This is a genomic window from Streptomyces herbicida, from assembly GCF_032656585.1.
GTDB lineage: Bacteria > Actinomycetota > Actinomycetes > Streptomycetales > Streptomycetaceae > Streptomyces > Streptomyces herbicida.
This window is the reverse complement of record NZ_JAUYWJ010000006.1, coordinates 1-115343: the sequence shown is the minus strand read 5'-3', so window position 1 is coordinate 115343 and position 115343 is coordinate 1. Positions and strand designations below refer to the sequence as shown.

Annotated in this window: 93 protein-coding genes and 5 pseudogenes (1 of these 98 running past the window's edge); 50 read left to right on the top strand and 48 right to left on the bottom strand. The window is 70.0% G+C overall.

The genetic code is table 11. The features are described 5' to 3' along the window. Positions 1 to 926 carry the 5' portion of a barstar family protein gene (locus Q8A52_RS14945; protein ID WP_316752069.1) on the bottom strand. It extends 172 nt beyond the left edge of the window, so 926 of the gene's 1098 nt are visible here — the first part of the coding sequence; its start codon is at positions 924 to 926; its stop codon lies off the left edge, out of view. A 115-nt stretch (positions 927 to 1041) separates the two neighbouring features. Next, positions 1042 to 2187, bottom strand: a complete 1146-nt coding sequence (locus tag Q8A52_RS14940; RefSeq protein ID WP_316752067.1) for a DUF3103 family protein — start codon at positions 2185 to 2187, stop codon at positions 1042 to 1044. A 260-nt stretch (positions 2188 to 2447) separates the two neighbouring features. Between Q8A52_RS14940 and Q8A52_RS14935 the strand changes: the two genes are divergently transcribed. Beyond that, complete coding sequence (locus Q8A52_RS14935; RefSeq protein WP_316752064.1) at positions 2448 to 3377, top strand: D-alanyl-D-alanine carboxypeptidase family protein; 930 nt, start codon at positions 2448 to 2450, stop codon at positions 3375 to 3377. Between the two features lie 62 nt (positions 3378 to 3439). Here the strand turns inward: Q8A52_RS14935 and Q8A52_RS14930 are convergent. From Q8A52_RS14930 to Q8A52_RS14920, 3 genes and pseudogenes are all read right to left on the bottom strand, one after another. Further along, positions 3440 to 3556: pseudogene (locus tag Q8A52_RS14930) on the bottom strand (GntR family transcriptional regulator); the annotation flags it as partial. Positions 3557 to 3704: 148 nt separating this feature from the next. Beyond that, positions 3705 to 4100: an iron chaperone gene (locus Q8A52_RS14925; protein WP_316752538.1), complete on the bottom strand. Its 396-nt coding sequence runs from the start codon at positions 4098 to 4100 to the stop codon at positions 3705 to 3707. Between the two features lie 221 nt (positions 4101 to 4321). Further along, a complete protein-coding gene (locus Q8A52_RS14920; RefSeq protein WP_316752063.1) occupies positions 4322 to 4777 on the bottom strand; it encodes a carboxymuconolactone decarboxylase family protein in 456 nt (151 codons plus the stop codon). 178 nt (positions 4778 to 4955) lie between these two features. On the opposite strand from Q8A52_RS14920, the gene Q8A52_RS14915 reads away from it, so the two are divergent. Further along, complete coding sequence (locus Q8A52_RS14915) at positions 4956 to 7409, top strand: tetratricopeptide repeat protein (RefSeq protein WP_316752062.1); 2454 nt, start codon at positions 4956 to 4958, stop codon at positions 7407 to 7409. Between the two features lie 59 nt (positions 7410 to 7468). On the opposite strand, the gene Q8A52_RS14910 is transcribed toward Q8A52_RS14915, so the two are convergent. Together Q8A52_RS14910 and ku are read right to left on the bottom strand one after the other, a co-directional pair. Next, on the bottom strand, positions 7469 to 8248 hold the full coding sequence (locus Q8A52_RS14910; protein ID WP_316752061.1) for an Fpg/Nei family DNA glycosylase: 780 nt from the start codon (positions 8246 to 8248) through the stop codon (positions 7469 to 7471). A gap of 44 nt (positions 8249 to 8292) precedes the next feature. Further along, entirely contained in the window at positions 8293 to 10176 is a 1884-nt protein-coding gene (gene ku, locus Q8A52_RS14905) for a non-homologous end joining protein Ku (protein WP_316752059.1), read from the bottom strand. Positions 10177 to 10397: 221 nt separating this feature from the next. Here ku and Q8A52_RS14900 point away from each other — a divergent pair, with 221 nt between their 5' ends. From Q8A52_RS14900 to Q8A52_RS14885, 4 genes are read left to right on the top strand one after another with little or no spacing between them, the layout of a single operon-like run. Further along, positions 10398 to 13463, top strand: a complete 3066-nt coding sequence (locus Q8A52_RS14900; RefSeq protein ID WP_316752057.1) for an FAD-binding and (Fe-S)-binding domain-containing protein — start codon at positions 10398 to 10400, stop codon at positions 13461 to 13463. 40 nt (positions 13464 to 13503) lie between these two features. After that, a complete protein-coding gene (locus tag Q8A52_RS14895; RefSeq protein WP_316752055.1) occupies positions 13504 to 15306 on the top strand; it encodes a thiamine pyrophosphate-requiring protein in 1803 nt (600 codons plus the stop codon). Further along, positions 15303 to 16412 carry an enolase C-terminal domain-like protein gene (locus tag Q8A52_RS14890; protein ID WP_316752052.1) on the top strand — a complete coding sequence of 370 codons (1110 nt, stop codon included), beginning with the start codon at positions 15303 to 15305 and terminating at the stop codon, positions 16410 to 16412. Before Q8A52_RS14895 ends, Q8A52_RS14890 begins: the two co-directional genes overlap by 4 nt. A gap of 2 nt (positions 16413 to 16414) precedes the next feature. Further along, positions 16415 to 17437 (top strand): SDR family oxidoreductase, encoded by a 1023-nt coding sequence (locus Q8A52_RS14885; RefSeq protein ID WP_316752049.1) that lies wholly within the window; start codon positions 16415 to 16417, stop codon positions 17435 to 17437. Between the two features lie 103 nt (positions 17438 to 17540). Here the strand turns inward: Q8A52_RS14885 and Q8A52_RS14880 are convergent, their stop codons facing one another. From Q8A52_RS14880 to Q8A52_RS14865, 4 genes and pseudogenes are all read right to left on the bottom strand, one after another. Then, positions 17541 to 18017 carry an SRPBCC family protein gene (locus Q8A52_RS14880; protein WP_316752047.1) on the bottom strand — a complete coding sequence of 159 codons (477 nt, stop codon included), beginning with the start codon at positions 18015 to 18017 and terminating at the stop codon, positions 17541 to 17543. A 106-nt stretch (positions 18018 to 18123) separates the two neighbouring features. Next, positions 18124 to 18909 (bottom strand): annotated as a pseudogene (locus tag Q8A52_RS14875) (AraC family transcriptional regulator N-terminal domain-containing protein). 111 nt (positions 18910 to 19020) lie between these two features. Then, complete coding sequence (locus Q8A52_RS14870; protein ID WP_316752045.1) at positions 19021 to 20331, bottom strand: cytochrome P450; 1311 nt, start codon at positions 20329 to 20331, stop codon at positions 19021 to 19023. 4 nt (positions 20332 to 20335) lie between these two features. After that, a complete protein-coding gene (locus Q8A52_RS14865; RefSeq protein WP_316752043.1) occupies positions 20336 to 20548 on the bottom strand; it encodes a hypothetical protein in 213 nt (70 codons plus the stop codon). Between the two features lie 101 nt (positions 20549 to 20649). On the opposite strand from Q8A52_RS14865, the gene Q8A52_RS49045 reads away from it, so the two are divergent. The 6 genes from Q8A52_RS49045 to Q8A52_RS14835 all read left to right on the top strand — a co-directional run bounded on the left by Q8A52_RS49045 (position 20650) and on the right by Q8A52_RS14835 (position 26700). Continuing rightward, entirely contained in the window at positions 20650 to 20856 is a 207-nt protein-coding gene (locus Q8A52_RS49045; protein ID WP_408649200.1) for a hypothetical protein, read from the top strand. 85 nt (positions 20857 to 20941) lie between these two features. Beyond that, positions 20942 to 21262 (top strand): GYD domain-containing protein, encoded by a 321-nt coding sequence (locus tag Q8A52_RS14855; RefSeq protein WP_316752041.1) that lies wholly within the window; start codon positions 20942 to 20944, stop codon positions 21260 to 21262. A gap of 522 nt (positions 21263 to 21784) precedes the next feature. Next, positions 21785 to 23773, top strand: a complete 1989-nt coding sequence (locus Q8A52_RS14850) for a nitrate- and nitrite sensing domain-containing protein (protein WP_316752039.1) — start codon at positions 21785 to 21787, stop codon at positions 23771 to 23773. Further along, the gene (locus Q8A52_RS14845) at positions 23770 to 24213 is read left to right on the top strand and encodes a roadblock/LC7 domain-containing protein (protein WP_316752036.1); all 444 of its coding nucleotides are present in this window, start codon (positions 23770 to 23772) and stop codon (positions 24211 to 24213) included. Before Q8A52_RS14850 ends, Q8A52_RS14845 begins: the two co-directional genes overlap by 4 nt. 76 nt (positions 24214 to 24289) lie before the next feature. After that, the gene (locus tag Q8A52_RS14840) at positions 24290 to 25363 is read left to right on the top strand and encodes a medium chain dehydrogenase/reductase family protein (RefSeq protein ID WP_316752034.1); all 1074 of its coding nucleotides are present in this window, start codon (positions 24290 to 24292) and stop codon (positions 25361 to 25363) included. A 233-nt stretch (positions 25364 to 25596) separates the two neighbouring features. Then, positions 25597 to 26700, top strand: a complete 1104-nt coding sequence (locus tag Q8A52_RS14835; protein ID WP_316752536.1) for a sugar ABC transporter substrate-binding protein — start codon at positions 25597 to 25599, stop codon at positions 26698 to 26700. A 353-nt stretch (positions 26701 to 27053) separates the two neighbouring features. Here the strand turns inward: Q8A52_RS14835 and Q8A52_RS14830 are convergent, their stop codons facing one another. The 4 genes from Q8A52_RS14830 to fdh all read right to left on the bottom strand — a co-directional run bounded on the left by Q8A52_RS14830 (position 27054) and on the right by fdh (position 35461). Continuing rightward, on the bottom strand, positions 27054 to 29885 hold the full coding sequence (locus tag Q8A52_RS14830; protein ID WP_316752031.1) for a lectin: 2832 nt from the start codon (positions 29883 to 29885) through the stop codon (positions 27054 to 27056). 439 nt (positions 29886 to 30324) lie between these two features. Then, entirely contained in the window at positions 30325 to 31251 is a 927-nt protein-coding gene (gene nrfD, locus Q8A52_RS14825; protein WP_316752030.1) for an NrfD/PsrC family molybdoenzyme membrane anchor subunit, read from the bottom strand. Continuing rightward, entirely contained in the window at positions 31248 to 32177 is a 930-nt protein-coding gene (locus tag Q8A52_RS14820; RefSeq protein WP_316752029.1) for a 4Fe-4S dicluster domain-containing protein, read from the bottom strand. The genes nrfD and Q8A52_RS14820 overlap by 4 nt, the downstream gene beginning before the upstream one ends. Beyond that, positions 32174 to 35461 (bottom strand): formate dehydrogenase, encoded by a 3288-nt coding sequence (fdh, locus tag Q8A52_RS14815; protein ID WP_316752028.1) that lies wholly within the window; start codon positions 35459 to 35461, stop codon positions 32174 to 32176. The genes Q8A52_RS14820 and fdh overlap by 4 nt, the downstream gene beginning before the upstream one ends. A 326-nt stretch (positions 35462 to 35787) precedes the next feature. On the opposite strand from fdh, the gene Q8A52_RS14810 reads away from it, so the two are divergent. Then, positions 35788 to 36537: a PP2C family protein-serine/threonine phosphatase gene (locus Q8A52_RS14810; RefSeq protein WP_316752027.1), complete on the top strand. Its 750-nt coding sequence runs from the start codon at positions 35788 to 35790 to the stop codon at positions 36535 to 36537. A gap of 33 nt (positions 36538 to 36570) precedes the next feature. Here the strand turns inward: Q8A52_RS14810 and Q8A52_RS14805 are convergent, their stop codons facing one another. Then, positions 36571 to 37224 (bottom strand): protein-L-isoaspartate O-methyltransferase family protein, encoded by a 654-nt coding sequence (locus Q8A52_RS14805; protein WP_316752025.1) that lies wholly within the window; start codon positions 37222 to 37224, stop codon positions 36571 to 36573. A gap of 350 nt (positions 37225 to 37574) precedes the next feature. Here Q8A52_RS14805 and Q8A52_RS14800 point away from each other — a divergent pair, with 350 nt between their 5' ends. The 6 genes from Q8A52_RS14800 (at position 37575) to Q8A52_RS14775 (ending at position 44573) form a co-directional block, all read left to right on the top strand. Then, a complete protein-coding gene (locus tag Q8A52_RS14800) occupies positions 37575 to 40259 on the top strand; it encodes a SpoIIE family protein phosphatase (RefSeq protein ID WP_316752533.1) in 2685 nt (894 codons plus the stop codon). 98 nt (positions 40260 to 40357) lie between these two features. After that, positions 40358 to 41014, top strand: coding sequence for a response regulator transcription factor (locus Q8A52_RS14795; RefSeq protein WP_316752022.1), 657 nt, complete (start codon positions 40358 to 40360; stop codon positions 41012 to 41014). Further along, a complete protein-coding gene (locus Q8A52_RS14790; protein ID WP_316752020.1) occupies positions 41011 to 42174 on the top strand; it encodes a sensor histidine kinase in 1164 nt (387 codons plus the stop codon). Before Q8A52_RS14795 ends, Q8A52_RS14790 begins: the two co-directional genes overlap by 4 nt. Before the next feature lie 81 nt (positions 42175 to 42255). Continuing rightward, positions 42256 to 42993 carry a DUF3152 domain-containing protein gene (locus tag Q8A52_RS14785; RefSeq protein ID WP_316752018.1) on the top strand — a complete coding sequence of 246 codons (738 nt, stop codon included), beginning with the start codon at positions 42256 to 42258 and terminating at the stop codon, positions 42991 to 42993. 55 nt (positions 42994 to 43048) lie between these two features. Beyond that, complete coding sequence (locus tag Q8A52_RS14780; protein WP_316752016.1) at positions 43049 to 43660, top strand: VanZ family protein; 612 nt, start codon at positions 43049 to 43051, stop codon at positions 43658 to 43660. 40 nt (positions 43661 to 43700) lie between these two features. Then, complete coding sequence (locus Q8A52_RS14775) at positions 43701 to 44573, top strand: helix-turn-helix domain-containing protein (RefSeq protein ID WP_316752014.1); 873 nt, start codon at positions 43701 to 43703, stop codon at positions 44571 to 44573. A gap of 38 nt (positions 44574 to 44611) precedes the next feature. Here the strand turns inward: Q8A52_RS14775 and Q8A52_RS14770 are convergent, their stop codons facing one another. The 6 genes from Q8A52_RS14770 to Q8A52_RS14745 all read right to left on the bottom strand — a co-directional run bounded on the left by Q8A52_RS14770 (position 44612) and on the right by Q8A52_RS14745 (position 51430). Continuing rightward, positions 44612 to 45802: a thiolase family protein gene (locus tag Q8A52_RS14770; protein ID WP_316752011.1), complete on the bottom strand. Its 1191-nt coding sequence runs from the start codon at positions 45800 to 45802 to the stop codon at positions 44612 to 44614. Beyond that, positions 45799 to 46449 carry a CoA transferase subunit B gene (locus Q8A52_RS14765; protein ID WP_316752009.1) on the bottom strand — a complete coding sequence of 217 codons (651 nt, stop codon included), beginning with the start codon at positions 46447 to 46449 and terminating at the stop codon, positions 45799 to 45801. Before Q8A52_RS14765 ends, Q8A52_RS14770 begins: the two co-directional genes overlap by 4 nt. Then, entirely contained in the window at positions 46446 to 47204 is a 759-nt protein-coding gene (locus Q8A52_RS14760; protein WP_316752007.1) for a CoA transferase subunit A, read from the bottom strand. Before Q8A52_RS14760 ends, Q8A52_RS14765 begins: the two co-directional genes overlap by 4 nt. An 11-nt stretch (positions 47205 to 47215) precedes the next feature. Further along, positions 47216 to 48997 (bottom strand): FAD-dependent oxidoreductase, encoded by a 1782-nt coding sequence (locus Q8A52_RS14755; protein WP_316752005.1) that lies wholly within the window; start codon positions 48995 to 48997, stop codon positions 47216 to 47218. A gap of 21 nt (positions 48998 to 49018) precedes the next feature. Further along, entirely contained in the window at positions 49019 to 50947 is a 1929-nt protein-coding gene (locus Q8A52_RS14750) for a maleylacetate reductase and hydroxyquinol 1,2-dioxygenase domain-containing protein (RefSeq protein WP_316752003.1), read from the bottom strand. Positions 50948 to 51115: 168 nt separating this feature from the next. After that, positions 51116 to 51430, bottom strand: coding sequence for a hypothetical protein (locus tag Q8A52_RS14745; RefSeq protein ID WP_316752002.1), 315 nt, complete (start codon positions 51428 to 51430; stop codon positions 51116 to 51118). A gap of 307 nt (positions 51431 to 51737) precedes the next feature. Between Q8A52_RS14745 and Q8A52_RS14740 the strand changes: the two genes are divergently transcribed. Continuing rightward, a complete protein-coding gene (locus tag Q8A52_RS14740; protein ID WP_316751999.1) occupies positions 51738 to 52730 on the top strand; it encodes a serine/threonine-protein kinase in 993 nt (330 codons plus the stop codon). Between the two features lie 45 nt (positions 52731 to 52775). Here Q8A52_RS14740 and Q8A52_RS14735 read toward each other — a convergent pair whose 3' ends face one another. Next, positions 52776 to 55106, bottom strand: a complete 2331-nt coding sequence (locus Q8A52_RS14735) for a SpoIIE family protein phosphatase (protein ID WP_316751996.1) — start codon at positions 55104 to 55106, stop codon at positions 52776 to 52778. 391 nt (positions 55107 to 55497) lie between these two features. On the opposite strand from Q8A52_RS14735, the gene Q8A52_RS14730 reads away from it, so the two are divergent. From Q8A52_RS14730 to Q8A52_RS14710, 5 genes are all read left to right on the top strand, one after another. Continuing rightward, a complete protein-coding gene (locus Q8A52_RS14730; protein ID WP_263215444.1) occupies positions 55498 to 55728 on the top strand; it encodes a response regulator transcription factor in 231 nt (76 codons plus the stop codon). A 532-nt stretch (positions 55729 to 56260) separates the two neighbouring features. Beyond that, positions 56261 to 57196: a polyprenyl synthetase family protein gene (locus tag Q8A52_RS14725; RefSeq protein ID WP_316751988.1), complete on the top strand. Its 936-nt coding sequence runs from the start codon at positions 56261 to 56263 to the stop codon at positions 57194 to 57196. Beyond that, positions 57193 to 58119 (top strand): endonuclease/exonuclease/phosphatase family protein, encoded by a 927-nt coding sequence (locus Q8A52_RS14720; protein WP_316751986.1) that lies wholly within the window; start codon positions 57193 to 57195, stop codon positions 58117 to 58119. Before Q8A52_RS14725 ends, Q8A52_RS14720 begins: the two co-directional genes overlap by 4 nt. A 304-nt stretch (positions 58120 to 58423) precedes the next feature. Next, positions 58424 to 58858, top strand: coding sequence for a MarR family winged helix-turn-helix transcriptional regulator (locus tag Q8A52_RS14715; protein WP_316751984.1), 435 nt, complete (start codon positions 58424 to 58426; stop codon positions 58856 to 58858). Further along, positions 58855 to 59289, top strand: a complete 435-nt coding sequence (locus tag Q8A52_RS14710; RefSeq protein WP_316751982.1) for a hypothetical protein — start codon at positions 58855 to 58857, stop codon at positions 59287 to 59289. Before Q8A52_RS14715 ends, Q8A52_RS14710 begins: the two co-directional genes overlap by 4 nt. 28 nt (positions 59290 to 59317) lie before the next feature. Here Q8A52_RS14710 and Q8A52_RS14705 read toward each other — a convergent pair whose 3' ends face one another. After that, positions 59318 to 59833, bottom strand: coding sequence for a hypothetical protein (locus Q8A52_RS14705; RefSeq protein ID WP_316751979.1), 516 nt, complete (start codon positions 59831 to 59833; stop codon positions 59318 to 59320). Positions 59834 to 60006: 173 nt separating this feature from the next. Between Q8A52_RS14705 and Q8A52_RS14700 the strand changes: the two genes are divergently transcribed. Continuing rightward, positions 60007 to 61428: a lamin tail domain-containing protein gene (locus Q8A52_RS14700; RefSeq protein ID WP_408649199.1), complete on the top strand. Its 1422-nt coding sequence runs from the start codon at positions 60007 to 60009 to the stop codon at positions 61426 to 61428. Positions 61429 to 61493: 65 nt separating this feature from the next. Here Q8A52_RS14700 and Q8A52_RS14695 read toward each other — a convergent pair whose 3' ends face one another. Further along, positions 61494 to 62255, bottom strand: a complete 762-nt coding sequence (locus Q8A52_RS14695; RefSeq protein WP_316751977.1) for an SDR family oxidoreductase — start codon at positions 62253 to 62255, stop codon at positions 61494 to 61496. A 139-nt stretch (positions 62256 to 62394) separates the two neighbouring features. Between Q8A52_RS14695 and Q8A52_RS14690 the strand changes: the two genes are divergently transcribed. Beyond that, complete coding sequence (locus Q8A52_RS14690; protein ID WP_316751974.1) at positions 62395 to 63222, top strand: helix-turn-helix transcriptional regulator; 828 nt, start codon at positions 62395 to 62397, stop codon at positions 63220 to 63222. 48 nt (positions 63223 to 63270) lie between these two features. Further along, on the top strand, positions 63271 to 63444 hold the full coding sequence (locus Q8A52_RS14685) for a hypothetical protein (protein WP_316751972.1): 174 nt from the start codon (positions 63271 to 63273) through the stop codon (positions 63442 to 63444). Between the two features lie 2 nt (positions 63445 to 63446). On the opposite strand, the gene gcvH is transcribed toward Q8A52_RS14685, so the two are convergent. Continuing rightward, positions 63447 to 63842, bottom strand: coding sequence for a glycine cleavage system protein GcvH (gcvH, locus tag Q8A52_RS14680; RefSeq protein WP_316751969.1), 396 nt, complete (start codon positions 63840 to 63842; stop codon positions 63447 to 63449). A 327-nt stretch (positions 63843 to 64169) separates the two neighbouring features. Between gcvH and Q8A52_RS14675 the strand changes: the two genes are divergently transcribed. From Q8A52_RS14675 to Q8A52_RS14645, 7 genes are all read left to right on the top strand, one after another. After that, positions 64170 to 64973 (top strand): NAD-dependent epimerase/dehydratase family protein, encoded by an 804-nt coding sequence (locus Q8A52_RS14675; protein ID WP_316751967.1) that lies wholly within the window; start codon positions 64170 to 64172, stop codon positions 64971 to 64973. Positions 64974 to 65110: 137 nt separating this feature from the next. Beyond that, positions 65111 to 65620, top strand: a complete 510-nt coding sequence (locus Q8A52_RS14670; protein ID WP_316751965.1) for an AMIN-like domain-containing (lipo)protein — start codon at positions 65111 to 65113, stop codon at positions 65618 to 65620. Positions 65621 to 65775: 155 nt separating this feature from the next. Then, positions 65776 to 67344, top strand: coding sequence for a cellulose binding domain-containing protein (locus tag Q8A52_RS14665; RefSeq protein ID WP_316751963.1), 1569 nt, complete (start codon positions 65776 to 65778; stop codon positions 67342 to 67344). 276 nt (positions 67345 to 67620) lie between these two features. Next, the gene (locus Q8A52_RS14660) at positions 67621 to 68565 is read left to right on the top strand and encodes an MBL fold metallo-hydrolase (RefSeq protein ID WP_316751961.1); all 945 of its coding nucleotides are present in this window, start codon (positions 67621 to 67623) and stop codon (positions 68563 to 68565) included. Positions 68566 to 68711: 146 nt separating this feature from the next. Further along, entirely contained in the window at positions 68712 to 71015 is a 2304-nt protein-coding gene (fxlM, locus tag Q8A52_RS14655; RefSeq protein WP_316751960.1) for a methyltransferase, FxLD system, read from the top strand. Between the two features lie 132 nt (positions 71016 to 71147). Then, entirely contained in the window at positions 71148 to 71453 is a 306-nt protein-coding gene (locus Q8A52_RS14650) for a hypothetical protein (protein ID WP_316751958.1), read from the top strand. 46 nt (positions 71454 to 71499) lie between these two features. After that, a complete protein-coding gene (locus Q8A52_RS14645; protein ID WP_316751956.1) occupies positions 71500 to 71781 on the top strand; it encodes a hypothetical protein in 282 nt (93 codons plus the stop codon). A 14-nt stretch (positions 71782 to 71795) separates the two neighbouring features. Here the strand turns inward: Q8A52_RS14645 and pqqE are convergent, their stop codons facing one another. From pqqE to pqqA, 4 genes are all read right to left on the bottom strand, one after another. Continuing rightward, positions 71796 to 72887 carry a pyrroloquinoline quinone biosynthesis protein PqqE gene (gene pqqE / locus Q8A52_RS14640; RefSeq protein WP_316751954.1) on the bottom strand — a complete coding sequence of 364 codons (1092 nt, stop codon included), beginning with the start codon at positions 72885 to 72887 and terminating at the stop codon, positions 71796 to 71798. Continuing rightward, complete coding sequence (gene pqqD, locus Q8A52_RS14635) at positions 72884 to 73156, bottom strand: pyrroloquinoline quinone biosynthesis peptide chaperone PqqD (RefSeq protein WP_316751952.1); 273 nt, start codon at positions 73154 to 73156, stop codon at positions 72884 to 72886. The genes pqqE and pqqD overlap by 4 nt, the downstream gene beginning before the upstream one ends. Then, a complete protein-coding gene (gene pqqC / locus Q8A52_RS14630) occupies positions 73153 to 73869 on the bottom strand; it encodes a pyrroloquinoline-quinone synthase PqqC (protein WP_316751950.1) in 717 nt (238 codons plus the stop codon). Before pqqC ends, pqqD begins: the two co-directional genes overlap by 4 nt. A gap of 76 nt (positions 73870 to 73945) precedes the next feature. Continuing rightward, positions 73946 to 74101: a pyrroloquinoline quinone precursor peptide PqqA gene (gene pqqA, locus Q8A52_RS14625; protein WP_316751948.1), complete on the bottom strand. Its 156-nt coding sequence runs from the start codon at positions 74099 to 74101 to the stop codon at positions 73946 to 73948. A 246-nt stretch (positions 74102 to 74347) separates the two neighbouring features. On the opposite strand from pqqA, the gene Q8A52_RS14620 reads away from it, so the two are divergent. Then, positions 74348 to 75403, top strand: coding sequence for a PQQ-dependent sugar dehydrogenase (locus tag Q8A52_RS14620; protein WP_316751946.1), 1056 nt, complete (start codon positions 74348 to 74350; stop codon positions 75401 to 75403). A 26-nt stretch (positions 75404 to 75429) separates the two neighbouring features. Here Q8A52_RS14620 and Q8A52_RS14615 read toward each other — a convergent pair whose 3' ends face one another. After that, the gene (locus Q8A52_RS14615) at positions 75430 to 76848 is read right to left on the bottom strand and encodes a DUF2252 domain-containing protein (RefSeq protein ID WP_316751944.1); all 1419 of its coding nucleotides are present in this window, start codon (positions 76846 to 76848) and stop codon (positions 75430 to 75432) included. Then, on the bottom strand, positions 76845 to 78431 hold the full coding sequence (locus tag Q8A52_RS14610) for a GMC family oxidoreductase (protein WP_316751942.1): 1587 nt from the start codon (positions 78429 to 78431) through the stop codon (positions 76845 to 76847). Before Q8A52_RS14610 ends, Q8A52_RS14615 begins: the two co-directional genes overlap by 4 nt. Before the next feature lie 214 nt (positions 78432 to 78645). Here Q8A52_RS14610 and Q8A52_RS14605 point away from each other — a divergent pair, with 214 nt between their 5' ends. Continuing rightward, complete coding sequence (locus Q8A52_RS14605) at positions 78646 to 79980, top strand: NAD(P)/FAD-dependent oxidoreductase (protein WP_316751940.1); 1335 nt, start codon at positions 78646 to 78648, stop codon at positions 79978 to 79980. Here Q8A52_RS14605 and Q8A52_RS14600 read toward each other — a convergent pair. Then, on the bottom strand, positions 79977 to 80924 hold the full coding sequence (locus tag Q8A52_RS14600) for a 2-hydroxyacid dehydrogenase (RefSeq protein ID WP_316751938.1): 948 nt from the start codon (positions 80922 to 80924) through the stop codon (positions 79977 to 79979). The genes Q8A52_RS14605 and Q8A52_RS14600 overlap by 4 nt on opposite strands. A gap of 188 nt (positions 80925 to 81112) precedes the next feature. Here Q8A52_RS14600 and Q8A52_RS14595 point away from each other — a divergent pair, with 188 nt between their 5' ends. Next, on the top strand, positions 81113 to 81598 hold the full coding sequence (locus Q8A52_RS14595; protein ID WP_316752530.1) for a gluconokinase: 486 nt from the start codon (positions 81113 to 81115) through the stop codon (positions 81596 to 81598). Between the two features lie 23 nt (positions 81599 to 81621). On the opposite strand, the gene Q8A52_RS14590 is transcribed toward Q8A52_RS14595, so the two are convergent. Further along, positions 81622 to 82542 carry an aldose 1-epimerase family protein gene (locus Q8A52_RS14590; protein WP_316751936.1) on the bottom strand — a complete coding sequence of 307 codons (921 nt, stop codon included), beginning with the start codon at positions 82540 to 82542 and terminating at the stop codon, positions 81622 to 81624. A 195-nt stretch (positions 82543 to 82737) separates the two neighbouring features. On the opposite strand from Q8A52_RS14590, the gene Q8A52_RS14585 reads away from it, so the two are divergent. Beyond that, positions 82738 to 83691 (top strand): DUF389 domain-containing protein, encoded by a 954-nt coding sequence (locus tag Q8A52_RS14585; protein ID WP_316751934.1) that lies wholly within the window; start codon positions 82738 to 82740, stop codon positions 83689 to 83691. A 169-nt stretch (positions 83692 to 83860) separates the two neighbouring features. On the opposite strand, the pseudogene Q8A52_RS14580 reads toward Q8A52_RS14585, so the two are convergent. Next, positions 83861 to 84391: pseudogene (locus Q8A52_RS14580) on the bottom strand (FtsX-like permease family protein); the annotation flags it as partial. A gap of 46 nt (positions 84392 to 84437) precedes the next feature. On the opposite strand from Q8A52_RS14580, the gene Q8A52_RS14575 reads away from it, so the two are divergent. Beyond that, positions 84438 to 84659, top strand: coding sequence for a hypothetical protein (locus tag Q8A52_RS14575; protein WP_316751932.1), 222 nt, complete (start codon positions 84438 to 84440; stop codon positions 84657 to 84659). A 396-nt stretch (positions 84660 to 85055) separates the two neighbouring features. Here the strand turns inward: Q8A52_RS14575 and Q8A52_RS14570 are convergent, their stop codons facing one another. Continuing rightward, positions 85056 to 86168 carry a ParB/RepB/Spo0J family partition protein gene (locus tag Q8A52_RS14570; RefSeq protein WP_316751930.1) on the bottom strand — a complete coding sequence of 371 codons (1113 nt, stop codon included), beginning with the start codon at positions 86166 to 86168 and terminating at the stop codon, positions 85056 to 85058. Positions 86169 to 86720: 552 nt separating this feature from the next. Between Q8A52_RS14570 and Q8A52_RS49040 the strand changes: the two are divergent. From Q8A52_RS49040 to Q8A52_RS14560, 3 genes and pseudogenes are all read left to right on the top strand, one after another. After that, positions 86721 to 87179, top strand: a pseudogene (locus Q8A52_RS49040) (ATP-binding protein); the annotation flags it as partial. A 129-nt stretch (positions 87180 to 87308) separates the two neighbouring features. Next, the gene (locus tag Q8A52_RS14565; protein ID WP_316751928.1) at positions 87309 to 89591 is read left to right on the top strand and encodes a helix-turn-helix transcriptional regulator; all 2283 of its coding nucleotides are present in this window, start codon (positions 87309 to 87311) and stop codon (positions 89589 to 89591) included. A gap of 331 nt (positions 89592 to 89922) precedes the next feature. Further along, positions 89923 to 90195: a hypothetical protein gene (locus Q8A52_RS14560; protein ID WP_316751927.1), complete on the top strand. Its 273-nt coding sequence runs from the start codon at positions 89923 to 89925 to the stop codon at positions 90193 to 90195. Between the two features lie 69 nt (positions 90196 to 90264). Here the strand turns inward: Q8A52_RS14560 and Q8A52_RS14555 are convergent, their stop codons facing one another. After that, a complete protein-coding gene (locus tag Q8A52_RS14555) occupies positions 90265 to 91140 on the bottom strand; it encodes a universal stress protein (RefSeq protein WP_316751925.1) in 876 nt (291 codons plus the stop codon). Between the two features lie 184 nt (positions 91141 to 91324). Next, a complete protein-coding gene (locus Q8A52_RS14550) occupies positions 91325 to 91534 on the bottom strand; it encodes a hypothetical protein (protein WP_316751922.1) in 210 nt (69 codons plus the stop codon). Between the two features lie 587 nt (positions 91535 to 92121). Between Q8A52_RS14550 and Q8A52_RS14545 the strand changes: the two genes are divergently transcribed. Both Q8A52_RS14545 and ppdK read left to right on the top strand, forming a co-directional pair. Continuing rightward, positions 92122 to 92787: a CBS domain-containing protein gene (locus Q8A52_RS14545; protein ID WP_316751920.1), complete on the top strand. Its 666-nt coding sequence runs from the start codon at positions 92122 to 92124 to the stop codon at positions 92785 to 92787. A gap of 166 nt (positions 92788 to 92953) precedes the next feature. Beyond that, positions 92954 to 95641: a pyruvate, phosphate dikinase gene (gene ppdK / locus Q8A52_RS14540; protein ID WP_316751918.1), complete on the top strand. Its 2688-nt coding sequence runs from the start codon at positions 92954 to 92956 to the stop codon at positions 95639 to 95641. Between the two features lie 111 nt (positions 95642 to 95752). Here the strand turns inward: ppdK and Q8A52_RS14535 are convergent, their stop codons facing one another. The 8 genes and pseudogenes from Q8A52_RS14535 to pflB all read right to left on the bottom strand — a co-directional run bounded on the left by Q8A52_RS14535 (position 95753) and on the right by pflB (position 105190). Further along, a complete protein-coding gene (locus tag Q8A52_RS14535; protein ID WP_316751916.1) occupies positions 95753 to 96250 on the bottom strand; it encodes a flavodoxin domain-containing protein in 498 nt (165 codons plus the stop codon). Positions 96251 to 96266: 16 nt separating this feature from the next. Next, the gene (locus Q8A52_RS14530; protein WP_316751913.1) at positions 96267 to 96995 is read right to left on the bottom strand and encodes a CBS domain-containing protein; all 729 of its coding nucleotides are present in this window, start codon (positions 96993 to 96995) and stop codon (positions 96267 to 96269) included. Between the two features lie 13 nt (positions 96996 to 97008). Further along, positions 97009 to 99705 carry a bifunctional acetate--CoA ligase family protein/GNAT family N-acetyltransferase gene (locus tag Q8A52_RS14525; protein WP_316751911.1) on the bottom strand — a complete coding sequence of 899 codons (2697 nt, stop codon included), beginning with the start codon at positions 99703 to 99705 and terminating at the stop codon, positions 97009 to 97011. A gap of 124 nt (positions 99706 to 99829) precedes the next feature. Next, complete coding sequence (gap, locus tag Q8A52_RS14520; RefSeq protein WP_316751908.1) at positions 99830 to 100843, bottom strand: type I glyceraldehyde-3-phosphate dehydrogenase; 1014 nt, start codon at positions 100841 to 100843, stop codon at positions 99830 to 99832. A gap of 69 nt (positions 100844 to 100912) precedes the next feature. Beyond that, positions 100913 to 101070 (bottom strand): annotated as a pseudogene (locus Q8A52_RS14515) (universal stress protein); the annotation flags it as partial. Between the two features lie 49 nt (positions 101071 to 101119). Then, positions 101120 to 102025, bottom strand: a complete 906-nt coding sequence (locus tag Q8A52_RS14510; protein ID WP_316751906.1) for a universal stress protein — start codon at positions 102023 to 102025, stop codon at positions 101120 to 101122. Between the two features lie 172 nt (positions 102026 to 102197). Next, positions 102198 to 102926, bottom strand: a complete 729-nt coding sequence (pflA, locus tag Q8A52_RS14505; RefSeq protein WP_316752528.1) for a pyruvate formate-lyase-activating protein — start codon at positions 102924 to 102926, stop codon at positions 102198 to 102200. 5 nt (positions 102927 to 102931) lie between these two features. Next, positions 102932 to 105190, bottom strand: a complete 2259-nt coding sequence (pflB, locus tag Q8A52_RS14500) for a formate C-acetyltransferase (protein ID WP_316751904.1) — start codon at positions 105188 to 105190, stop codon at positions 102932 to 102934. Positions 105191 to 105389: 199 nt separating this feature from the next. On the opposite strand from pflB, the gene Q8A52_RS14495 reads away from it, so the two are divergent. The 5 genes from Q8A52_RS14495 (at position 105390) to Q8A52_RS14475 (ending at position 113165) form a co-directional block, all read left to right on the top strand. Then, on the top strand, positions 105390 to 106094 hold the full coding sequence (locus tag Q8A52_RS14495) for a response regulator transcription factor (protein WP_316751901.1): 705 nt from the start codon (positions 105390 to 105392) through the stop codon (positions 106092 to 106094). Positions 106095 to 106192: 98 nt separating this feature from the next. Continuing rightward, entirely contained in the window at positions 106193 to 106594 is a 402-nt protein-coding gene (locus Q8A52_RS14490) for a hypothetical protein (RefSeq protein WP_316751899.1), read from the top strand. Between the two features lie 183 nt (positions 106595 to 106777). Beyond that, positions 106778 to 109465 carry a bifunctional acetaldehyde-CoA/alcohol dehydrogenase gene (gene adhE / locus Q8A52_RS14485; RefSeq protein ID WP_316751897.1) on the top strand — a complete coding sequence of 896 codons (2688 nt, stop codon included), beginning with the start codon at positions 106778 to 106780 and terminating at the stop codon, positions 109463 to 109465. Between the two features lie 174 nt (positions 109466 to 109639). After that, on the top strand, positions 109640 to 112072 hold the full coding sequence (locus Q8A52_RS14480) for a SpoIIE family protein phosphatase (RefSeq protein WP_316751895.1): 2433 nt from the start codon (positions 109640 to 109642) through the stop codon (positions 112070 to 112072). A 124-nt stretch (positions 112073 to 112196) separates the two neighbouring features. Continuing rightward, positions 112197 to 113165: a GerMN domain-containing protein gene (locus tag Q8A52_RS14475; RefSeq protein WP_316751893.1), complete on the top strand. Its 969-nt coding sequence runs from the start codon at positions 112197 to 112199 to the stop codon at positions 113163 to 113165. A 23-nt stretch (positions 113166 to 113188) separates the two neighbouring features. On the opposite strand, the gene Q8A52_RS14470 is transcribed toward Q8A52_RS14475, so the two are convergent. Together Q8A52_RS14470 and Q8A52_RS14465 are read right to left on the bottom strand one after the other, a co-directional pair. After that, positions 113189 to 114190: an Acg family FMN-binding oxidoreductase gene (locus Q8A52_RS14470; protein WP_316751891.1), complete on the bottom strand. Its 1002-nt coding sequence runs from the start codon at positions 114188 to 114190 to the stop codon at positions 113189 to 113191. 65 nt (positions 114191 to 114255) lie between these two features. Next, positions 114256 to 115146 carry a universal stress protein gene (locus Q8A52_RS14465; protein WP_316751890.1) on the bottom strand — a complete coding sequence of 297 codons (891 nt, stop codon included), beginning with the start codon at positions 115144 to 115146 and terminating at the stop codon, positions 114256 to 114258. Positions 115147 to 115343 lie beyond the last annotated feature (197 nt).

Genomic DNA, 115343 nt, shown 5'->3' with positions numbered 1-115343 from the left:
CAGTCGTCGACAGCGGCCGGACAGCCGCCGAAGTAGCCTCCCGGCCCGTTCACCGCCTCACCGAGTGCCAGGTAGAGGCCGGGGACATCGGTGATGTGCCGGCCGTCGAGCGCATAGGCGTGGCCGGACGGCCGGTCGTGGTGCGCGGGCCGGCCGGGCCTGACCCGGACGAGGTCGAGCCGGGCCCCACGCTGCCGGGTGTCGAGGCCGGCCCAGGCGCCGGGGGTGTCCGGCGGCCCGGCGAACCACCGCTCCCAAAGGGGCCGCACATGTTCCGGGACGGGCGTGAAGAGTCTTCCGTCCAGCTCCAGGTCGATCAGTTCCGTCCCGTGGGCAGAGGGACGCCAGGCGATGACTTTGGTCCACAGGAGCGCTTCGCTGAGCGGCTCACCCCGGTCGTCCCGTATCTCCAGGGCGGCCTCCTCCAGGTCCAGCGCCCGCCGGGTGCCCTTCAACAGTGCCTGCCGCAGCTGTTCACCCGGTGCGAGCCCCCGCAGCACGAGTGGGGTCGTTTCCTGCTCGGGCGGCAGGACGCGGGCGAACTCCCGGCAGGAGCCGAGCCACCGGTGCTCGTCGTGCACTCGGACCACACCCCGGTGGCCCTCGGGTGGGCCCTCGTAGTCGTCCAGGCCGGTGAGGACGAGGCCGTCCGTCCCGGGGTGGCGCCCGAGGCTCTCCGCGTCTTCGAGGAGCCAGGGTTCGAGGGTGTCGTCCTCCGGCACCAGCCACACCCGGCTGCCGACCCAGCCACGCACCTCGGCCGCTTCCGGAGTCCAGCCGAACAGCTCGTACGTCCCCCGCCGGGGGGACCCGAACAGTCCCTCCGCTTCGGAGCACACGCCCCAGATGTGTCCGTTCTCCGTATCCGTCAGCGTGTATCGCGCCCGTCCGTGACGGTCCCTGTCCTCATGCACGGTGGGAATCATGCCTGGAGCGGGAATCGACGGCGGAGCCCTTTGCTCGCGGTGCTCGCGGTGCTCGCAGTGAAGGTCAGGCGAGCCGGTCGCGGCCCGGGCGGTGTCGGCGGCGACCGGCGGCGGCTCAGAACTGTTCGACGAAATAGGGCTCGACCGTCATCCAGCCGTTGTCGGCAGCCCCGTTGAGACGACCGGAGGAGTTCTTGGACAGGGTGTACCAGGACTCCACGTAGTCGGGGTCGTCGGTGAACCAGGAGTCGGGCATGGCCGCCAGTACGGCGTTCACCAGCGGGATGTAGGTGCCCTGGTCGGTGATGGTGAGGAGGGCCGTGGTGAGGGCCTGGGCGAGCGACTTGTAGTTGGTGCCGTCGTCGTCCTCCATCATGACGACGTCCGCCAGGTTGTACTTGTAGTTCGACCAGTTCACCAGGATCTGGTTCGGGTAGTACACCTTGCCGTCGTAGTCCAGGTACGGCATGTCGACCGAGTCGACGCGCGCCTTGCCGTCCTGCCCGAAGCCGGTCACGAGCGAGAACATCTCGGCCGCGCCCTTGAACCAGGGCTCCTGATCGTCGTTCACCTCGATCGCGGTGACCTTGGTGGCCCACCAGCCCGCGGCTCCGGCCGCGTTCGCGCGCTTGGCCTGCGGCGTGCTGAGGCCGTTGTCGACGAGTGCCTTCGAGAGCACTCGCAGCCCGGCCCTGTGCGCCTTGGCGGCGTCGATGTCCACGACGTACAGGGGGACTTCGGGTACGCGCGTCGTGTCCACGGAATGACGACGGCCCAGGCTGTCGTAGGCCGTGATCGTTCTGGCGTGGTCGTCGGAACTGGCGACGGCGACCCAGGGGGTGACATCAGCGCTCAGCCGTGCGCGCATGGAGGGCGCACCCAGGCGTATGCGGAGCAGCGAACCGATCGACGCGGGCAGCCCCTTGAAGCCGGCGACATGCCGATTCGCGCTGGAGACCGACGATTGCAGCTGACTTCCAGCGGCGTTGCCGGCCTGGTCGGTCAGCGCCTGCAGATCCACCTCGTCCGTGCTCAGGGCGGCCGCACGCACCTGAGCGCGCCATTGGGAGTGCGAGAGCGAGGACGCGAGCGAACGTGCGATCGCGTCCTCGACGCCCTGGACCGAGGACTGCGGGGCGGCTGCAGGTCGGGGCCTGTGCTCTGCCGCTGCGGACGCGACCGCGGGCTGGGCGGTTCCGATGACGACGGCGGACAGCATCACGCCGATCACTGCATTGCGTCTCTTGTTTGCTCTGCGCATCGTGATCTCCTCTCGTTGGCTGCACTGTCTTGAACATGACAAATTACGATCATCGGCGGATCAGTGGGTGAGTGGCTCAGCCACAGCGGCATCAGTGAAGCAGCCGCACGAACGGCTCGTCAATCCTCCATCCACACGCCGAAGTTGGGCGCCCTCGACCCGCCCCATGAGGTTGCTGTGATCTTCACCATGGCCCTTCCCGCCGAGACCTGATGGAGTTGGCGATCGTCAACTGACCACTGACAGAACGGGGATTGATCATGACCATCGGCACAGGCATGCCCGCGCGGAGACGAATCACTGCGGCCGCGGCAGCCGCCGTCGTCCTGTCCATGGGTGTTCTCGCGGCTGCTCCCGCCCAGGCGGCTCCGTCGGCACCGGCGGCACCCTCGGTGTCGGCGCAGGGTGCGTACGCGATGAACGCGGCCACCGGCAGGACGCTGTTCGGGAAGGGCGCCGACACGCAGCTTCGGACCGGCTCCACAACAAAGATCATGACGGCGCTCGTGGTGCTGTCGCAGCGGAACGTGGACCTCGACCGCAAGGTGAAGATCAAGAAGGAGTACACGGACTACGTCATCGATCCGCGCACCGGCGACCTGCGGTACTCCAGCGCAAGGCTGATCCTCGGGGACTCGATGAAGGTACGGGACCTGCTGTACGGGCTCCTGCTGCCGTCCGGGTGCGATGCGGCGTACGCGCTCGCGGACACGTACGGGTCGGGTTCGACGACGGCGCAGCGGACCAAGTCCTTCATCGCGAAGATGAACAGCAAGGCGCATGAACTGGGGCTGACGAACACCCACTTCGACTCCTTCGACGGGGTGTCCAACGGCAACAACCACGCGTCCCCCCGTGACCTGGCCAAGCTGGCCACGGTCGCGCTGAAGAACAAGACGTTCAAGAAGGTCGTCGGCACCCCGAATTACGACGACATGCAGTCGTTCCGGCCCGGCGGCGGAACGCACACGATGGACCCCTGGGTGAACTCGAACAAGCTGCTCGGTTCCTACCGGGGTGCGATCGGCGTGAAGACAGGTTCGGGTCCGGAGGCGAAGTTCTGCCTGGTGTTCGCGGCGACCCGCGGCAACAAGACGGTGGTGGGAACCGTACTCGCCGACACGTCGCCGGACGAGCGCTTCAAGGACGCGAAGAAGATCCTCGACTACGGCTTCGCACAGCACAGCTGAAACACGGCTGTCGGAGTGGGGCACGCAGCGGCGTGCCCCACTCCCGTCCACGGCGTCGCCGCGTACTCCGCGGCGAGCTGCGCCCGGGACGGCAGTCGGTCCCCGATCTCCCACTCCCCCGCGAGAATCCGTGCACGCAGCGCGTCGGCCACTGCAAGGTACGGCGCCTCTCGGGGCATGTGCGACTCTCCGGTTGCTCTGCTGCGAGGCAGCGGTGATTCCAGCGGCGTTGGAAAGCTACTGCACCGGGCAAAAGCTACTAGTAGAAATACGCGCGGCTTTCCTTCGAGTTCCTTGAGTCCCTCGGGTCCTCCGTGTCCTCGGGCTTCAGTTCACCGCCTTCTTCACCAGCTCGCCGATCCTCGCCTCGTCCGCGGCGGTCAGTTCCTTCAGGGCGTAGGAGGCCGGCCACATGGCGCCTTGGTCGAGGTTCGCCTTGTCGCTGAAGCCGAACGTCGCGTACCGCGCGTTGAACTTCTGCGCGCTCTGGAAGAAGCAGACGACCTTGCCGTCCTTGGCATAGGCGGGCATCCCGTACCAGAGCTTCGGCGCGAGTTCCGGCGCGCTCGCCTTGATGACGGCGTGGATCCGTTCGGCCATGACCCGGTCCGAGTCCTGCATCTCGGCAATCTTCGCGAGCACCGCGGACTCGTCCTCGGCCCCCTTGTCGGCACGCGAACCGCGGCGCGCGGACACCTTCAGCTCCTTGGCCCGCTCCTTCATCGCGGCCCGCTCCTCGTCCGTGAATCCCTCGGACGGCCTGTCGGTCGCGACTGCGGTGTCCTTGGCGGTGGTGTTCGTGACGGTGGTGCTCCTGGCGGTCTTCTGTACGTCCTTCACGGCGTGGTTCCTCACGTTGAGCGGGTTGACGGGTACGTCTTCATGCTGGAGAGGCGTCACGGCGACGGCGTCTCCCAAGCCGGTGTCACGGGGTGTTGCCGAGGTCATCCCCACGCGCCGGCGATCTGGCGGGTCGTGGCGTTGAGCCGGTTGAACAGATTGGTGACACCGATCATCAGGACGATCGCGGCGAGCTGCTTCTCGTCGAAGTAGGTGGCGGCCGTGTCCCACACCTCGTCGCTCACCGGGTCGGGACGGTCGGCCAGCCGCGTCGCGGCCTCGGCCAGCGCCAGGGCCGCCCGCTCCTCCTCGGTGAAGTAGGGAGCCTCCCGCCAGGCGGCGGCCGTGGCCAGCCGCTCGTCGCTCACTCCGGCCTTGCGGGCCGTCTTGGCGCCGCCGTCGACGCAGGCGCTGCAGCCGTTGATCTGGCTGACGCGCAGGTGGACCAGCTCCAGTGTCTGCTCGTCCACTCCACCGGAGCGCACGGCCTTGAGGATCTCCTGGATGGGCTGCATCGCACCGGACAGTACGACGGCGGGGTTCTGCATACGGGACCGCATGTCGGTCTGCTCCTCTTCCGGTCGGTGCCCCGTCCTCCGGGGCGTGACTCCATGACAGCCGAGCCCGTGTGCCACGACCACTGCGGTGGGACACCGTGGGACAGCTGAAACGGCCTTGACCAGCGGCGAGTTGACTGGGGAGACTTCTGCCGCAACGGGACGGGAAGGCGGGGGAACGGTGGACGCTCAGGAACGGACGGCGAAGTCCGACCCGCAGGACGAGCTGGCGGCCCGGCTGCGTCTGCTCCAGGAACTGTCCGGGCTCGGCGTGCGGGCTCTGGCGCGGGACACCGGGCTCAGCTCCTCGTCCCTGTCGCGCTATCTCAACGGGCAGACCGTGCCGCCCTGGCCGACGGTGGTCGCTCTCTGCCGCCTCGTCGAACGCGACCCCCGCCCGCTGCGTCCGCTGTGGGAACGGACCTCGAACCCCTTGCCTGCGCCCCCGAAGAGCAGCCGCCAGGTCCGGCCGCGGCCCCGCAACGATCTGCCGCGCGACGTGCCCGACTTCACCGGACGCGAGGAGCGGCTCGCCGCCGTGTTCGCCGCGATCGAAAGTCACCGGGCGGTCTCCGTCGACGGCATGGCGGGCGTCGGCAAGAGCTGTCTGGCGGTGCATGCCGCGCACCGGCTTGCCGCCGACTTCCCGGACGCCCAGCTCTATGTGGATCTGCACGGGTTCACCGAGGGCCGACCGCCGCTCGACCCCGACTCCGCCCTGCGGATGCTGCTCGGCGCACTCGACGTCCCGTCAGAGAGGGTCCCGCAGGAGGGGGTCGAGCAACTGGCTGCGTGCTGGCGCTCGGAACTGGCCCGCCGACGGGTCGTCGTGGTCCTCGACAACGCCGCGGACGCCGACCAGGTCCGCCCGCTGCTGCCCGGCGCCGGCGACTCCGTCGCCCTGATCACCAGCCGAAACCGGCTCCTCGGTCTTGACGAAGTGCCCCCTGTCTCGCTCGACGTGCTGAGCCCGCAGGAGAGCGCGGAGCTGCTGGCCCGTGCCAGCGGCGATCCGGGCGGCCCAGAGGGCAGGCTGGCCCGCGATCCGGAGTCCGCCGCCGAGGTCCTGCGGCTCTGCGGCCATCTGCCGCTGGCCCTGCGGCTGGCCGCGGCACGGCTGCGGCACCGGCCGGGCTGGACCGTGGGCATCCTCGTCGAGCGGATGGCCGAGGGCGCGAGCGAGTTCGACACCGCGCTCGCCATGTCGGTCCGGCAGCTGAACCGGTCACAGGCTCACCTCTTCCGGATGCTGGGCCTGCTCCCCGGCGAGTCCTTCGACGAGTACGTGGCGGCAGCGCTGGCGGACGTACCACTGCGCAGCGCCCGGGCGACGCTCGAGGATCTGCTCGACGCGCACCTCGTCCAGCAGCCGACGCCGAGCCGGTACACGCTCCACGACCTGGTGCACCAGCACGCGCGCCGGTCCGCGGCAGAGCAGGACGCAGCGGCCGAGCGGGAGCGGGCATTGGGCCGAGTGCTCGACTACTACGTGCACGCGGCGGCGGCCGCCGATGCCGCGATGCCGTTCCTGTCGCCAGGTCGCGTGGTCTCCGCGGGCCGGCCCCCCGCCGAACTGCCGTGCTTCATGGACAAGAACGCGGCCTTCGCCTGGCTCGCCACGGAGTACGGCAACCTGATGGCCGCGTTCGAGACGGCAGCGGCCGTCGGGGCCGACGTGCACGTGTGCGAGCTTCCGCGCTTCCTGCGGGCCTACTTCGCGCGGCGCTGTGGCACGACGCATCTCAACGTCCTCTTCGAGCGGTCACTCGCCGCCGCCGAGCGCCTGGGCGATCCACAGCAACTGGCCGAGGCACACAGCGATCTGGGCTTCGCACGGTACAACGCGGGCCGGATGGCGGAGGCCGCGGCCGCGTACGAGGCGGCCGGGCTCCGGGTGTCCCAGACGGGGGACGCGCGGGCGGAGGCCGAGCTGGCCATGCGCCGCGGCTATCTGAGCTGGGACGCGGGGGACGTCGAGGAGCCGCTCGAACTCTTCCGGCTGGCGGCCAGGCTGTACGAAAAGGCGGGTTGCCCGACGGAGGCCGCCCACGCTGCCGCCTCGGAGGCCTGGGCGATGCTGCAGCTGGGACACCGTGAGGAGGCGGCGCAGCGGGGCCGGGAGGTGCTGGGCATCCCCCACACCGACCCCGCCTGGCCGCCCGCTCTCACTGCCCTGATCACTCTCGGCGTGGCCATCGCCCACGAGCGTCCCGACGAGGCAGCGGAGCATCTGCACCGGGCGCTGGCGCTGTCCCGCGACGACGGGCACCTGCACAACCAGGCCTGGTGCCTCAACTGCCTGGGGGTCGCGCTACGGCAGATGGGCCGGTACGAGGAGGCACTGGCCAGCCACCGCGAGGCGTTCGCACTGCTGGACGAGCTGTTCGAGGAGCACTGGAAGATCCATTTCCTCAACGGCTACGGCGAGACCTGCCGACTGGCGGGCCTGCCCGAAGAGGCCCTTCGACTGCACCGGCAGGCGCTGGAGCTGGCCCCCAAGCTGGGAAACCGGTACGCGGAGGCGCTGGCTCACGAAGGCATCGCGATCGTGCTGGACGAGACGGATCCGGCTGGGGCCGCCGAGCACCGTACAGCGGGGCAGGCCGTCCTGGGGCAGCTCAAACACGGGGCTTGACCGGTCCGGAATGAGATTCCGTAGAGCATGACTTCACCCATGCCCGGGCACGCCGTCGTTCAGGCCTGGCACTTTGGGCACCAGACCGTTCGGCGTCCGGCAACGCGGCTTGAGCACAGGGTTTGGCCGCAGCGAGGGCACACGCCCTCCTTGTCGTCCCTCCGACCGGTGAGCCAGGAGCGTCGCGGCGGCACGCACCCGGCAAGCACAGCTGTATCGAGTACGCGTCCCATCGCCGCGTGAATGTGCCGAAGCTCCGTTTCGCCCAGGTCTCGCGCCGGAACCCTGGGGTGAACACGAGCCCGCCAGAGAATCTCGTCGCACAGGAGATTCCCGAGGCCCGCGATCACGGACTGATCCATCAGCGCACTCTTGACAGCGCCCCGCCGCCCTGACAGCAGTTCCTTGAACTCCGCCCTCTTCACGGTCAAGGCGTCCGGGCCCAGACCGCCCAGAATTCGGTCGACGACGTTCTGATCGGCCAACTGTATGCCCTGCAGCTTGCGTTGATCGCGATAGCGCAACGTCCGGACATTGTCGAGGGTCAGCACAATGCGATCGTGCGCTTCAATCGGTTCGTCCAGAGCGCAGCACCGCAGTGCTCCCGTCATCCCGAAATGGCAGACCAGTGTGAGTCCATCGGCCGTGGGAACGAACAACCACTTGCCGTGCCGCCACGCCCTCCCAAGGCGCTTTCCTTCCAACTGGCTCCGAAGTCGCTCCTCGGTGACACCCCGCAGAACCCCGGCGTCCCGCACCTCGATGTCCGTGACGCATCGCCGACGACCGCAGGTCATCAGGACCCGTCGGAATCCTTCGACATCCGGAAGCTCGGGCATGAAAGACGGGTACCCTCACCGGCCGGACGCGCACGCTCCCCGCCTCAGGAAGCGCGCGCTTTCCGTCCGCCACCAGGAGCGAGCGCATGGATGAGTTCATCACGGTTCATCGAGGATCGGCCGGGAACATCAGCATCGGCGGCTCGCTGATACAGCTCCGCTTTGGTGAGATCGCGAAGCTCCGCGGTCGTGGGGGCCCGCCTGCCGGCGGTGGACCTTTGACCGTGTGCCGAGGCCGCGGTCTTCTTGCGGCGAGAGGTGCGCCGCGTGCCGGTGCCTGCCTTCTTCTCGTGAGCCTTGGGGCTTCGCGCACGGTCGACGCTCGCCTGCAGGGCTTCCATCAGGTCGATGACATTGGTCGACTTGGGCGGCGGTGCCGCCTTTTCGACCGGTTCGCCGGCCTGCTTCGCCTTCAGCAACTGGGCGACCTTCTCCTGAAAGGTGTCGTGCCATTCCTCGGGCGTCCAGTCGATGCTGAGCGTGTCGATCAGCTGCCCGGCCATGCTCAGTTCCTTGTCGGTGGCCTTGGTCTTGCCAGGGAGGGTGCTGATCTCCTTGCTGGGGTCGCGGACCTCGTCGGCCCAGTGCAGGGTATGCATCGTGAGGACCCCTGCTTCGGCCTTCAGCGCGACGAGATACTCATGGCTGCGCATGACGAAGGTTGCGACTCCGGCCTTGCGTGCGCTCGCCAACGCTTCGCGCAACAGTGCGTAGACCTTGCCGTACTCCTCGCCTTTGGGTCCCAGGTAGTAGGTGCGGTCGAAGAACACCGGGTCGATGGAGTCCAGGTCGACGAAACCGCTGATGTCGATGGCTCGTGATCGCCCCGGGGCAATTTCGTCCAGTTCCTCCGGGTCGACGATGACGTATTCGCCCTCTCCCGTATCGAATCCCTTGACGATCTCGTCGAACGGCACTTCTTCGCCGGTGCGCTCGTTCACTCGCTTGTTGCGCACGCGGTCCAAAGTGCCACGTTGCAGCTGGTGAAAGTGGATCGTATGGGTTTCCGTCGCCGTGAAAAGCTGCACCGGCACTGTCACCAGCCCGAACGTCAGCACTCCACTCCACACGGCCCGCGCCATCGCACTCACCTCCGCACACATGGACAGTGTGTGAGCCGTGCCGCTGATCGGCCACCGGACTGCGCTGGGCTCAGAGGCTGCCCGGTCGCACCAGACGGTGCGCTTGACCCCGGTCAGGATGGGGGCGACCTCGACGGCGGAGATGTGTTCGAGGACGCCGATGGTGTCGCTCATGAACTGGTGGAGCGCATCGAGGTCGGCTGCCGCGACGGCCACGAGGAGGTTGGCCGGGCCGGTGTAGGCCGCGGTGAAGCGGCCTTGGGGGTGGCGGCTGAGCTGCCGGCCCGTCTCCTCCAGCCCGCGGGGCGCGACGGTGATCCACAGGAGTGCCTCGGCGCGGATGCCCAGCCGGGTCAGATCGACTTCGGTCGCGAGCCTGATGACCTGGCCGCCCACCAGTGCCTCCGGACGGCGGCGGGCGGTGAGGGCAGTGGTGTCGGCGCGGTGCGCGAGGTCGGTGTGGGAAGCTCGTCCGTCCTCGATCAGCGCGGCGATCAGCTGGTCGTCGAGGGGCTGGAGGCCGGAGCGGGTGGGGGCCGCGGATGTCTCCTGCCGCAGACTGGTCAGCTCTGCCGCTGACAGCAGGCCGCCGCTCCAGTCGAAGGCGGCCGGGAAGACTCGCAGGAGGGCGTGCGAGGTCCACGACTGGACCGCGGGGGTGGCGGGAAGATCGCGCAGCAGCAGGCTGTTGCGTGCGAGCGCGGTCGCCACGTTCGCCACGACCGGATCAGCGCGCGACTGGCTGCCGTACTCGCCCGCAACGGCCGCACGCATCCGGCATTTCGCCTGAGAGCCGTACCAGCGGTGGCCGGGGCGTGCGAGACCGACCGCGAGCCGAGCGGCCACGACGCGGCCCGGAGAGATCGAGGCCTTGCGCCATTGCTTCCGCGCAGTAGGGGTACCCGGAGGCCCGTGCAACCGCAGACATCCGCCACGGAGAACAACCGGAGGCCGATCATGACCATGCGTGTCGGCGACCCACGCCCTGGGCCATCGGACGCCGGTCGGGTACCGGACCCTCGGCGCCGGCGGGCGGTCCCGGCCGGAGAGATGGGCTGGTTTCGTCGATGACTTCCTCGCGTGCACGGCACACATCCGCTGTGGATGTGGCCGGGTTGGCCGCGACCCTGCGTGCCGGGACCGATGCCGAGGTCCGCTTCGATCCCGGGAGTAGGGGCGCCTATTCCACGGACGGATCCAATTACCGGCAGGTACCGATCGGCGTCGTGATCCCGCGCACCGTCGAGGCCGGTGCGCACGTGGTGGAGGTGTGCGCCCGCTTCGGCGCGCCCCTGGTGTCGCGGGGCGGCGGCACGAGCCTCGCCGGTCAGACGACGAACGCCGCCGTGGTGATCGACTGGAGCAAGTACTGCCACGCCCTGCTCGACGTCGACCCCGAGGCACGTACCTGTGTGGTGGAGCCGGGCATCGTCCTGGACGTACTCAACCGGCGGCTGTCCGACCACGCTCTGCAGTTCGGGCCGAAGCCGTCGACCCACAGCCACTGCACGCTGGGCGGCATGATCGGCAACAACTCCTGCGGCGGCTCCGCGCAGGCGTACGGCAAGACCGTGGACAACGTACGCCGTCTCGAAGTCCTCACCTACGACGGCCTGCGCATGTGGGTGGGCCCCACCTCCCGAGCCGAGCGGGCACGGATCGACGCCGAGGGCGGCCGACGGGCCGAGATCTACGACGGCCTGGAACGCCTCGTCACCGAGTACCTGGCGGACATCCGGCGGGGCTTCCCGAAGATTCCGCGCCGTGTCTCCGGCTACAACCTCGACTCGCTGCTTCCGGAGAACGGCTTCGACGTCGCCAAGGCCCTGGTCGGCAGCGAGGGCACCCTGGTGACCGTCCTGCGCGCGGAACTCGACCTCGTACCGGTGCCGCCCTTCGAGTCGCTGCTGGTCCTCGGTTACGACGACATCTGCCGGGCCGCCGACGACGTACCACGCCTGCTGCAGCACTGTGCTCCCACCCAACTGGAGGCGCTGGACGGGCGGATGGCCCAGCTCATGCGCGAGGAGCGGGCATACCTCGACTCCCTCGACGCCCTTCCCGAGGCGGACAGCTGGCTGCTCGTGCAGTTCAGCGGCGACAGCCAGGAGGACGTCGACGAGCAGGCACACGCACTGCTCGACGCCCTGGGCCGCAAGGAGAGGGACTCCTCGGTCGCCTTCTCCGACAACCCCGCACGCGAGCAGGAGATGCTCCGGGCCCGCGAGGCCGGGCTGGGTGTCACCGCGCGGCCGCCGGACGACCGGGAGACCTGGGAGGGCTGGGAGGACTCGGCCGTATCTCCCGACCGGCTGGGTGACTATCTGCGTGATCTGAAAGGGCTGTTCGAGGAGTTCGACTACGACCATCCGTCGCTCTACGGGCACTTCGGGCAGGGGTGTGTCCATACGCGCATCCCGTTCGGGCTGAAGACCGCCCAGGGCGTGGCCGATTTCCGCCGCTTCCTGGAACGGGCCGCGGACCTTGTGGCCGCTCACGGCGGCTCGTTGTCCGGTGAGCACGGGGATGGTCAGGCCCGGGGCGAACTGCTGACCCGGATGTTCGGCGAGCGGCTGGTGACCGCTTTCGGCGGGCTGAAGGCACTGTTCGACCCGGGCAACCGGATGAACCCCGGCAAGGTCGTCGACCCGAATCCGGTCGACGGACAGCTCCGGCTCGGCCCCGCCTGGCGACCGACCACCTCCGACACCCACTTCGGCTACCCGGAGGACGAGCACTCCTTCACCCGCGCGGTACTTCGCTGCGTCGGTATCGGCAACTGCCGCACCCACCAGGGCGGGGTGATGTGCCCGTCGTACCGGGCCACGAAGGAGGAAGAACACTCCACGCGTGGCCGTGCCCGGCTGCTGTTCGAGATGCTCGACGGTCATCCCGATTCGGCGGTCGGCGACGGCTGGCGCTCGACCGAGGTCCGCGACGCGCTCGACCTCTGTCTGGCCTGCAAGGGCTGCAAGTCGGACTGCCCGACGGGCGTGGACATGGCCACCTACAAGGCGGAGTTCCTCGCCCATCACTACGCGGGGCGGCCGCGTCCGGCTGCGCACTACTCGATGGGCTGGCTGCCGGTGTGGGCACGGATGGCCCAGGTCGCGCCAGGTCTGTTCAACAGTGTGCTGCACGCCCCCGGGCTCGCCCGAGTGGGCAAACGGCTCGCGGGCGTGGACGGGGCGCGCTCAGCCCCGCTGTTCGCCGGCGAATCCTTCGTCCAGTGGTGGCGCGCTCGAGGGGTCGGGCAGCCGGACCCGGCGGATCCGGCCACCGTCGTGCTGTGGCCCGACACCTTCAGCAGCTTCTTCCACCCGTCTGTGGCGATCTCGGCGGTACGGATCCTGGAGGACGCCGGCTTCCGGGTCGCCGTACCCGAGGCGCCCGTGTGCTGCGGTCTGACGTGGATCTCCACGGGCCAGCTGACCGTGGCCAAGCGGGTCCTGCACCACACGCTCGGCGTGCTGCGCCCCTACTTGGAGGCGGGCACGCCCATCATCGGTCTGGAACCCTCCTGCACCGCCGTCTTCCGCTCCGACGCGCCCGAGCTGCTGCCCGCCGATCAGGACGTACGACGGCTGGCCGGGCAGGTGCGCACCTTCGCCGAGCAGCTCGTCCAGCACGCTCCCGCCGGGTGGCAGCCGCCTCCGCTGGCCCGGCAGGCAGTGGTCCAGACACACTGTCACCAGCACGCGATCATGAAGTTCGACGCCGACCGTGAACTCATGCGCCGCGCCCATCTGGACGCCGAGGTTCTCGACGAGGGCTGCTGCGGGCTGGCCGGCAACTTCGGCTTCGAACGCGGCCACCACGAGATCTCCCTGGCCGTCGGCGAGCTCGGCGTGCTGCCCGCCGTCCGGGCGGCGGCGCCCGACAGCCTGCTGCTGGCCGACGGCTTCAGCTGCCGTACCCAGATCGAACAGGGCGGCACCGGGCGGCGAGCACTGCATCTCGCCGAAGTCCTGGCCCTCGCGCTCGACGGCACGCTGCCGAGCGAAGAGCCCGAGCGGCTGGCCCAGCGGCCCGCTGCCCCCTCCCCCACCGCTCGGTGGGCGGCCACCTCGGCGGCCGCCGTCCTGACCGCCGCGGCCGGCCTGAGCGCCGTACGGCAGCTGCGCCGCTGGTGATCCGCCAGACGCCCAGCCAACTTCCCGAAAGGATCCGAACATGTCGACGAAGGTCTCCGACTACGTCCTCCAGCGTCTGCGCGAATGGGACGTGGAGCACGTCTTCGCCTACCCCGGAGACGGCATCAACGGGCTGCTCGCCGCCTGGGGCCGGGCGGAGAACCACCCCCGGTTCATCCAGTCCCGCCACGAGGAGATGTCCGCCTTCGAAGCCGTCGGGTACGCCAAGTTCTCCGGCAAGGTCGGTGTCTGCGCCGCCACCTCCGGCCCCGGCGCGATCCATCTCCTCAACGGCCTCTACGACGCCAAACTCGACCACGTGCCCGTCGTCGCGATCGTCGGCCAGACCAACCGCAGTGCCATGGGCGGCTCCTACCAGCAGGAAGTCGACCTCCTCAGCCTGTACAAGGACGTCGCCTCCGACTTCTGCGAGATGGTCACCGTCCCCCAGCAACTGCCCAACGTGTTGGACCGGGCCCTGCGTACCGCGATGGCGCAGCGATCGGTGACGGCCGTGATCATCCCGGCCGATGTGCAGGAACTCGACTACTCACCGCCCGAGCACGCCTTCAAGATGGTGCCGTCCAGCCTCGGCATGCCGCACTACGCCCCGCTGCCCGCCGACGAGGACCTCGAGCGGGCCGCCGATGTGCTCAACTCCGGCGGACAGATCGCGATGCTGATCGGTCAGGGCGCGCGAGGCGCCAGGGCCGAGGTGATGGAGGTCGCCGACCGCCTCGGTGCCGGGGTGGCCAAGGCGCTGCTGGGCAAGGACGCCCTCGACGACGACCTGCCCTATGTCACCGGCGCGATAGGCCTGTTGGGCACCCGGCCGTCGTACGAGATGATGCGCGACTGCGACACCCTGCTCGTCGTCGGCTCCTCCTTCCCCTACACACAGTTCCTGCCCGACTTCGGCAAGGCACGGGCCGTCCAGATCGACATCGACCCGCACATGGTCGGTCTGCGCTACCCCTTCGAGGTCAACCTCGTCGGCGACGCCGCCCGGACCCTGCGCATGCTGCTGCCACTGCTGGATCAACTGGAGGACCCCGCCTGGCGCAAGAAGGTCGAGGACAACGTGACGCGGTGGTGGGAGGTCATGGAGCGGCGCGCCGCCGTCGACGCCGACCCGATCAACCCGGAATACGTCGCTCACACCCTCAACGACCTGCTGCCGGAGAATGTGATCCTGACCTCCGACTCCGGCTCTGCCGCCAACTGGTACGCCCGCCATCTCAAACTGCGTGGCGCCATGCGTGGCTCGCTCTCCGGCACGCTCGCCACCATGGGACCGGGTGTCCCCTACGCCATCGGCGCCAAGTTCGCCCACGGCGGCCGGCCCGTGATCGCTCTCGTGGGCGACGGTGCGATGCAGATGAACGGGATGGCCGAGCTGATCACCGTCGCCAAGTACTGGCCGCAGTGGCAGGACCCGCGCCTTGTCGTCGCCGTCTTCAACAACCACGACCTCAACCAGGTCACCTGGGAGATGCGTGCCATGGAGGGCGCCCCGCAGTTCCTGCCCTCGCAGTCGATCCCCGACGTCGCCTACGCGGACTTCGCCCGCTCCCTGGGCCTCAACGGCATGCGTGTGGAGAAGCCGGACGACGTCGCCGGCGCCTGGAAGGCCGCGCTCGCCGCCGACCGGCCCTGCGTCCTAGACTTCGTCACCGACCCGGCCGTCCCGCCGATCCCGCCCCATGCCACCCTCGATCAGATAGAGGCCGCGGCAGCCGCTGTCCTCAAGGGCGACAGCGATCGCGCAGCCATGGTCCGTCAGGGATTCAAGGCCAAAGTCCAGGAGTTCCTGCCGCACCGCCACCGCGCGGGCCAGCGATGACCGACCAGCCCGTGGTGGAACGGGTGGACACGGCCGTCTACGCCGTTCCCACCGACGCCCCCGAAGCGGACGGCACCCTCGCCTGGAACAGCACCACCATCGTCCTGGCCACCGTCCACTGCGGCGAGATCAACGGCATCGGCTACACCTACGCCCCCGCGGCGACGGCCGGCATCATCGACGAGCTGCTCGCCGACGAGATCACCGGCACCGCGGCCTTCGACACAGCGCGGGCCAACGAGGCGATGCAACGCGCCGTACGCAACGCCGGCCTGCCCGGTATCGCCGCACAGGCGGTCTCCGCCGTCGACATCGCCCTGTGGGACGCCAAGGCCCGTCTGCTCCGCCTTCCCCTCGTCCAACTCCTGGGCCAGGCACGCGACATGGTGCCCATTTACGGCAGCGGCGGCTTCACCACGTACGACGACCAGCAGCAGGAACGGCAGTTGCGAGGCTGGGTCGAAGACGAGAACATCCCCCGGGTCAAGATCAAGATCGGCGAGTCCTGGGGACAGGAGGAGGCCCGGGACCGGCAGCGCCTGGCTCAAGCCCGCACGAGCATCGGCGACGGGGCCGAACTGTACGCGGATGCCAACGGCGCGTACAGCGTCAAGCAAGCCGTCCGCATGGCCAACGCACTTTCGGCTGAGGGCGCGACCTGGTTCGAGGAACCCGTATCCTCCGACCACCTGGACCTGCTCGCCGCGATACGGGACCGGATCACGGCGGACGTCGCCGCCGGTGAGTACGGCTACACCCTGCCGTACTTCCAGCACATGCTCGCCGCCCGCGCCGTCGACTGCCTCCAGGCCGATGTCACACGCTGCGGGGGCATCACGGTCTGGCTGCGCATCGCCGCCCTCGCACAAGCCCACGGCCTGGAGATCTCCGGCCACTGCGCCCCACACGCCCACGCCCATGCCGCCGCCTCGGTGCCCAACCTGCGGCACCTGGAGTGGTTCCACGACCACGTCCGCATCGAACGCCTGCTCTTCGACGGCGTCCTCGACCCGCAGGGCGGCGCCCTCGCCCCCGGCGCCGACGGAGCGCCGGGCCTGGGTCTGAACCTGGACGCCGAGCGTGCGCGGCCCTTCAGAAGGAAGTGACCATGAGCGAGACCGTTGTCATCACCGGCGCGAGTGCCGGGATCGGGCGGGCCACGGCCAGGCTCTACGGCCGACGCGGAGCCAAGGTCGTCCTGGTGGCCCGCGGCCGGGCAGGACTCGAGGCGGCAGCCAGAGATGTGGAATCCCTCGGCGGCCGCGCCCTTGTCCAGGAGGCCGATACCGCCGACTGGCGGCAGCTGGAGAGTGCCGCCGACGCCGCGGAGGAGGCCTTCGGCCCCATCGACGTATGGATCAACTGCGCGTTCACCAGCGTGTTCGCGCCCTTCGACGAGATCACACCGGACGAGTACGAGCGGGTGACCCGAGTGGCCTACCTCGGCTTCGTCTACGGCACCCGGGCCGCCCTCAGGCGCATGCTGCCCCGCGACCGGGGCACCGTCGTCCAGGTCGGCTCCGCCCTCGGCGAGCGGGCCATCCCGCTGCAGTCCGCATACTGCGCGGCCAAGCACGCCATCAACGGCTTCACTTCCTCGCTGCGCGTCGAACTGCTCCACCGGGGCAGCAACGTGCACATCACCATCGCCCAGATGCCCGCGGTCAACACCCCCCAGTTCTCCTGGGTACGCTCACGCTTGCCCCGGCACCCGCAACCCGTGCCGCCGATCTACCAGCCCGAAGTCGCAGCCCGGGGCGTCCTGCACGCCGCGGATCACCCCCGGCGCAAGCAGTACTACATCGGAGCCACCACCCTGGCCACGATCTGGGCCAACCGCCTCGCCCCCGCCCTGCTGGACCGCTACCTCGCCCGCACCGGATTCGACTCACAGCAGACCGACGCGCCCGCCCCGTCCGGCCCGGGCAACCTCTATGCCCCGGCCGACGAACCCCCCTGCGCCGACCACGGGGCCCACGGCATCTTCGACGACACGTCCCACCCCCGGTCCTGGCAGGCCGCACTCGCCCGCCACCCCGTCGCCACAGCGACCGCCGTCGCGGGGGCGAGCCTGGCGACCGTCGCGGCGGTCGTACGGCAGAGGCTCAACGGCACGTCCAGCAAGGGTTAGAGGTCAGCGCCTCGCACGAAACGCCCCGGACAGGTCCGCCGGTGTGCGGGCCGACCGGGGCGCTTGTGCCCATGAGTGCCTGAGCACCTGTGCGGCTCGAGACTCACAGGGGCGAGCCGGGGTCTTCGGGCCTGATGCGTCCGCGCCAGGCACCGCTCTCGCCGCCACGGTGCTCGATGTAGTCCTTGAAGCGACGCAGGTCTCCCCTGACCCGGCGGTCGATCACACCCAGCATGTCTCCGCCCTTCTCGGCGACACCGGTGGGCTCGATCTCCATCGTGAGTTCCACCCGGGTGTGCGTGTCGTCCAAGCGTTGGAACCGGACCGATCCCCGCTGCCGGGTGTCTCCGCCGATGGCTCGCCAGGTGATCCGGTCGTCCGGCAACTGGTCGACGATCTCGGTGTCGAACTCACGCCGTACGCCGCCGACCTTGGTGGTCCAGTGGTTGTGCCGGTCGTCGAGCTGCCTGACTTCCTCGACGCCCTCCATGAAGTACGGGAATTGCTCGAACTGGGTCCATTGGTTGTAGGCCGTGCGGACGGGGACTTCGACGTCCACTGTTTCCTTGACCGTGCTCATGTGTACCTCCTTGCCGACATGCACCGTGCAGTCGGACACCGGGTACCCGTGTGAGGAGGACGAAGACCTCATATCCACATGGGCGGGATTCGCGGTCCGGCCGACTTCAGGGAAGGACACCCGCGGGGCTGCGCGCGGCGTGACGCAGGCGGGCCGCGTCCTGGCTGGGGGGTGCGCCGAACTGGCGGCGGCATTCCCGGCTGAATTGCGACGCGCTGTCGTAAGTTGCGGTAGAAGGCGGAGGCGCTCATGCCGGACATACGGGCCACGTCCTCGACCCGGAAGGGCTGGGCATAGTGCTCACGGATCCAGCGCACGGCACGGGAGACATGGCTGAGGCTGCTGTCGGCGAGGCCGAGCCGGCGAACCGTCGCGCCCTGCTCGCCGGTGATCAGGCGCCACAGGATCTCGTGCTTGATCAGCGGGGTCAGTACGGCCCGGTCGCGGGGCTCGTCGAGCAGGCGCAGCAGCCGTACCACCGCGTCGAGCAGGGCGGCCGGAGCGTCGCTGACAAAGATCCCCGATGACGCGGGGCCACCGGTGCGGGGAGCATCTCCGGGTCCGGCCTGCAACAGCAGCTCGGCGACGGCGGACGGCTCCAGCGTGAGCCCGAACCCCAGCGCCGGCTGCTCGGGGTCGGCCCGGGTGAACTGGCCCGTGACGGGCAGGTCGACGGATGCGACCAGGTACTGGCCAGGGCCGTACTCGTAGACCCTCTCGCCCAGGGCAAGGCGATTGGCGCCCTGGGCGATGACCGCCAGCACCGTGCCGGTCATCCCGGGCCCGGCGGATCGGACCGGTCGACCTTCGAGATGAACACGCCGTCGATGCAGGTGGTCCAGTCAGGCCGGGCATGCCGGTCCAACAGGGCGCACAACTCTTCGAGAGGCATGTGACCAACGCAGCACGATCCTCTGTGCTGATTTCCGCGTGCGCGAGAATTGTGCAAGGACGAGAACGCATCGTTCTGAGGTTTACGCAGTGAGTCTCGCTGACGACCAGGTCAGCAGCCTGTCATCGCGGGTTCGCGGTCGGCGACGCCCAGGACCAGCCCCTTCGGTTGCAGGATGGTGCGTGTGTCGAACACGGGCGTGCATTCGGACGCAGGAGAGACCCGGTAGCGGCTGAGGACGGTCGCGGTGGCGATGATCATCGCGACCGTCCCGAAATGCGCCCCGAGACACATGCGCGGCCCGCCGCCGAACGGGATGTACGTGTATCCGGGCACTCGCGGGGCCGCGGCGCGGTCGATCCAGCGGTCCGGGTGGAAGGCCGCCGGCTCGTCGTAGAGCGCCGGATCCCGGTGCAGCGCGAAGGGACTGACCGCGACGCGTTGTCCCGGCCTCAGCGCAACGCCACCGAGGACGTCAGGCTCCTCGAGGACCCGCTCCAGGTACCACAAGGGTGGATACAGCCGTAGCGTCTCCTTCACCACCGCCTCGGTGACCCGCAGCCGCGGCGGATCGGCCGCCGTGGGCAGTCGCCCGCCCAGCTCCCGGTCGACTTCGTCCACCACTCGACCGCGCAGCTGCGGATGCCTCTCCAGCAGCAGAAACAGCCAGGCGAGGGCGGCGGCGGTGGTCTCGTGCGCGGCGAACAGGTTCGCCACGATGACACTGACCGCGCCGTCGAAGGTGAGTGCGCCGTCGGCGCACGCCTCGATCAGCAGATCCGCGATCGGCGCGCTCGCCCCATCCCTTCCCGTGCCACGTGCTGCGACCAGGCGGGACACCTCCGCCGCCAGCTCCCGTGCCGCGTGCCGCAGCCGCCGTCTGCGCAGGACGGACACCCGGCCGGGCCACGCGACGGCGGCGGGCAGCCGCGCGTCCTGGAGCCGGGCCACGAGTTCGGGCACCCGGCCGGGCTCGGGCCCCAGACAGAACTCGGCGATCAGACGGGCGCTGAGTTCCTCCAGCGCCCCTGTCGCCTCGATCCTGCCGGCGGCCCGCCAGCCCTCGGCGTGCCGGGCCACCACGGCAGCCATCCCGTCCCCGGCGGCCCGTAGCCCACCGCGGTTCAGTCCCCGCCCGGCGAGCCGACGGGCCCGCATCCACCGGGCCAGATCCTCCGACGCGCGGCTTCCGTCGGTCTCCTCGCCCAAGAGGTCCTTGGTGATGCCGTAGGTGCCGTTGGTGTTCTTCAGCACGTGCTCCACCAGGACCGGCGAGTTGACCATGTACAGACCGTCGTCGAACCGGACCAGGTCCCCGCACTCCCGCTGCCGGAGCAGAAAGCCCAGGGCGTCCCGCCCGAACGCAAGCCTGTTCCCGAACCCGGACGCCTCAGGGCCGAGCCGTCCGGAAGCCGCCACCATGGGATCACCCGCCCACGTTGTAGTAGTACATCGCGTGCGAGCCCGTACTGCCGAGCACGCTCTTCACGTAGCTGTTGTGCGCGATCCGAGCCCCCGAGGGGTCGGGGACCGACACACTGGCTCCGGTCGCCGCGAAGGCCGATCCGGTGCCGATCAGCGCCGCGACGCTCGTGACGGCAACCAGCACGATCCTGCGCAGTCCATTCAGGGCAGTCATGGCTGTCCTCCTCTCACACCGCCGGGCGGCCGGTCCGCCCGTGCGTTGCTCTCCATTGGCCCAGCCGGCGGCGCCCGGGACACGTCACTGGATCGCGTGACATGCGGAAGAGACGGCCGCGGAGTAATGGAGACGCTCCCGCCGTCGCCGAGCGCGACACCGCGGCGGCGCGTCGTGTGGCCCACGCCTTCATTGCTGTGGGCTCCGCCGAATCCCTGCGCTACGAAGCCGTCGACTACGCCAACCGGATCTGGCAAGCCGGCGGCGAAGCCGGGCTGCCCACCCCGGTCTCAGGTTCCAACGAGTGAATCCAGCCGCCGGGTGAGTGGCGGCCGACGCGACAGCGGGAAGGCCACTTTGCACACCGGACAAGCAAGGGCCAGGGAGCGTCCCATGCCGAAGTTCCTCATCCAGGCCACCTACACGCCCGAGGGCACGAGAGGGCTGCTCGCCGAGGGCGCGAGCGGCCGCCGGGTCGCCGTCGACCAGGTCGTCGCCGACCACGGCGGGACGGTCGAGGCCATGTACTTCGCCTTCGGGCAGGACGACATCGTGCTCATCATCGACCTCCCCGACCCGGTCTCCATGGCCGCCATCAGCCTCGCCGTCAAGGCCAGCGGCGCCCTCCACACTCGGGCCACCCCACTCCTCACACTCGACCAGATCGACGAGGCCACCCGTCGAGAGGTCGCCTTCCGCGCCCCCGGCGCATAAACGGCCCACACGATGTCACCCGGCAACCAGACCTCGGCGCGCGCCTGATCGAGGAAGGCCTGTTCCAAGGCGAGGCAGAGCCCGCAGGCTCGGGCAAGGGCCTCGTATGCGACGCCTTCGCGGTCAGGCCGACCCGGTGGGCCGGCCTGACCGATCGTGACCGGCTGGTCCGGTCTCTCCGCCATGCGCCGAATCCAGAACCTTGCCCCGCGGGTACCTCAAACGCCGTGCCGGGAACTGACTCGGGGGACGCCGAGGTCACGGTCACAGTCCCGCGGCCCTGGGTGTGAGGGCGGCGCAATTGAATCTCCCACGCGGCCTTACAGGTCGGAAACCGGCTGCTCCGGCGGTCGGACTAGCTTCGTGACTATGAAGGTGTGCACGCCGTTACGGTCGGCGCTCGGCAGGCTCGGCGCAGCCGGCAAGAGCGCTTCAGGCAAGGGCAGTTCAGAGCACCGTCGCGCTGCCGGAACGTCTCGTGGCCGACGGCCGATGCCCGGCTGGCGAAGTATCAGGGGCCGTGTGGCGGTGGTCATCACGGTGCCGATCTGTCTGCTGCTGACGGTGGCCGGGCTCGCCGTGCACGGTCGCGCCGAGGCCCTCGGCGACGCTCGGGCGACCCGTTCCGAGGTAGGTCTGAGCCTGCGCATCCAGGCTCTCGTACACCAGCTGCAACGCGAACGCGGCCTGACCAATGGCCTGCTGGGAGGGGAAGGGGAGTTTCGCCCCGCACTCGCTGCTACTCGCAAGCGTGTTGACACCGCGCTCCGTGGAATGCGCAGCGAAGGCGCCGTCGAAGCAGTCGTCCAGCGGCACTTGCACCGCCTCGGCGACATCCGGGCGGCCGTCGACCAGGGCAGCGCGGGCACGGACACCGCCCGCAGGACCGCGACCCTGACCTTCTTCACCACCGCCGTCGACGCGCTCAATGCAGTCGACCCGGTAGCAGAGACCCGCACCGGTGCCGATCGTCGGCTGCGCGACACACTCGCGGCGTTGCGGGAACTCGCCGCTGCCAAGGAGTCAGTCGCCCTCGAACGCGGTTTCCTCAACGGCGCGTTCGCCGCTGGTGGCTTTCACGGCCGGGAGTACCTCACCTTCACCGAGATACGTGCCACGCGCGTCGCCGCCCTCGACCGCTACCGGCAGTACGCCACCGCACCTCAGCGCGCGGCTCTGAACAAGGCCTTCGGCACCGCGCAGGCCCAACGCGCCACCGCCTACGAGAACCGGGCGGAAGGCGCCGCCGACGGCTCCGCGCTGCACGCCGACGCCGGTGCCTGGTGGGATGCGATGACCGTACTCGTCGACGATCTGTACGCCGTGCAGCGGTCCATCGGGGACGACGCAAGAGACCGGGCCGACCGGCTCAGTCACGACGCCGGGATCGGTCTCGCCGCCTATCTCGTCGCAGGCACACTCATCGCCGCCCTCGTCGCGGGCCTCGCCGCATTCGCCTCTCGTTCCCTCACCCGCCCACTCGGCGCCCTCGCCAAGGCCGCCCACGACGTGGCGCGGCACCGACTCCCCGCAACCGTCGCCCGTATCCAGCGATCCCCGCAGGAACATGGTGAGTTGCCCCCGACGACCGACGCGCCGGAGAATCCCGATGCACGGCTGCTGGGCGGTGCGGCGGAGATCGCCGAGGTCGCGGCGTCCCTGCACCAGGTGGAGGACACCGCTCTCCAGCTGGCCGCCCAGCAGGCCGGCCTGCGCCGAAACACCACCGAATCGCTCGCCAATCTCGGCCGCCGCAACCAGAACCTCCTACGCCGTCAGCTCGGCCTCATCACCCGGCTGGAGCGGCAGGAACTGGACCCGGACGCGCTCGCCGAGCTCTTCGAACTCGACCACCTCGCCACCCGTATGCGGCGCAATGCCGAAAGCCTTCTGGTCCTTGCCGGGCAGAATCCGCCGCGGCCCTCGGCCGCGCCCGCCGACGGCCTGGAAGTCGTGCAGTCCGCCGTCGCCGAGGTGGAGCACTACCGGCGGGTCCTGATCGCGACCGTGGAACCGGTGCGGGTGCGCGGGCACGCCGTCGCCGATGTCGCCCACCTCCTTGCCGAACTCATCGAGAACGGGCTGACCTTCTCGCCGCCGAACGAACCGGTCGAGGTGCACGGCTGGTACGACACCGAGGACGACACCTACTGCTTCGCTGTCGTCGACCACGGCATCGGGATGTCCGAAGCCGACAAGGAGCGTGCCAACGCCCGTCTCTGCGACGGCGGCGAGGAGGCCTTCCTCACCGCGCCCACCCGGTTCCTCGGCCACCTCGTCGTGGGCCGACTCGCTCATCGCCTCGGTGAAGGCGTCCAAGTCCACCTCTTCGACACCACCGGCGGTGGTCTGTCCGCCCTTCTTGCCCTCCCCGGGCGCCTGCTCGCCCCCGTGGAAGGCCCCTCCCCCACACCCCCGCCCGCCAGGCCCGCTGTCTCCTCCCTGCTCAACGGCTTCCGAGCAGGTGTCGCCCGTGCCGAGGCCCGAAGTACACAAGGAGCGTCATCGTGACCACCGCCGTCCAGAATTTCGGGTGGCTCATCTCGGAGTTCGTACGTACCGCCGACGGCGTCACGGCAGCCGTCGCCGTCTCCTCCGACGGGCTGCTCATGGCCTCCTCGGAGGGCCTCGGCCGGGACCGCGCCGATCACCTGGCCGCCGTCGTCTCCGGCATCACCAGCCTCGCCCAGAACGCGGCGACGGCACACGGCTTCCACGGCATGAAGCTCGTCATGATCGAGATGCTCGGAGGCTTCCTCATGGTCGGTCGCATCCGCGACGGCAGCTGCCTCGGTGTCCTCGCCGCAGAGGGGTGCGACGTCGGTCTGGTCGGCTATGAGATGGCCGTCCTCGCCGACCGCGTCGGCGAACTGCTCACCCCGCAGCTGGTGCGCGAACTCAACGCCGCCCCCTTGGCCGCGGGACACATGCAGCGCGCACAGCAGGTGTGACCGGCATCGGCCGTGTGCGGCGCCGGAAGTCGGTCTGCGACATGCGCTGATCGTGGGGGCTGCATAGGCTGAGGTGGTGAAGCGCGTCGTCGTCGATCGCTTCGGCGGCCCCGAGGTCTTGAGTGTGGTGGAAGAGGGTGTCCCCCGCCCCGGACCGGGCGAGGTGCGCGTAAGGGTGCTGGCCGCGGGGGTGTCTTTCACCGATGCCCAACTGCGCGCCGGGACGTATCTCGGGGTGCCGAAACCTCCGTTCACGCCGGGCTACGAGCTCGTCGGGGTCGTCGAGGAGCTCGGCCCGGGCTGCTCACGGCTGCGCAGGGGAGACCGCGTGGCGGCGCTCACGGTGTGGGGCGCGTACGCGGAGTGCGTCTGCCTGCTGGAGGCGAACACCGTCGAGGCGCCGGAGGACCTCGACCCGGCGCAGGTCGTCAGCCTCGTCCTCACCTACGTGACCGCCTACCAGCTGCTTTACCGTGTGGCGCGGGTGAAGCGCGGCGAGACGGTGCTGGTGCACGGCGCCGCCGGCAGGGTGGGCACCGCAGTCCTCGAACTCGGAGCGCTGAACGGGCTTCGACTTTACGGAACCGCTTCGGCACGCGACCGCGCCGCGGTCGAGCGGCACGGTGCGGTCGCCATCGACTACCGCAACGAGGACTTCCTTGCCCGCGTGCGCGAGCTTCCGGGAAAAGGCGTGGATGTCGTCCTCGACGGGCTCGGGGGCAGGCTTTCCCTGCGCTCATTTCGCGCGCTGCGCCCCGGCGGACGGCTTGTCGTGTTCGGCCACTACGCGATGCTCGCGCGCGGGCGCGCTGGCCGGCGAGGGTGGATCGAGTGGTACGGCGCCACTGCGGCCGTCGCTCTCCGGGGCCTGCTCTCACCCTGCCGGCGGGTGCGTGCCTACCGGATCCAGAAGCTCCGCGAGGGCCGCCAGGTTCTTCCCGTGGCCACTCGTCCACCGACATTTCCTGTGGGAGGTGGTCCGCGGTACGGGGAGTGGTTCCAAGAGGACTTCCGCACGCTGCTCGGCCTGGTTCGGCGTGGCGCGATCCACCCGGTCGTGGCGGAGCGCATCCCCCTGTCCGAGGCCCGTCGTGCTCATGAGCTGCTCGAAGTGTCGGCGGCGAAGGGAAAGATCGTGCTTGTGCCGTAGCCCGGCGAGCGCCGCGTCATGCGCAGCCGCCGGGCTCCTCGGTCCCGGCGGAGGATCCCGGGTCGGGCCGGGAACCGACCGGTAACCGGACGTGTCCGTGAATTTGTTACGACAACATCTTGACGTGTCACACCACTCGCCGGTTTGCTAACGGCCACTCGGGTCGCGACGTTGCTCCTTGGTTCGGAAGGCACCTCCCTGACGTGAACACTCGTACCAGCCGCAGGACCGCTGTGCGCCGTACTGCCACAGTCCTGACCGCTTTCTCTTCCGCACTTTCACTCTCCGCGTGCGGCGCCATCGGTGGAAGCGGCGGGGGCGGCGGCTCCGCATCCCCGACGCGCGACGACATCACCGTGGGGCTGCTCCTGCCCGACCGGGACACGGCGCGCTTCGAGAAGTTCGACTACCCCATCATCAAGAAGGAGGTCGCCTCGCTCACACACAACAAGGGGAAGGTCCTCTACGCCAACGCAGAGGCGAGCGTGGCCAAGCAGAGTCAGCAGTTCCAGCACATGGTCGATGAGAAAGTCGACATCATCCTGGTGGACGCCGTGGACGCCAAGCGCATCGCTCCGGACGTGCAGAAGGCAAAGGATGCGGGCATACCCGTCATTGCGTACGACCGTCTGGCGCAGGGTCCGATCGACGCGTATGTCTCCCATGACAACGAGCTCGTCGGCCAGGTGCAGGGCCGCGCGATCACCGAGGCACTCGCCTCGAAGGGGTCGGACAGCAAGGTCGTCATGATGAACGGCGATCCCGCCGACCCGAACACCGCGCAGTTCAAGAAGGGCGCGCTCAGCGAACTCCAGGGCAAGGTCGACATCGTCGAGCAGTACGACACCGACAAGTGGTCGCCCGAGGTCGCCAAGGCGCACATGAAGCAGGCGATCAAGGCGGTGGGCCTGGACCACATCGCCGCCGTCTACTCGGCGAACGACGGCATGGCCGCCGCTGTCATCGACGCACTGAAGGAAGCGGGCGCCACCAAGGTCCCGCCGGTGACCGGGCAGGACGCGAACCTGGACGCGGTGCAGCGGATCGTCGCGGGTCAGCAGTACATGACCGTGTACAAGCCGTTCCTTGACGAGGCCAACTACGCCGCGGAGATGGCGGTGAACAAGGTCCAGGGCCGTGACATCGCATTCGACGCGCTTACTCGCGACACGGTCAACAGCCCGACGCAGAAGCACATCCCCGCGATGCTCGTGCCGGTGGTCTCCCTCACGAAGGACAAGATCAAGGAAACGGTGATCGCGGACAACGTCTATACCGTCCGGCAGATCTGCACGGCGGCCTACGCGGCGGATTGTGCGGCCATCGGGCTGAAGTAGCCGCGAGGGGCGCCTCAGTGACGTCCCATCGGCTCCGACCTGTCCACGATTCGGCGGCCGGTCGCCGACACGGCCGTCAGAAGGGCTTCTGGAGGCTGCGCGGGGTCCATGCTGTGGGCGGTGACCGTGATTCCGGCGCGGCGGATGACATGGGCTGTCGCCGCCATCCGGGAGTTCGCGGCCTCCCCTGCCGTCACCGCGTGGACGAGGTGGCCGTGCGGGCAGTCCCGGGGCGGATGGGCAGTGGCCGCGGGCCAGGGGCGAGGCGCTCACGGCGCCGAAGACTGCTCGCGGTCCCGCCGGAGAGCGGGACCGCGAGGCGCCGGACGAGGTGCGAATGAGGCGCGGGGATGTCAGGCCGGTGGCAGCGTCCACTGCTGCGCAGCGGTCCCGTTGCAGGTGTAGATCTGCAGCCGTGTGCCCTCCGTGGTGGACGAGTTGGGATCGTCCAGGCACAGACCGGAATTGGGGTTGGTCAGTGAGCCGTTGGTGCCGATCGTCCACTTCTGGGCGCCGGTACCGTTGCAGGTGTACAGCTGGACGAGCGTGCCGTTGGTCGTCCCGCTGTTCGACACGTCGAGGCACTTGCCGAGGGTGCGCAGGGTGCCGTCGGCCGCGATCGTCCAGTCCTGGGCGTAGGTGCCGTTGCAGGTCCACAGACGGATCGCGGTGTGGTCGCCGGTGCCGGAGTTGGCGTCGTCGATGCACTGCGCGGAGTTCACCCCGGACTTGACGGGACCCACCCGCGGTTTCGCCGGGGCGGCCGTGTCACCGGGGTAGGAGGGCGGAGCGGCCGACGGGGCCGTGGCCCAGTTGGTGTTCGCACTGGTGCCGAGCGTGTAGGTCAGCGTTCCTCCGGAGGTGATCGCGCTCGGGGGTGCGTAGGCGTTGTTCCACGCCGACCCGTTGAACGTCGCGGACTGCACGTACGGTGCGCTGTCCGCGGCGCCGTCGCCGTTGATCGTCAGTGTCCTGCCGGAGGGCAGGGTGATCACGGCCTGGGGGAACAGGGGCGAGCCGAGTGCGAGGTCCGACGTACCGGGCGTCATGGGGAACATGCCCAGCGCGGACCAGACGTACCAGGCGCTCATCGCGCCGAGGTCGTCGTTGCCGTCGGCGAGCCCGGCGGGGGTGTTCGACCAGATCTGGTCCTGGATCGAGCGCACCGTCGCCTGGGTCTTGTAGGGCTGACCGATGTAGTCGTACTCCCAGGGCAGTTCGATGCTCGGCTCGTTGCCGACCCATGCGTAGCCGTTGGCCCCGGTGTAGCTGCGCAGCACGGTGTCGAGGTAGTCACCCATCGCCTTGTTGCCGCCCTTGGCGGTGGCGAGCCCGCCGACGTTGAAGGGCACCATCCCGGAGTAGATCCACGAGTCGGCCTCGACCATGTCCGTGCCGCTGGTGGGGTCGAAGCCGCCCGTCCAGGAACCGTTGGCGTTGCGGGGCTGGACGAAGCCGGAGGCAGGGTTCAGCACATTGCGCCAGTCCTGCGCACGATGGGCATACGTCTGCCGGCTCCGGGTGTCGCCGAGGGCGCCGGCGAAGGCGGAGAGGGCGAAGTCCGCGGTGTTGTACTCCAGGGTCGTGGCCACCGGGCCGTAGAAGTTGCAGCAGCCGTAACTGCCGTCGTGCGGTTCGTAACCCGGGTTGTCCAGGTAGTTCAGCCCCGGTCGGTCGTTGTTCGCGGTGCTCGCCTGCTCCAGCAGGCCGGCCAGTGCCTTCGCGGTGTCGAAGTTCCGCGCGCCGAAAGCGTGGTAGTCGGCGATGATCGCTGCCGCCGGGTCGCCGACCATGACGTAGGACTCACCGTTGTTCTCGGACCACTTGGGGAAGATCCCGGTCTGGGCGTAGTCGTCGGTCATCGACTGGGCGGTGTCGGAGGCGACCTGAGGACTCACCAGTGCCTCGAGCTGGGCCTGGGAGCGGTAGATGTCCCAGCCGGAGTAGTTGGCGTACGCGGCGTCGTGTCCGGCGTCGACCTGGTGCGTTCTGCCGTCGAAGCCGTAGTACTGGCCGTTGGTGTCGCTGATGACGTTCGGGTGGAGGAGTGAGTGGTAGAGCGCCGTGTAGAAGATCTTCTGCTGGTCTGCGGTGCCGCCGCCGATCTGCACCTTGCCCAGTGCCGTGTCCCAGGCCTTGTGGGCCGCGGAGCGGACACTGTCGAAGTTCCAGCCGGTGCTCTCGGCGCTTCGGTTGGCGAATGCGTTCGCCACCGAGACGTAGGAGACGCCGACCTTCGCCTGGACGACCTGGTTCGCGCTCGTGTTGAACGTGACGTGCGCGTTCGAGGCGGCGGCGCTCGGAGTCGCGTCGTGGGGCGCCGCTTCGTGGGCGCGAGGTTTCGGCATGGAGCCGTGCAGGCGCGGCTTGTTCGGCTTCTCCGGGGCGTTCTTGCCGGCCCGTTCGGCGGAGGGCTCGGACGGCTTCGTCCTGGGTGCGAGCGTGCTGCCGCTGGAGGTGAACGGCTGGTCGAAGACCATGTCGAAGTAGACGGTGTAGGTATTTCCCGCGCCGCAGAATCGCCCACTGGTGACCTGGCCACTGACCTCGGTGTTGGAGACGACGTTGAACTGTGTTGAGGTGCCGCGATTCTGACTGCCGGTCAGTTTGAGGATCAGGTTGGCCTGGGAGGTCGCGGGGAAGGTGAAGCGTGCCATGCCACTGCGCGTGGTGGAGGTCAGTTCCGTGGTCACCTGATTGTCGAGAGCCACCTTGTAGAAGCCGGGCGTGGCGGACTCGTTGGCGTGCGAGAAGGAGTCGGTGGCCGTGTTGTTGACGGCCCCCACCGTGGGCAGCACCGGTATGTCCCCCGCTGCACCGCAGCCCGGTCCCGCGATGTGGGTGAGGCTGAAGCCGGTGATCGAGGAGTCCTTGTACTCGTACCCGCCGCCGGGCGGCCGTGACGGTGTGTCAGGACTCCACTGGACCATGCCGAAGGGCACGTCCGCGCCCGGGAAGTCGTTGGCGTCGTTCGACGTTCCGATGAAGGGGTTGACCAGGTCCGCCGGGGACGACACGAGTTCCACCGGCCTCGCGGGCGCCGCCCAGGCGACGGGGGCGGGTAGCGCGTACGCCCCAAGGAGTGCCGCGCCGGCGGCGGCACCCAGTACCGTGCGGACGGGGCGGCCGCGCAACGGCCGTCTGCGCGTACCAGGCCGGCGGCCGCCGACCGGAGTCGATAACATCGCGATCTGCCTCCTGAGGGGATGCGTTCGGGAGCACACCGAGCCGGACGGACGACGAAGGACCCAGTGGGAGCGACCAGTTGGGATGGTGGTGAGGGCAGGTGAGGGAGTCCGATGGGTGACAACGTTGTCTCAGGACCCGTGATCTCCAACGGGGCCCAGCAGGGGGACGCACATCCAGGCGGGACGGTGGGGCGCGCAACGACTCATCTCGAGATCACCGCCGTGACAACGTTGTCCCACCCTGACGGAAGTTCTTTCACGCACCGCCCGCCACTGGACGCCGGGCCGGCTCGGAGCACTGTCGCAACGTAGCCACTGGACGTGCACACGTCAATACTGACGACGCGTCGGATCCGTAGGGCACAGGCCGTCAGGATTGGGCTCAGTCACGTTGCAACTGGTCGTCAGCACGCCCTACATGATGGGCAGGTGCACCTTACGACTCGCAGTCCCGCCCTAGGCGCCGCCGCTGTGCAGCCACCACATGGGCCGGATCCTCGGCGGACGCGATACCTGCGGCGAAGATGCCGAACCGGGCGCACAGTCCCGCGGCCAGGTACGACCCTCCGGCCAGGAGCCGGGCCGTACGGCGACCGGCGAGAAGCGACAACCCGGCTCCGGCCGCGGTCAGTGCCTTGCTCAGGGTCAGCAGCCGACCGGGCCGGTCCATGAGGTAGGGCTCACTGGCCGGTCCGAGCCGCCGTTCGATACGGCGCATCGCGGCGAGTTCCATACCCACGCCGAGGAGGCTCATCCGGATCGGCGGCCCGTGGTCCGCGCCGGGGGCGCAGAGCAGTGCGGCACCCGCGGCGCTGGTCAGCGCGCTGCCCGCGAACACATACGGCAGTTCCGGATATGCCTCGTGCCACGCAGGCACCGCGGTGTCGGAAAGGAGCACCGCGGTATAGGTGCACATCGCAGGTCCCAGCACGCCGGAGCCGAGTGCGGCGAGCCGGCCGAGCCTCGGCAGCCTTCCGGTGGCCAGCGAGGCGGCCGAGGCGGTGGCCAGCGCGGAGAACGGCGCGAGGATCCAGGAACCCACCGACAGTGGCGAGGTGGGCTTGAGGACGCGCAGCATATAGGTGAACCGCTCGGGGCGACCGAGGTCATGGACCAGTGCGGTGACTCCGGCCACCGAGGCGGCGGCGGCGACCCACCGTCCTGTTCCGGCCAGCTCCCGGCGGCCCGTCAGTTCGGCCACAGCCGCCATGGTCGCCGAGGCGCCGGCCGTGCCTCCGAGGAACAGATAGGCCGGCACGTCCGGCATCTTCCACGTGGGGCGCTTGAGGATCGGCCGGCCGTAGTACGACCGGAACTCCGCGCGCGGAACCATGAGGCTCTCCCGCTCACCGCTCCCGGTCACGGTTCTCTCCTCCCCACGGTCCCCCGCCCCAGGAACGACAGCGCCACGCTCACGGCCACACCGACGGCGGCCGTGGCCGCGTGCCGCCACATCGACGGCAGGTCGCGGGTGGTGACCACCGGGTCCGGCGGCAGCCCGTACACCTCGGGCTCGTCCAATAGGAGGAAGAACGCGCCGTCACCGCCGACGCCGTCGTTCGGATCCCGGCCGTACAGCCGTGCCTCGTCCACTCCGCGCTCGTGCAGCTCGGCCACCCGCCGGTCGGCCCGCTCGCGCAGCTCCTCCAGCGGACCGAACTGGATGGACTCGGTCGGGCACGCCTGGGAGCAGGCCGGTTCCCGGCCGGCTCCCAACCGGTCGTAGCACATCGTGCACTTGAAGGCCCGGCCGTCGCCGGGACGGATGTCGATCACGCCGTACGGACACGCGGGCACGCAGTATCCGCAGCCGTTGCAGATGTCCGCCTGCACCACCACGGTCCCGAACTCCGTGCGGAACAACGATCCGGTCGGGCAGACGTCCAGGCAGGCGGCGTGGGTGCAGTGCTTGCACACATCGCTGGACATCAGCCAGCGCACGTGGCCCTCCCCGGCTTCCGCGTCGGACCCGGGCGGGCCGACGGTCGGCATACCCAGATCGACCGGAGGCCGCTCCGGCCTCACCTTCTGCTCGATGAACGCCACATGCCGCCAGTTGTTGGCGTTCAGCGCGCCCGTGTTGTCGAACGACTGCCCCAGAAGGTCGAGTTCCTCGGTATCGGCCGGAACCAGATTCCACTCCTTGCATGCCACTTGGCACGCCTTGCAGCCGATGCAGACGGAGGTGTCCGTGAAGAACCCCATCCGGGGCGGGTGGGTGTCCGGGTAACCGGCGTCCGCGCTGGGGTCGGCGAGTGGGCCGGACAGCCTGTTGCGGTCGGAACTCATCGCCGCCCACCTCCTTTACCCGGCGGGGTGTCGTCGGGGAGGCCGGCGCGCCGCCGGTAGGCCGCCACGTGGGCCGGCAGCGCGGGGCCCCGTGGACGCCTGCCGGGCCGGATGTCGCAGGTCGCCGCCTTGGACTCCTGGATGCGCACATTCGGGTCGAGCACCACGGAGAGCAGGTCGTTCGCCGCGTCACCCGTGGACAGCCCCTCCGGGCCCCAGTGGTAGGGCAGCGCCACCTGGTGGATGGTGCGGCCCCGGACCCGCAGCGGTCTGATCCGGTCGGTCACCAGCACTCTCGCCTCGACCGCCGTGCGGGCCGTGGTGATGGTCGCCCAGCCCAGGTGCCTCAGGCCGCGCTCCGCGGCGAGTTCTGGGGAGACCTCGCAGAAGAACTCCGGCTGCAGCTCGGACAGATAGGGCAGCGAACGGCTCATGCCGCCGGCCGTGTGGTGCTCGGTGAGCCGGAAGGTGGTGAACACATACGGATACACCTCGCTGTCGGCCGGGTGGTACCGGTTGGCCGGTCGGTCGTAGGCCTGGAGCGCCGGGTTCGTCTGCCGGCCGTACAGCGGGTTGTCCACCGGCGATTCGTACGGCTCGTAGTGCGCGGGCAGCGGGCCGTCGGCCAGCCCGGCCGGTGCGAACAGCCAGGCGCGGCCGTCGCTCTGCATGATGAACGGGTCGGTGCCGGCCAGGGCGTCCTGGGCCCTCGCGCCCGGCGGCGGCCGGTAGCCGGGCGGCTTGTCCGCCTCGAAGTCCGGGACGTCGTCCCCGGTCCACCGTCCTTGTTCGGCCTCCCACCACACGTACCGCTTGCGCTCGCTCCACGGTCTTCCCTCGGGGTCGGCCGACGCCCGGTTGTAGAGGATGCGGCGGTTGGCCGGCCACGCCCAGCCCCAGTCGGGGGCCACCCGGCTCTGTTCGTCGCGCGGTCGGCGGTTCGCCGCGTGGTTGTGCCCGTCGGCATGGACCCCGCAGTAGATCCAGACCCCACAGGAGGTGGAGCCGTCGTCCCGCAGCTGGGTGTACGACGACAGCGGCCGCCCGTCCGGCCCGTACCCGTTGATCTCGGCCAGGACGGCGTCGGCGCTCGGTTCGTCCAGCGGGCCCGAGGTCGGGTAGTCCCAGGTGAGGTCGAGCAGCGGGCGGTCGCGTGGGTCGGTGGATCCGGCGAGCTTCTCCCTGATGATCCGTCCGAGGTGATGGTAGAACCACAGGTCGCTGCGGGCGTCCCCGGGCGGGTCGACCGCGGCGTCGTGCCACTGCAGCAGCCGCTGGGTGTTGGTGAAGCTGCCGTCCTTCTCCGTGTGTGCCGCGGCCGGCAGGAAGAACACCTCCGTCGGGATCTCCTCGGTACTCAGCTCACCGGTCTCGATCTCCGGCCCGTCCTTCCAGAAGGTCGCGCTCTCGATCATCCGCAGGTCGCGCACCACCAGCCAGTCCAGATTCGCCATGCCCAGCCGCTGCAGCTTGCCGTTGGCCGAACCGACCGCGGGGTTCTCGCCGACGAGGAAGTACCCCTTGCACTCCCCTGAGAGCTGGTTCAGCACCGTCTGGTAGGTGCCGTGGTCGCCGGTCAGCCGGGGGAGCCAGTCGAAGCGGTAGTCGTTGTCCTCGGTGGCCGCTTCTGCCCACCATGCCTTGAGCAGACTCACCAGATACGCGCTCATGTTGCCCCAGAAGCCGGTGGTGCCGGCGTCCGCGGCCACGAACGCCTCCAGGTCCTGGTGCTGGTGGGCGTGCGGCATGGGGATGTAGCCGGGCAGCAGGTCGAACAGCGTGGGAATGTCCGTGGAGCCCTGGATGCTGGCGTGTCCGCGCAGGACCAGGATGCCGCCTCCCGGCCGCCCGATGTTGCCCAGCAGTGCCTGCAGGATGGCCGCACTACGGATGTACTGCACCCCGACGGTGTGCTGGGTCCAGCCGATGGAGTAGCACAGTGCCGTGGTGCGCTCGCGTCCCGAGTTGGCGGTGATCGCGTCGGCCACCCGGGCGAACAGCTCGCGGGGGACGCCGCAGACGTCCTCGACCAGCTCCGGCGTGTAGCGGGCGAAGTGCCGCTTGAGCACCTGGTAGACGCAGCGGGGGTGTTGCAACGTCGGGTCCATCGCCGGTTTCCCGCTGACGACGGGGCCGCCGGCGCCGTACGACTGCGCGCGGGAAGCCTCGTGGGGCTGCCTGCCACCGTGCTGCCGGGCGGCCGCGCCCTGCTCGCCCTCGTCCTCCGCTGCCGTCCACCGGTCCCGGGCACCGGCCGCGGCCGAGATCTGCGCGCCCTCGTACATCCAGCTGCTGGTCTCGTAGTGGTGGCTCTCCGGGTCGAAGCCGGAGAACAGCCCGTCCAGGTCCTCGGTGTCGGCGAAGTCCTCGCGCAGGATCGCCGGGGCGTTGGTGTAGGCGACCACGTACTCGCGGAAGTCCTTGTCGTTGCTCAGCACATGGTTGATCAGGGCGCCGAGGAAGGCGATGTCCGTTCCGGCCCGGAGCGGTACGTGGACGTCCGCGAGCGCGCTGGTGCGGGTGAAGCGGGGGTCGACGTTGATGATCGTGGCGCCCCGTTCCTTGGCCTCCATCACCCACTGGAAGCCGACCGGGTGGCACTCGGCCATGTTCGAGCCCTGGATGACGATGCAGTCGGCTTCGGCCAGATCCTGCTGGAACGTCGTGGCTCCGCCACGGCCGAACGAGGTCCCCAGACCGGGGACGGTGGCGGAGTGTCAAATCCGCGCCTGGTTCTCGATCTGGATCGCGCCCAGCGCCGTGTAGAGCTTCTTCATCAGGTAGTTCTCTTCGTTGTCCAGCGTCGCTCCGCCGAGGGAGGCGATACCGAGCGTGCGCCGGACGGGAACGCCGTGGTGCGTGTCCTGCCAGGTCTGCCGACGGGTTTCGAGAACCCGGTCGGCGATCATGTCCATCGCCCTGTCGAGCGGGATCCGCTCCCACCCCGTGCCGTGCGGGGGCCGATGGAGGACGGTGCTCATCCGGCCGGGGCCGGTCACCAGCTGCTTGCTGGCCGCGCCCTTCGGGCACAGCCGGCCGCGGGAGATCGGAGAGTCCGGGTCGCCCTCGATCTGGGTGACCTTCTCGTCCTTGACGTAGACCTTCTGGCCGCATCCCACGGCGCAGTACGGGCACACCGACCGTACGACCCTGTCGGCCTGTTCGGTACGCGCGGACAGCCGCTCGGTGCCGCGCGAACGGGCCGCGCTTCCCCTGCCCAGCGCATCGTCGCCGGTGATCTGCCGGTACACCGGCCAGCCGTCGATCCACTGCCGCAGGCCCATGGCGATCTCCCGCCTCGCGCCCTTCCGCCGTCGCAGCCAACGTAACGCCGCGACCTGCGGGAGGCATGTCGAGCGCCGATCAGGCCGACGCGGTACACACACGAGGGGTGCTGCCCGGGACCCGCTCGGCGACACCCACCCCTGGCGGACGCCCCCGAACCCAAGTACGGCGGAGCCACTACGAACCCGCCTACCCTGGAAGCATGACCATCGGCAGAGACCGGCACGCTGCCATGGGGGCGCCGTAGGAAGCAGCCCCCTTCTGCCAATGGCCTGATCGGCCGGCCTCGGGTTGTGTGCCCGGTGCGGGAAGGCGGTGGCGTTCCGTGCCGTACGTGGCGGTGAGTGCGCTGAGTCATCCCGGGCTGCTGCGCTCCCGGAACGAGGACAGTCTCGTCGTCGGACCGTGGACCCTGTGCGCCACGGTGACCGAGAGCCCGCAGACCCTGTTCTTCCCGCTCGCAACGCCCCTCGTCGTCGCCGTCGCCGACGGGCTCGGCGGGCATCCCGGCGGCGACCTGGCCAGCGCCCTGGTGGTCCGCCGGATCGCGTCGATCGGTCCCGCCCTGAGCAGCGAGGACGCCGTCTGCGACGCGCTGAACGACTGCAACCGCGCCGTGTACCTGGCCTCCGGCGGCGACGAGGGAGGCGAGCTCGCCACCATGGGGACGACGATCGCCGGCGCGGTCATACAGCCGGGCTCGCTGCTGGTGTTCAACGTGGGCGACAGCCGGGTCTTCGCGGCCACCGGTGACGGGCTGCTCCAGGTGAGCGTCGACGACAGCCCGCCGCTCGAACCCGGGCGGCGCACCACCTCCCTCGTGACGCAGTGCCTGGGCGGCACCGGCACGTACCGCCCCGTGCAGCCGCACGTGGCAGCGGCCTCACTGTCGCTCGGCGACCGCTACCTCATCTGCACCGACGGTCTGACCGACCCGGTGCCGCCGGACCTGATCGACGACGTGATGCGGGAGCACGACGACGGCCGTGCGGCCGTCGAGCTGTGGAAGGCCGCCATCGAGGCAGGCGGCCCCGACAACATCACGCTGGCGGTCGTACGCGTCGCGGATGGGTAGGCGGGGCCGGGACGGGGACATCCGTGCCGTTCCTCAGGGGAACTCCGCGTCACCCGGCGGAAAGGCGTACTGCCCCTGCAGTCGCACGAAGCAGGCCCCGGTCACGATCCGCAGCTGCTGCAGTCCCGATGCGGTGCGCTCGAAGCACACCACCTGCTCGTGCCCGCCGGGACCGATCGGCTGCACGAGACGGCCGCGCGGCCGTATCTGCGCGACCAGGGGCGTGGGCACGTCCGGGAACGCGGCGGACACGACGACCGCGTCGTAGGGGGCGCGGTCGGGCACGCCGCCGCTGCCGTCGCCGACCCGCAGCTCCACGTTCCGTACGCCCTGGCGTGCGAGATTCTCCCGCGCTTGGTGGGCAATGCCCGGCCGTGTCTCGATGCTGACCACGTCGGCGGCCAGCCGGGCGAGCAGCGCGGTCTGGAAGCCGAGGCCGGTACCGACCTCGAGGACGTGCTCGCTCCCGTCCAGACCGAGGCTCTCGATCATCATGGCGGACAGCGACGGCTGCGTGGTGACCTGTCCCTGCCCGATCGCAATGGGCACGTCCCGATAGGCATCGGCCACGTGACCGGTCGGGACGAATCCCGCCCGGGGTGTTGCTCGCACGACCTCGAGCAGCCGCTCGTCCCCGATCCCGGCGGCTCTGAGGGCTCGTACGAGATCCTCCGGCTCCTTGGGCATGGACTTCACGGGAGGGTCACCACACACCAGGCTAGTCGGCCCTCGATTACGGCACGTTCCGTCTCGACCTGCGGGCCGACGACCGTAGGGCGGCCCGGGCAGCGGTTGCGCTCGCCGAACGCCCTGACCGCCCCGTGACCCGGCGAGAAGCCTTGCTTGCCCGCGGCGACGGAATTCGGCTGAGCAGGTCAGGGCTCACGCGACGGTGTTATGAAAGTTATATGGGACCTTTCGGGCGCTTTCAGAGCCCGCCGCGTCATCCCCTCACCCGGCGGTTGCGTGACCGATATTCCCTGCTGAACCCACGCAGCGCGGCCGGGCAGGTGTTCCTCCTCCAGATCGTCATCGTGATGCTGCTCGTTGTCGCGGCGGTGGCGGCTCTGGTGATTCAGGCGGACCGGGACGCCGTGGGGCAGGGACGTCGCGAGTCGCTCGTCGCGGCGCAGGCGTTCGCGAACGCCCCCGGCGTGGACGAAGCTCTGCGCGGCCCGCATCCGAGTGCGGCACTGCAGCCGCGCGCCGAGGCGGCACGCAGGAAGGCGGGCGTCGACTTCATCGTCGCCATGAACACCGACGGCATTCGTTACACGTATCCCTACCCCAAGGAGATCGGGAAGAAGTTCGTCGGCAACATCAAACCGGCGCTGGAGGGCCGCACCGTCATCGAGCAGGCCGGGGGTCCGCCCCTGCCCGCAGGGAAGGGAATAGCCGTGCAGGCCGTGGTTCCGGTGACCGACTCGCACGGAAAGGTCATCGGGCTGATCTCCGCCGGAATCACGATCGACAACGTGACGCAGCGCTGGATGCCACAGCTGCCGATCATCCTCGGCTCCGGCGCCGCCGCCCTGGCACTTGCGATGACCGGGACAACGCTCATCTCCAGGCGCCTGCGGCGCCAGACTCGCGGTCTGGCTCCCGCGGAACTGGCGCGGATGTACGAGCACCACGACGCGGTCCTCCACTCGGTGCGGGAAGGAGTACTGATCGTCGACGCCGGCGGACGACTGATGCTGGCCAATGACGAGGCGAAGCGGCTGCTGGGCCTGCGGCCCGACGCGCTGGGGCGCCCGGTACGGGAGCTGGGGCTGCCGGAGCAGCTCACGCGTCTGCTCACGTCGCCGGAGCTGGTGACCGATGAGGTCCATCTCGCGGACGACCGGTTGCTCGCGGTGAGCAAGCGATCCACGCACCAGGACACGGACCGGGACAGCAACGTGGTGACCCTGCGGGACACCACGGAGCTGGTTGCGGTCTCCGGGCGGGCCGAGGTGGCGCGGGAGCAGCTGACGCTGCTGTACGAGGCGGGCATGCGGATCGGGACGACGCTGGATGTACGGCGTACGGCCCGAGAGCTCGGCGACGTCGCGGTGCCGCGGTTCGCCGATCTCGTCACCGTGGATCTGCTGGATGCGGTGCTGCGCGGCTTGGAGCCGACGGCGGAGGGATGGCGGCATCTGCACCGTGCGGCGCTCAGCGGCGAACAGTCGAGGATGCCGGTGTATCCGCTCGATGAAGTGATCACCTTCTCGCCGGACACGCCACAGATGCGGACACTGCAGGAAGGACGGGGCGTACTGGAGGCGGACCTCAGGCACTCCCGCGGATGGCAGCAACAGGATCCGGAGCGCGCCAGGAAGGCCCTGGAGCGCGGGCTGCGTTCCCTGGTGACCGTGCCGCTGCAGGCCAGGGGCGTGCCGCTGGGCGTGGTGAACTTCTACCGGACCGCGGATTCCCCGCCGTACGAGCAGGATGATCTGTCCGTCGCGGAGGAACTGGGCGCGCGGGCCGCGGTGGCGATCGACAACGCCCGCAGGTTCGCCCGGGAGCACGCGACGGCGGTGACACTGCAGCGCAGCCTCCTGCCGCGGGGACAGCCGGAACAGGATGCGCTGGAGGTGGCCTGGCGGTACGTACCGGCGGAGGCGGGGGTGGGCGGGGACTGGTTCGACGTCATCCCGCTGCCGGGCGCCCGGGTCGCGCTGGTGATGGGCGATGTCGTGGGGCACGGGCTGCACGCGGCGGCGACGATGGGCCGGCTGCGCACCGCGGTGCACAACTTCTCCACGCTGGACCTGCCGGTCGACGAGGTGCTCGGGTACCTGGACGACCTGGTCGTGCGCATGGACGAGGAGGAAGACTCGGAGGACTCGGAGGACTCGGACGGTGTCGTCGAAGGCCACGAGGGTGAGGGGGTGACGGGAGCGACGATCCTGTACGCGGTCTACGACCCGGTTTCCGGGGCGTGCACGATGGCCCGCGCGGGGCACCCCGAACCGGTGGTGGTAGGTCCGGACGGAACCGTCACGTGTCCCGGCGTGCCGGCCTCGGCACCGCTGGGTCTGGGCGGCTACCCCTTCGAAACCGCCGAGCTGCACCTCCAGGAGGGTTCCCAACTGGTGCTCTACACCGACGGTTTGGTCGAAGACCGTACCCGCGACATCGACGTGGGTCTGGAGCGGCTGCGCCACGTGCTGGGCGGGGCCGGGGGCCACACCCCGGAGGAGACCTGCCGCATGGTGATGGACGCGCTGAAGCCGACACACCCCGGCGACGACATCGCGCTGCTGACGGCGCGAACCCGGCTGTTCCCGCCCTCGCGCGTGGCCGAGTGGGACGTGCCGTCGAACCCTGCGGTGGTGCCGTCCATCCGGGCCGAATGCAGGGAGAAGCTGCGGGAGTGGGGGCTGGAGGAAGTCGCCTTCACCACCGAGCTGATCCTCAGCGAGCTGACCACGAACGCCATCCGGTACGGATCGCCACCGGTCAAGCTGCGGCTGCTGAACGGGCGCTGTCTGACCTCCGAGGTGTCGGACGGCAGCAGTACCTCGCCCCGGCTGCGGCGGGCGGCGACCACGGACGAGGGCGGCCGGGGGCTGTTCCTGGTGGCGCAGTTCGCGCAGCGGTGGGGTACGCGCTACAACCGTGGCGGCAAGGTCATCTGGGCGGAACAAGTCCTGCACGACGGTGTCTCCGCCACCGCGGCCTACACACCGGTCGACGTTCTGCTGGAGCAGTTCGGCGATCCCACCCTGTGACCGCGGCCGGCAGCCCCCGCCCGTGAGTGAACGCATCCCCCGCTCCCGCCGTCTCCCCCAGCGGAGCACGACGGCAACGGACGAGGGGTGGGTACGACATGCGCGTTCTGGTCGTGGAGGACGAGGAGATGCTCGCCGACGCGATCGCGCAGGGACTGCGCCAAGAGGCGTTCGCGGTGGACGTCGCGCACGACGGGGAGGCCGCCCTGGAGCGCCTGACCGTCAACGCGTACGACGTGCTGGTCCTCGACCGTGACCTGCCCCGGCTGCACGGCGACGAGGTGTGCCGGCGCACGGTCGCCTCCGGCACCGACGTACGGATCCTCATGCTGACCGTGTCGACGACCGTCGCCGAGAAGGTCGCCGGGCTCAGCATCGGCGCCGACGACTACCTGGCCAAGCCCTTCGCCTTCGCCGAACTGGTCGCCCGCATCCGCGCGTTGGGCCGCCGGGCCCGGCCTGCACCGCCGCCGGTGCTCGAGTGCTCGGGCATCCGCCTCGATCCCCATCTGCGCGAGACGTACCGGGACGGCCGCCGGGTGGACCTGTCACGCAAGGAGTTCGCCGTGCTGGAGGAGTTGCTGCGCGCGGGCGGGGCTCCGGTCTCGGCGGAGACACTGCTGGAGCGGGTCTGGGACGAGAACATCGACCCGTTCACCACCATCGTCAGGGTCACCGTGCGAGGGCTGCGCCGCAAACTGGGTGAACCACAGGTCGTGGAGACCCTGACCGGTGTGGGATACCGCGTCCGATGAGCGCAGTCGCCCCGCAGCCGGCCCCCGCCACACAGCGCAGGTCCTCTTGGCGCGGGAGTCTGCGGCTTCGCCTCACCGCGGTGTTCGGCCTGCTGTTCTTCGTCGCCGCGGCGGCGGTTCTCGTGGGGGCCGTCATCCTGGTGCGCAACAGCATGCAGTACAGCCTGGAGGTCGTCTTCTCCCCCGACCACGCGCCCGACAGCGACGCGGCCACCAAGGCCATCATCATGGACTCGATGCGCAGGAACCTGCTGTACAAGGGCGGTCTGACCGTCCTGACGGTGGGAGTGCTCGCCACGACGGCAGGCTGGCTCGTGTCCGGACACCTGCTGCGCCCCCTGCACCGGATCACCTCCACCGCCGAGCGCATCGCGGGGCGCACCCTGCACCGGCGTATCGCTCTCGACCTCCCTGCGGGCGAGGTGAAGCGGCTGGCCGATGCCTTCGATCAGATGCTCGACCGACTCGACAGCGCTTTCGCGGGCCAGGAACGCTTCATCGCCAACGCGGCTCATGAGCTGAAGACCCCGCTCGTCATCAACCGGACCCTGGTCGAGGTGGCCATGAACCGGGCCGACGCCCCGCCTGAAATACAGCAGTTGGGCGATCAGCTGCTCGTCGTCAACGCCCGTCACGAGCGACTCATCGATGCCCTGCTGACGCTCGCCCGCGCCGAGGACGCGCTGACCGACCGTCATCCCCTGGATCTGGCGGACATCTGCGCGGCCGTCATCGAGACGGCCGGACCGGAGGCGGTCCGGCAAGAGGTACGGGTGACACCGTGGCTCTCTCCGGCGCCCACCGTCGGCGACCCGATCCTGCTGGAGCAACTGGTCCGCAATCTGGTGGAGAACGCTGTGCGTCACAACCGGCGCGGGGGCCATCTCGAGGTCGTCACGCGCCACGGCCCGCAGGGAGCGCAGGTGGAGGTGACCAACACGGGGCCGGTGATCTCCGTGCACGAGATCCCCCTGCTCTTCGAGCCCTTCCGCCGCCTCGTCGACCGGGTCGGATCGGCGCGCGGCAGCGGTCTCGGCCTGTCCATCGTGCGGGCGGTCGCGCAGGCACACGACGGCGACGTGACGGCCGTACCGCGCCCCGGCGGCGGGCTGACGGTGTGTGTGTCGCTGCCGACCAGGCAGGCCGCCGCACGAGGGTGAGACACCGGAAGAACCCGGGTGAGCAAGGCGTGAGCGCATTCGCTCACGCCTGGTTCACATCGAGGTCGGTGCAATGGGCGCATGAGCCACCGCAGAACAACCAAGGAACATCCGTGGCGCACCACCGTCCTGGCCATGGCCGTGCTGGGGGCGCTCATCGCCTGCCTGTACGTCGCGGCCGGCCGTGACACAGGCCGGGGGCAGACAGAGGCAGCCGGGTCGGGCGGCCCGGACGGCACCGCACCGACCGCCACGGTGCCGGGCAACGGCAGGGGCACGTTCACCCCGGCCACCGGCGGCTCGGCCGTGTCCGGTAAAGGAGAGCCGCTGCGTTACGCGGTGGACGTCGAGGACGGAACCGGCCAGGATCCGCGGGCCTTCGCCAGGGAGGTCGACCGCATCCTGGCCGACCCGCGCGGCTGGACCGCGAGCGGCACCGCGTTCCAGCGCGTCGACAGGCCGCCCTACGCCTTCAAGGTGCACCTCGCCTCTCCCTCCACGACGGACCGGCTCTGCGCCCGCTTCGGCCTGGACACCGGCGGCGAGGTCAACTGCCAGGGCGGGACCGATGTCGTGGTCAACCTCAAGCGCTGGCTGCTGCTCAGTCCCTACTACCGGGACCGGCCCGCCGCCTATCACGCGCTGATCATCAACCATGAAGTCGGCCATCGGCTCGGCCGCGGCCACGAGCGCTGCCCCGGCCCGGGCAGCCCGGCCCCCGTGATGATGCAGCAGATCAAGGGACTGCACGGCTGCAAGCCCAACGTCTGGCCCTTCGACCGAGCGGGCCGAGGCATCCAAGGCCCCGCCGCTCCCTGAACCGCGGCGCCCAGCCCTGCCCCCTGCCACAGCTGCCCGTCCCGAAGGACTCTCCGTGATCGAAGCCGTTCTGCATGCCACCCCGCTCTTCTGGCCGGGGACGCTGTTCTCCGCCCTCGCCGCAGTGCTGTGCCGCCATCCGCTCGGCCGCAGGCTCGGCGCCACGCCGTTCGCCGCCTTCCTCCTGGTGTTCTCGCTCGGCGGCATCGTCACCCTGACCCTGCTTCCGAACCTCGACGGCCACTACATCGACAACGTTCGCTACGCGGAACCGGCCTGGCAGACGAGCTGGCACATTCCCCGGCTCGCCGAGCTGGCCGCCATCAACCAGCAGAGCCTGAACGTGGCGCTGTTCGTCCCGCTGGGCGTGGCCATCGCCCGGCTCCGCCCGCGGGTACGGGCCGTGCTGACCGCCGCGGCCGCCGCCGTACTGCCGTTCGGCATCGAGGCGACCCAGTACGCCCTGCCATGGCTGCTGCGTGCCGCCGACTCCCAGGACATCGCGAGCAATCTGCTCGGTCTCGCCCTCGGCCTGACCGCCCTGGCGCTGCCGTGCCGCGGAGCGAATCGGCAGTCACCCGGAGTGGTCGACGCCGAACCGCCCCACCGCAGCGAAATTCATGAGGAGCGGCCGGAGCCTTCCCTTCGGGGACCCCGTCGACTATAGTTCAAGTTTCAACCAATGGCTGCTGGGTGGAGGTGGCGCCATGGCAGAGCTCAGACTGGCCGACACCGTCGGCATCCTGCGGCAGCCCGGCGTGCAGCCGCGGCACAGCAGTGCCGGGCTCGGCTGGGAGCGGCTGTATCTGTCCGCCCAGCAGGAGCAGCCTTACCGTGCCGAATTCGATCCGGCCCCCACGCACCTGCTCATCCTGCACCTGAACGGGCCCGTCACGGTCCGACGCGGGAAGCGCCCGGAGGTCCAGTCACGGACGATCTCCGCCGGTGGGCTCTTCCTGCAGCCGGCCGGGCGGACACTGGCCGTCGAGCTCACGGGCAACCTGGACACGATCCACGCCTACCTCGCCGACGACGCGCTGCACGAGGCCAACGAAGGCCGGCCCGTGGAGCTGTCCGAGGAGCTCGGGACCACGGACCCGCTCGTCGAGCAGCTGATACTGGCCCTGGACGGTGCGGTACGACGCTGGGAACCGTCGGCCCGTACCTACATCGATCACCTGACCGGAATGCTGGCCGCACAGCTGGTGCAACGGCACGCCGCCGCCGGCTCCACCTCAGCGCAGCCCAGTCGCTCCGGGCTGTCCACCCGGCAGCTCGACGCCGTACGAGAGCTCATGGAGCAGCGGCTGGCCGAACCGCTGCCGATCGCGGAGCTCGCCGCCGTGGCCTCGCTCAGCCCCAGCCAGTTCACCCGGCAGTTCCGTGCGAGCACCGGGCAGTCGCCGCACCAGTTCCTGCTCAAGCTGCGCCTCGATCACGCCTGCCGACTGCTGCGCACCGGAGCCGACGCGATCGGGCAGGTCGCCGTCGAGAGCGGGTTCTCCCACCAGGAGCACCTGACGCGCGTGATGCGCGCCAAGCTGGGCACCACCCCGGCGGCTCTGCGCCGCGCCGGCTGAGCCCTCTGCACCTCCGGGACCCGGCGAACTGGGCCGCCTCAGCGCTCCAGGACCAGGGCCAGCCCCTGGCCCACGCCGATGCACAGGGCCGCCAGTCCCCTCCCTCCGCCCGCCGCGGCCAGCTGGTGCGCGACCGCTCCGGTGATACGGGCACCCGAGGCGCCCAGCGGATGCCCGATCGCGATGGCGCCGCCGCGTGGGTTGACGCGGGACGGGTCCAGCTCCGGCAGCGCTGCGAGGCAGGCCAGTGCCTGGGCCGCATAGGCCTCGTTGAGCTCGGTCGTGTGCAGGTCGGCGGGCGCGACCGCCGCCTTGTCGAGCACCTTGCGGATGGCGTCGACCGGGCCGAGGCCGAAGTACTGCGGTTCGATGCCCGTCACCGCCGCCGCCCGCACCCGTGCCAGGGGCTCGCGCCCGATCGCCGCGAGCCCTTCCTCGTTCGCGAGCAGCAGCGCGGCCGCCCCGTCGTTCAGCGGCGAGGCATTGCCGGCCGTGATGGTGCCGTCCGTGACGAAGGCCGGCTTGAGCCTGGCCAGGGCCTCCGGGGAGGTGTCGTCGCGGATGCCCTCGTCGCGCGGCAGGTCCACGCCCTCGACGGGGACGGCCTCTCCGGCGTAGGCGCCGTCGCGCCAGGCGGAGGCGGCGTTGCGGTGGCTGGCGAGCGCGAAGGCGTCCTGGGCCTCGCGGGTGATGCCGTACTTGGCGCCGACCAGCTCCGCGCTCTCGCCCAGCGGAATCGTCCACTCCTCGGGCATCCGCGGGTTCACCATGCGCCAGCCGAGCGTCGTCGAGTACAGCTGCTGGTCCTTCGCCGGGAAGGCCCGCTCCGGCTTCGGCAGCACCCAGGGCGCCCGGCTCATGGACTCGACGCCGCCCGCCACCGCGATGGACGCGTCGCCGAGGGCGATGGCCCGCGCGGCCTGAATGACGGCTTCCATACCGCTGCCGCAGAGGCGGTTGACGGTGGCGCCGGGCACGCTGACGGGGAGCCCGGCGAGCAGCACGGCCATCCTCGCCACGTCGCGGTTCTCCTCGCCCGCACCGTTGGCGTTGCCGAGCAGCACATCGTCGATGCGTGCCGGGTCCAGGTCGGGGCTGCGGTCCAGGAGGCTGCGCAGCACACCGGCGGCGAGGTCGTCGGGGCGGGTGCCGGCGAGGGCACCGCCGTAACGGCCGAAGGGGGTGCGGACGGCGTCGACGACGTAGACGTCACGTGGTCGCTCGATCATGGCGTACTCCCGGCAGGCTGACGGCGGACGGCCAAAGGGGTGCAGGCGGCGACCTGATCCTCGGTCACTCCCGGTGCGGTCTCGACGAGTTCGAGCCCGTCCGGTATGACGTCGAGGACGCAGAGATCGGTGATGATCCGGTGCACGCACTCGCGGCCCGTGAGGGGCAGGGTGCACTCGTCCACGATCTTGGGGCTGCCGTCCTTCGCGGTGTGCTCCATCAGCACGACGACCCGGCGGGCTCCGTGGACGAGGTCCATGGCGCCGCCCATCCCTTTGATCATCTTTCCGGGGACGGCCCAGTTGGCCAGATCGCCGCGGACCGAGACCTGAAGCGCGCCCAGGACGGCGATGTCTATGTGGCCGCCGCGGATCATGCCGAAGGAGAGCGAGGAGTCGAAGAAGGACGCTCCGGGGAGTACGGTCACGGTCTCCTTGCCCGCGTTGATGAGGTCGGCGTCGACCTCGTCGGGCCACGGGTACGGCCCCACGCCCAGCAGCCCGTTCTCCGAGTGCACGACCACGTCGACGCCGGGTGGCAGGAAGCCGGCCACGCGGGTGGGCAGACCGATGCCGAGGTTGACGTAGTCTCCGTCTCGCAGCTCGCTCGCGGCGCGGGCCGCCATCTCGTCCTTGCTCCAGCTCATCGCTCGCGCACCGTTCTCTTCTCGATTCCCTTGTCAGCCGCCTGCCGGGGCGTCAGCGCCACGACGCGCTGGACGAACACCCCGGGCACATGGATCTCATCGGGGTCGAGCGCTCCCGGCTCGACCAGTTCCTCGACCTCGGCCACGGTGATGCGCCCGGCCATCGCGGCCAGCGGATTGAAGTTGCGGGCCGCACGGTGGAACACCAGGTTGCCGTGCCGGTCCGCGCGGGCGGCCCTGACCAGCGCGTAGTCCGTGGTGATGGCATGCTCCAGGATGTGGTCCACGCCGTCGAAGGTCCGCACCTCCTTGGGCGGCGAGGCCACGGCGACCGATCCGTCGGCCGCGTAGCGCCACGGCAGACCGCCCTCGGCGACCTGTGTACCGACGCCGGCCGGGGTGTAGAAGGCCGGGATGCCGCAGCCGCCCGCCCTCAGCCGCTCGGCGAGTGTGCCCTGCGGTGTCAGTTCGACCTCCAGTTCGCCCGCGAGGTACTGGCGGGCGAACTCCTTGTTGTCACCGATGTACGAGCCCGTGACCCGGGCGATGCGGCCTGCGGCCAGCAGGATGCCGAGCCCGCGGCCGTCGACGCCGCAGTTGTTCGACACCACGCCGAGGCCGCTCGCGCCTGACTCGTACAGGGCGTCGATGAGGACCTCGGGCACGCCGCTCAGTCCGAAGCCGCCGACGGCGAACGACCGGCCGTCTGTCACATCCGCCAGGGCCTCCAGGGCCGTGGCCACCACTTTGTCCATCCCGGTCTCTCCTAGCGCGCGAGCACCCGGCGGAGCGCGCCGAGCAGTTCGTCCTGTGCCGCCGCCGCGGTGTCGGGGGCGGTGGCACGCCGCCACGCGACATGGCCGTCCGGGCGCACCAGCAGCACCCCGTCCTCGGCGACCTCGGAGACCCGGCTCCATTCTCCGTACGCGTCACGGGAGTTCGCGTCGCCCACACACACCACCCGCAGCGGTACACCGAGCGTTGCCCGGCATGCGCTCGCGGCCGCGTCCCACACGCCGCCCGACAGGCCGGTCAGGACCGTGAACACGCCGGTTCCCACGACGTCCAGCGTGGACACCCGCTCGCCCTGCGCGTCGACGAGCCAGGCGTGCGGGAGCTTGGCGCCGGGTCGGGTCGTCGGCCGGTGCATCAACTCCCGGTCCTGCTCCCAGACTTCGTCGGCAGCGTCATCGGGCAGAACGGCGGCGGAGACATAACGCTGGTTCATCTCGACCCCGTGCGCGTTGAACTCGTAGTTCTTCAGCTGGATCGACTCTTCGAGCAGACGCCTCTTCTTGGCGCCCTCGGGCGTCCGGGCCCGGATCGCCGCGAGCCCCTCGGCGATTGCCTCCTCGCCACTGCCGGCTCCGACGCCCAGGACGTCGAAGATCGGGCCGAACTGGTCACGGCTGAGGTTGGCCCGCTCGACGATCTGCCGCCCGACGGGGGCGCGTTCGGCGCTGTAGGTCTCCAGCAGCTCGGGTCCGGCCTCGCCGCGGATCACCATGGCGAGCTTCCAGGCGAGGTTGTAGGAGTCCTGTATGGAGGTGTTGGAGCCGAGCCCGTTGGACGGCGGATGACGGTGCACGGCGTCTCCCGCACAGAACACCCTGCCGGACGAATACGCCGTGGCATAGCTGTGGTTGACCGTCCACAGCGAGGTCGAGGTGATCTCCACGGGCAGGTCGGGGTCACCGATCAGGTCGCGCACGATCTGCCGCGCCGTCTCCTCGTCCACCTCCGGGGGTGGCTGTTCGATGTCGTAACCCCACACCAGCAGCCACTCGTTCCACGGACGGACCATGCGCACCAGGCCCATGCCGATGCCGCCGGTCTCCGCGCCGGGCTGCAGTACCCAGTACAGGACGCTCGGCCGGTGGGCGCAGTACCGGGCCAGGTCGGCCTTGAAGACGATGTTCATGCTCCCGGCCTTGGCCATGCGCCCGTCGAAGGGCAGGCCGAGCTGCTCGGCGACCGCGCTGCGTCCGCCGTCCGCGCCGATCAGGTAGCGGGCCCGCACGGTGAACTCGTCGCCACGGACGCGGTCGCGCAGCAGGGCCGTGACGCCGTCCTCGTCCTGGGTGAAACTCAGGAACTCGGTGTCGAGGCGGACCTTGGCGCCGCGGGCCGCCGCGTTGCTCACCAGGATCGGCTCCAGGTAGGTCTGCGGCAGGTCGATCATCTGGGAAGGGCTCTTCGAGGCGTACTCGCTGGCCGACTCGGGGCCCGTCCCCCAGCTGCGGATACGGCCGATCTCCTGCCCGCTGAGCGCGGTGCACAAAACCGTGTCCCCCATGAGGTGGGAGGGACTGCCGACGGCCAGGGCCTCGGACTCCACGCCGAGGTCGCGCAGGACCTCCATCGTGCGCTGATTGGTGATGTGCGCCCGCGGGGTGTTGGCGAGCCAGCCGTACTTCGTCACCAGCAGGGTGCGAATGCCATAGGTGGCCAGCAGCAGGGCGGCCGAGCCGCCGGCGGGGCCGCTGCCGACGACCAGGACGTCGGTGTCGTACGTGTCGTACGTGTCGTGCGTGTCGGTGGGTGTCATGAGCGGGCGCTCCTCGGTCAGTCAGTCGGCCAGGGGGGCGATGCGGAAGGTGTAGTCGAGGCGGCGCCACTCCCCCTCGACCCGGTGGCCGTCGGGGGTGGGGCCGGACTGCGGCGTGAAGTCGACGACGAGCTCGTCCTTGACGCCGAAGACGGTGTCGCTGTCCAGGTGGGCACCGCCCGCCACGAACAGCTGCGTGACGAGCCTGCGATGGCCCGGCGCGTCGACCATGAAATGGAGGTGGGGAGCCCGGTAGGGATGGCGGCCGACAGCGGTCAGCATCTGCCCGACCGGCCCGTCGTTGGGGATCGGGTACGGCGAGGGCAGGATCGACCAGAACATGATGCGGCCCTGGTCGTCGGTCCGCAGCCGGGCCCGCAGTACCGGCCCCTCCAGATCGGGGAGTTGGACGTCATAGAAGCCGTCCTTGTTGGACTGCCAGACGTCCACGACCGCGCCCTTGACCGGCATGCCGTCGGTGTCCGTGACCTGTACGTCCACCCAGAGGGGGGTGCCGGGCAGCCCTCCGGAGATGTCGCTGCCGTGCGCTGCCTCGGGCGGACCGGCCACATAGAACGGGCCGAGCACCGCGGACGGAGTGGTGGTGGGCGTACGGGAGTTGGCGAGCAGGTCCACGGCGCTGGAGACACCGAGGGTGTCCGAGAGCAGCACGAACTCCTGGCGGGTCGGCCCGCTGATCTCCCCGGCACGAGTGAGGAAGTCGATGGCGTACTGCCATTCGTCGTCGGTGACATCGTTGGTGGCGACGAACGTGTGCAGGTGCCGGACGAGGTCGCTCAGCAGGGTGCGTACGCGGGGACCGGGCGCCTCGGCGAAGCTGGCCACGACCTGTTCGGTGAGGCGGGCCAGCTTGACCTGAGTGGAGGGGGGACCCTCGGGGCGGCGTCCGTGCCAGGCGCCGGTCAGCAGCTCCGTGATGCCTTCGGTGGTCAGCTCGCGCGGATTCGGGTAGGGCGTGGCGGTGGCCAGTTCGGCCGCGCGGGCCAGGCCGGACTCGGGCATGCCGAGGTCGCGCAGCGAGGTGGGCCCGCCGAGGGAGGCGATCAGGTCGTACACGCCGCCCGGCGCGTCGGCCACGCCCAGGGCATCGGCGATGCGGCGCATCACGTCGGGCACGGCGGGCGCGTTGTAGGCCATGGCGTGCGGCAGGACGACGGTGTGCGTCTCGGCGTGCGGCAGGTCGAAGCTGCCGCCGAGGGTGTGGCACAGCTTGTGGTGCAGTCCCATGCCGACCGTGGCCAGGCAGGTACCCGCGAGCCAGGCCGCGTGCAGCAGGTCGGCCCGTGTCTGCCGGTCGGCGGGGTCGGCGGCGAGGCGGGGCAGTGCCCGCGCGATACGGGAGACGGCATCGAGGGCCAGCCCGTCGGTGACGGGGTTGGCGTCGGCGGAGTACAGCGCCTCCACGGCGTGCGCGAGGGCGTTCACACCGCTGGTCAGCGACATCGCCGGCGGCAGGGAGAGGGTGAAGTCGACGTCGTAGACGACCGTCTCGGGCAGGATCGCCGGCGAGGACTGCGTCATCTTGCGCCCGTCCCGCGTCTCCCCGAGGACGGGGGTCACCTCGGAGCCCGCATAGGTGGTCGGCACGATCAGCTGCGGCAGGCCCGTGCGCAGTGCCAACGCCTTCGACAGGCCGGTCGTCGAACCACCGCCGACGGCCACGAGGCAGTCGGCGCCCGCCTCCCGCAGCACGGTGAGCGCCCGTTCGGTCACGTCCACCGGCGTGTGCATCACGGCCCCGCCGAATTCGGCCGCCACCAGGCCGGCGAGCGCCTCGCGGACCCTTGCGGAGGCCTGTGCGAGCGGCGGGCTGGACAGCAGCAGCACCCGGGATGCGCCGAGCCGCCTCACCTCGTCGGGCAGCCGGTCGGCTGTACCGGCGCCGAAGACCACCCGCGAAGGATGGGATGTGTAGACGAACGTCCGCATGGAGCTCCGCCTCCCGTGTCGGTCGAGATACGGCCTGGTTGACCACCGAGTGTGCGCTCCTATGCGCGCGGAGTCCTGCACGAACGGTGCGTATACCTGCACGAATGGCGCATGCGAAGGGGGCGTGCCCGCGATGGGCGCGCCCCCTCGTGTCCGCGGCGACCGCCACTAGAACACGATGATCACGAAGGATCCGTTGTCGAAGAAGCGGTGGTCGAAGCGGTCACCGAAGCGGTTGCCGAAGTGGTTGCCGAAACAGAATCCGGGGTGGTTGAAGCAGAACCGGCTGTGGTCGAAGCGGAACCCGCCGCGGTCGAAGCAGCGGAAGTCGCTGCGGTCGAAGCACATGTTGGTGGTCACCTGGGTGTGCACGGCGGGGGCTGCCGCTGCGGCCGTGCCTGCTGCGCCGATCGAAGCGCCGCCGGCCATCAGAATGCTGACCGCGGACGCCGCGACGAGACGCCTCGCGCGGTGTGCTCGCATGACGGATGCCCCTTCCTTCCATCGTCTCGCATGACTCTCAGCGTCACGCGAGGGATCGCCGCAGCCGCACAGGGCTGCGGTTGCGGCCCTACTTTCAGTACGTCGGCGGAGCCGTTTGGGATTGCACCTCGAGGAAAAGGACGAGGACGAGGAGAGCCGATCCTGTGCCTGCGTCAAGTCCCGAGCTCTCGGAACATGACCCCCTCGTCCTGCGTGCCCATGCTGCCGGACATAGGGTTTTGGCATGAATGGGCTGCATGCGCAGGCCTGTTCCGGATGACCGTCCGTCGGGACGGGGTGAAGGGTAATGCGCGAGACGTTCGATTTGGTGGGGACGCAGATTGCCGGCTACGAGGTGCTGCGCGAGATCGGACATGGGGGAATGGCGGTGGTGTACTGCGCCAGGGATCTGCGCCTGGACCGGACGGTGGCATTGAAGCTGCTCACCCCGGAAATGGCCCGCAATGACACATTCCGCAAGCGTTTCATGCACGAGTCGCGAGTGGCTGCCGCCATCGACCACCCTCATATTGTGCCGATTTTCGAGGCCGGCGAGAAGGACGGCGTGCTGTACATCGCCATGCGTTATGTATCGGGGTGCGATCTGCGGGCCTTGCTCGACCAGGAGGGCGTACTGAGCGTCGACGCCGCACTCCGTATCGCCGGTCAGGTCGCATCGGCGCTTGATGCCGCTCATGAGCATGATCTGGTGCACCGGGATGTCAAACCGGGCAATGTCCTGGTGGCACAGGGCACGGACAGTGAGCATCCCGAGCATGTTTATCTGACAGATTTCGGATTGACGAAGAAATCCTTGTCACTGTCGGGATTCACCACGGTGGGGGAATTCGTCGGAACGCTGGACTACGTGGCACCGGAGCAGATTTCGGGTCGCCCGGTGGATGGCCGATGTGATCTTTACAGCCTTGCCTGCGTCGTCTACGAGATACTCGCGGGCAGACCTCCTTTCCGTCAGGAAGACGACATTGCGCTGCTCTGGGCCCATCAGTACGACACCCCGCCTTCCCTGAGCGAGATGCGGTCGGAGTTGCCGCCGGAGCTGGATGGTGTGGTCGCGAAGGCGCTCGCCAAGGTTCCCGAGGACCGTTACGGGTCCTGCCTGGAGTTCGCGGGCGCACTGCGGGCTGCTGGTGGCGGTTCCCGTACGGAGTCGCCCGCACCGACTCGCGCCGGTCACCGGACGGTCCCGGCCGTGCGGCGTTCCGATCCGATTCCCGGTCCGCCGGCCTGGGCACAACCGGTCTTTTCTTCGATGCGTCGCCCGGTTCTTGAGCCGTGACTCGCGCGGGAGATCTCGACGTGTTTCAAGCCTCGCTGACGTGTTTCAAACCTCGCTGAGGAACTGCTCGGCCCAGACCGTCTTGCCTGCCGACGTGGGGCGGGCGCCCCAGCGTTGCGAGAGCTGCCCGACCAGGAGGAGGCCGCGTCCTCCCTCGTCGAAGGTGCGGGCCCGCCGCATGTGCGGCGCGGTGTTGCTGGAGTCGAACACTTCGCAGGTCAGGGTGTGGATGTCGTGGATGAGGCGGAGCCGGATGGGGGGTCGGCCGTAGCGGATCGCGTTGGTGACCAGCTCGCTGACCACGAGTTCGGTGATGAACGCGGCCTCGTCCAGGTGCCAGGCGGCGAGCTGGTCGGTGGCGAGCTGGCGCGCGTGGGCGACCATGACAGGGTCGAAGGGCAGGTCCCAGGTGGCGACTCGGTCGGCATCCAGGGCCTTGGTGCGGGCGATCAGCAGGGCGATGTCGTCGTCGGGGCGGTGGGTGAGCATCGAGGTGAGGACCCTGTCGCACACCGCGTCGAGACTCTGGGCGGGGCGGGCGAGGGCGGCGAACATCGTGTCCAGCGAGTCGTCGATGTCATGGTCGCGGGGTTCGAGCAGGCCGTTCGTATAGAGGGCGATCAGGCTGCCCTCTGGCAGTTCGGTCTCGATGGCTTCGAAGGGCAGCCCGCCCAGGCCCAGCGGGGGCCCTGGGGGGACGTCGAGGAAGCGGACGGCGCCGCCGGGGGTGACCACGGCGGGCGGGGGGTGGCCGGCCCGGGCGAGGGTGCAGTGGCGGGAGACGGGGTCGTAGACGGCGTACAGGCAGGTGGTACCGACACCACCGGCGGTTTCGGAGGCGTTGTCGGTGCCTGCCTCCTCGGCGGACAGGTGGATGACGAGGTCGTCGATGTGGCTGAGGAGCTCGTCGGGCGGCAGGTCGACATCGGCCAGCGTGCGGACCGCGGTGCGGACCCGGCCCATCGTGGCGGAGGCGCGGATCCCATGGCCGACGACGTCGCCCACGACGAGGGCGACCCGGGTGCCGGACAGCGGGATCACATCGAACCAGTCACCGCCCACCCCGGCCTGGCTGACGGAGGGCAGGTAGCGGGTGGCGATGTCCATGGCTCCTTGCTCGGGCAGCGTCTGCGGAAGCAGGCTGCGCTGCAGTGCCATGGTGGAGGTGTGCTGCCGCTCCGGGCGGCTGGTGCTGTGGATGCTCGTGGCGGCTTTCGCGGCCAGCTGCTCGGCCAGCCACAGATCGTCCGCGTCGAAGGGGTCCGGACGCTGATGCCGCCCGAACAGGGCCACGCCGAATGAGGTGTCGCCGGCCCGGATCGGCACCACCATCAGCGAGTGTGTCCGGCTGTCGCGGATCCACTTGGCCTGGGGGTCCTCCTGAGCCCAGTGGATGACGACATCCTCGCTGCCCGAGTACACCCTGGCCCGGCCGTTGGCCAGGCACTGGGCGAGCGGCGACTCGGCCGCGCAGCGCCGCGGCCGGTCTGTGCGCCGGGGCGAGGAGTCCTGGTCGGCTACCGCCTGTACGGCGACGCGGCTGAGGGTGAGGCCTACGGCTGACCAGGAGGGGGGCGGCTCGCCGCGCCGGGGGGTGTCGAGCAGGTCGACGGTGCAGGTGTCGGCGAGTCGGGGGACTGCGACGTCGGCGAGCTCCTGCGCGGTGCGATGCGTGTCGGGGCTGGTGCCGATGCCTCGTCCCGCGTCGCTCAGCAGCCGCATCCGCTGCCGGATGAGCTGCTCGGGCGGATGGGAGTGTGCCGTCAGGCTCACGGCTCGTACCTGGCCGGCGGAGTCGCCCAGCGGCACGAGGCCGGCCTGCCAGGTGCGCTGCGGGTCGACGGGGTCCGGGCAGAAGGGGACGTCCTGCGGCTCACCGCCCTCGAGGATGCGTCGCATGCTCGTCTCGGCGTCGTGACTGGCCGCGTGCGGCACGATGTCGGGCAGGCGCAGCCCGCGCATCGTGTCCTCGGTCAGCGAGAGCGCGCGCTCCAGTCCTGCGCTGGCCCGCACCAGTCGCAGATCCTGATCGAAGACCGCGAGGAGGCAGGGAGAGCGCTTGAAGGCCCACTCCGCCAGTGCTGTGCCGGTGTCGGGATGCGACAGGCTCGTCACTGCGGACACGATCAGCCATTCCGCGCGCATGCCCCCCTGTGCGGGGCGACGGTGCGCCAGGACGTGCCGCTCCACCTGGTACCCGTCCCGGTGGCGCAGTACGACGGCGCCGCCCCACCGCCGGCGTTCGGCGGCATCCCGCCACACCCGGCCGACGGTCTCGCCCGGAACGTCGGCGAGCAGACGTGCAGCCTCGTGCCCCACGACCTCCGCGGGCTGGTAACCCAGCAGCAGCCTGGCCCCGTCGCTCCATCCCGTCACGATGCCCTGCTCATCGACGGTGGCCGTAGCGGAATAGGCCCGTGGAGGCACAGCGTGTGCGTGAGCCTGCGCCTGCTTCCTGGGAGGGGTGGGAAGTCGCTCCATCGCCGCTCATCCTTCGCCGAACCTGCCCGGCCGAGGCCCTCTAACCAGCATGATCCTGACGGCCACGGAGCACCAGTCCGCCGTTGTGGGGCCTCGGGCGTCGGCACAGACTCCCGGCCACAGCCCCCGGGGGCCCTGTGACACGCCTGTGACAGATGGCGGACACCGTGATGACGTCGGCCGATCAAAGTATTTGGAAACGGACAAATTGCAGTTTTCGGGCATGTGTCTTGCTTCCGTCGACGTGAGCAGCGATGACCGAGCCGATCTGTCAGAGGAAACCCCCATGAGCCTCACCGCTACTACGCAGCACGACGAAGACACCGTGCCCGCGCTGGCCCCGCGTGAGCGAGAGACCCTGCAACACATCGCCGCGGGTCACACCTACCTGCAAACGGCTCGTCACATGGGACTGTCCAAGCACACGGTCGACGCCTACCTGCGCCGCATCCGCGCCAAGCTGAACATCAACAGCACCGCCGAACTCACCCGGCTGGCGATCTCCCTGGGCCTGTGACCGGCCGGCAAGGTGGGGAGGATCAGGGACTCCACCAGCTTGAGCCGCACGGAGAGGCCGATCGCGCCGAGCGGTCCGGCGATCAGGAAGAGGACCGAGCACCTTCTGCCGCCCCATCCGGTCACCGAAGGGTCCGAACACGAGTCCGCCCAGCGGACGCACGACCAAGGTCGCGGCGAAGGTGGCGAAAGCGAATTCCGTGGCCCACCCGGAGCGCACAGCCCATGCCCAAAGCGAGTGACGAACAGGTACAGGCATGGCTCGCCGAGCTGAGGAAACACCAAGCGATGTGAAGGTGGGCAACTGTATGACTTCCACCCTCGTACGAGTGAGTTGACGCGGGGTCACCAGGGGCAGCCACCGTCCGGACCGCTACGAAGATCACATATAGCCGATGGCTCTGTCCCGTGCTAAGGAGAAGCCCGTGGCTGACGCACCGCCTGCCCCGCCCCCACCTGCACGGTCCGGGCCGGAGGCGGTACTCCGGGGCGAGATCACCCGCTGCGTGCGCCCATGCGGAGCCGGAGTCCCGGTGTTGACGGAAGCATGCGCAGCCGCACTCGACCCGCCGGGCAAGCTGCTGCGGCCCCTGCTGCTCGTGCACAGCGCCCTGGCCGTCGGCGGGGTGCTGGAACAGGTGGTGCCCGCGGCGGCAGGGCTGGAGTGCGCCCATGCGGGGAGCCTCGTCCACGACGACCTCATCGACCGCGACGCCGTACGCCGGGGCAGGGCCGCCGTCCACGCGCGGTTCGGTCCTGGGACCGCGGTGGTGGCCGGGAACTCGCTGTTCTTCGCCTGGTTCGACGCCCTCGCCGAATGCGCCGACCGTGGCGTACCGGCCTCCCGCATCGTCACCGCGATGCGGGTGCAGGCCCGTGCCGGGCGCGAGGCGTGCGAGGGCGCGGCCCGGGAGCTCGCACAGACCGGGGATCTCGGCATCCCGGTCGAGGCGTATCTGGAGATGGCGCGGCTGAAGACGGCGGCACTGTTCTCAGCGGCCTGCCGGATCGGCGCCGCCCTCGCGGGCGCCGGTGAGTGCGAGGCCGCGGCGCTGGCCGGGTACGGCGAGGCGCTCGGCATCGCCTTCCAGATCCGTGACGACCTCCTGCCGTACACCGGCGGCCTGTCGGGCAAGCCGTCCGACAGTGACCTGCGCAACCAGCGGCCCACCCTCCCCGTTCTCCTCGCCCGTGACCACGCCGGCCCGGCGCAGCGCGAACAGCTGGCCCGTGCCTTCACCACTCCACCGGACGAGCGGACCGGGAACCGCATGCGGGAACTGGTCGCCGCGACCGGTGCCCTCCACACCGCGGCCGAGCTGGCGCAGGAGCACATCCGCCGGGCCCTCGCCCACCTCGATGCTCTGCGCGAGACCCCCGCCCGTAACCGCCTCCGTGCCATCGCCGTCGACCGCACGGCCGAGTGCCGCTCCGGCACCGACGACCCGGCGAGCGGGACCCGTACATGACTGGAGACACCGCCCGGGTGGTGAGGTGTGCGACGTTCAACGTGCTGCACGGCCGAAGGCTCCGGCAGGACGGTCGCCCACTCTCCGCACACGCCGAGGCGGCCGGGGCTCCCCTCGCCGAAGCCGTCGCCTCGCTCGACGCCGACGTTCTCGCATTGCAGGAGGTGGACCGTCTCCAGGAGCGGTCCGGGCGCATCGACCAGGCGGCGGCAGCAGCCGCGGCCATGGCGGCCCGGGACTGGCGTTACGCGTCGGCGCTGCACGGACGATCCATTGCGGGCGGGGGCTGGGTCCTCGACCCGGCCGAGCCCGGGCTACGGATGTACGGTCCCGAACACCAACGTGAGAGTGCCGGGCAGCGCGTCCCCTCGCAGGGCGTCGCGCTGCTGTCCCGACTTCCGGTACGCGAGTGGCGGGCCCGCAGGCTCCGCCCGGCGCCCGTCGCCGTCCCGCTGCGGGTGGCCGGACAGCCCGGTCTCACACTGGTGCGGGATCAGCCCCGCGTGGCACTGGCCGCCGTGTTGGAAGGGCCGCGGGGCCCGTTCACGGCAGTCGCCGTGCATCTCTCGTTCGTCCCGGGCTGGAACATCACCCAACTGCTCACAGTGCGCCGATGGATGGCCGACCTGCCTCGACCGCATGTGCTGCTGGGCGACTTCAACCTGATCGGCGCGATTCCCGGGGCGGTGCTCAATGCGGCCGAACTGCTGGAGCGATGCCGTACGGGGTCACGTTTGGACGCGCCCGCGTCGCGCGGCTGGCGCGACCTGGTCCGGACATCGACCTATCCCTCCCATGACCCCCTCGTGCAGTTCGACCACGTCCTGGCGAGGGGAGCCGGAGTGGACCCCGTCGGTGGGGCGCGCACCCCTCGGGCGGAGATCTCGGACCACCGGCCGCTGGTGGTCGAACTGACGCTGTGAACCTCCGAGATCGCGGAGGAGCGTCTCGCGCGCCGACGCACCTTGCACACCGGTCCGCCCATCCCGGAAGTGCTGGACCGTGAGGACTCGGTCGCGCGCGCCCTGCCCCAAGCCCTGTTCGATCTGCGTGCTCGCACGGCGGCAGGCCGTCCTGACACCTACCGGTCCGGGGATTCATGCTGATGTACGACGACCCGACCCGACCATTGCCCTGGGCAGGCGACCTCCTGGAAGCACCGTGAGCCGCGGATGCGACGTCAACCGGCTTGCGAACCGTTAGTGCGATTTCGTAATATCCGAAACCATGAAGTCCGAATCCGTGCCACCTGGACGATCAGTGCTGCTGACGTTGCAGCGCGCAACCCACGCCACCTTGCAGCTGATCACCACCGAACTCGTCGACCTCGACCTGACCGCCTCCGAGATCAACGCACTGGCCAACCTCGCCGACGGCCGAGGCCGCACCGTGTCCCAGCTGGGCGCCGCCGTCGGCATCCGGCCCACAACGCTGACCAGCGTGCTGGACCGGCTGGAACGACGCGGTCACATCACCCGCGGCACACGGGCCGGCGACCGCCGCTCGGTGCTGATCGAACTCACCGAGTCCGGACGCGCCGCGGCAGCCCTGATCGAGCAGACGCTGGCTGACATCGAGAGCCGCGCGCTGGACGGGCTGTCTGCCGATGCGATCGCCGGTTTCCACGCCGTTCTGGACGCCTTGGTCAAGGAGGGGATGTGACCACGAACGGCTACGACGTGAGCGAAGAGCCTTCGCCGTTCACGGAGCTCATGGCCGAGGTGATGGCCACCGCCGAGCGGTTCGGGCACCGCCAGCACGTCCACCTGACGTGGCTGGCCGTCCGCCGCTACGGCACCGAAGCGGCGGTGGACCTGGTCAGCGACGGCATCCAGCGCACCGCCCGCTACGCGGGCGCACCGCAGAAATACAACGCCACCGTCAGCCGCGCCTGGGTCGAGTTGGTGGGCCACCACGCGAACCAGCCGGACACGACCGACTTCGACACCTTCACCGACCAGCACCCCGCGCTGCTCGACAAGAAGCTGCTCACGCGCTTCTACCAGCCCTCGACACTGGCCGGCGCCCTGGCCAGGACCAGCTGGGTCGAGCCCGACCGCGCGCCCTTCCCGTGGCAGCACACCGGCGCATGAGGCCGCACCGGTCGGCGGCGGCAGGAACCTAGGCCCAGGGACGGAACGAGGAGACGTCTTGCGGGAGTTGGTAGTCGGGGTCGAGCTTCTGCCGGATCCGGGACAGTTCGGTGTCCGTCAACTCCCGTACGCCGCAGATGAACACCGTCCACTGCCAGCGGCCGTCCTGCCAGTCGTGCACGAACACCGGCGTGAGCTCCGGTTCCTCCCCCTGCTCGTCCAGGGCCGCGATGTCCTCCGTTGTCATCCGGGCCAGCCCCGGCCATCCGTAGGCGTACGGCGGCTCGCCGTGTCGCCGGCGGACGAGTTTCGCGTGGGGACGCCCGGCGTCCGCGCAGGTCTCGCCGGGCCAGAGGAAGGGTTCCAGGTCGACCACGACGAGCCCGGTGTCCGGGTCACCGTCATCGACGGTGACCCGCTCCAACGGCCATGGCCACCACATCGGAACAGGCGCGAAGACGCACGCGCCGTCATACCGCTCCTGCCACCGCTGCCGCCGCTCGACGAACGCCGCGTCCGCGTCCTCACCCGCCCAGTCACTCATGTGCCCCAGTAAAACGGACGGCTCTGACATCGGTCGGCCGTCCATGCCCTCGGCGTGCGCTCCGCCTCCGATTCGTTCATCGTTCACACGACACTCATTCATCGTAGGGAGCCCGTTCGGTCCGCATCGGAAGGGTCCTGGCGGCCTGTCAGAACGATCCCAGGACGGACTCCGTGATCGAATCACGCGTTCCCCGGTGGCGCCGTAGCCTCCGTCTTCTCCTCACTGCAGTTGTCGGCCCGACGCTGGTCGTCGGCGCCCTGACCGCGTCCCCGGCCCACGCGGCCCCGGCCGACGACATCCGGATCAACGAGGTGGTGACGACCGGTAACGTCAACGACTCGGTAGAGCTCTACAACAAGGGCACCACCACCGTCGACGTCTCGGGATGGGTTCTCAGGGACAACAACAACAGCTCGAAGTACAAGATCGCTTCCGGCACCACGCTGGCCGCCGGCGCGTTCCGGGCCTTCGATGTTCATGGCTCGTTCGGTCTCGGCTCCAGTGACGCGGCGCGCCTCTACCTGCCGGACGGCACGACTCTGGTCGACAGCTTCGGCTGGAGCAGCCACTCCGACCCCTCGTGGTCGCGTTGCCCCGATGGCACGGGCAGTTTCGGCAAGGCCGCGCTGACCCTCGGTGGCCCCAACGACTGCGGCTCCGGCGGGGGGATCACACCGGTGGCGTGGCCGGGCAGCAGTTCCATCACGACCGCCGACGCCTCCAATGTCTTCGGTACGGATCTCAGCGGCCTCTACCAGGAAGGGGGCGTGATGTGGGGAGCGCAGAACAGCGGCAAGCTGTGGCGACTGGTCCCGAACGGCTCCGGTGGCTGGACGCCGGACACTGCCAACGGATGGACGTCCGGCAAGGCGCTCCGGTTCACGAACGGCTCCGGCACCCCTGACAGCGAGGGCGTCACGCTCACCGGCGCCGGTTCCGCCGGGGGCGCGTTCGTCGCGAGCGAGCGCAACGGCGACTCGTCCGGCACCAGCCGACTCTCCGTCCTCAAGTACGACGTCAGCGGGACCGGCACCACACTGACCGCCGCGAAGGAATGGAACCTGACCTCCGACCTCCCGTCCGTCGGGTCCAACCTCGGCTTCGAGGGCATCACTTGGATTCCCGACGCCACCCTGACGGGCGCCGGGTTCAAGGACGAGTCGACCGGCTCGGCCTACAACCCGAGCCTGTACGGCGCGCACACGGGCGGGGTGTTCTTCGTCGGCGTCGAAGGCACCGGCATGATCTACGGTTACGTCCTCCAGGACTCGGGCGCCTTCACCCGCGTCGCGTCCATCAGCAGCGGCCTGGCCGGCGTCATGGAACTCCAGTGGGAGCCGCAGGCTTCGCGCCTGTGGGTCGTCTGCGACGACACCTGCAGCGGCCAGCACCGGACCATGCAGGTCAATACGTCCGGCGTCTTCGCCACCACGGCGATCTACAACCGCCCCACCGGCATGGCCAACCTCAACAACGAGGGTTTCTCGGTGGCCGGAGCGGATGAGTGCGTCGGCGGCTCCAAGCCCGTGTACTGGGCCGATGACAGCAACGACAGCGGCCACGCGCTGCGCAAGGGCACCATCACCTGCTGAACCCGGCGCACCACCGCGGCCCCGGCGAACCTCTCGCCGGGGCCGCAGTCATGTCCTGGTTGGGGTCATTGGGCGCTTGCGGCGGGGCGGACGACGATCTCGTTGACGTCGACCCCCGAAGGCTGGGACACGGCATGGGCAATGGCCTCCGCGACGGCGGACGCGGGCAGTGCCACGGCGCGGTAGGACTTCATGGCCTCCCTGGCAACCGGATCCGAGATGCCGTCGGCGAGTTCGGACTCGGTCACACCCGGGGAGACCAGGGTGACCCGGATGTCTCCGGAGGACTCCTGGCGCAGGCCTTCGGAGATCGCGCGTACGGCGAACTTGGTGGCGCAGTAGACCGCAGCGGTGGGCGAGACCTCGTACGCACCCACGGAAGCGATGTTCACGAAGTGCCCGCCGCCCTGGGCCCGCATCACGGGCAGCGCGGCGGCGATCCCGTGCAGGACTCCCCGCACATTCACGTCGATCATGCGGTTCCATTCCTCGGTCTTCAGCGACTCCAGCGGTGAAAGCGGCATCACTCCGGCGTTGTTGACCACCACGTCCACTCGGCCGTGCTGCTCGCGGGCGGCGGACACGAAGGCCTGGACATCGTCGGCATCCGTGACATCCAGTCGCTGGAAGGCCGCAGTGCCCCCTGCTGCGGTGATTTCCCTCGTCAGCGCATCAAGACGATCGGTGCGCCGCGCGCCGAGAAGCACCATGTGGCCGTCGGCGGCAAGACGGCGGGCGGTCGCCTCGCCGATCCCGCTGCTGGCTCCGGTGACCGCCACGACCTTGGGTGCGTCCGGGGCACGCCTCGCCTCCATGTCCCCTGTCATGACCGACTCCCTTCGTTCGACTGTGTGGATCTGTCCTGCGTCACCGAGTCTGAACAGGCCGAAGACCGCCCACCAGGACGTGTGCTGCCCGGGTGCAGCACACCCAGGCAGCACGCCGCCCCCCCCCTAGCCTGAGGACATGAGCGACAACCACCTGGGCGACTTCCTCCGCGCGCGCAGGGCGGGCCTACGGCCGCGGGACGTCGGCATGGTGAGCCACGGCGCGCGCAGAGTCACCGGGCTGCGCCGGGAAGAGGTCGCCGTCCTGGCCGGGGTGAACGCGGATTACTACGCCCGCCTGGAACAGGGGCGCGAAGGCCATCCCTCGGCCCAGGTGCTCGATGCGCTCGGCCGCGCCCTGCGGCTGGACCCCGATGCCCATGCCCACCTGCACCAGTTGGCCGGGACAACGCCGAGCGGCCGGTTCACCCACATCACGGACCTGGTCAGTCCCGCACTGCGCCAGCTGATGGACGGCTGCCTTGGCGCCCCGGCGTTCGTCATCAACCGGACCCTGGACATCCTTGCCGCCAATGCCCTGGCCGAGGCACTGCACTCACCCTTCGAGCGGGCGGACAATCTGGCCCGTATGGCCTTCCTCGACCCGGCGGGACGGCAGTTCCACGCCCGGTGGAGCTGGACGGCCGAAGCCGTCGTGGGCCATCTGCGCCAGGCTGCCGGTCTCGATCCGGACAGCCCGCGCCTGCGGGAACTCGTCCGCGTCCTCACCCAGCACAGCGCGGAGTTCACCCGTCTGTGGAACACCCACGCCGTGCGTGGCAAGACCCAGGACGCCAAGCACTTCCTCCACCCGGACGTCGGCCCCCTGACGCTGACCTACCAGGCCTTCGACGTACGCGACGCTCCGGGCCAGCAACTCGTCGTCTATCAGGCCGAACCCGGCAGCCCCGGCGCCCACGCCCTGAGCCTGCTCGGCTCCATCCACGCCACTTCCAACCTGAGGTGAGGGCCCGCAGCCACCAGGGCTCTTCTGTGCGGGGTTAGCGGCAAGGGCGTGGTGGAGGACGGAGTCGCTCGGTGGGCGGTCCGGTCGGCGGCGCCGATGTGGCCGTCGGGCCGGACGGCCGTGATCCGGGACGGCGTCCGCCACCGGCATGTGGAACCCCTCGTGCTCGCCTTGGTTCTGCCCGCGGTGGGCGCGGCCGCCGAGTCGGTCGCGCCCACCTGAGGCTAATCGTCGCCCTCGCGGATGTAGTCCTCGTACCCCTTGCTGCTGAGGAGGCCGCTGAGCTCGCTCTTGTCGGTGATCTTGAGCTCGATGAGCCAGCCGTCGCCGTACGGGTCGAGATTGACGTTCTCCGGGCTGTCGTTGAGCTCTTCGTTCAGCGCGGTCACCTGGCCGGAGACCGGTGCGTAGACCTCCGACACCGACTTGACCGACTCGATGGTGCCGAACGGCTCTCCCGCGGTGATCGCACAGTTCTCGGCAGGCAGCTCGACGAAGACGATGTCGCCGAGCTGCTTCTGCGCGTATTCGGTGATGCCGATCCGCACCAGCCCATCACCGGTGGGGAGCACCCACTCGTGCTCCTTGGTGTATTTCAGCTCGGTCGGAACGTATGCCACGGGCGCTCCTCAGGGGCCGTCGTATGCCGAACGGTCATGATCGGCCAGGTCAGTCTGCGGGAGCGGCACGGCCCCACGGCGCACCATCACCCCTACGGTCGCGGTCAGCGTGTTGTCCGGGCCGGTGATCTTTTGCACTGAAGTGCTCGTGCCACCGGAGCCCGCGATTGCGACGGTCTCGTCCGCTCGGCTGGGCTCACACCCGACTGATCTCATCCAGCTCCGCCATCGGCGTGCGGGGATGGCTCCGGCCCCGGCCGGCAGGTCAGTAATAAGTGGTTCGGCCGCCGCGAAGATGCGAGGGTTGTCGCAACCTGGGGAGGCACAGTGGGTCTGGGAACGGTGGCGGTCACGGGCGCGGCGGGGAACATCGGTTCCGTGGTGCGCGAGGCGTTGCGGGGCGAGGCAGCGCGTTTGATCCTGGTCGACCGGGTGCCCTTGCGGCCTCAGGCCGAGAACGAGGACGTCCACACCGTCGACCTCAGGGATGCGGATGCCGTGGAGTCGGCGCTCGCCGGGGCCGACCGCGTGCTCCACCTGGGCGGTGTTCCGGACGAGGCGCCGCTTGCCGACCTGGTCGAAGCCAACGTGCTCGGCACCCATCACGTCCTGGAGGCGGCGCGGCGCGCGGGGATCGGGCGGGTGGTGCTGGCCGGCAGCAACCGTGTGACCGGCTTCTACCCCGTGGGCCATCACACCGGTCCGCAGGAGCCGGTGCGCCCCGACGGTCTCTACGGCGTGAGCAAGGTGGCCGTCGAGGCCCTCGGGCAGCTGTACGCCGACAAGTTCGGACTGTCCGTGATCTGCCTGCGTATCGGCAGCTTCGAGCACAGGCCCAGCGAAGCCCGGCACCTCGCGACCTGGCTGAGCCCGCGCGACGCCGTCGGCTACCTACGTGCCGCGCTGACCGCCCCGCCGTCCACCCGCTTCACCACGGTGTACGCCGTCTCCGCCAACACCCGCCGCTTCTGGGAGCTCCCCGATCCGGCCGTACTGGCATACACCCCGGTCGACGACGCCGAACTCCACGCTGCGGACATTCCCGGAGCGGAGCTTCCTGCCGACCCGGCCGCGCCCCAGGCCGGACCCTATGCCCGACCCGAGTTCACCCTCAGGCACCTCAAGGACTGATCCAGGACCGATCCACTCACCCATCACCGGCGCACGGTCGGATGAGACGCCGTTCGCGGGCTGTGCAACCGTATGGCCCGCTCGGATGTCTCCCCTGGTGAAATCACTGTCCCCTTGCAAGAAGGATCGGGGGCGTCATGCACCACCGTCCACGCCGTACGGCCATCGCTGCCGGAATTCTCCTCACCGCCGCCCTCGGCGCCACGGTTCCCGCCTCCGCTGCCCCGCAGTCCCGGCAGGCTCCCGCGACCGCGCTGGTGGTCAACGCCCGATGGGGCGGGCACTGCACATACGACCGGCTCGTCATCGACGTCCGGGGCACCATGCCCCCGGTCACCGTCAAACCGGTCAAGGAACTCCGCTACGACGCCTCCGGGAAGAAGGTCCCGCTCGCCGGGAGGTACTTCCTGGAGATCAAGCTTTCCCCGGCCGCCGCGCACAACGAGGCAGGCCAGTCCGTGTACCGAGGACCCCAGCTGGTGAAGATCACCTTGCCCGCGCTCAAGGGCCTCGCCCTCACCGGCGACTTCGAAGGTGCGGTCACCTTCGGAACCGCTTTCCGCACCAAGCCCGCCTACACCACGCTCAAGCTCCACTCACCCGAGCGCTTCGTCCTCGACGTCAGGCACGCCAACACCTGTGCCTGACCGCGCCTCCCGGCCCTGCCGTCGCTGAACGGCAGGGCCTTTGTGCTTGACGGACGGTCCGCCGCTCTGTACGTACATGACAGAGCCTTGGTATGGACCAATCCTGCGCAGCCTCGCGCGCCGCTCCGGCGCCCAACCCCCCAGTGGAGGCAGCAATGCGAAGACCGTCAGCACTCATCGCCCTGTTCGTCGGGGCGCTCCTTCTGGTTCTGGCCTCACCCGCCGACGCCGCGGGCTCGGCTACGGCCACATTCTCCAAGTCCTCCTCCTGGGACAGCGGTTATCAGGGCGCGTACACCCTCACCAACGGCGGCACCACCGCACTGTCCGGCTGGACCGTCGAGTTCGATCTGCCCTCCGGCACCACGGTCGGCTCGTACTGGGACGCTCTGCTCACCCAGAGCGGCAACCACTACACCTTCAAGAACCGTGAGTACAACGGCACGTTGGCGCCCGGCGCCGCCACCACGTTCGGCTGGGTGTCCACCGGCACCGGCACACCCGCCAACTGCCGGCTCAACGGCGCGTCCTGCACCGGCGGTTCGGGCGGCAGCGACACCACGCCGCCCAGCGTACCGACGGGAGTGACCGTCGGCGCGGCGACCGGTTCGTCGCTCACCGTGCGGTGGAGCGCCGCCACCGACGACTCCGGATCGGTCGCGGGCTACGAGGTCTCGCGCGACGGCGGCACGCCCGTCACGGTCACGGGAACCTCGTACACCGCCACCGGACTGACGGCCGGCACGAGCTACTCCTTCCGCGTCCGGGCCAAGGACGCGGCGGGCAATGTCTCCGCCTACAGCTCGGCGGTCAGCGGCACCACCACGTCCGGCGGTACCCAGCCGGGCGGTGCCGTGCACACCGCGCCCTATGTCGACATGGGCGCGTGGCCCACCCCGAGCATGCCCGAGATGGCCTCCGCGAGCGGTGTCACGAGCTACACCATGGCATTCATCACCGCCTCGGGCTGCAAGGCGATGTGGTTCAACGCCTATGACCCGCGCGACGGCTGGGCCAGGGACCAGATCGACGCGATCCGGGCCGGCGGAGGGGATGTCAAGGTCTCCTTCGGCGGCGCGTCCGGTATCGAACTGGCCCAGGCCTGTGGCTCGGTGGACTCGCTCTACGCCGAGTACAACGCCGTCGTGAACGCCTACGGCCTGACGTACGTGGACTTCGACATCGAGGGCGCGGCCACCGCTGACCCGGCCTCCGTCACCCGCCGGTCCCAGGCCCTGGCCCGTCTGCAGCAGGCCCATCCGGGACTGAGGATCTCGCTCACCCTCCCGGTGCTCCCCGAGGGCCTCACCGCCGACGGGCTGAACGTGGTCGCGTCCGCCCGCGACGCCGGGGTCGACCTCGACGTCGTCAACATCATGGCCATGGACTACTACCGCAGCGTGGACTACGGCGATGCCGCGCTCCAAGCCGCGCAGAGCACCTTCACCCAGTTGAAGTCGCTCTACCCGGGCAAGACGGACGCCCAGGTGTGGGCGATGGTCGGGGTGACGCCGATGCTCGGCCAGAACGACGACGGCCATGTCTACGACCAGGCCGACGCCCGCCGGCTGGTCGCCTTCGCCCAGGGCAAGCATCTCGGCGAGCTCGCCTTCTGGGAGGCGACGCGCGACCGCAACGCCTGCACGGGTGCCCTGTACCGGTGCACCAACATCCCCCAGTCGCCGTACGAGTTCGCGAAGATCTTCGCGGCGTTCCGAGGTTGACGCCCGTCGACGACCGAGTTGACGACCCGTCGACAGGCCGGGAAGGACATCCTTGCCACGCCAGGCGTACAGCCGTCCGGCGTGGCAAGGGCCCCTCCCGGCCTGTTGGCGATGCCGTATGCCGGCGCGGTCTCGTGGGGATGGCCGACCGGTGGGGTACCGACGGGTCGATCGCCGATGCGATGATCTCGGCGATGTCGCTCGCGACCGGGAGGATGTCGTCGACCTCCTCGTCGCTCCGAGCACACCGCCCACCCACTACGGCAGGAGCCCACCATGAGCACTGTCCACCATGACGTCACCGAGCTTCCCCCGCCGCGGGTCGAGGAGGTCAGCGAGGGCGTGTTCGCCTACATACAGCCCGACGGCAGCTGGTGGATCAACAACACCGGCTTCATCGTGGGCGAACGTGGGGTGATCAGCGTGGATTCCTGCTCGACGGTACGTCGTACCCGCGCCTATCTGGACGCCATTTCCTCCATCACCCCGCAGCCGGTACGGACTCTGATCAACACTCACCACCACGGCGACCACACTTTTGGCAACCATCTGTTCGGTGGGGCCACGATCGTCGGACACGAGGCCACCCGGGCGAACGTACTCGAGTGGGGCGACCCGAAGGCAATCGCTCCGTTCTGGACCGAGGTCGACTGGGGTGACATCGTCCCCGAGCCCCCGTTCCTCACCTACACCGACTCGGTGACGGTCTGGTCCGACGAGCTGCGCGCGGACGTACGCCACGTCGGTGCGGCCGCCCACACGACGAACGACTCGATCGTCTGGCTGCCGGAGCGGAAGCTGCTCTTCAGCGGCGACCTGCTCTTCAATGGCGGCACGCCGTTCCTCCTACAGGGATCCGTGGCCGGTGCCATCCAGGTCCTGGAGGAAGTGATCAAGCCCCTCGGAGCGACGACCATCGTTCCCGGGCACGGCGGTGTCGCCGGTCCCGACCTCATCGACGACGTGCTCGGCTACCTGCGGTTCGTGCAGACCACCGCCCGCGCCGGCCGTGAGGCCGGGCTCACACCGCTGGAGACCGCCCGCGAAGTGGACCTGGGCCCGTACGCCGGCCTGCTCGACCGCGAGCGTATCGTCGGCAACCTCCACCGGGCGTACGCCGAGTTGGAGGACGGCCCCCTCGGCCGACGCATCGACGTCGCCACGGCCATTGCCGACATGGTCACGTACAACGGCGGCCGTCCCCTCACCTGCCTCGCCTGACCCACAACCGGATCCACAAGGACGTGGGTCGTCTCGCCCCTCGTCGCCGTGCCCACGGACGGGCCCGGGCGACGCGGGGCAGACCCGGGCTCCGGACGGAACGGCCGGCGGCCCTGGCCACTTCGACCAGACAGGGAGCCCTCCAGGTGGGACACACCACGCCCGACGAGTGGGACTCGCACTACGCGAGCGGCAAGAGCTTCCGTCCCCTCGGCGACGCCGAGCGCCGGCTGCTCGCCGAGCACGCCCCGGCCACCCCGGGCGGCCGCGCCCTCGATGTCGGCTGCGGGCTGGGCGAACTGGCCCGCCACCTCGCCTCCGCCGGCTACCAGGTCGACGCCATCGACTACGCCCCCGCCGCCCTCACCCATGCCGAAGCCCAGAACACCGCGGCCACGGCGGTCACTTACCGGCTCGCCGACATCGACCGGGACGGCCTCGACGACCTGCCCCACCCCGCCTACGACCTCATCACCTTCCGCCTCAGCTGGGCCTTCGTCCGCGACCGCACCCGCATCATCAACCGCCTGCGCGAACGACTGCGCCCCGGCGGCACCCTCTGCATCATCACACCCGTCACCGAGGCCGCGCCGGACAGCCGGCAGGACATCGCCCTCGACGAGAAGGAGATCTGTCTGCTGCGGGAAGGCTGGACGGTCGCCGAGCGACACGACGCGGACGGGCTCGCCTTCGTCGTCCTGCGTGACCCGGCCCCCACGCGGGTCACCTGCGCCGACAAAGGGCGGCCTTCCCCGCACGCCCTCACCGGGGCCGGCGTCGTCGTCACCGACCCCGCGGGGCGCATCCTGCTGGGTTGGTCGGCTCGGCGCAGTGTGTGGGAGCTGCCCGGCGGCAAGAACGACGGCGACGAGGACTTCCTCGACGCCGCCGTCCGGGAGCTGGAGGAGGAGACCGGGCTGCGGGCGGACCCTGCTGACGTACGGCTGCTGGCGCTCCTGATGGATTCCGTCCACGGCATTCCCCGGATGACGGCCGCCGTTCGCGTCACCACCTACAGCGGCGAACCGGCCGTGACCGAGCCGCACTTGATGAGCCGCTGGGAGTGGCACGAGCCCGCCGACCTGCCCGCGCTCGCCCAGCCGCTGTTCACCCCGAGCGCGCATGTCATCGACACCGTCTGGCCCGGCCTGCTGCCCGGCCTGCCGCCCGTCCACCGCTACCCGATCGCGCCCGCCGAAGTACCCGAGCCCGCCCAACAGGCCCTGGAGGCGGCACGCTTGCGGCAGGCCCTGGCCGACCGGCTGCTGGCCGACGGCCGGATGGACGCCGGCGGCACGATCGAGGCCGCCGTCCGGCGCGTGCCACGTCACCGTTTCCTGCCCGGTGTGGCGCTGGAGGAGGCCCATGAGGCGTACCGGGCTCCGGTCACCAAGCGCTCCGCTCACGGGGCGCCCACCAGCAGCGTGTCGGCACCCTGGCTGCAGGCCGAGATGATCCGTGACGCCGCCCTGCGCCCCGGGGACACCGTGCTCGAGATCGGCTCCGGCGGCTACAACGCCGCCCTCATTCAGGAGGTCGTCGGCCCTCATGGAACCGTGATCAGTATCGACATCGACCCATGGGTCACCGATCGCGCCCGCCGCTTTCTCACCGAGACCGGCTACCACCAGGTACGCGTCCACCTCGGCGACGGTGAGCAGGCTCCGGCACATCTCAGGGAGCCCGGGAGCGTGGCTGCCCTCGTCGTGACCGTCGAGGCCCGCGACATTCCGCCCGCCTGGGTCGACTGCCTCGCCGAGGGCGGCCGTCTCGTGGTCCCGTTGCGCATCCACGGCCACACGTGGACCATGCCCTTCACCAAACGCGGCGCAGTACTGATCGCGGACAGCTACACCGTGTGCGGGTTCGTGCCTCTGCAGGGTCCTGGCTACCGCGACGACGTCGTCACCCGGCTCCGCGATGGAGAGATCACCGTACGGTTCGCCGACGGAACCCCTGCCGGCACCAGCCGCCTCGACGCCGCCCTCGACATGCCCCGCACCGAACGCTGGACCGGCGTGACCATTCCCGGCGACGCGCACTTCGACATGCTGCTGTTGTGGCTGGCGAACAATCTCGGTGACGGGTTCGCCCGCCTCGCCGTCGACGCCGACCTCGACACCGGCGTTCTCCACCGCTCCCGCGGCTGGGACGCCGCCGCCCTGGTCCGCGACGACTCCCTCGCCCATCTCCTCACCCGCACACTGTCCGCCGATGGTTCCGGCCCCAGCCTGTCGGAGTTCGGCGTCCATGCCTACGGCCCGCACGCCGGCGCCCTCGCCGACGCGATGGCCGACCTGGTCATCGCGTGGGACCGCGACGCTCGCTCCACCACCCCCCGACTGCAGGTGCACCCCGCGGAGAGCCCGGACCGTGAGCTGCCCCACGGCTACATCCTCGACAAGCCGCACAGCCGGCTCGTCTTCACATGGGAGTCCAAGACGCGCTGACCCGGTCGGCGGTGCGGCAGGCATGTGCCTCACCCCCTGACCGGCGATCGCCGGGCGGCAGAAGTGGCGCATCGGACCTACGGTGAATCTGGGAGGGGGCAAGCCGAGCCGCGTACTACGAAGGAAGCCGCAATGCAGGAGCACTACGTCTGGGTGACGACGCGCCGCCTTCAGCAGGGCACGCTGGAGGAGTTCGAGCGGGCCTGGCGCCCGGCCCCCGCCCCAAAGGGGCTTCTCCGCGCTTTCGCGTACTGGTCCCGAGACGGGCAGGAGATCACCGGGGTGTCGTTCTGGGAGTCCCAGGAGGCGTGCGATTCCTGGCGGACCTCGGACTCGGAGGCGCAGCGACGGGCGGCCATGGCCCCCTACGTCGTCGAGGAGAGCGAGGGCTTCTACCGTGGCCGTGAACTCACCCTCCCCGGCGCCGGACGAGGGTGACCGCGGCTGCGCGGCGGCTCGGCCGCGAAGCGCCTAGCGTGGACACATGAGCGAGATCGTCGTCGTGTACGAGCTCGACAAGCCGGTGGCGGCGCATACCTCCGCGGCCGGCTCGCCCGGTGCGGAACGGCTCCCCCGCCGGGTGCACGCCGCGCCGGCCGCCCCTGGCAGGCCCGATGCCGCCGGACCGCGGACCCTCTGTGGCAAGGACACCTTCGCCATGGAGAAGGCCCATGGGAAGCCGTCCGAGCACCCTGGGGCTCCCTGGTACCCGGCCGAGTACACGTCCCTCGTCTGCCCCGACTGCGATGCCGTCATGGCGATCTGATCCTTCGCGTGTCGTCAGCGCGTCTTGCGGTCCGCGTACGCCCGGTATTCATAGCCGGACCCGCTTCCCTCCGCGGCCACCGCCTTCTCCACGAGGTGGTGGTCCGGGGACAGGCGGCACGCCGGGTCGGTGCGGGTGGCGTCGCCGGTGAGTGCGAAAGCCTGGCAGCGGCAGCCGCCGAAGTCCTCGTCCCGGCGCGGGCAGCTGCGGCACGGTTCCTGCATCCAGTCCGTGCCGCGGTACTGGTCGAAGGCGCCGGAGTGCTCCCAGATCCACGCGAGCGGCCGGTCCGCGACGTTGGGCGGATCGAGGCCGGGCAGGGTCGCCGCGGCCGGACAGGGCAGCACGGTGCCGTCCGGAGTGACGGTGAGCGACACGGCCCCCCAGCCGCCCATGCACGGTTTCGCGACTCCGTCGACGTAGTCCGGTACCACCCAGACGAGTTCGGCGCGGCCGGCCAGCCGCTCCCGCCACCGTGCCACGGTCTCCGACGCGCGGCGCAGCTGCTCGCGGCTCGGCATGAGTGCGGCGCGGTTGCGCAGGGCCCAGCCGTAGAACTGGGCGTTCGCCAGCTCGATCCGGTCCGCCCCCCACTCCAGCGCCAGTCTCACCAGGGCGTCGATCACGTCGAGATTGTCGCGGTGCAGGACGACGTTGACCCCCAGGGGAAGGCCTGCCTGCCGGATCAGCGCTGCCGCGCGTTCCTTGGCGGCGAACGACCGGCGCCCCGCGATCCGGTCGGAGGAGCCGGGGTCCGCGTGCTGCACCGACAGCTGTACGCTGCGCAGTCCGGCCGCCAGAAGCCCGGCCAGCCGGGCGCGGTCCAGTCCCAGCCCGCTGGTGATGAGCTGCGTGTGGATCCCCGCCGAGTCCGCCGCGGCGACGATCGCCTCAAGGCCGTCCCGCAACAGTGGCTCTCCGCCCGACAGATGGGTGCTGACCACGCCCAGATCCCCGGCCTGTCGCATCACGTCCACCCACTGGTCCGTGGACAACTCACGTGAGCGGCGGGTCAGTTCCAGCGGATTGGAGCAGTACGGGCAGCGCAGCGGGCAGGCGTGCGTCAGCTCGGCGAGCAGGGCCCAGGGCCGTGGAACGCGGCTCACCGCAGCCAGCCCTCGGCCCGCAACCGGCCGAGGAACACCGGGACGTCGGTGGCCACCGGGGATCCGGGGAAGCGTGCCCCCAGTTCGCCGACGATCCGCCGGACGTCGCGCTCACCGTCGCACAGGCCGAGGACGGTGCCGGCCTGCCCGGTCAGCACCACCACGCGTTCCGGCATGACCAGCAGATCCGTGCCGCGCACTCGGTCGTGGCGCAGCATTACGGCAGGGGCGAGTCTGGGGCGCCAGTGCGGCGCGGCTCCCGCCGTCACGAGCAGGTCTCCTGCGGTACGAGGTCCACGGCGTCCAGCAGCGACCACAGGACGTCGCACTTGAACGCGAGCGCCGCCACCGCCTGCTCCTGCTCGGCCCTGCTGCGCGCCCACTTCAGGACCAGTGGCAGCGCTTCTCCGCTGTCCCGTCGCCCCTGCCGGACACGTGTGCGGAAGTAGGCCAGGCCGTCGGGGTCGATCCACGGGTAGTGCCGCTCGAAGGCCGCGATGCGCCGCTCCATGAGGTCCGGAGCCGCCAGTTCGGTCAGGGATGCGGCGACCGCCTCCAGCGGTGACCGCAGCCGGCAGAAGTTGACATATCCGTCGACGGCGAGCCGTACCCCGGGCAGCACGTCCCTGCCGGACAGCAGCACGGTCCGGTCCAGGCCGGCGGCATCGCCCAGCCGCAGCCACCGCTCGATGCCGCCCTCGCCCTCCGCACGGCCGTCGTGGTCCTCGATCCTGCGCAGCCACATGCGCCGCAGGTCCGGGGAGTCGAACTTGGCGGTGATGAGGGCATCCTTGACCGGGATGTGCCGCTGGTAGTGGAAACGGTTGGTGATCCAACGCCGGAGCTCCGCCGGACTCAGCCGGCCCTCGTGCATGCGGATGTTGAACGGATGACGGTCGTGGTAGCGCTTTTCGGCCACCGCCCGCAGCCGTTCCTCGAACTCCTCGCGCGCCCACGGCCGCCGAGCCCCCGCAGCCATCATGGCTGTTCTCCTTCCGTCGGAGGCCGTCTCGATGCCCACTGGGGCCGGCACCCCGAGGATCACGTCCGTGATCGCCCTAACGGGTGGCCAGTGAGTACGCGGTGACTTCCAGGGCGGTATCGACGACCGCGTAGTCGGGTCGCTCCCAGGCCGCTTCGGCTGTGCGCGGGGCTGCTTCGGTGCGGGCTTCCCGCTCGGGACCGCTCGTGGCTTCCATGGCTTCGTTCGGCATGATGCCTCTCCTTCCGGTGGACGGTGAGGTCCTCACCGCAGCATCCGGAGCCGCTGAGGGTGTGGCAACCGGTGGCGGCCGAACGGGTGACCTGTCGGGCCTGTCCGAAGCAGCCTCCGGCGGGGCCGACCTACTCTCCGGGTGAACATGCCATTTCCGCCTGGAGGATGCGTCGTGTCCACTGTCACATTTTCCCGAAGGCCGCCGAGGAGGAGGCCGCTGCGTGCGGCAACCGCTGTCGCCGCCATGGTCGCGGGACTGCTCGTCCTCGCCGAGCCCGGAAGCAGCGCGTCCCGGCTGTCGGGTTCGCCTGCGTCCACGGAACCCGGCGACGCCAAGAGCATCTCGACCGGCTGGACCACACCCTGGGGCGTCAGTTGGCTGCCGGACGGCTCCGCTCTGGTCACCGAGAGCGAGACGTTCAAGATCTTCAGGCTCACCCCCGCCGGAGAAAGGATCCTGGTGGGGGTCGTACCGGAGACGGTGACCACCAAGCAGGAGGACGGTCTGCTGGGCATCGCCGTGTCGCCGCATTGGCAGCAGGACCACTTCATCTACGTGTTCCACACGGCCGGCGAGGGCAACCGGATCGCGCGGATGACGTACAACGGGTCGACGCTCAGTGACTACCGTGTGCTGCTCGCCGGTATCGAGTGGGGGGACTGGCACAACGGCGGTGGACTGGTGTTCGGCCCGGACGGTTACCTCTATGCGGGGGCCGGGGACGCACACCAGCAGGAGCTCGCTCAGGACGAGAACTCCCTCAACGGAAAGATCCTGAGGATGACCGCCGACGGCAAGCCCGCGCCGGGCAATCCGTTCGGCACGTACGTCTACTCCTACGGGCACCGCAACCCGGAGGGCCTGGCGTTCGACGCCGCGGGCCATCTGTGGGCGTCCGAGCTCGGCCCCGATTCCAACGACGAGCTCAACCTCATCGAGCCCGGCAAGAACTACGGCTGGCCCACCTGCGTCGGACCCTGCAACACGGCAGGGATGACCAACCCCAAGGCGACCTGGCCCGTCAGCGACGCTTCCCCGAGCGGCCTCACCTACGCCGACGGCAGTCTTTACATGGCGGGCTTGCGCAGCAAACGCTTGTGGCGCATCCCGGTCAGCGACACCAATGTGGGCACGCCGGTGGCGTACTACCAGGAAAAGTACGGCCGTCTCCGGGCCGTCCAGAAGGTTCCGGGCAGGGATGCGCTGTGGATCTTCACGTCCAACACGGACCACAACGGCGACCAGCCCGACGGTTCGGACCAGGTACTCGAGGCGCCTCTGAAGTCTGCGGCGTCCTGATCCGCGCGGTGCACAGGGCCTCTTCCTCAGGCCGCTTCTGCCGCCACCCGTCCCGAACGGACGGCGTCGACGAGTGCCTGATGGTCCCTTTCGTTCTGGTCGGCGTAGAGTTCCGCGAACGTCACCAGCGCCCGGTCGAAGACGTCACCGGCACCCAGATATGAAGCGATGGCGATCCGGTCACCCGACCTGGCGTGCGCGCGGGCCAGTGTGGCACCACACATCTCACCGAAGGTGCGCAATCCGGGAGGGAGCATCGCCGCGGGCTCGGCGATGCCCTTCCAGTCGCGCAACTGCCTTATGTAGAAGTCCCGTCGGCGGCCGTCGATGGCGTCGACCCGTTCCCAGCCGAGGAAGATGTCACTGGTGGCCTGCATGAGTCGCTGGCCGGAGACCACGCGCTCACCCTGCGACCGGTACCGGCTGGCGCCTGCGAAGGGCGCCAGTACCGACGCGTCGGCCTCCTTGGCCTGCAGGAGCAGCGGGTCCTTGTCGTCCCGGCCGAGCAGGAGGGCGATCCAGCAACGGGTCCCCACGCTGCCGACCCCGACCACCTTGCGGGCCAGGTCGACGATCCGGTACTGCTCCAGCAGGAACCGCCGGTCCGACTGGAGGGTTTTTCCGTAGCGTTCGAGCAGCCTGCGGAGCTGTTTCTCCAGCGTGCTTCGCTCGTCATCCGGAAGCAGGTCCCGGAGCGGGGTGATCAGCGGCGGGTCCGGCGCGATGCGGATCCTCCCGTCGGCGACGTGGGTGAGCTTGGCGTAAGCCTGGAGGGTGTCCCGGGTGCGTGCCTTCGCCACCGACTGGGCCCAGATGTCGCGGGCCCGCTCGCTCATGTCCCGGATGTACTGAGTCCACACCCGGTCCTCCTCGAACTGGGCGTACCACACGGCGAGATTGCTCGACTTGGCGTAACGCCGCATCCACTCGCGGTAGGAACGCACCGCCGCACTCACGACGTCGGCGCGTTCCGTCACGCTGAAGCCGTTGGCCCGCCCGGCTATGACAAGACTGGCGGACAGCCGTTTGACGTCCCACTCCCACGGGCCGGGCAGTGTCTCGTCGAAGTCGTTGATGTCGAACATCAGGCGGCGTTCGGGCGAGGCCAACAGCCGGAAGTTCAGCAGGTGCGCGTCGCCGCACAGCTGCGCCGTGATCCCGGACCGGGGGGTGCCGGCCAGGTCCCCGGCCATGATGGCGGCGGCACCCCGGTAGAAGCGGAACGGTGACTCAATCATCCTCCCGTAGCGGATCGGTACGAGTTCGCGCACCCTCATCGCCGACTGCGCTTCGATGACGTCCACCGGGTCGGGGCGCTTCTCGCCGGGGGCGAACTCGGCGTGGCCGGAGCGGGGTACGGAAGTCCGGGCAGCCTTGCCGAGGGCGGCTCGCTCCTGCGGCGTACGGTGCCGGGTGCTGCTGTCGGCCGGATGGGCCGGGGTCATTGAAGTCGCTCCGCGATGTGGTCGCCGACGCGCAGGGCGTTGGCCATCGCGGTCAGGGAGGGATTCACCGCTCCGATGCTCGGGAAGAAGCTCGTGTCGACGACGTAGAGGTTGTCGAGGTCGTGGGCCTTGCAGTTGACGTCCAGAACCGAGCTTGCGGGGTCGGTGCCGAAGCGGACCGTGCCCGCCTGATGCGCGGTGGCCCCGATCGGCATGCCCTTGTGCAGGTAGATGCTGCGCGACAGGAGATGGTGCTCGTGCATGCCCAAGTGGCTCAGCATGTCCTGCAGTTTGTGCCGCAGCCGCTCCAGCCCGGCGATGTTGTTCTTCTCGTCGAGGGCCAGGTGGATTCCGCCGTCCCGGTCCAGGGTCACCCGGTTGTCGGGGGTGGGCAGGTCCTCCCCGCACAGCCAGAAGTCGACCGCGTGGTGGGCCAGTACCTCGAAGGGCATGTCGGGGGTCACGGCCCCGGCCCAGCGGGGTGCTTCACCGTGGATCTGCTCGGAGTCGGACTTGCCGAGCATCTGGATCCCGCCGAGCGGGTATTCCCAGTCGTCGGATCCCAGGTACCAGTCGTGCAGCGCCAGGGTCTTCTGGAACTTGGTGTCGTTCGGCTCTCTGGACACGGCCATGAGTGCCAGGTTGTTGTGCCGCATGTAGTTCCGGCCCACCACGTCCGAGCTGTTGGCCAGGCCCTGCGGGTGCCGGTCGTTGGCCGAACGCAGCAGCAGGACTGCGGAGTTGACGGCCCCGCAGGCGACGACCACGATGTCGGCGCTGAACTCCACGGTCGAGGGGTCCCCGTCCCCCACTGTGGCGACGACCGTGGTGACACTCCGGCCGGTCGCATCGGTCTTCAGCTGCCGCACATCCGCATGTGTGATCATCTCGACGTTGGCGTGTTCGAGAGCGGGATCGACGCAGATGACCTGGGCGTCGGACTTCGCGCCGACCAGGCAGGGGAAGCCGTCGACGCGGTCGCACCGGATGCAGGCGCTGGTGTGTACGGCCCGGCCCCGGTCGTCCTGGGTGAGGTTCACCCCGATCGGGAGGTGGAAGGGGTGCAGCCCCTGCTTCTCCAGATCGTGGCTGAGCTGCTGGATGCGGGGCTCGTGCTGGACCGGCGGGTAGGCGTACTGAGCGCTGGTGGGGCCGCCGGTGGGGTCTTCACCGTGCCGACCGTGCACGAGGTAGAGGTGTTCGGCCCGGGTGTAGTAGGGCTCGAAGTCCTCGTAGCGCACTGGCCAGGCGGGCGAGATGCCGTCATGGTGGCGAAGTTCGCCGAAGTCCTCGGGTCGCAGCCGGAAGAGCGCGGCGCCGTAGAACTTCGTGTTGCCGCCCACGTAGTAATTCACCTCGGGCGGAAATCGGTTCCCGTTCTTGTCGAACCAGAATTCCGGAGCGCGATATTTCCCTTTGACGAAGACCGCGGTGGAATCCCAGTTGTCGCGTTCGCGCGGAAGATAGTCGCCGCGTTCGAGAAGGAGGATCCGTTTTCCCGTGTCCGCCAACCTGTGGGCGATCGTGCCACCGCCCGCACCAGTACCGATGACAATGACGTCGTAGTGCTGCGCTTCGGTCATCTCGGCCACCGCCCTCGGGTCCTGGTCCGGTCCTGCCGGGTAGACGAGGCGTCCGCCCCCGCCACCGTCCACCTCGACACAAAGGTAGCTTCGGGTGATATTTCCGGCGAGTTGACCTATTCGGGTGATTCGCGGCGTCCGGCTCGCCCGGCTGATGCCGTGCTCATACCCTTGACCTGCACAGTTACCGCTGAACGACGACAGGCCCGACGACATGGACCGTACCGCTAGCAGGCCGAAGGTCGTGATCATCGGCGGCGGCTTCGCCGGGCTGTTCGCGGCCCGCGAGCTGCGCCACGCAGATGTCGACGTGACTGTCGTCGACCGCGCCGGCCATCATCTGTTCCAGCCGCTGCTCTATCAGTGCGCCACCGGGATTCTGTCCGAGGGACAGATCTCCGTGCCGCTGCGTGACCTGTTCAAACGCCACCGCAACACCGAGGCGGTACTTGCCGAGGTATTCGATTTCGACCTCGCGGGCCACAAGGTGCTGGCCCGACGGCCGGGCGGGGAGGAGATCGAGTTTGCCTACGATCACCTCATTGTCGCGGCGGGTGTCCATCAGTCGTACTTCGGGCACGAGGAGTTCGCACGCTTCGCGCCCGGCATGAAGACCCTGGCCGATGCGCTGGAAATCCGGCGACGGGTCTTCGGTGCCTTCGAACAGGCCGAGACGGCCGCGGATCCCGCCGAGCGCAGGCGCCTGCTCACCTTCGCCCTGGTCGGGGCGGGGCCGACGGGCGTGGAGCTCGCCGGGCAGTTGCGCGAACTGGCCACGCACACTCTCAGGTCCGAGTTCCGCGCCATCGAGCCCGAGGACGCCCGTGTCCTGCTCTTCGACGGCGCCGAGAAGCCGCTGGCGGCCTTCGGACCGAAACTCGCCGCCAGGGCGGCCCGCACTCTGCGGGCGCTCGGAGTCGAATTGCACATGGGTGCCCTGGTGACCCACGTCGACGCCGATGGGCTGATCGCCCGGGACCGGCAGGGCAACGAAAGCCACTATGACGCGGGAACCGTGTTGTGGACGGCAGGGGTGCAGGCTCCCGCCCTCGCCGGCGCGCTGGCGAAGGCCACCAGGGCCACCTGCGACCGGGCAGGCCGCATCCGTGTCGAACCCGACCTGACCGTACGGGGACACCCCGAGATCTCGGTCGTCGGCGACCTGATGAGCCTGGACGAGCTGCCAGGCGTCGCGGAGGTCGCCATGCAGGGCGGACTGTACGCGGCACACCGGATCAGGCGGCTGACCACCGGGCAGGACGACCCCGGTCCCTTCCGGTACCTCGACCTGGGGTCGGCAGCGTACATCTCCCGGGGACAGGCGGTGGTCAGCTTCGGCCGCGTGCAGTTCGGTGGCCTGCCCGGCTGGCTGACCTGGCTTTTCATCCACATCGCGTTTCTGACCGGCTACCGCAACCGCATGGGTGCGATCCTCACCTGGGCGCTGGCGTTCACGCGCGGCCTGCGCCGCGAACGGCCCTTCATCGCCACGGCCATCGACGTCCAGCACGACCCGTACATCCGGACGGGCCGTCCGCCGGGCGGCTAGGCCACCCTGACCACGTTTGCGAGCGGCTCCCCCGCTGCGTAGCACGCCAACTGGGAGCGGACCAGTGCCAGCGCGCGGGGCCGGAACGCCGAGGTGGTCGCCGCCATGTGCGGGGTGATCAGCGTGTTCGGACACGTCCAAAGCGGGTGCCCCGGCGGCAGCGGCTCCGGGTCGGTGACATCGAGTGCCGCTCCCAGCCGGCCGGTCCGCAGTTCGCCCAGCAGGGCGGCGGTGTCGACCACCGGGCCACGGGCGACGTTCACCAGCAGGGCGCCGTCCCGCATACGGGCGAGGAATTCCGCGTCCACCAGACCCCGGGTTGCGTCGGTGAGCGGAAGGGTCAACAGCACCACGTCGGCCTCGGGCAGCAGCGACGACAGGTCCGCCAGCGGGTGCACCTGTCCGCTCGGTGTCTCCCTCGCCGTGCGGGCGACGCGCAGCATGCGGCATTCGAACGGCGCCATCCGGGCTTCCACGGCCGTGCCGATGGCCCCGTAGCCGAGCAGGAGGACGGTCCGGTCGGCCAGCGCGGGGTGGAACCCGTCGGTCCACCGCTGTGCGTCCTGCGCCCGGACGAAATCCGGGATGTCGCGGAGTGCGGCGAGGGTCAGCGCAACCGCATGTTCGGCCGTGCTCGCGTCGTGAACCCCGCGGGCGTTGCAGAGAGTGACGCCTGCGGGCAGATGGGGCAGCAGGTCATCGACGCCGGCACTCAGGGACTGCAGCACACGCAGGCTGGGCAGTCTCGGCAGCACGGGCAGCGCCGCGCCGGTGAAGGTGTAGGGAATGACGAAGAACTCGACGGCCTCCACATCGCTGCCGCCGGGCGCCTGCCCGGTACCGTCCCAGACGACCGCGTGCCACCCTTCCGGAAGTCCGCCGAGGTCGGACGGAGCGAAGGGCAGCAGGGCCCTCGCCCTGGCAGACGCTTCGAGGAACGTCATCGGCTGGACTCCTGGCCTGGCGAGGTGTCGACCACGTGGCTGAGGCTGTTCACGCGCCCGGCGGACGGTGCGCGCCTACGGCGCTCGAGTCCGGTGAGAGGCGATAGTGGACGGGAACCAGTGTCCCACCGTGACGGCAGGGAGGCCCGTTGACCAGGCCCGTTGGACACTCGACGGTGGTGGTCGTGATGGGCGTGTCGGCGTCGGGGAAGTCCACGGTCGGAACGCAGCTCGCGCAACGTCTCGGCGTGCCGTTCCTGGAGGGCGACGATCTCCATCCGGCCGCGAATCGCGCCAAGATGGCCTCCGGTCACCCTCTTGACGAGGCGGACCGCAGGCCATGGCTCGCGGCCCTCACGGCCTGGATCCGGACGGCTGCCGGCGCCCAGGGCGGAGTCGTGTCATGTTCGGCCCTCAGACGCACGTACCGGGATCAGTTCCGCCGCACCGGGGTGAACGTGCAGTTTCTCCATCTGGCCCTGGACCCTGAGGTGGCGGCACAGCGGATCGCCCGCCGGAAGGGACACTTCATGCCTCCGGCGCTGCTCGACTCCCAGCTCGAGACCCTCGAACCTTTGCAGCCCGACGAGCCCGGAATCACGGTCGACGCATCGAGCACCACGGCGGAGATCCTGGACGCGGCGCTGCGCCGGCTCACCCGGCCGGATTCGTAGGTCCGATTCCCGGGGCAGTGCGGTCACTGGCCCCACGGGGTGATCCCCCACCGCATCGTGTGGTGATCGCCGGATGCCAGGGCCACGACCGAGGTCCCACTGGCGAAAGCGTTCGGCGGGCACGACATCGGTTCGACGGCGATCGCCCGACGCCGCTCCGGCTCCGCGAGCGTGTCACCGGTGTAGATCTGCAGGTAGTCCGCACCTTCGCCCAGCCAGAGGTCCACGCCGCGCTCGCCGGTGGGATGGGCCAGGCGGACCGTCGTCCGTCCGCGTGCGTCTCGTACGAGTGAACCGAAGGGCGTGTCCAGCTGCTCGCGGCCGATGGCCCGCGCCGTGCGGAAGTCGTACGGCGTGCCGGCGACCGGCTCCTCCGCCACCGGGAGGCCCCTGTCGTCGGTCCGCAGCCAGGTCTCCGCCGGGACGGTCAGCAGCACCTCGTCCACCGTCGCGGTACCGACCGTGAGGTAGGGGTGCTGGCCGACCCCGTAGGGCGCGATGCTGTCGCCCCTGTTCCACGCGGTCACGGTCACCTCCAGGCCGGTGTCGCCCACCGCGTACTCCGCGCGGACCTGTAGGTGGAACGGGTAGCCCGGCTGGGGCCACAGCGTGCTCTCGAGTACGGCCCGGTGCCCATCGGATTCGGTCACCTGCCATGAGGTCCAGCGGAGCAGTCCGTGAATGGCGTTCCCGTGTTCCGGTTCGGACAGCGGCAGTTGGAGGTCCTCGCCGCCCCACCGGTAGCGTCCGCCGCTGACCCGGTTCGGCCAGGGCACGAGGATCTGGCCACGGCCGCCGGTGACCCGGTCATCGGCGCCGAACCCGTGGAGCACCTGCCGCTCGCCCACGGAGTAGGACCGCAGTGTTCCCCCGAGTTCCACCGCAACCGCCGTATGGTCGTGGTGTCGCAGTGTCAGCTGACGTCCGGTCTGGTTCTCGTGCACCTGTCGAGCGTGCGAACCGCGCCGGGACCGAGCAAGCAAGACACATGGCCGACGAAGGAATTGAGCCCGGAAGTCGCCCATTGAGGTCATGCGCAGACCCATGCGGCGAACAGCGCGGCCGATCGGATGAACGCCACGCGCTGTACCGCGGCCGCAGCCGGCAGGGCTGCCTAGCATGCGGGTCAGGAGGCTCGGATGGATCTGGTCCACTTCCGGATGGTGACACCGCCCGCACTCACCCAGCAGACCGTGGACATGCTGACCGCGGACGGCCGGGTGCTCAACCTCGTGGTCGTGAAGTCGGCGGCGCAACGGCCGGACGGGGACGCGCTCGAGTGTGACGTCATGAAGGGCGCCGCGAACGGCGTGCTGGCCGGCCTGCACAGGCTGGGCATCGACCGCAGCGGATCGATCGCCGTCGACGATGTCGACATGATGTTCTCCCAGCGCGCGGAGCGGATCGAGTCGGACCAGCCCCGCACGCTCGTGCACGCACCGCTGTGGGCGGCTGTCGAGGCACACATCCGGGCCGAGGGAACCTATCTCCCCTCCTTCTATCTGTTCCTGGTGATCGCGGGGCTCATCGGCTCCGTCGGAATCATGACGAACTCGCAGATCCTCATCGTGGCGGCCATGGTGGTCGGTCCGGAGTACAGCGCCATCACGAGCATCGCCCTTGGCCTCGACCGGGGCAACCGTCGCCGGGTGCGGGACGGCCTGCGCGCGCTGACGCTCGGCTTTCTGCCGGCGATCGTGGTCACCCTGGGGTTCGCCGCACTCGCGCGGGCGGCCGGCTTCCAGTCCGAAGCCTTCGATCTGGGCCTGCGGCCGGTGTCCCACCTCATCAACACACCCGACTTCTTCTCCGTGGTCGTCGCCGCCCTCGCCGGTGTCGTCGGTATCGTCTCGCTCACCGAGGCTCGCAGCAGCGCCCTGCTGGGTGTCTTCATCTCCGTGACCACGATCCCCGCCGCCTCGGACATCGCCGTCTCGATCGCCTTCGCCGACTGGCACGAGGCATGGGGCTCGCTGGTCCAGCTCCTCCTCAACATCGTCGTCCTGGTGATCGTCGGCGTCCTCACCCTGCGCCTGCAACGCCGCATCTGGCGCCGCGCGACGCGACGGGCCGCCGCACCGTCCCAGGCATAGCGGGACCGCACTCACACGAGTCGGCCAGGCAGAACGCCCGTTGTGCGAGCACCGGCTGCCGCGTCGGCCGTCTCCACCCATGCACCCACCGCCGCGCACATCGGCTCCGTGTTGCGGTGGGCTGCTCCTGCCCACGGGGACACTTCGTCAGAAGCACCGCGGTCCAGTGGGCGGCCAGTGCCTCGGTCCCAGGCAGCCGGGCCGCACGTACTACCGGACAGAGGCCGACCAGACCGCCGATGACCAGGGTGGCCCCGACGCCGCCGAGAGCGGACAACAGCAGCGCCTCGGACAGGAATTGGGTGCGGATCCGGCCGAGGGTCGCGCCGAGGGAGCGGCGAAGCCCGATTTCGGCGCGCCGTTCGAGGACGGAGATGATCACGGTGTCGGCCACGCCACACCGCAGACAAGCAGCGCCACGCCGCACAGTCCCAGCGCCGCTCAGGGCGTCGTCGGTGGCTTCCTTTGCGGCCAGCGCGTCGGAGGGCCGGGAGACATCGACCTCACCGGGGCTCTCCAGGTTGGCCGTGGCGCCGAGTACGCCCTGGACCTCGGTGACAGCGGACTCGTCGGCACGCGTGGAGATCGTCGTCGAGTAGCCCTCGAAGTCCAGCTGCTTCTCGGCGACGCGCCGGCCCACCAGGGCCACGGAGTCCATCACGGGCAGCGGTTCGTTGGGGGCGAGCAGGCCGACGACGGTGTGCCTGCCCGTTGACGCTGAGGCCGCCGGTCTCCTCCTTCGGCACATGGTCGTTGCGGCGCTGCTCCGGCATCACGAGTGTGCCCAGCGCCGGCATCTCGGCGGCGTTGTCAAAGCCGCCGACCATGAACGAGGCGCAGACGCCGCCCCGTTCCTTGTAGCCGAGTTCTTCGCCGTGCCCGTGGATCAGCATGCTCAGCAGGTCGTCGCCCAGTGCGCGGCGGCGCTGCTGCGCCACCATCCTGACCATGTCGGCGTTGATCGATGATCGCGCGCACCTGCTCCCGGCCGGTGACGACCCAGTCGTTGGCCCCACGCCCGTCATTGCGGACGAGGGGAGTCTGGGCCGCCATCCGGCACAGCTCGGGCACGGGGTCCACTTCGTCCCGGATTCGGGGGAGGGGAACCTCGGGTGGCTTGTGCATGCACGCATCCTCACCAGACGACGTTGAATACAACCCGCTGCCGATAAAAGACAATCCGCTGCCGTCCGCTCCGAATTCAAAATCGGACCATGGCGTCATCCGGTTTTGGGCACGGTTAACCGGCCGAAGAACACGGAGACGACTCTGTCTCCGTTTCCCGTCGACTGCCCGGCTGTACAGACCTATACAGCTTTCTTACGGTCGTTCATGCGACTTCCTGCGACCGTTTGCCCGGCATTCTATGCCCGGACTTCCGGCTCGGAGTACCTGTGCTCCGGCGCCCCGCCGTGCCGGCCCTGGCGGGTGGCTCGTCTGGCCGGCACGGTGTCCAACTGGCCGGATTCCACGCTTGGACGCGCCGGAGGTGAGCTGTGTGTCTCGGCCATCCTGCGTTCCACGCGCAGTACGAGTTCCGCCCACATCCCTGCGCATTCGCTGGCCAGATCAGCCACGATGCCGCCGCAGTGCGACGGGACGTTGTCGATGATCTCTTGCCACTCCTCGGTGCTCATGGCATGAAGGTTGAGTAATCGCAGCAGCGCGCGACCGGTCTCGCTGTACCGTAGGGCCGGGTCCGCCTTGAGGCGCTCCACGGCCGCAGTGCGGTCCCGCACCCGCGTTCGGTAGGTCGTCGCGGGCGTTACGGTCGTTGTGGAGGCCTGTTCCGCGTTTCTCCTGTGGCTTGATATGCGGAGCGGATCTTCGCCGCGGCTCATCCGGTTCCTGACATCCCGTGCGGTCTCCGGCGATATGGCGGCCGCCCGGGCGATCTGACGAAGCGAGAGGCCCGGATCCTGGGCGATGAGTTCGCTGGCGAGTCTGCGCCCCTCGGTGCTGTTGAGTGGACGGACCCGGCCGTCCTTGCCGAGCCGGCTCGCCTGTGCGTTCACCCCGCCCAGCGATCTTCTGCGCAGTTCGGCGATGGTTCCGGGGGCAAGGCCGGTCACCGAGGCGATCATCCGGTCCGACCAGTGCGGGTGAGAGGTGACGATGCGGCCGGCCGCCCGTTTTCTGTCCGCCATCGTCAGCGGGAGACCGTGTGCGATGTTTGATTCCACTGCCAGCACAAAGGCATCGGATTCGGTGCCGTCGAAGAATCTGACCGCTATCTTTTTCTGGCCACGCCGCTCGGCGGCCCGCAACCGGTGCAGGCCGTCGATGACGCGCATCGTGTCACGGTGCACGATGATCGGGGGCAGGGTCGCCTCTGCCACGACCAGCGCCTCCACGTGCTCCGGGTCCGTTCCGCAGCTGCGAGGTGAATAGGTCGTCGAGAGCGAACTGATGTCCACCTCGACGACTGCGTTCTGATCGAATTGCGCGTGCTCAGGTTTCAACTGCGGCTCCCCCATTGCCCGTTCGGATTCATCCGCGCCTGTCCACGTCTCCCCGCGCCGACAGACGCAAATATGACGTGCACAAGACACATCAGCCCCGTCGCCGACCGCGCCGAATCCGAAGGCTGCTGCTCAGCCCGCTCGTTGGCACACATCTCCAATTACTCGATTTTTGTACCCCAGCCGCATCTGACTGGAGTACCCCCCTACCGCCCCTAGCGGCTCTGTGGCGTTTCCGATCAAACAGGGGCCTCCGTCGAGCATGGCGAGACGCACGATGAACGAGTGACTCGTGGAACGCGGCTCCCGGGCAGAGCCGGCGTCCACTCACCGTGCGTGACGGCGACCGCAAGCCGCGATGCCATTCGGAGCGCTGTAATCCGCTCATCAAACCGACCATCGCTAACTGCATTTATGCAGCAGACGCATGCCACAATCCTTGTGGTAGCCGCCTATTCGCTGTGGCAGAATCGAGTCAGGCATTGCCGAATCCGATAGACGGGTTCGGTTCCGTGGAGCACTGCCCGACGATCAGGTGTCCGGGTGGTTACGACGGGGGACTCGCAAATGAGGATGGTTGAACGCGACAACCAACTATCAATCATGGAGGACATGCTTGACGCATGCATTGCGGGGCACGGCGGAGTGGTGTTTGTCAGCGGGCCGGCGGCAAGTGGCAAGACGACGCTGCTGCACAAGTTCAGGGAGCGTGTCACCACCTCGGGTGCACTCTTCCTTCAGGCCACGGCCTCGAGTACGGAACGTGATCTACCACTGGGCGTAATGGAGCAACTGCTGCTCGGCGCAAATCTACCGACCGCGGAGGACGCGCGCACGACCGAGTTGCTCCAGCAGGCGGCAGGCGCTCCACACGCATCCCCGGATATCATTTCACGATTATGTGGAATTCTTTTGGCGAAAGCCAAAAAGACTCCGCTGATACTGAGCATCGACGACAGTCATCACGCTGATGCGCAGTCCATGGAATGCGTACTTTATCTGGCACGTCGAATCGCGATCAGCCGGGTACTCGTGGTACTCGGAGAGAGCAACAGCGTGCCTTCCGGAAATCTTCACTCCCAGGCCGAGCTGTTACGACTGCCCGGCTGTCGGAGCATCCGGCTCGATCTCCTCTCGTGGCGCGGAGTGACGGAGATGATTCAGTCCGCTCGGGACGAGTGGCCTGCCCGCTCGTTTCCCGGGGACTTCCATTGGAGAGACTTCCATCGGATCAGCGGCGGCAACCCCCTGCTGCTGCGGTCGCTGATCGACGACTACAGCACCGCGGCCGAGGCGGGCGCTGTCGAGCCCGTGCCGGGCACCTTCTTCGCACAGGCCGTGACAACGTGCCTGTACCGCGTCGACACCTCGCTCAGGAACACCGCATGCGCGCTGGCCGTACTCGGCCCGCACGGTTCGCCGGCCGAGCTCGCCGACGTACTCGGCATCGACTCGGACTCCGCCCAGCGCAACCTGGGCGCGCTCGCCGAGACGGGCCTGCTGCACTCCGGCTGGTTCCGGCACGAGGCGGCCCGGGACGCGGTGCTGCAGAGCATGGATGCCGCTCAGCGCTCCCAGGGGGAGACGTGTGTTGCCCGCGTGCTCCACGACCACGGCAACTCGGCGACCGATGTGGCGCGTCATCTGATCGCCGCGGTCAAACCCGGCGCGGCTCCGTGGATGCTGCCCACCCTGCTGGAGGCGGCGGACCGGGCGCTGGCCGATGACGATGTCGACCTGGCCCTCGACTGTCTGCGCATGGCACGCGACATCTGCACCGACGAGCGAGACGCGCTGGCGATCAGAATCGGGCTGGCCCGGGCGGGCTGGCGGGTCAACCCGTCCGCCGCGGCCGCGCATCTGCCCGAGCTCACCGCAGCCGCGCTCGCCGGCCGTCTCCCGGCCGGGCACACCCACGCTCTGGTCGGCTACCTCCTCTGGTTCGGTCAGGTGGACGAGGCCCTCGCGGTGTTCGACACGCTGGGCAAGCACGGCACCGCGGTGGCCGGACCCTCGGCGGAACCATCGGAGCCGCAGTCGTCCGACCGCGTCCGGCTCTGGATGGCCTACGGCTACCCGGGCCTGCGGGGCGCTGTCCGGTCCGCTGTACCCGGCGGACCCCAGCAGGCCTCCGCACCGGCCGTGGCCCCGGCGCAGAGCATGGTGCGGCGAGTCGGGGATCTGCTCGGCTCGGTGTTCGGTCGCAGGGCGAGCGAGGACGTCGTGGTCCGGACCGAGCAGATACTCCAGGGAACCCGGCTGGACGATGACGTCCTGGCGTCCGTCCTGACGGCCCTGGGCTCGCTCGTGCTCGCCGACGGACTGATCCGAGCGGCCTTCTGGTGCGACACGTTCCTGGCGGAGGCCACACAACGCCGAGTACCCATGTGGCAGGCGCTGTTCGCGTCGGTCAAGGCCCTCATCGAGACCAGGCTGGGCAGACTGGACGCGGCCGAGGAGGCGGCTCGTACTGCGCTCACCCTCGTCTCCCCGGAAGCCTGGGGGGCCGCCGTCGCACTGCCGGTCGCCTCCTTCCTGCAGGCGAAGACGGCGCTGGGCCGACCGGACGAGGCGGCCGCGCAGCTCAGCATCCCCGTGCCTGAGGCTGCGTTCCAGACCCCGGCCGGGCTGCTCTATCTCAGGGCACGCGGTCAGTACCGCCTTGCGGCCGGACACCCCTACCCCGCGCTCGACGACTTCCATGCGTGCGGGGAGCTGATGGCCCGATGGGATCTCGATCTGCCGGGGCTGGTGCCGTGGCGGACCGACGCTGCCGAGGTCTATCTGTCGCTGGGGGACGGCGGCCGTGCTCGTGCTCTGGCTCAGGAGCAACTCTCCCGAGTGGGCACCGGGCGCCCCTGGACGCGGGGCGTCTCCCTGCGCACGCTCGCCGCCACCGTCGAACTGCCGCAGCGGCCGAACCTCCTCGCAGAGGCCGTGGAGATCCTCCGGGAGCGGGGGCACCGACTGGAGCTGGCCCGTGCGATGCACGACCTGGCCGGTGCCTACCGGGACCTCGGTGACGAAGGCGGATCGCGGACCCTGGCGCGCCAGGCGCAGCAGTTGATGCGCGACTGCGGCATACAGCCGACGGAACCGGAAGGTCCGGCGAACGGCGACAGACCGGTGGTTTGCTTCGCCGACCGGACGTGGACACGCGGCGTCCACCCTGAGCTCGTCGGCCGACTCAGCGACGCCGAGCTCCGCGTGGCAAAGCTCGCCGCGCGCGGGCACACCAACCGGCAGATCGCGAGCAAGCTGTTCATCACGATGAGCACCGTCGAACAGCATCTGACCCGCGTCTACCGCAAGCTCAAGGTCCGGCGCACCGACCTCGCGGCCCGGCTGCAGTCGGAGGAGCCGGACGGCTCGCACTCGACCGGCGACGAGCGGCCGAGTGCCGGCATCGCCGACACCCGTGAACGCGTGCGCTGTTGAGCCCTGGCCCCCAGGATGTGGCGCGGCGGGAACTCCGCGCCACACCTGAGGGCTCGCCGGAGCGTGTCACGCCGGTCCTCTCCTGAGCCACTGTGCGAGCCCCCTGGTTGTGGGACGGGAGGTCGACTGGATCCATTTCTACTGAGCGTCCGGGCGTTCGGCATTCTTCCCAGAGTGATCTGTCTCCGCCGCCCCGTCCCACCGGTCGCGGCACGACTCGCCGGGGGTGGGCGATGAGAGTGCTGGTGGCCGCGGACCATGTCGAACTCGCCGGTTCCGTGGCAACGGGCTCCTGGAGCTGCGCACGGCGGTCGAGAACGGACACGCGGTGGTGTCCGTCGCCAACACGGGGCAGGAGATCTCGCGCGAGCAGGTGGACCGACTGTGCGAGCCGTTCCAGCGGCTGCACCGCACCGCGGGCGACGACCATCACGGCGCCACCCTCACCGCTCGCGCCCGCCCGGGCGGCGGCTTGTACGTGGTGGCCGCCTTCCCGCTGCCACGCGGCGCCGCGTCGCACGGACCCCGCGGTCACCGGCCTCCATATGTGACGACCGTGCGCTCCGGCGATTCGCTCCTCGCACGAACGCGGGAGTGCGGCTGAGCGACAGCGCCTCGTCTGCCGGGGTTCGAGGCCGAGTCGGCACTGCCTGGTCCAGCTGGAAGGAAACCGTCACAGCGTCTGCGGCACGATCGCCACCGGGCAATCCGCGTGGTGCAGCAGGGCGTGGCCCACCCGGCCGATTTGGAGACCGATACGGCCGTGCCTGCGTTCGGCGCCCACGATCACGAGATCGGCGGCGGCCGAGCGGTTCACCAGGATCCGGTGAGCCGGGCCCTCGACCGTCACACTGCGCACCCTGACGTTCGGGTGATCGGCCACGGCGTCGTGCAGCAGTACGTCCAGCAGCGCCGAGGCCCGCTGCTCGTGGTGCCGGGCGGGTTCCTCGGCGAGCGCGGAATGGTCGGTGCCCTCGTACGCGGGGCAGCGCCAGGCGCGGACGACGTCCAGGGTGCATCCGCGCGCCTCGGCCTCGCGGAAGGCGAACCGCACCGCCTCCGCACCGGTGGCCGGGTCCCCCGCGCCGAGCAGGATCCGCTCGTGGATGCCGGCCAGACCCGCCTTGTCGCCTCGGACCACGATCACCGGGCACTGCGCACGGCCCGCCACGGCCAGGCCGACCGAGCCGAGGAGCAGCCCCTTCAGCTCGCCACGGCCACGCGATCCGGTCACCAGGACGGAGGCGTTGTTGCCTTCGTGCAGGAGGGCGTCCACCGCGTCGTCGGGGAGGATGTCGGTGGTGGCCTTCACCTCCGGGTTGCGTCGTGCGGCACGCTCCGCCGCCGAGGCGACGATGTGTTCGGCCAGCACGCGCCCGGAGGAACGTTCCAGGTTGTCCGACGGCGCGCCTGCCTCGTAGCGCTCCCAGCGGGAGGCGTAGACCAGCCGCAGCGGCGCATCGCGGCGGGCGGCCTCGTCCACCGCCCAGTCGACCGCCAGCAGGCTTCCGTCCGATCCGTCGACGCCTACGACCAGGGGAAACGTCATCGTCCCCACCGCCTTTCGTCGGACTGCCACGTCGTGCAGCAGGGGTCCGATTCCAGCGTCGCACCCGGTGTCGGCCGTGACGAGGGGCAGGCCGGCCCTTGCCGGGGACATTCGGCCCATGCCCATGCCCACGCCCATGCCCGCGCCCGCTGAGCGGGCACATGGTCGCGGCCGGAACCGCTGCTCAGCAGTGCGCGGACATGCGGTGGTCGGTCTGTTCCGGCCGGTGCGGTGCCCGCGGCATCGTGCCGTGCGGGCGGCGGCTGCGCAGACGGACGGTGAGCGCGTCGAACGCCGCGGTGAACACCGCGGTGAGGATCGCCGTCATGCCCACCGCCACGACCAGCAGCACCGAAAAGCGTTCCCAGAACTCCGGTGTGAGGCTCGTGCCCACTGTCCTCGCCCTCCCTCATCGGGGTCGTTTCCCTCACCCACAGCCAACTCCGTTGGCGTGTAGGCCACATGAGCCGAGCGGCCCCGGACTGGGGCCCGGGCCGTCCTTGCCGTAGGGGGCCGTACGGCCCCGGAAACCACACGGCCCGCGGGGAAGGAACAGCCCAGAACACATGACGCCCGTCCTTGATCTTTGAGGAGGGGACCGTTCGGCCCTGGTGGCGCGGTCGTTTCCGTGGTGTGCTGGAGGTGGCGGGAAGGACCCGACACAGACGCGGGGAAGCGGCCGGCGGCGGTCGCGCACCGCGCTATCAGGATCCGCGAGAAGCGGGTGAGTCCTTCCCGCCCTTTCACGCCCGGTCTGTGCCCCATCGGGGCCGAACGGCCCGTTGCCGTGCCCGAGCGGCCCGTGGTCCCCGGGCCCCGCCCGGCACACCCTGAGATCAGGGGGCCGACGGCATTCCGGAAGGGAACGACAGACCGTCGTACGATCGCCGTCCCGGCCCGGACCGACCGGTCGGCGATCCGCGAAGACGACGCGAGCGACGAGGAGTTGTCGACCCCGCCTCACCCTCCGAGGAGGACACCATGTACGGCAGCCCGCACACCGTGAGCGATGTGATGACGCACACCGTCGTCGCCGTCGGCCGCGACGCCCCGTTCAAGGACGTCGTCGAACTGATGGAGCAGTGGAAGGTCAGTGCCCTCCCCGTGCTGGAGGGCGAGGGCCGGGTGATCGGCGTCGTCTCCGAGGCCGATCTGCTGCCCAAGGAGGAGTTCCGGGACAGTGACCCGGACCGGTTCGCCCAGCGGCAACGGCTGGCCGACCTGGCCAAGGCCGGCGCTCTGACCGCCGAGGAGCTGATGAGCGCACCGGCCGTGACCGTGCACGCCGACGCCACGCTGGCGGAGGCCGCACGCATCATGGCCCGGCGCAAGGTCAAGCGGCTGCCCGTCATCAACGACGTCGGCATGCTCGAAGGCGTGGTCAGCCGCGCCGACCTGCTCAAGGTGTTCCTGCGCAGCGACGACGAACTCACCGAAGAGGTACGCCAGGAGGTCGTCGACCGCCTGTTCCCCCTCTCCGCCGATCACATCCAGGTCGAGGTCACCGAAGGTGTCGTGACCCTGACCGGGTGGGTCGACGGCACCGCCCTGGTCGGAGCGGCCGAGCGGCTGGCGCGTGCCGTGGAGGGCGTCGTCGACGTCCGCTGCAACCTCGTTCCGGCGTCCGCGCGAAGTGACCCACAGTGATGACATACGTCGACGGGTGAGGGACCCGGCCCTGGTCCGGCGGCGACTCGACGCGGCGTCGAGGAGCTGCCGGCCATCGCCGGATCGGGCGGTGCCGCCCGTGTCATGCCGACGGTTCGACGCCGAGGTGCGCGGAGCCTACAGTCGGACGGAGGAGACCGGTGTCATGGTCCGATACGTGTACGACTTCGCCGAGGGCGGCCGTGACATGGCCGACCTGCTCGGCGGCAAGGGCGCGAACCTCGCCGAGATGACCCGGCTGGGGCTGCCGGTCCCGCCTGGTTTCACCGTGACCACCGAGGCCTGCCGGGCCTTCCTGGCCACCGGCGCCGAGCCGGACGGCATGGCGGACGAGGTCTCCCGGCATCTGTCCGCCTTGGAGGCCGCCGCCGGGCGGTCGCTGGGGCAACGGGACGATCCGCTGCTGCTGTCCGTGCGCTCCGGGGCGCGGTTCTCCATGCCCGGCATGATGGAGACGGTCCTGGACGTCGGCCTGAACGACGACTCCGTCCTGGGCCTGGCCAAGGCGTCGGGCAGTGATCGTTTCGCCTGGGACTCCTACCGGCGTCTCGTCCAGATGTTCGGCAGTACGGTCATGGGGGTCGATGCGGCCCTGTTCGAAGAGGCCATCACGCGGCTCAAGGAAGCCCGCGACGCCCCGGACGACGTCCATCTGGACGCGAGCGACCTCGCATGGCTCGTGGAGACCTACCAGCGTCTGGTCCGCGACGAGACGGGGCGGGACTTCCCCCAGTCCCCAGCCGAACAGCTGCGCCTGGCGATCCTCGCCGTCTTCCGCTCCTGGAACGGTGAGCGCGCCCGGCTCTACCGGCGGCGTGAGCACATCCCCGACGATCTGGGCACAGCGGTCACCGTGCAGCGCATGGTGTTCGGCAACCTGGGCCCGGACTCCGGCAGCGGGGTCGCCTTCACCCGCGACCCGGCCACCGGACGGCCCGGTCTGTACGGCGACTATCTGCCCGACGCCCAGGGCGAGGACGTGGTCGCGGGCATCCGCAACACCGTGACGCTGGCCGAGCTGGAGCGGCTGGACCCGCGCGCGTATCTGCAGCTGCGCGACCACATGCGGACCCTGGAGCGGCACTACCGGGACCTGTGCGACATCGAGTTCACGATCGAGCGCGGCCGGCTGTGGATGCTGCAGACCCGGGTCGGCAAGCGCACCGCCGAGGCCTCGTTCGCCATCGCGGCCGAGCTGGTCGAGGAAGGCCTCATCACACAGGACGAGGCACTCGACCGGGTGAGCGGAGAGGGGCTCGCACGGCTGATGTTCCCCCGCTTCGACACTGCCGCGACCGGCACCGCGCTCGCGCAGGGCATCCCCGCCTCTCCCGGCGCCGCGGTCGGCGCGGCGGTCTTCGACTCCGCGGAGGCCGTACGGCGCGCGGCCGACGGCGAGCAGGTGATTCTCGTACGCCAGGAGACGACCCCCGACGACCTGCCCGGCATGGTCGCCGCGCAGGCCGTGCTGACCAGCCGCGGCGGCAAGACCAGTCACGCGGCCGTCGTCGCCCGTGGCATGGGCAAGGTCTGTGTGTGCGGTGCGGAGGAACTCGCGGTGGACACCGAGGCACGGCACTTCACCACCCCTGACGGCACCGTCGTCGAGGAAGGCACGGTCATCTCGGTGGACGGCTCCGCCGGCGCGGTGTACCCGGGTGCCGTTGCGCTGGTCGCCTCCGCCGCGATGCGGTATCTGGAGACCGGCGAGCTGTCGGACGGCGTGGTCGCGGCGGTCGCCCGCGCTCTGGAACAGGCGGACGCGGTACGGCGGCTGGAGGTGCGGGCCAATGCCGACACCCCCGAGGACGCGGCACGCGCCCGGCGGTTCGGCGCGCAGGGCATCGGACTGTGCCGTACCGAGCACATGTTCCTCGGCGAACGGCGCAAGCTGGTCGAGGAGATGATCCTCGCCCGCACCGACGCCGGACGCGAGCGGGCGCTTGCGGCTCTTCTGCCCCTCCAGCGGCAGGACTTCATCGGCATCCTGGCGGCCATGAACGGGCTGCCGGTCACCATCCGTCTTCTGGACCCTCCCCTGCACGAGTTCCTGCCCGACCGCACCGAACTCGCCGTCCGCATCGCCGCCGCCGAGGCCCGTGGCGATCAACCGGCCGCGCACGACAGGGAGTTGCTGGACGCGGTGAACCGTATGCACGAGGAGAATCCGATGCTGGGCCTGCGCGGGGTGCGCCTGGGGCTGGTGGTTCCCGGTCTCGTCGCGATGCAGGTACGGGCGCTCGCCGAGGCGGTCGTGGAACGCACCCGGGCCGGCGGCTCCCCACGTGCGGAGATCATGGTGCCGCTGGTCGGCGCCGTCGAGGAACTCCGGCTCGCCCGCGCCGAGGTGGAGCGGGTGCTGGCGCAGGTCGCCGAGGAGTCCGGCGTACCCGTCGCGTGCCCGATCGGCACCATGATCGAGCTGCCGCGGGCCGCGCTGACCGCGGGCCGGATCGCCGAGGCGGCGGAGTTCTTCTCGTTCGGCACCAACGACCTGACCCAGACCACCTGGGGCTTCTCCCGCGACGACGTCGAGGCGGCGTTCTTCTCGGCCTACCTCGACAAGGGCGTCTTCGCCACCTCGCCGTTCGAGACGATCGACCTCGACGGCGTGGGCCGGCTGGTCCGTATCGCCGCCGAGGAGGGACGGGCCGCCCGCCCCGGCCTCAAGATCGGCGTATGCGGCGAGCACGGCGGCGACCCCGAGTCGGTGCGCTTCTTCCACACCGCGGGACTGGACTACGTCTCCTGCTCGCCGTTCCGCGTACCGGTGGCCCGTCTGGAGGCGGGCCGGGCCGCCCTGCCGGAGGCCGGCATCAGCGACAGCCGGTGACCGCGTCGTCAGTCGTGCGGCACGACCGCGGCGCCGCGGGACCGCGTCGCCGGCCGGACCGACGTGCGAGCACGTCGGCCGACCCCGGCAGGTGAGGACGCGCGGGCGTGATCAGGCGCTGGTCAGTTCGTCGGCGACATGTGCTGCCCAAGCCTCGATCGCGGCGAAGTCCCGGAAGTCCCCGCCCTTTCCGGACCGAAGGATCATCCGGGCCATCCGCCCCTTCGCGCCGTCTTCGAGGCAGCCGCCGAAGGTGACGTGTTCCCGGACGTCCAGCCGCGTCATCGCGCGCCGCACTCCGGGCACGGGCGGGATGTCCCGCTCGGAGGCGGAGGCGTCGAGCGGGCCGCTGCTGAAGAACCACACGGGCCGCTCGGCGAGTTCGCGGCGGTGGCGGCGGACGAACCCGCGGGCGTCCTTCTGCCAGCGGCCGGCGTAGAGCCCGCCGCCGACCACGACCGCGTCGTACGGCTCCACACTCGCCACGGACCGGGCCGGGAGCGCCTCGGTCGTCAGGCCGGCCTTGCGCAGGACGTCCTCGATGGTCTCGGCGATCCTCGCGGTCGATCCGTTCGTCGTTCCGTAGGTGACCAACACGGTGCCGGTCATGGCGGCACGCCTCCTTTCACGGTCCACGCAGCCAGTCGTCGGCCGCGCCGTGCAGGGCCTGTTCCTCGCGTATGCGCGCGTCGTCCAGGTGGTAGGTGAGTCTGTCGACCACGTCGACCACGCCGTCGATCTGTCGGGTCATGGAGACGGCGATCTCCGTGGCGGACCTGCGTTCCATGTGGCCGGTGAGCGTGACGACGCCCTCCGTCACCGAGACGTCGATGCTGCGGGTTGGCAGCCACAGGATGCGTCCCAGTACCTCGTCGACCACCTCGTCGCGGATCTCCCTGTCCGGGCGCAGGAACACCTGGAGCAGGTCGCGCCGGGTGACGATGCCGACCAGCCGGTCCTCTTCGTCGAGGACGGGGAGCCGCTCCACATGCCGCTCGGCCATGGTCCGGGCCGCTTCCACGATGGTGTCGTCGGCGTGCACCGTGACGGGCGGCTGCGACATCAGCTGTCCGGCCGTACGGGCCTTCGCTCTGGCGGCCTGCCGCCGGGCACCGCGGGTCAGCCGTGCGAGGCCTGCGCGGCGCTTCGGTTCATGGGGGCCGGGTGTGGCCGCCTGGCGCACCACGAGGTCCGTCTCGGAGATGACGCCGAGGACCTTGTCGTCCTCGTCGACGACCGGCAGTCCGCTGATCCGGTGGTCCGCGAGGAGTCGCACGACCTCCTTGAACGGGGTGGCGTACTCGGCGTGGACGACGTCCGCCGTCATCACGGAGCCGACCTTGTCGTGCTTCATGTCCATTACCTCCTCAGCGGAGTCGGCGCAGATAGGGGTCCTGGGGCCCACGGGGCAGCAGTCGCACGCGGGCGTCGAGGACGGTGACGCCGCCCGGTGCCGCCAGGACCGGGTTGAAGTCGGCCTCGGCGAGCTGCGGCAGGTCCGCCGCCATCCGGGACAGCCGCAGGAGCACCTGTTCCAGGTCTTCCAGGTCGATCGGTCGGTGGCCGGCCGTGCCGAACAGCAGGGGCGCGCAGCGCGGGGAGGTGATCAGGTCGTGCACGTCGTGGTCGGTGAGCGGGGCGAGCCGGGCCGCGTGGTCGGCCAGCACCTCGGTGGCCGTGCCGCCGAGGCCGAACAGGACGAGCGGGCCGAAGACCTCGTCCTGGACGACACCGGCGAACAACTCGGTGCCGCGGTCGGCGAGGGGCTGCACGACCACCCCGGTCATCAGTCCGGCGAAGCGGGTCTCCAGGTCCCGGAACGCGGCCCGGACCTGGAACTCGCCCCGTAGATCCAGGTGGACGGCGTGCTGCTCGCTCTTGTGGACCAGGCCCGGCCAGTGAGCCTTCATCACGACCCGCCCGTCGGCGCCGTGCAGCCGCTCCGCGGCGCGGACGGCCTCGTCCTCGGTCTCGGCCCACGCCCACGGAATCTGCGGGATGCCGTAGCAGGCCAGAAGGTCGGCGCAGAGGCCCGGGTCGAGCCAGCCGCCGTCCGGGTGCTCGGCCAGGTGGGCGTCGACGAGCGCCCGGGCCCGCTCGGTGTCGGCGTCGTCGAGTGCCGGTACGGTGCCCGCGGGGCGGGCGAGCCAGGCCGCGCGATGAGCCGCGTGGGCCAACGCGCATGCCGCGGCCTGCGGTTCGGCGTAGGCGGGGACGGTGCCGCCGTCCACGGCGCTGAGCAGCCGGACCGGCAGGTCCTGCTCCAGGCGTACGACGGCCACCGGCTTCGCCCGGCGTGCGGGTGCCTCGGTGACGGACCGCACCAGATCGTCACCGGTGGCGACGGCGACCGCCGTGGGGACGAGGGCGACCAGCACGGCATCGATGCCCGGGTATCGCATGAGCCGGTCCACGCATTCCGTGAGCTGTTCCTCGGTGACGGAGGCGGTGGCGTCGACGGGGTTGCCGATGGCCGCTCCCTCGGGCAGTACGCCGAGCAGTTCGTCGATCATCGCGGGCGTGAACGACGGCAGGGCGAGACCCGCCTCCGCACAGGCGTCGGCGGCCAGCACTCCGGCTCCGCCCGCGTTGGTGACGATGGCGACGCGGGTCCCCGCGGGCAGCGGTTGGGAGTGCAACAGGGCCGCTGTCTCCAGGAGTTCGCCGATCGAGCGGGTGGCGGTGATGCCGGCCTGGGTGAACAGGGCCCGACGGGTCATGGTGGGGGTGGCGGCGGCAGCGGTGTGCGAGGCCGCGGCGCGCCGTCCGGCCACCGACCGGCCGGCGTCCACGGTCAGCACCGGCATGCGGCGGGTGACCCGGCGGGCCGTGCGGGAGAAAGCCCGCGGGTTGCCGAAGGACTCCAGGTGCAGCAGGGCGAGGTCGGTGCGGCCGTCGCTCTCCCACCACTGGAGCAGATCGTTGCCGCTGACGTCGTACTTGTCACCGAGCGAGACGAAGGACGACACACCGATGCCCAGCCGGGACAGCCCGTCCAGCAGGGCGATGCCGACACCGCCGGACTGCACGGCGACGCCCGCGGTGCCGGGCCTCGGGTGATCGGCCGCGAAGGTCGCGTCGAGACGCAGCTTGGGGTCCGTGTTGGAGATGCCCAGGCAGTTGGGGCCGACGAGGCGCATGCCGTAGCTGCGGCAGGCGGTCAGCAGAGCCTCGGCCCGAGCGTGGTCGAGTCCCGCTGTGACGACGACGAGCGCACGCACGCCTGCTGTGCCGCACTCCTCGGCGGTGGCCGGGACCGCCGCGGCCGGCACCGCCACGACCACGAGGTCCGGGGTCTTGGGCAGGGCACTGACGGACGGGTAGCACGGCACGCCGAGAACCGACGACACACTCGGGTTCACGGCGAACAGACGGCGCGTGAAGCCGCCGGAATGCAGATGGTGCAGGATCGCCCGGCCCACCGAGCCGGGCGTGCGTCCGGCGCCGACGACAGCGACCACGCCGGGGCGCAGCAGCGGCTCGAGGCTGGCCACGTCGGCCGACCGGCCGCGGGCCTCGACGGCCGAGAGGTAGGTGTCGTCCTCGTCGAGGTGAATGGTGCAGCGCACCTCCGGTCCCTCGTAGCGGCGGACGGTGCGCAGGCCGAGGTCGGCGAAGAGCCGCAGCACCTTGTTGTTCTCGCTCAGCGCGTCGGCCGTGAAGGTGGTGATGCCGTCGGCGCGGGCCGCGGAGACCAGGTGCTCGACGAGCAGGGTCCCCACTCCGCGGTGGTGCAGTCCGTCGGCGACCGCGATGGAGATCTCCGCCGGGCCGCCCTCCTCCCCGCCTGTGTCGTATTCGGCGAGGCCGAGCACCTGTTCCTTGGCCTCGGCCAGCAGGGCCCGGTAGCCGGGACGAGCGGGGGCGCAGGCCCGGTCGGCGGCCATGGCGGCCGACCGGCGGCTCGGTACGAAGAACCTCAGGCGGAGGTTCTCCGGGGACATCTCCTCGTAGAGCCCTTCCAACTGGTCGTGGTCTCCGGGCGTGACAGGCCGGATGCACACGGTGGTCCCGTCCGCGAGCAGCGCGTGGGCGGGCGGTCGGTCGAGCAGGTGGTCCCTCATCGCGGGTCTCCTCCAAAACCGGTTGCCACTTCGAGCATCCGGCGGGGTGGCGTGTGATCCCATGGGCTGTCCGGGACGAAGTTTGGGCCGATCGGCCCTGATCTGTGCCCCGCCCCGGAGCCGGTCAGTCGTCGGCCACCAGGTCCGTGAGGTCCAGGAGCCGGTTGGTGTAGCCCCACTCGTTGTCGTACCAGCCGAAGATCTTGGCGAGGGTTCCGTTGGCCTGGGTCAGGGCCGGGTCGAAGACGCAGGACGAGGGGTCGCCGATGACGTCGCGGGAGACGATCGGGGCCCTCGAGACACGCAGGATGCCGTTGAGCGGGCCCTCGGCGGCCGCGTCGAACACGGCGTTGATCTCGTCCGGGGTCACCTCGCGGTTCAGCACCACCGCGAGGTCGGTCAGTGAGCCGTCCTCGACGGGCACACGGACCGCGATACCGTCCAGCGCCCCGGCCAGTTCCGGTACCACCAGGCCGACGGCGCGTGCGGCGCCCGTACTGGTCGGGATGATGCTCAGGGCCGCCGAGCGCGCCCGGCGCAGGTCCTTGTGCGGGCCGTCGAGTAGGGACTGGTCGTTGGTGTAGCCGTGGATCGTGGTCATGACGCCGCGTTCGATGCCGAAAGCGTCGTCGAGGACCTTGACCATGGGGGCGACGCAGTTGGTGGTGCAGGAGGCGGCGGAGACGATCCGGTCGCGGTGGCGGTCGTAGGTGCCGTCGTTGACACCCATGACGATGGTGGCGTCCACGCCCTTGCCCGGCGCCGACAGCAGCACGGTGTGGGCTCCGCCCTTGAGGTGCAGGGCGGCGGAGTCGCGGTCGCGGAAGCGTCCGGTGGACTCGATCACGATGCCGACGCCGTAGTCGGACCAGTGCAGGGCGGCCGGGTCGCGCTGCGCGGTGACGGCGATGCGCCGGCCGTCGACGGTGATGGAGCTGTCGTCGGACGCGACGTCGCGTCCGATGTGCCCGAACGTGGAGTCGTACTCGAGTAGGTGGGCGAGGGTGGCGGGCGAGGTGATGTCGTTGATCACGACGACCTCGACGTCCTGGGTGCCCGCTTCGGCGCGGTCGAGTGCCGCGCGCAGGTAGGTGCGGCCGATGCGGCCGAATCCGTTGATGCCGACGCGTACGGTCATGGTGGTGATTTCCTTTCGGCGTCAGGGGTGTTCAGGTGTTGCGGCTCGGGTCGGCGACCTCGGCCTCGCTCATGGCTGCTCGGGCACGACGGCGACCGGGCACGCCGCGTGATCCAAGACCCCATGGGCCACGCGGCCGGGCTGGAGCCCGAGGTGGCCGGGGTTGCGCCGGGGTTGCGCCGGGCGCCGACGACCAGCAGGTCGGCATCGTGGGAGGCGGTCGGCAAAGGCCCGTACAACCGCTGCCTTCATGACGTCCGCCCCTCGGCAAGTGGGTCAGCCGTGGGCCACGACGGCGACGGGGGCGGTGGCGTGGTGCAGGACGGCGTGCGTGACATGGCCGATGTGCGCGCCGAGGGGGCTGTGGCGGATCCGCCGGCCCACGACCACCAGCGAGGCCGTCTGCGAGGCCTCGACGAGGTGCACGGCGGGGCTGCCGTACCTGGACTCCTCGGTGACCTCGACGTCCGGGTACTTATGCCGCCAGGGGCTCAGCACCTCGGTCAGGGTCTGGGCGTCGTTCAGGGCCAGCGCTTCGTTGAGGGCGGGATTGGCGGGTGTGCCGTATGCGTAGTAGGGCGGCGGGTACCAGGCGTGCACGACACGCAGGGACGTGCCACGGCGTACGGCGGCGTCGAAGGCGAACCGGATCAGTGTCTCGTCGGGGTGGTCGGTGTCGAGGCCCAGGACCACGGGCCGGAACGGTGTCGCGGCGGACGGGATGCCCGCCGGGTCCATCTCGTGCTCGTCGGCGGCCTGTTCCTCCGCTCTGACCAGCACGACGGGTCGTTCGGCGTGGGCGACGACGCTCAGACCGATGGAGCCGACCATGAAGCCGCCGATCCCTCCGAGGCGTCGCGAGCCGAGGACGAGCAGTTCAGCGGTCTTCGCCGCCTCGGACAGCGCCTCGCCGGGGCTGCCGGAGAGCTGCTCACTGGTCACCTCGACGCCGGGGTGGCGCATGCGGAGACCGTCGGCCGCCTCGCGAGGAATCCGTTCGGTCCAGTGCTGGTGGGTCTCGGACCCGAGCAGCGGGGCCTGTGCCATGGGCTCGGGGACCGGCTCCCAGACATGGACGATCTTCAGCGGCTGATCGAGCAACTTCGCTTCTCGGGCCGCCCATTCGGCCGCGGCGCGGCTTTCGGGCGAGCCGTCGAGACCTACGGTGACGGTGCGGGGCATGATCTCCACCTCCTGGCACGGGATCCGATTCCCGAGTCGTGTTCGGTTGTGGCCGGCGCACCTCACTCTGGCGTTTCGCGAGGCGACGCACCGGATGCCGAAGGTCGGTGGCCGTTGGGCTGAACGGCCCTGTGTGCAAGGCCTGTTGCCGAGTTCCGCCGGCCGCGGCAGGTCAGTGGACCGCCAGCCCCCGAGCGCGGAACTGCCCTCGCACCCGCTCGATCAGTTCGGCGGACGGCCGGGGGGTGTTCTCCAGCGGGAAGGGAATGCCGAGCGAGGCGTACTTCGAGGCGCCGAGTTTGTGGAACGGGAGGATGTCGACGCGCTGGACGGCGGGGAGCCCGGCGACGAATTGGGCCAGACCGTCGATGGGATCGGGTGCGTCGGTCCAGCCGGGGACCAGGACGTACCGGATCCACATCGGGATGCCGAGCCGGTCGAGGCGGGTGGCGAAGTTCAGGGTGGGTGACAGTTCACCTCCGGTCAGTGCTCGGTACGTGTTGACGTCGAAGGACTTGATGTCCAGCAGGACCAGGTCGGTGTCCGCGAGGAGCTCGTCGGTGGCACGGGCACCGAGGAAGCCGGAGGTGTCCAGGGCGGTGTGCAGTCCGGCCTCTTTGCAGCGCCGGAGCACCGCCGACGCGAAGGCCGACTGGAGGAGCGGTTCGCCGCCGGTGAGGGTCACTCCGCCGCCGGCCGTGGTGACGAAGGACCGGTACTTCTCGATCTCGGCCATCACGTCGTCCACCGTGACCTCCCTGCCGTCACGCATGTGCCAGGTGTCCGGGTTGGCGCAGTACAGGCAGCGCAGTGGGCAGCCGCTGAAGAAGAGGACGAACCGGGTCCCGGGACCGTCCACGCCGGTGGACAGGTCCCAGGAGTGGATCCGGCCGGTCGTCATCGTGCTCACAGCGATCCGTGGAAGGTACGGCCGATCACGTCGAGCTGCTGCTCACGGGTCAGGCGGACGAAGTTCACGGCGTATCCGGAGACCCGGATGGTCAGGTCCGGGTAGTTCTCCGGGTGTTCCATGGCGTCCTCGAGCATGGAGCGGTCCAGGACGTTCACGTTCATGTGGAAGCCGCCCGCCGCCGTGTAGGCGTCGAGGATGCCGACCAGGTTCCCGGCGCGTTCCTCCGGGCGGTGGCCCAGTCCCTCCGGGGTGATGGTAGTGGTCAGCGAGATGCCGTCCCGGGCCTGCTCGTACGGCAGCTTGGCGACCGAGAGCGCGGACGCGGCCACTCCGTGCCGGTCCCGGCCGTTCATCGGATTGGCGCCTGGTGCGAAGGGCCGGCCTGCGCGCCGCCCGTCGGGGGTATTGCCGGTGTGCTTGCCGTAGACGACGTTGGAGGTGATGGTCAGGACCGACTGGGTGTGTTCCGCGTTCCGGTACGTGGGGTGTTTGCGCACCTTTGCCAGGAAGGACTCGACCAGGTCGACGGCGAGCGCGTCGGCGCGGTCGTCGTTGTTTCCGTACGCCGGGTATTCGCCCTCGACCTCGTAGTCCACCGCCAGTCCGGTGGCATCCCGGACGACCTTCACGCGCGCGTACTTGACGGCGGACAGGCTGTCGGCGGCGACGGACAGACCGGCGATGCCACAGGCCATGAAGCGGTGCACCGGGTGGTCGTGGAGGGCCATCTCGAGGCGCTCGTAGGCGTACTTGTCGTGCATGTAGTGGATGACGTTGAGGGCGTTGACGTACGTCTTGGCCAGCCAGTCGAGCATCCGGTCGTACGCGGCTGCCAGCTCCTCGTACTCCAGGTATTCACCCGTCAGCGGCGGCGCGGCGGGGGCGACCTGTTCGCCGGTCATCTCGTCCCGGCCGCCGTTGATCGCGTACAGCAGTGCCTTGGCGAGGTTGACCCGGGCCCCGAAGAACTGCATCTGCCGGCCCACCGCCATGGCCGACACACAGCAGGCGATCGCGGTGTCGTCGCCGGTGCGCGGGCGCATCAGCTCGTCGGACTCGTACTGTACGGCGCTGGTGTCGACCGAGACCTGACCGCAGAACCTCTTGAACCCGGACGGGAGCCGGGGCGACCACAGCACGGTGAGGTTCGGCTCGGGTGCGGGCCCCAGGTTGTACAGGGTCTGCAGGAAGCGGAACGAGGTGCGGGTGACCAGCGGGCGGCCGTCCGTGCCGATGCCGCCGATGGACTCGGTCACCCAGGTGGGGTCACCGGAGAACAGGGCGTCGTACTCGGGGGTGCGCAGGAAGCGCACGATCCGCAGCTTGATGACGAAGTCGTCGACCAGTTCCTGGGCGCGTGTCTCGTCGATGACCCCGTCGGCCAGGTCGCGTTGGAGGAAGACGTCCAGGAAGGTCGAGGTGCGGCCCAGCGACATCGCGGCGCCGTTCTGCTCCTTCACCGCGGCCAGGTACGCGAGGTAGAGCCACTGGACGGCCTCGTGCGCGGTGGTGGCGGGGCGGGAGACGTCGCAGCCGTACGTCGCCGCCATGCGGGTCAGCTCGCCCAGCGCCTTGATCTGCTCGGCGAGCTCCTCACGGTCGCGGATGACGTGCTCGGTCGACGGCTCGCTGTCCAGCCGGGCCTTTTCGGCCCGCTTGGCCTCGACGAGCCGGTCGGTGCCGTAGAGCGCCACACGCCGGTAGTCGCCGATGATCCGGCCGCGTCCGTAGGCGTCCGGGAGACCGGTGATGACGGCGGCCTTGCGGGCGGCGCGCATCTCCGGTGTGTAGGCGTCGAAGACGCCGTCGTTGTGGGTCTTGCGGTAGGTTCCGAAGACCTTCGTCACGAAGGGGTCGGGCTCGTAGCCGTACGCCTTGAGGCCGTTCTCCACCATCCGCAGCCCGCCGCCCGGCATGATCGCCCGCTTCAGGGGTGCGTCCGTCTGCAGGCCGACGATCAGTTCGCGCTCCCGGTCGATGTAGCCGGGTGCGTGCGAGGTGACGGTCGACGGGGTGGCGGTGTCGACATCGAGGATGCCCCTGCGCCGCTCCTCCGGGAAGAGTGCGCTCACCTTGGCCCAGACGGCGCGCGTGCGGTCGGTCGGACCACTCAGGAAGCGGGCGTCGCCCTCGTACGGGGTGTAGTTGGCCTGTACGAAGTCGCGTACGTCGATCCCCTCGCGCCAGTGCGTACCCGTGAAGCCGCGCCAGGCGTCCGTCGTACGGCTGCCGACTGGCATGGTTGCGGTCATCGTCGGTTCTCTCCTCGGCTCAACGCTTCCTTGTACTTCGGATCCTTCTCGCTCGTGACGGTCACGGGGAGTGCCGACAGGGACACATCCGGGTGTACGAGTGGGGCCGGTCGGCTCTGGTACATATGGACCGGGCAGGCGATGATCGTCATGGAGACTGGCGGTTTGTCGTTCTTCATCCCGGGAACAAGAGGTCGTCATGACGCAGACACGCACTTTCACGGAGCAGGACCCGATCCGCGTGTTCCTGCTCGACGACCACGAGGTCGTACGGCGCGGCCTGACCGACCTGCTCGACGCCGAGCCCGACATCTCGGTCGTCGGTGACGCCGGGACCGCCCAGCAGGCGCTCGCCCGAGGCCCCGCGCTGCGGCCGCACGTCGCCGTCCTCGACGTCCGTCTCCCCGACGGCGACGGCATCACGGTCTGCCGGGAACTGCGCAGTCAGATGCCGGAGCTCGCGTGTCTGATGCTGACCTCGTTCGACGACGAGGACGCGCTGCTGGACGCGATCATGGCTGGGGCGTCCGGCTATGTCCTCAAGCAGATCAAGGGCTCCGACCTGATCTCGGCGGTGCGCACCGTCGCCTCGGGCCAGTCGATGCTGGACCCCGCGACCACGGCCCGCCTCATGCGCTCGCTGCGCACCGATCCCACGGGCACGCCGGAAGTGCCGGCCGAGCTGGCGAGCCTGTCGCCGCGCGAGCGGGAGATCCTCGCCCTGATCGGCGACGGCCTGACCAACCGCGAGATCGGCAGGAAGCTCTACCTGTCGGAGAAGACGGTCAAGAACCACATCTCACGGATGCTGGCCAAGCTGGGCGTACAGCGCCGCGTCCAGGCCGCGGTCCTCGCCTCGCACCTGGAACATCCGGATTCCCAGGACCGTCCGCCGCAGCGGTGAAGGCCCGATGGCCCCACCCCCAGGGCCTGACAGCCCTGTACCGGAGCGGGTGCTCGCAGAAGTCTGGATCTGCCCAACGATCACAAGGAGCGGATCCCATGACTGTCAAGGACACCGGCACTCACGTCAGCACCACCGCCGACCTGCGGGTGCGCACGGAAGGCGAGGTGGGCGAGGAAGAACTCGTGTACTTGCGGGCCAAGGTCGACGCGGTCCTCGGCCGCCCCGGAATTCCGGCCGTCCGCGGTGCCTTGAGGGTCGTGAAGGCGGTGGCGCACCACGCCGAGCAGCCCTGGTTCGCCGGAGCGGAGCTCGTGGTGGGGAACACTCTCGTCGTCGTGCACGCCCGGGAGGCGACGGCACATGAACTGGCGGACCGGCTGGCGGACCGGCTGCGCAGCCAGCTGAATCGGTTCCTGCACCGCAAGGAGGCCGCCCGCAGGTCGGCCACCCCGCCGCCGTGGCGCGGTGGCCGAGCGGACGACGGATCGGAACAGTAGGGCGCCGAAGGACCATGGCCCGCCGTGCCGGTCAGCCCCCGACAGGGACCAACGGCACCTGTGAGCGGCGGGCTCGGCCGGACGAAAGTTGGGAACACGGGCGGCACCGGTCCTCTCGGTGCCACTCCCGTCTGCACACAGCCGGCCAGGCCTGGCGGCTCTCGTCAACGGAGGCGTATCCCAATGACCAGTCACGACGCCGGAATCGAGGCCACGGCCTCCGCCGGGGCGCCGTCCGACATCGCCATCGCCGTGGACCAGCTGGTCACGCACGGCCTCAAGGCGCTGGCCGACTACGAGGCCTTCACGCAGGAGCAGATCGACCACATCGTCAAGAAGGCCTCGGTCGCGGCCCTGGACCAGCACACGGCGCTGGCCCGCCTCGCGGTCGAGGAGACGGGGCGCGGCGTCTTCGAGGACAAGGCGGCCAAGAACATGTTCGCGTGCGAGCACGTCACGCACAGCATCGCGCCCATGAAGACCGTCGGGGTGATCGCCCGTGACGACATCGAGGACATGACCGAGGTGGCCGAGCCGGTCGGCGTGGTCTGCGCGATCACGCCCGTCACCAACCCGACCTCCACCACCGTCTTCAAGGCCCTGATGGCGCTGAAGACGCGCAACCCGGTCGTCTTCGCCTTCCACCCCTCGGCCCAGCGGTGCAGCACGGAGGCGGCGCGGATCGTACGGAACGCGGCCATCGCCGCCGGCGCGCCGGAGCACTGCATCCAGTGGATCGAGACCCCGTCGGTGGAAGCGACCAGCGTCCTGATGCACCACCCCGGTGTCTCCCTGATCCTCGCCACCGGCGGCAACGCCATGGTCCGGGCCGCCTACTCGGCGGGCAAGCCGGCCCTCGGGGTCGGCGCGGGCAACGTGCCCGCCTATGTGCACAGGAGTGCGAAGCTGCGCCGGGCCGTCAATGACCTGGTGCTGTCGAAGTCCTTCGACAACGGCATGATCTGCGCCTCCGAACAGGCCGTCATCCTGGACGAGGAGATCTACGACGCGGCGCTGGCCGAATTCGGCACCCTGCACGCCCATCTGGCAACCGCCGAGGAGAAGGCGAAGCTGGAGGCGTTCCTGTTCCCCGTCCAGGCGGAGCACTCGGGGTGCGAACCCAAGGTGAACGCCGCGGCCGTCGGCCGGAGCCCGGTGTGGATCGCCGAACAGGCCGGCTTCAGCGTGCCCGCCGACACTTCGCTGATCCTCGTCCAGGCCGAACACGTCGGTCCGGACGAGCCGTTGACCCGCGAGAAGCTCTGCCCGGTGCTCGCCGTGCTGCGCGCGGGCTCGCAGGCGCAGGGCTTCGACCTCGCCGCCGACATGGTCGCCTTCCACGGACAGGGCCACAGCGCCGTCGTCCACGCGGAGGACCGTACGATCGCCGAGGCCTTCGGCAGGCGGCTGAAGACCGTACGGATCATCGTCAACTCCCCGTCCTCGCAGGGTGCCATAGGCGGCATCTACAACAACCTGCTGCCGTCGCTCACCCTCGGCTGCGGCTCATGGGGGCACACGTCGGTGTCCAACAACGTCTCCGCCGCCCAGTTGCTGAACATCAAGCGGGTGGGCGCGCGCCGCAACAACCTGCAGTGGTTCAAGGTGCCTCCGAAGATCTACTTCGAGCCGCAGTCCGTTCGCTATCTGGCGTCCATGCCGGACATGCACCGCGTCACGATCGTCACGGACGCCACGATGACCCGGCTCGGCTTCGTGGACCGCGTCACGCGCGTCCTCCAGCGGCGCCACGAGCCGACGACGATCCAGGTCATCGACAACGTGGAACCGGAGCCGAGCATCGAATCCGTGCGGCGCGGCGCCCGTCTCATGCACGACTTCCGCCCGGACACGATCATCGCGCTCGGCGGCGGCTCGCCGATGGACGCCGCCAAGGTGATGTGGCTGCTGTACGAGCACCCGGACGTCGACTTCGCCGACATGCGGCAGAAGTTCTCCGACATCCGCAAGCGCGCCTTCCGCTTCCCGGTGCTGGGTGCCCGGGCCCGCCTGGTCTGCATCCCCACCACGTCCGGCACCGGCGCCGAGGTCACCCCCTTCGCGGTGATCTCCGATCCGGCCACCGGCAAGAAGTACCCGCTGGCCGACTACGCGCTGACGCCCAGCGTCGCCATCGTCGACCCGCTGCTCACCACGGAGCTGCCGCCCGCACTGGCCGCCGACAGCGGGTTCGACGCGCTCACCCACGCCATCGAGGCGTATGTGTCCGTGTACGCGAACGACTTCACCGACGGCTTGGCCCTGCACGCGATCCGGCTCGTCTTCGAGAACATCGAAGCGGCGGTGAACGACCGCACCGGCAGCCCAGAGGCGCGGGAGAAGATGCACAACGCCGGCACCATCGCCGGCATGGCCTTCGGCAATGCCTTCCTCGGCATCGTCCACGCCATGTCCCACACGCTCGGCGCCACCTTCCGCATCGCGCACGGCCGCACCAACGCGGTCCTCCTGCCGCACGTCATCCGCTACAACGGCACGGTCCCCACGAAGCTCACCGGCTGGCCCAAGTACGAGAGCTACCGCGCCCCCGAACGCTTCCAGGACATCGCCCGCACCCTCGGACTGCCCGCCGGCACCCCGCAGGAGGGGGTGCAGTCGCTCGCCGCCGCGGTGGAACGCCTCCGCGACGCCGTGGGTATCGAGTCGTCGTTCCAGGCCCTCGGCATCGACGAGCGCTCCTTCCTCGACGCCCTGCCCCAGCAGGCCCTGAACGCGTACGAGGACCAGTGCGCACCCGCCAACCCGCGGATGCCGATGCTCGACGACATGCAGGACATCATGCGCACCGCCTACTACGGCGCCGTGCGGAACCTGCCGGACACCGGCCAGGGCCGCACGACCCCGGCCTGAGGGGGTCCACCCGCCGTGATACGCGGCCGCGCCCGTGCACGGCGCGCGAGCTCGGCGGAAGGACGGTAGAAGTGGGATTACGAGGCCGAACGCGGAGAGGCCGCCCGTGCGGGCGTCCGGTGGCCTCGGCCGCGTTCTCCCCGAGGCCAGGGTGTCCATGGGGCAGATTGGGCGATGATCGACATGCACGGTGCCACCCCGCGCGGTAGCGGCTCCGAAGCACTCCCGGATCCTGCTGCCCCAGCCACCGCAGTCGTCGACGCGCAGGGGATCGTCACCGACTGGAGCGCGGGTGCCGAGCGTCTGCTCGGCTACCCGCGCCAGGAGGTCGTGGGCCGCCCCGTGGACCATCTGCTGGGCTCGGGCGCCGACGTCGAGCAGGGTCTTCACGCCGCTCTCGGCGGGCAGAACAGGACGACCTTGCTCCGCCACCGGGACGGCCGACACGTGGAGGTGCAACTGCACGCCTATCCGTCCTTCGACGGCAAGGGCCATTCCCAGCAGCTCGTCGTGGCCACACCGCCGGAGCAGGCGCAGTCGGACCGGGCAACGGCGGAGGAAGCGTTCGCCCAGTGCCATCTGCCCGTGATGGTGTACGACTCCGCACTGCGAGCCGTACGGGCGACCGCCGGCGCCGCCCGCGAGCTCGGTCTGAGCGAGGAGCGGATGCGCGGCCGGCGTGTCACCGAGATCCTGCCGCCCCACATCTGCCAGACGGTCGAGGACGGCATGCGCCGCGTGTTCGTGACCGGAGAGGCCGAACGGTTCCTTGTGCGCGGCAAGACCCGGCCGGAGGCCCGCGAGCGGGTCTGGTCCATCACCGTGTCCCCGCTCAGGACCCCGGCAGGGCGGGTACGGCACGTGGAGCTGTCCGCGCTGGACGTCACCGAGCAGCACCTCGCCCGGGAGCGGCTCGCTCTGCTGAACGACGTCAGTACCCAGGTCGGCAGCACACTGGACGTGACACGCACGGCCCAGGAGATGGCCGACGTGGCGGTGGGCCGGCTTGCCGACTTCGTCACCATCGACCTGCTGGACGGCCTCTTCCACGGCATCGAGCCGACACCTTCCGTCTCGGGCACCGTCGCACTGCGTCGGGTGGCGCAGCAGTCCGTGCTGCCCGGTGTGCCCGAGGCGGTGATCCGGCCGGGAGACGTGGACGAATACCCGGAGTCCGCGCCGCCCGTCCGCTGTCTGGCCACCGGCCGGCCCTCGCTGCACCGCACCGTCGACGAGGCCGTCAGGAGCTGGCAGGAGGCCGACCCCGAGCGGGCTGGAGTGGTCCGCGCGTTCGGCATTCACTCGCTCATGGTCATTCCACTGCGTGCCCGCGGAATCACCCTCGGTGTGGCGGTCCTCGTCCGCCACCGGCGCCGGCACCCCTTCGAGGAGGACGACCTCCTCCTCGCCGAGGAGATCGGCGCACGCGCCGCCGTGGCCGTGGACAACGCCCGGCGCTACACCCTCGAACGCAACACCGCCCTGGCCCTGCAGCGCAGCCTGCTCCCCCGTCGCCTGGCCGCCCAGGAAGCTGTCGAGGTCGCCTACCGCTACCTTCCGGCCCGTACGCGGGCGGGGTTGGGCGGGGACTGGTTCGACGTGATCCCGCTGTCGGGCTCCCGGGTCGCACTGGTCGTAGGAGATGTCGTGGGGCACGGCCTGCAGGCCTCCGCGACCATGGGGCGCCTGCGGACCGCGGTACGCACGCTGGCCGACGTCGACCTTCCCGCCGACGAGCTCCTCACGCATCTGGACGACCTGGTCACCCACGTCGCGGCTCAAGAGGCCGCCGGTGAGGAGGACACGACCGACCTCGAGATCCCCACCGATCTCGTCGCCACCTGTCTGTACGTGGTCTACGACCCGGTCTCGCGCCGGTGCGCGGCCGCCTCCGCGGGCCACCCGCCGCCCGCGGTCGTCACGACCGACGGCACGGCCGACCTCGTCGAGCTGCCTCCCGGCCCTCCGCTGGGTGTGGGCGGCCTGCCCTTCGAGACCGTCGAGTGGGAACTGCCCCCGGGCAGCCTCGTCGCCCTGTACACCGACGGCCTCGTCCAAGGCAGCGCGCACGACCTCGGCGCCGGCCTCACGGTGCTGCGCCAGTGCCTCGAGCGGCCCGCCGAATCACTGGAGGCCGTCTGCGACAGCGTGATCCACACCCTGCTCCCCGCACAGCCGCAGGACGACGTCGCCCTGTTGGTCGCCCGTACCCGGGCCCTCGACGCGAGCCAGGTCGCCACCTGGGACCTGCCCTCCGACCCGGCCGCGGTGGCGGGTGCCCGCGCGGAGGTCCTGGCTCGGCTGACCGCGTGGAAGCTGCCGGATGTGGCCTTCACGGCCGAACTGGTGGTCAGCGAGCTCGTCACGAACGCGATCCGCTACGGGCAATCGCCCATCCAGCTGCGGCTGATCCGCGACAGCACCCTCATCTGCGAGGTGTCCGACGGCACCAGCACCGCCCCGCACATGCGACGGGCCCGCACCTTCGACGAGGGCGGCCGCGGCCTGCTGCTCGTCGCCCAGTTCGCAGAGCGCTGGGGCACCCGGCACCACGCGAACGGGAAGACCATCTGGGCGGAGATCGAGCTTCCCGACGAGCGGGCATGACGGCAGGCACCCTCAGCGCCGAACGACCCACCCCGGCCCACCGTTCGGCCCCGGACCGGAGCCCTCCGGACCCTGCGAGCCCGCCGCCCGACACGCTTTGCTGGAAGCGTCGGAGGAGGCACCCATGAACAGCGAAACCCCCGCCTCGCGCCCGCGTGGACGCCGCCCGGTGATGCTCACCGCCGCGCTGGCCCTGCCGCTTCTCGCGGTCGGCGCCTGCGGCACGGGAGGCGGTGCGGCCGCGCCGGAAACATCCGCGCGCCCCGGGCAATCCGCTGGCGAATCAGGAACATCGGGCGTACCGGCTCCGTCCGGGAGCACCAGCCCGTCGCCGACGGCTCCCCCGGCTTCGGGGAGCGGCTCGGCCAAGACCGGGAAACACCGGATCTCGACGAGCGTGTACTTCCTGAACGGCGAGCACATCTCGCCCGCCCCGCGCACCGTGCCCGCCCCCGCCACGGCCACCGGAGCCGTCCGCGCACTGCTGGCCGGCCCCAGCCGCTACGAACGCCTGCACCACCGCACCACGGCCATACCGTCGGGCACGACGCTAAACTCGATCGCGGTCCACGACCACGTCGCGACCGTGGACCTCTCCAGCAGGTACGACGACGGCGGAGGCGCCCTCTCCCTGCGGGCGCGGCTGGCCCAGGTCGTGTTCACCGTGACCCGCTACCCCAGCATCGACAAGGTCCGCCTCGAGCTCGACGGCAAGCCGGTCTCGTCCTTCGGCGGCGAAGGCATCGTCCTCAACGGCCCAGTGGGACGGGGGGACTTCGAGGACGTCTCGCCCGCCGTGCTGGTCGAGTCCCCGCTCATCGGTGACGGCATCGGCAGCCCCCTGCGGGTCCGGGGAAGCGCCGACACCTTCGAGGCCGAGTTCCGGCTGAGGCTGACCGACGCCTCCGGACGTACCGCGGCCGACGTGCCTGTCCGGGCCACGTCCGGCACCGGGACGCGCGGGACCTTCGACGTGTCCGTTCCCTACAAGGCGGTCCGCTCCGGACCCGGCCTGCTCACCGCGTACTTCGTCTCGCCGAAGGACGGCAGGTACGTAACCGTCGACACGGTGCCGCTGACGGTGAACCGCTGAGTGCGGTGTCCACGGCGGCCGACTCAGACGGTCCGGGCTTCCCAGGCGAGTACGTCCGTCACCGGGCGCCGCGGCAGAGAGCGTACGCAGGGCACATAGCCCAGCCGGAGGATCATCTGCGGGAAGGCGCCCGCACTCAGCGTCCGCCGGATCCGCACCCGCAGCGGGTCGATCTCCAAGGGCTGGGTGTGGAAGGCCGCCATCACGTCCTGGGCGGCGGCATGGAGCAGGACTCGTTCGAGTGCCTGGCCGGCCCGGAGCCAGGCCGAGCGGTCGTCGCGGTCCGTGCTGAGCACGGCCACCCGTCCCGAGCGTCCGGTCCAGCGCCGCGGCGGCGTGGGGAACATCCGGGTGAGGTCGGCGTAGTCCCGTCCGGCGAACGGGATGGAGTCCGGGTGGTGCACACCCCCGTCGACCGGAATGCCGTCACGGCGTGCCCGAGCGAGTCGCCAGGTCCACCCGGCCTGCTCGGCGGTATGCGCCGGATCCGTCCGGTGCACGTCCTCGGCGGCCCGGACCATCTGCGAGAGCTCCCGTCGGCCTGTGCTGTCGTCGATCCAGTGCAGCGTGGCGCCCTCCCGCCTGGCCTCCCGGCCCAGCTCGTCGGCCAGCGTGGCGGGCAGCGGGTCCGGGAGGAACGGCCCGCGTGCGGTGTGCCGTCGGCGCAGTGCTTCGAACAGATCCTGCTCGTCGAGGCCCGGACGGACATACGCACCCCACATCACCCGGGCGAGGTATGTGGGGTCGGCAGGGCACGGGAAGGTCTCGACGACCGGGTTGAACCCCAGGTGCCGCATGGCGAGTCGGACGTTGAAGAGCGCCGCGCCGCAGCTGACGACCATTTCACGGCCGCGCGGATCACGGACCAGGAGGCGTCGCGCAGGGTCCGCGTGCAGTTCGAGGCCTTTGCCGTCGTCTTCCATCACGAAGGCCCATGGCTGGGTGTTGTACACCGAAGGCGCGGTGACGGCCGCCCGGACCAGATAGCCGGACGCGTAGCGGGAGTGTGTGCAGCCGACGGACATGTCCTGTAACGCCCTTCTCCTGCTATGTACCCTCATGTGCGTCATCGCATAGCCCGGTTGCCTCGTCAGTCGTGCGGCACGAGCGCGACCGGCCGGTGCACGTGGTGGACGAGTGCGTGGGCCACGGGCCCGGTGTGCGACCCGACGGCGACACGGCGCCTGCGGCGGCCCACCACCAGCAGCCCGGCCCCCTCGGCGGCCCGTGCGAGCACATGGGCGGCGCGGCCTTCGTGGAGGGTCTCCCGGACGCGCACGGAGGGGTACTTCGCACGCCATGGTTCGAGCAGTGCCGTGAGCTCGCGTGCCGCTTCCTCCCGGATGTGGTCACGTTCCCCGTCGCCGGGGACGACCCGGCCGAGCGGCACGTGCCAGGCGTGCACGGCCTCCAGCGGCGCCCGCCGGAGCTCGGCGGCGCGGAAGGCGAAGTCCAGGAGCTCGTCGCCCGGCCCGTCCACCGCGACCACGACGTCACGGTACGGCGTACGCGTCGACGCCTTGCCCGAACCCTCCGGCACATGCTCGTCCGGCGGCGTCTCACCGGCCCTTACGAGGACCACCGGTCGCTCGGCGTGGGCCATGGTGGCCATCGCGACCGACCCGGACATGAGCCTGCCGACGCCCCCGAGGCCCTGACTGCCGATGACCAGCAGCTCGGCGTCCTCCGCCTCGGCAATCAGTGCGGGACCGGGCTGCCTGCGCACCTGTTCGGCGGCCAGGTACAGCTGTGGGTACCGCTCGTTCAGCCGGTCCAGCGCTCCGCGCAGCACGCGTCGCGCGTGGTACTGCGGTGCCCGCATCTCCGGCAGGCCCGCGTCGCGGTCGTCCTCGGGCAGCCCTTCCCAGGCGTGCACCAGTCGCAGCGGCAGTCCCCGGCGCAGCGCTTCCCTGGCCGCCCAGTCGGCCGCGGCGAGGCTCTCCCGCGAACCGTCCACTCCGGCCACCACCGGCCTCGTCATGACCTCCACCTCCTTGCCCCGGTGTCCTTGCTCCGTCTGTGGTGTGGTCCTCGCGCACCCTCACCAATGGGGCACGACGGCCACGGGGCAGTAGACGTGCTGGATGGCCGCGTGGGTGGTGGGCCCGGTGCGCGGGCCGATCCGCCGCTCGGCAAGGTGATGTCCCACCACCAGGAGGCTCGCCCCGGTCGCCGCGC

Coding starts and splice junctions, on each gene's coding strand:
- Q8A52_RS14545 (WP_316751920.1), top strand. CDS start 92,122: ATGTACGGCAGCCCGCACACCGTGAGCGATGTGATGACGCACACCGTC.
- Q8A52_RS14730 (WP_263215444.1), top strand. CDS start 55,498: ATGAGCCTCACCGCTACTACGCAGCACGACGAAGACACCGTGCCCGCG.
- pflA (WP_316752528.1), bottom strand. CDS start 102,926: ATGACGACCGGCCGGATCCACTCCTGGGACCTGTCCACCGGCGTGGAC.
- Q8A52_RS14760 (WP_316752007.1), bottom strand. CDS start 47,204: ATGGACAAAGTGGTGGCCACGGCCCTGGAGGCCCTGGCGGATGTGACA.
- Q8A52_RS14490 (WP_316751899.1), top strand. CDS start 106,193: ATGACTGTCAAGGACACCGGCACTCACGTCAGCACCACCGCCGACCTG.
- pqqA (WP_316751948.1), bottom strand. CDS start 74,101: ATGCCGAACGAAGCCATGGAAGCCACGAGCGGTCCCGAGCGGGAAGCC.
- Q8A52_RS14750 (WP_316752003.1), bottom strand. CDS start 50,947: ATGCGGACGTTCGTCTACACATCCCATCCTTCGCGGGTGGTCTTCGGC.
- Q8A52_RS14600 (WP_316751938.1), bottom strand. CDS start 80,924: ATGACGTTCCTCGAAGCGTCTGCCAGGGCGAGGGCCCTGCTGCCCTTC.
- pflB (WP_316751904.1), bottom strand. CDS start 105,190: ATGACCGCAACCATGCCAGTCGGCAGCCGTACGACGGACGCCTGGCGC.
- Q8A52_RS14610 (WP_316751942.1), bottom strand. CDS start 78,431: ATGACCGAAGCGCAGCACTACGACGTCATTGTCATCGGTACTGGTGCG.
- Q8A52_RS49045 (WP_408649200.1), top strand. CDS start 20,650: ATGCGGAAGAGACGGCCGCGGAGTAATGGAGACGCTCCCGCCGTCGCC.
- Q8A52_RS14895 (WP_316752055.1), top strand. CDS start 13,504: ATGTCGACGAAGGTCTCCGACTACGTCCTCCAGCGTCTGCGCGAATGG.
- Q8A52_RS14890 (WP_316752052.1), top strand. CDS start 15,303: ATGACCGACCAGCCCGTGGTGGAACGGGTGGACACGGCCGTCTACGCC.
- Q8A52_RS14525 (WP_316751911.1), bottom strand. CDS start 99,705: ATGAGGGACCACCTGCTCGACCGACCGCCCGCCCACGCGCTGCTCGCG.
- gap (WP_316751908.1), bottom strand. CDS start 100,843: ATGACCGTACGCGTCGGCATCAACGGATTCGGCCGCATCGGCCGCACC.
- Q8A52_RS14805 (WP_316752025.1), bottom strand. CDS start 37,224: ATGCCCAAGGAGCCGGAGGATCTCGTACGAGCCCTCAGAGCCGCCGGG.
- Q8A52_RS14665 (WP_316751963.1), top strand. CDS start 65,776: ATGCGAAGACCGTCAGCACTCATCGCCCTGTTCGTCGGGGCGCTCCTT.
- Q8A52_RS14595 (WP_316752530.1), top strand. CDS start 81,113: ATGGGCGTGTCGGCGTCGGGGAAGTCCACGGTCGGAACGCAGCTCGCG.
- Q8A52_RS14495 (WP_316751901.1), top strand. CDS start 105,390: ATGACGCAGACACGCACTTTCACGGAGCAGGACCCGATCCGCGTGTTC.
- Q8A52_RS14585 (WP_316751934.1), top strand. CDS start 82,738: ATGGATCTGGTCCACTTCCGGATGGTGACACCGCCCGCACTCACCCAG.
- Q8A52_RS14605 (WP_316751940.1), top strand. CDS start 78,646: ATGGACCGTACCGCTAGCAGGCCGAAGGTCGTGATCATCGGCGGCGGC.
- Q8A52_RS14660 (WP_316751961.1), top strand. CDS start 67,621: ATGAGCACTGTCCACCATGACGTCACCGAGCTTCCCCCGCCGCGGGTC.
- Q8A52_RS14765 (WP_316752009.1), bottom strand. CDS start 46,449: ATGAGCTGGAGCAAGGACGAGATGGCGGCCCGCGCCGCGAGCGAGCTG.
- Q8A52_RS14650 (WP_316751958.1), top strand. CDS start 71,148: ATGCAGGAGCACTACGTCTGGGTGACGACGCGCCGCCTTCAGCAGGGC.
- Q8A52_RS14880 (WP_316752047.1), bottom strand. CDS start 18,017: ATGAGCACGGTCAAGGAAACAGTGGACGTCGAAGTCCCCGTCCGCACG.
- Q8A52_RS14615 (WP_316751944.1), bottom strand. CDS start 76,848: ATGACCCCGGCCCATCCGGCCGACAGCAGCACCCGGCACCGTACGCCG.
- Q8A52_RS14900 (WP_316752057.1), top strand. CDS start 10,398: ATGACTTCCTCGCGTGCACGGCACACATCCGCTGTGGATGTGGCCGGG.
- Q8A52_RS14620 (WP_316751946.1), top strand. CDS start 74,348: ATGGTCGCGGGACTGCTCGTCCTCGCCGAGCCCGGAAGCAGCGCGTCC.
- Q8A52_RS14870 (WP_316752045.1), bottom strand. CDS start 20,331: ATGGTGGCGGCTTCCGGACGGCTCGGCCCTGAGGCGTCCGGGTTCGGG.
- Q8A52_RS14935 (WP_316752064.1), top strand. CDS start 2,448: ATGACCATCGGCACAGGCATGCCCGCGCGGAGACGAATCACTGCGGCC.
- Q8A52_RS14855 (WP_316752041.1), top strand. CDS start 20,942: ATGCCGAAGTTCCTCATCCAGGCCACCTACACGCCCGAGGGCACGAGA.
- Q8A52_RS14535 (WP_316751916.1), bottom strand. CDS start 96,250: ATGACCGGCACCGTGTTGGTCACCTACGGAACGACGAACGGATCGACC.
- adhE (WP_316751897.1), top strand. CDS start 106,778: ATGACCAGTCACGACGCCGGAATCGAGGCCACGGCCTCCGCCGGGGCG.
- Q8A52_RS14785 (WP_316752018.1), top strand. CDS start 42,256: ATGAGCCACCGCAGAACAACCAAGGAACATCCGTGGCGCACCACCGTC.
- Q8A52_RS14795 (WP_316752022.1), top strand. CDS start 40,358: ATGCGCGTTCTGGTCGTGGAGGACGAGGAGATGCTCGCCGACGCGATC.
- Q8A52_RS14720 (WP_316751986.1), top strand. CDS start 57,193: ATGACTGGAGACACCGCCCGGGTGGTGAGGTGTGCGACGTTCAACGTG.
- Q8A52_RS14570 (WP_316751930.1), bottom strand. CDS start 86,168: ATGGGGGAGCCGCAGTTGAAACCTGAGCACGCGCAATTCGATCAGAAC.
- Q8A52_RS14820 (WP_316752029.1), bottom strand. CDS start 32,177: ATGAGTTCCGACCGCAACAGGCTGTCCGGCCCACTCGCCGACCCCAGC.
- ppdK (WP_316751918.1), top strand. CDS start 92,954: ATGGTCCGATACGTGTACGACTTCGCCGAGGGCGGCCGTGACATGGCC.
- Q8A52_RS14925 (WP_316752538.1), bottom strand. CDS start 4,100: ATGAAGGAGCGGGCCAAGGAGCTGAAGGTGTCCGCGCGCCGCGGTTCG.
- Q8A52_RS14715 (WP_316751984.1), top strand. CDS start 58,424: ATGAAGTCCGAATCCGTGCCACCTGGACGATCAGTGCTGCTGACGTTG.
- Q8A52_RS14770 (WP_316752011.1), bottom strand. CDS start 45,802: ATGATCGAGCGACCACGTGACGTCTACGTCGTCGACGCCGTCCGCACC.
- Q8A52_RS14575 (WP_316751932.1), top strand. CDS start 84,438: ATGGTCGTTGCGGCGCTGCTCCGGCATCACGAGTGTGCCCAGCGCCGG.
- Q8A52_RS14555 (WP_316751925.1), bottom strand. CDS start 91,140: ATGACGTTTCCCCTGGTCGTAGGCGTCGACGGATCGGACGGAAGCCTG.
- Q8A52_RS14475 (WP_316751893.1), top strand. CDS start 112,197: ATGAACAGCGAAACCCCCGCCTCGCGCCCGCGTGGACGCCGCCCGGTG.
- Q8A52_RS14690 (WP_316751974.1), top strand. CDS start 62,395: ATGAGCGACAACCACCTGGGCGACTTCCTCCGCGCGCGCAGGGCGGGC.
- Q8A52_RS14910 (WP_316752061.1), bottom strand. CDS start 8,248: ATGCCCGAGCTTCCGGATGTCGAAGGATTCCGACGGGTCCTGATGACC.
- Q8A52_RS14565 (WP_316751928.1), top strand. CDS start 87,309: ATGATTCAGTCCGCTCGGGACGAGTGGCCTGCCCGCTCGTTTCCCGGG.
- Q8A52_RS14940 (WP_316752067.1), bottom strand. CDS start 2,187: ATGCGCAGAGCAAACAAGAGACGCAATGCAGTGATCGGCGTGATGCTG.
- Q8A52_RS14670 (WP_316751965.1), top strand. CDS start 65,111: ATGCACCACCGTCCACGCCGTACGGCCATCGCTGCCGGAATTCTCCTC.
- Q8A52_RS14830 (WP_316752031.1), bottom strand. CDS start 29,885: ATGTTATCGACTCCGGTCGGCGGCCGCCGGCCTGGTACGCGCAGACGG.
- Q8A52_RS14800 (WP_316752533.1), top strand. CDS start 37,575: ATGCTGCTCGTTGTCGCGGCGGTGGCGGCTCTGGTGATTCAGGCGGAC.
- Q8A52_RS14790 (WP_316752020.1), top strand. CDS start 41,011: ATGAGCGCAGTCGCCCCGCAGCCGGCCCCCGCCACACAGCGCAGGTCC.
- Q8A52_RS14510 (WP_316751906.1), bottom strand. CDS start 102,025: ATGCCCCGCACCGTCACCGTAGGTCTCGACGGCTCGCCCGAAAGCCGC.
- Q8A52_RS14740 (WP_316751999.1), top strand. CDS start 51,738: ATGCGCGAGACGTTCGATTTGGTGGGGACGCAGATTGCCGGCTACGAG.
- Q8A52_RS14645 (WP_316751956.1), top strand. CDS start 71,500: ATGAGCGAGATCGTCGTCGTGTACGAGCTCGACAAGCCGGTGGCGGCG.
- Q8A52_RS14865 (WP_316752043.1), bottom strand. CDS start 20,548: ATGACTGCCCTGAATGGACTGCGCAGGATCGTGCTGGTTGCCGTCACG.
- Q8A52_RS14530 (WP_316751913.1), bottom strand. CDS start 96,995: ATGAAGCACGACAAGGTCGGCTCCGTGATGACGGCGGACGTCGTCCAC.
- pqqC (WP_316751950.1), bottom strand. CDS start 73,869: ATGATGGCTGCGGGGGCTCGGCGGCCGTGGGCGCGCGAGGAGTTCGAG.
- Q8A52_RS14705 (WP_316751979.1), bottom strand. CDS start 59,833: ATGAGTGACTGGGCGGGTGAGGACGCGGACGCGGCGTTCGTCGAGCGG.
- Q8A52_RS14745 (WP_316752002.1), bottom strand. CDS start 51,430: ATGCGAGCACACCGCGCGAGGCGTCTCGTCGCGGCGTCCGCGGTCAGC.
- Q8A52_RS14920 (WP_316752063.1), bottom strand. CDS start 4,777: ATGCGGTCCCGTATGCAGAACCCCGCCGTCGTACTGTCCGGTGCGATG.
- Q8A52_RS14695 (WP_316751977.1), bottom strand. CDS start 62,255: ATGACAGGGGACATGGAGGCGAGGCGTGCCCCGGACGCACCCAAGGTC.
- Q8A52_RS14755 (WP_316752005.1), bottom strand. CDS start 48,997: ATGACACCCACCGACACGCACGACACGTACGACACGTACGACACCGAC.
- Q8A52_RS14470 (WP_316751891.1), bottom strand. CDS start 114,190: ATGTCCGTCGGCTGCACACACTCCCGCTACGCGTCCGGCTATCTGGTC.
- Q8A52_RS14775 (WP_316752014.1), top strand. CDS start 43,701: ATGGCAGAGCTCAGACTGGCCGACACCGTCGGCATCCTGCGGCAGCCC.
- Q8A52_RS14885 (WP_316752049.1), top strand. CDS start 16,415: ATGAGCGAGACCGTTGTCATCACCGGCGCGAGTGCCGGGATCGGGCGG.
- Q8A52_RS14480 (WP_316751895.1), top strand. CDS start 109,640: ATGATCGACATGCACGGTGCCACCCCGCGCGGTAGCGGCTCCGAAGCA.
- Q8A52_RS14465 (WP_316751890.1), bottom strand. CDS start 115,146: ATGACGAGGCCGGTGGTGGCCGGAGTGGACGGTTCGCGGGAGAGCCTC.